This window comes from Duganella sp. CF402 (assembly GCF_900109645.1).
In the GTDB taxonomy this organism is placed as follows: domain Bacteria; phylum Pseudomonadota; class Gammaproteobacteria; order Burkholderiales; family Burkholderiaceae_D; genus Rugamonas.
The window spans coordinates 394,305-509,647 of record NZ_FOBG01000002.1 but is presented as its reverse complement, the minus strand read 5'-3'; the positions used below and the strand labels follow the sequence as shown (position 1 = coordinate 509,647).

96 protein-coding genes and 1 tRNA gene (2 of these 97 cut by a window edge) are annotated in these 115,343 nt (G+C 62.3%); 56 read left to right on the top strand and 41 right to left on the bottom strand.

What is annotated here, in order from left to right; all coding sequences use genetic code 11:
* A protein-coding gene (locus tag BMZ70_RS20310) for a PqiB family protein (protein WP_092278811.1) crosses the window boundary here: on the top strand, positions 1-1,297 show its 3' portion. It extends 338 nt beyond the left edge of the window; only the last 1,297 of its 1,635 coding nucleotides appear in the window; its start codon lies off the left edge, out of view; its stop codon occupies positions 1,295-1,297.
* Positions 1,294-1,884, top strand: a complete 591-nt coding sequence (locus tag BMZ70_RS20305; RefSeq protein ID WP_092278809.1) for a PqiC family protein — start codon at positions 1,294-1,296, stop codon at positions 1,882-1,884. The genes BMZ70_RS20310 and BMZ70_RS20305 overlap by 4 nt, the downstream gene beginning before the upstream one ends.
* Here the strand turns inward: BMZ70_RS20305 and BMZ70_RS20300 are convergent.
* The 9 genes from BMZ70_RS20300 to BMZ70_RS20260 form a co-directional block, all read right to left on the bottom strand.
* Positions 1,881-2,180, bottom strand: a complete 300-nt coding sequence (locus tag BMZ70_RS20300; RefSeq protein WP_092278808.1) for a gamma-butyrobetaine hydroxylase-like domain-containing protein — start codon at positions 2,178-2,180, stop codon at positions 1,881-1,883. The two genes, BMZ70_RS20305 and BMZ70_RS20300, sit on opposite strands and share 4 nt — an antisense overlap.
* Positions 2,177-3,169: a HEAT repeat domain-containing protein gene (locus tag BMZ70_RS20295; RefSeq protein ID WP_092278806.1), complete on the bottom strand. Its 993-nt coding sequence runs from the start codon at positions 3,167-3,169 to the stop codon at positions 2,177-2,179. The genes BMZ70_RS20300 and BMZ70_RS20295 overlap by 4 nt, the downstream gene beginning before the upstream one ends.
* Before the next feature lie 7 nt (positions 3,170-3,176).
* On the bottom strand, positions 3,177-4,025 hold the full coding sequence (locus BMZ70_RS20290; RefSeq protein WP_092278804.1) for an ABC transporter ATP-binding protein: 849 nt from the start codon (positions 4,023-4,025) through the stop codon (positions 3,177-3,179).
* On the bottom strand, positions 4,022-4,822 hold the full coding sequence (locus BMZ70_RS20285; RefSeq protein ID WP_092278802.1) for an ABC transporter permease: 801 nt from the start codon (positions 4,820-4,822) through the stop codon (positions 4,022-4,024). The genes BMZ70_RS20290 and BMZ70_RS20285 overlap by 4 nt, the downstream gene beginning before the upstream one ends.
* A gap of 13 nt (positions 4,823-4,835) precedes the next feature.
* Positions 4,836-6,254, bottom strand: a complete 1,419-nt coding sequence (locus BMZ70_RS20280) for an ABC transporter substrate-binding protein (protein WP_092278800.1) — start codon at positions 6,252-6,254, stop codon at positions 4,836-4,838.
* Between the two features lie 14 nt (positions 6,255-6,268).
* Positions 6,269-6,502: a 4Fe-4S dicluster domain-containing protein gene (locus BMZ70_RS20275; protein WP_092278798.1), complete on the bottom strand. Its 234-nt coding sequence runs from the start codon at positions 6,500-6,502 to the stop codon at positions 6,269-6,271.
* An 11-nt stretch (positions 6,503-6,513) separates the two neighbouring features.
* Positions 6,514-8,235 (bottom strand): fumarate reductase/succinate dehydrogenase flavoprotein subunit, encoded by a 1,722-nt coding sequence (locus BMZ70_RS20270; RefSeq protein WP_092278796.1) that lies wholly within the window; start codon positions 8,233-8,235, stop codon positions 6,514-6,516.
* An 8-nt stretch (positions 8,236-8,243) separates the two neighbouring features.
* Positions 8,244-8,987, bottom strand: a complete 744-nt coding sequence (locus tag BMZ70_RS20265) for a GntR family transcriptional regulator (RefSeq protein WP_092278794.1) — start codon at positions 8,985-8,987, stop codon at positions 8,244-8,246.
* Positions 8,988-9,108: 121 nt separating this feature from the next.
* The gene (locus BMZ70_RS20260) at positions 9,109-10,020 is read right to left on the bottom strand and encodes a LysR family transcriptional regulator (RefSeq protein WP_092278792.1); all 912 of its coding nucleotides are present in this window, start codon (positions 10,018-10,020) and stop codon (positions 9,109-9,111) included.
* Positions 10,021-10,104: 84 nt separating this feature from the next.
* Here BMZ70_RS20260 and BMZ70_RS20255 point away from each other — a divergent pair, with 84 nt between their 5' ends.
* The 6 genes from BMZ70_RS20255 to BMZ70_RS20230 all read left to right on the top strand — a co-directional run bounded on the left by BMZ70_RS20255 (position 10,105) and on the right by BMZ70_RS20230 (position 20,020).
* The gene (locus tag BMZ70_RS20255) at positions 10,105-10,809 is read left to right on the top strand and encodes a histidine phosphatase family protein (RefSeq protein ID WP_092278790.1); all 705 of its coding nucleotides are present in this window, start codon (positions 10,105-10,107) and stop codon (positions 10,807-10,809) included.
* A gap of 16 nt (positions 10,810-10,825) precedes the next feature.
* Positions 10,826-12,040 carry an acyl-CoA dehydrogenase family protein gene (locus tag BMZ70_RS20250; RefSeq protein WP_092278788.1) on the top strand — a complete coding sequence of 405 codons (1,215 nt, stop codon included), beginning with the start codon at positions 10,826-10,828 and terminating at the stop codon, positions 12,038-12,040.
* Positions 12,041-12,181: 141 nt separating this feature from the next.
* Entirely contained in the window at positions 12,182-14,659 is a 2,478-nt protein-coding gene (locus BMZ70_RS20245) for a TonB-dependent receptor (protein WP_092278786.1), read from the top strand.
* Positions 14,660-14,939: 280 nt separating this feature from the next.
* Positions 14,940-17,309 carry a DNA polymerase II gene (locus tag BMZ70_RS20240; protein WP_092278784.1) on the top strand — a complete coding sequence of 790 codons (2,370 nt, stop codon included), beginning with the start codon at positions 14,940-14,942 and terminating at the stop codon, positions 17,307-17,309.
* Positions 17,310-17,320: 11 nt separating this feature from the next.
* Complete coding sequence (locus BMZ70_RS20235; RefSeq protein ID WP_092278782.1) at positions 17,321-18,100, top strand: isocitrate lyase/PEP mutase family protein; 780 nt, start codon at positions 17,321-17,323, stop codon at positions 18,098-18,100.
* A gap of 177 nt (positions 18,101-18,277) precedes the next feature.
* Positions 18,278-20,020, top strand: coding sequence for a methyl-accepting chemotaxis protein (locus tag BMZ70_RS20230; RefSeq protein ID WP_092278780.1), 1,743 nt, complete (start codon positions 18,278-18,280; stop codon positions 20,018-20,020).
* On the opposite strand, the gene BMZ70_RS20225 is transcribed toward BMZ70_RS20230, so the two are convergent.
* On the bottom strand, positions 20,021-20,536 hold the full coding sequence (locus tag BMZ70_RS20225) for an Lrp/AsnC family transcriptional regulator (protein ID WP_092278778.1): 516 nt from the start codon (positions 20,534-20,536) through the stop codon (positions 20,021-20,023). It abuts the gene before it with no gap.
* Positions 20,537-20,663: 127 nt separating this feature from the next.
* On the opposite strand from BMZ70_RS20225, the gene BMZ70_RS20220 reads away from it, so the two are divergent.
* The 4 genes from BMZ70_RS20220 to hppD are packed head-to-tail and all read left to right on the top strand — an operon-like array spanning position 20,664 to position 24,071.
* Positions 20,664-21,851 carry an amino acid aminotransferase gene (locus BMZ70_RS20220; RefSeq protein ID WP_092278776.1) on the top strand — a complete coding sequence of 396 codons (1,188 nt, stop codon included), beginning with the start codon at positions 20,664-20,666 and terminating at the stop codon, positions 21,849-21,851.
* Between the two features lies 1 nt (position 21,852).
* Positions 21,853-22,161, top strand: coding sequence for a 4a-hydroxytetrahydrobiopterin dehydratase (locus tag BMZ70_RS20215; protein WP_092278774.1), 309 nt, complete (start codon positions 21,853-21,855; stop codon positions 22,159-22,161).
* Positions 22,148-23,002, top strand: coding sequence for a phenylalanine 4-monooxygenase (gene phhA, locus BMZ70_RS20210; RefSeq protein WP_092278772.1), 855 nt, complete (start codon positions 22,148-22,150; stop codon positions 23,000-23,002). The genes BMZ70_RS20215 and phhA overlap by 14 nt, the downstream gene beginning before the upstream one ends.
* A gap of 1 nt (position 23,003) precedes the next feature.
* Positions 23,004-24,071, top strand: coding sequence for a 4-hydroxyphenylpyruvate dioxygenase (gene hppD / locus BMZ70_RS20205; protein ID WP_092278770.1), 1,068 nt, complete (start codon positions 23,004-23,006; stop codon positions 24,069-24,071).
* On the opposite strand, the gene BMZ70_RS20200 is transcribed toward hppD, so the two are convergent.
* Genes BMZ70_RS20200 through BMZ70_RS20190 form a run of 3 tightly spaced genes read right to left on the bottom strand, consistent with a single transcriptional unit; the run spans position 24,072 to position 27,135 of the window.
* On the bottom strand, positions 24,072-25,673 hold the full coding sequence (locus tag BMZ70_RS20200; RefSeq protein WP_092278757.1) for a GMC family oxidoreductase: 1,602 nt from the start codon (positions 25,671-25,673) through the stop codon (positions 24,072-24,074).
* Positions 25,663-26,751, bottom strand: a complete 1,089-nt coding sequence (locus BMZ70_RS20195; protein ID WP_092278755.1) for an alkane 1-monooxygenase — start codon at positions 26,749-26,751, stop codon at positions 25,663-25,665. Before BMZ70_RS20195 ends, BMZ70_RS20200 begins: the two co-directional genes overlap by 11 nt.
* A gap of 3 nt (positions 26,752-26,754) precedes the next feature.
* Positions 26,755-27,135: a 2Fe-2S iron-sulfur cluster-binding protein gene (locus BMZ70_RS20190; protein ID WP_229205517.1), complete on the bottom strand. Its 381-nt coding sequence runs from the start codon at positions 27,133-27,135 to the stop codon at positions 26,755-26,757.
* 27 nt (positions 27,136-27,162) lie between these two features.
* Between BMZ70_RS20190 and BMZ70_RS20185 the strand changes: the two genes are divergently transcribed.
* Positions 27,163-28,179, top strand: a complete 1,017-nt coding sequence (locus BMZ70_RS20185) for an AraC family transcriptional regulator (RefSeq protein WP_092278753.1) — start codon at positions 27,163-27,165, stop codon at positions 28,177-28,179.
* Here BMZ70_RS20185 and solA read toward each other — a convergent pair.
* Together solA and BMZ70_RS20175 are read right to left on the bottom strand one after the other, a co-directional pair.
* Entirely contained in the window at positions 28,144-29,331 is a 1,188-nt protein-coding gene (gene solA, locus BMZ70_RS20180) for an N-methyl-L-tryptophan oxidase (RefSeq protein WP_229205516.1), read from the bottom strand. The two genes, BMZ70_RS20185 and solA, sit on opposite strands and share 36 nt — an antisense overlap.
* Positions 29,332-29,368: 37 nt before the next feature.
* The gene (locus BMZ70_RS20175) at positions 29,369-29,956 is read right to left on the bottom strand and encodes a flavodoxin family protein (protein ID WP_092278749.1); all 588 of its coding nucleotides are present in this window, start codon (positions 29,954-29,956) and stop codon (positions 29,369-29,371) included.
* 226 nt (positions 29,957-30,182) lie between these two features.
* Between BMZ70_RS20175 and BMZ70_RS20170 the strand changes: the two genes are divergently transcribed.
* The 12 genes from BMZ70_RS20170 to BMZ70_RS28105 all read left to right on the top strand — a co-directional run bounded on the left by BMZ70_RS20170 (position 30,183) and on the right by BMZ70_RS28105 (position 44,304).
* Positions 30,183-32,393, top strand: a complete 2,211-nt coding sequence (locus tag BMZ70_RS20170) for a glycoside hydrolase family 3 protein (protein WP_092278747.1) — start codon at positions 30,183-30,185, stop codon at positions 32,391-32,393.
* A gap of 50 nt (positions 32,394-32,443) precedes the next feature.
* Entirely contained in the window at positions 32,444-33,001 is a 558-nt protein-coding gene (locus BMZ70_RS20165; RefSeq protein ID WP_229205515.1) for a hypothetical protein, read from the top strand.
* Positions 33,002-33,026: 25 nt separating this feature from the next.
* The gene (locus BMZ70_RS20160) at positions 33,027-33,383 is read left to right on the top strand and encodes a MarR family transcriptional regulator (protein WP_092278745.1); all 357 of its coding nucleotides are present in this window, start codon (positions 33,027-33,029) and stop codon (positions 33,381-33,383) included.
* A gap of 69 nt (positions 33,384-33,452) precedes the next feature.
* Positions 33,453-33,599, top strand: a complete 147-nt coding sequence (locus BMZ70_RS28410; RefSeq protein WP_165403610.1) for a hypothetical protein — start codon at positions 33,453-33,455, stop codon at positions 33,597-33,599.
* Between the two features lie 257 nt (positions 33,600-33,856).
* On the top strand, positions 33,857-36,688 hold the full coding sequence (locus BMZ70_RS20155) for a TonB-dependent receptor domain-containing protein (protein ID WP_165403611.1): 2,832 nt from the start codon (positions 33,857-33,859) through the stop codon (positions 36,686-36,688).
* The gene (locus BMZ70_RS20150) at positions 36,685-37,248 is read left to right on the top strand and encodes a YceI family protein (protein ID WP_092278741.1); all 564 of its coding nucleotides are present in this window, start codon (positions 36,685-36,687) and stop codon (positions 37,246-37,248) included. Before BMZ70_RS20155 ends, BMZ70_RS20150 begins: the two co-directional genes overlap by 4 nt.
* A gap of 39 nt (positions 37,249-37,287) precedes the next feature.
* Positions 37,288-39,486, top strand: coding sequence for a carboxylesterase family protein (locus tag BMZ70_RS20145; RefSeq protein WP_092278739.1), 2,199 nt, complete (start codon positions 37,288-37,290; stop codon positions 39,484-39,486).
* A 10-nt stretch (positions 39,487-39,496) separates the two neighbouring features.
* Positions 39,497-39,982, top strand: coding sequence for a GlcG/HbpS family heme-binding protein (locus BMZ70_RS20140; RefSeq protein ID WP_165403612.1), 486 nt, complete (start codon positions 39,497-39,499; stop codon positions 39,980-39,982).
* A 304-nt stretch (positions 39,983-40,286) separates the two neighbouring features.
* Entirely contained in the window at positions 40,287-40,613 is a 327-nt protein-coding gene (locus tag BMZ70_RS20135) for a hypothetical protein (protein ID WP_092278735.1), read from the top strand.
* Between the two features lie 347 nt (positions 40,614-40,960).
* Complete coding sequence (locus BMZ70_RS20130) at positions 40,961-42,823, top strand: putative HlyD family type I secretion protein (RefSeq protein WP_092278733.1); 1,863 nt, start codon at positions 40,961-40,963, stop codon at positions 42,821-42,823.
* Positions 42,813-43,970, top strand: a complete 1,158-nt coding sequence (locus BMZ70_RS20125; protein WP_092278731.1) for a lysozyme inhibitor LprI family protein — start codon at positions 42,813-42,815, stop codon at positions 43,968-43,970. Before BMZ70_RS20130 ends, BMZ70_RS20125 begins: the two co-directional genes overlap by 11 nt.
* Positions 43,971-44,037: 67 nt before the next feature.
* Entirely contained in the window at positions 44,038-44,304 is a 267-nt protein-coding gene (locus BMZ70_RS28105) for a hypothetical protein (RefSeq protein ID WP_130301095.1), read from the top strand.
* A gap of 82 nt (positions 44,305-44,386) precedes the next feature.
* On the opposite strand, the gene BMZ70_RS20120 is transcribed toward BMZ70_RS28105, so the two are convergent.
* Positions 44,387-44,463, bottom strand: a tRNA-Pro gene (locus tag BMZ70_RS20120).
* Positions 44,464-44,526: 63 nt separating this feature from the next.
* On the bottom strand, positions 44,527-46,722 hold the full coding sequence (locus tag BMZ70_RS20115) for a heme-degrading domain-containing protein (RefSeq protein ID WP_229205514.1): 2,196 nt from the start codon (positions 46,720-46,722) through the stop codon (positions 44,527-44,529).
* Positions 46,723-46,821: 99 nt separating this feature from the next.
* Here BMZ70_RS20115 and BMZ70_RS20110 point away from each other — a divergent pair, with 99 nt between their 5' ends.
* Positions 46,822-48,180, top strand: a complete 1,359-nt coding sequence (locus BMZ70_RS20110) for a metal-dependent hydrolase family protein (protein ID WP_092278727.1) — start codon at positions 46,822-46,824, stop codon at positions 48,178-48,180.
* Positions 48,181-48,187: 7 nt separating this feature from the next.
* Here BMZ70_RS20110 and pyk read toward each other — a convergent pair whose 3' ends face one another.
* The 4 genes from pyk to BMZ70_RS20090 form a co-directional block, all read right to left on the bottom strand.
* Positions 48,188-49,609: a pyruvate kinase gene (pyk, locus tag BMZ70_RS20105; RefSeq protein ID WP_092278725.1), complete on the bottom strand. Its 1,422-nt coding sequence runs from the start codon at positions 49,607-49,609 to the stop codon at positions 48,188-48,190.
* Between the two features lies 1 nt (position 49,610).
* Positions 49,611-50,891 carry a glycerate kinase type-2 family protein gene (locus tag BMZ70_RS20100; RefSeq protein WP_092278723.1) on the bottom strand — a complete coding sequence of 427 codons (1,281 nt, stop codon included), beginning with the start codon at positions 50,889-50,891 and terminating at the stop codon, positions 49,611-49,613.
* The gene (locus BMZ70_RS20095; protein ID WP_092278721.1) at positions 50,888-52,249 is read right to left on the bottom strand and encodes a dicarboxylate/amino acid:cation symporter; all 1,362 of its coding nucleotides are present in this window, start codon (positions 52,247-52,249) and stop codon (positions 50,888-50,890) included. The genes BMZ70_RS20100 and BMZ70_RS20095 overlap by 4 nt, the downstream gene beginning before the upstream one ends.
* A gap of 70 nt (positions 52,250-52,319) precedes the next feature.
* Positions 52,320-53,408, bottom strand: coding sequence for a tartrate dehydrogenase (locus BMZ70_RS20090; protein WP_092278719.1), 1,089 nt, complete (start codon positions 53,406-53,408; stop codon positions 52,320-52,322).
* Between the two features lie 100 nt (positions 53,409-53,508).
* Here BMZ70_RS20090 and BMZ70_RS20085 point away from each other — a divergent pair, with 100 nt between their 5' ends.
* The 4 genes from BMZ70_RS20085 (at position 53,509) to BMZ70_RS20070 (ending at position 57,940) form a co-directional block, all read left to right on the top strand.
* The gene (locus BMZ70_RS20085; RefSeq protein WP_175500809.1) at positions 53,509-54,423 is read left to right on the top strand and encodes a LysR family transcriptional regulator; all 915 of its coding nucleotides are present in this window, start codon (positions 53,509-53,511) and stop codon (positions 54,421-54,423) included.
* 108 nt (positions 54,424-54,531) lie between these two features.
* Complete coding sequence (locus BMZ70_RS20080; protein WP_092278715.1) at positions 54,532-56,853, top strand: TonB-dependent receptor; 2,322 nt, start codon at positions 54,532-54,534, stop codon at positions 56,851-56,853.
* 41 nt (positions 56,854-56,894) lie between these two features.
* Positions 56,895-57,242 (top strand): arsenate reductase (glutaredoxin), encoded by a 348-nt coding sequence (gene arsC, locus BMZ70_RS20075; RefSeq protein ID WP_175500808.1) that lies wholly within the window; start codon positions 56,895-56,897, stop codon positions 57,240-57,242.
* A gap of 2 nt (positions 57,243-57,244) precedes the next feature.
* On the top strand, positions 57,245-57,940 hold the full coding sequence (locus BMZ70_RS20070; protein ID WP_092278711.1) for a DUF6445 family protein: 696 nt from the start codon (positions 57,245-57,247) through the stop codon (positions 57,938-57,940).
* Positions 57,941-58,003: 63 nt separating this feature from the next.
* Here the strand turns inward: BMZ70_RS20070 and ispB are convergent, their stop codons facing one another.
* A complete protein-coding gene (ispB, locus tag BMZ70_RS20065; RefSeq protein WP_307184162.1) occupies positions 58,004-58,981 on the bottom strand; it encodes an octaprenyl diphosphate synthase in 978 nt (325 codons plus the stop codon).
* Between the two features lie 258 nt (positions 58,982-59,239).
* Here ispB and rplU point away from each other — a divergent pair, with 258 nt between their 5' ends.
* From rplU to proB, 4 genes are all read left to right on the top strand, one after another.
* Positions 59,240-59,551, top strand: a complete 312-nt coding sequence (rplU, locus tag BMZ70_RS20060; RefSeq protein ID WP_092278707.1) for a 50S ribosomal protein L21 — start codon at positions 59,240-59,242, stop codon at positions 59,549-59,551.
* Between the two features lie 37 nt (positions 59,552-59,588).
* Positions 59,589-59,849 carry a 50S ribosomal protein L27 gene (rpmA, locus tag BMZ70_RS20055; RefSeq protein WP_092278705.1) on the top strand — a complete coding sequence of 87 codons (261 nt, stop codon included), beginning with the start codon at positions 59,589-59,591 and terminating at the stop codon, positions 59,847-59,849.
* A 102-nt stretch (positions 59,850-59,951) separates the two neighbouring features.
* The gene (obgE, locus tag BMZ70_RS20050; RefSeq protein WP_092278703.1) at positions 59,952-61,061 is read left to right on the top strand and encodes a GTPase ObgE; all 1,110 of its coding nucleotides are present in this window, start codon (positions 59,952-59,954) and stop codon (positions 61,059-61,061) included.
* A gap of 164 nt (positions 61,062-61,225) precedes the next feature.
* Positions 61,226-62,344 (top strand): glutamate 5-kinase, encoded by a 1,119-nt coding sequence (proB, locus tag BMZ70_RS20045; protein WP_092278701.1) that lies wholly within the window; start codon positions 61,226-61,228, stop codon positions 62,342-62,344.
* Here proB and nth read toward each other — a convergent pair.
* The 7 genes from nth to fdxA all read right to left on the bottom strand — a co-directional run bounded on the left by nth (position 62,341) and on the right by fdxA (position 68,796).
* On the bottom strand, positions 62,341-62,988 hold the full coding sequence (gene nth / locus BMZ70_RS20040) for an endonuclease III (RefSeq protein ID WP_092278699.1): 648 nt from the start codon (positions 62,986-62,988) through the stop codon (positions 62,341-62,343). The two genes, proB and nth, sit on opposite strands and share 4 nt — an antisense overlap.
* Positions 62,985-63,659, bottom strand: coding sequence for an electron transport complex subunit RsxB (rsxB, locus tag BMZ70_RS20035; protein ID WP_092278698.1), 675 nt, complete (start codon positions 63,657-63,659; stop codon positions 62,985-62,987). The genes nth and rsxB overlap by 4 nt, the downstream gene beginning before the upstream one ends.
* Before the next feature lie 28 nt (positions 63,660-63,687).
* A complete protein-coding gene (locus tag BMZ70_RS20030; RefSeq protein ID WP_092278696.1) occupies positions 63,688-65,430 on the bottom strand; it encodes a chloride channel protein in 1,743 nt (580 codons plus the stop codon).
* Positions 65,423-65,833, bottom strand: a complete 411-nt coding sequence (locus BMZ70_RS20025; protein WP_092278694.1) for a MarR family winged helix-turn-helix transcriptional regulator — start codon at positions 65,831-65,833, stop codon at positions 65,423-65,425. Before BMZ70_RS20025 ends, BMZ70_RS20030 begins: the two co-directional genes overlap by 8 nt.
* Before the next feature lie 72 nt (positions 65,834-65,905).
* Positions 65,906-67,141 (bottom strand): polyhydroxyalkanoate depolymerase, encoded by a 1,236-nt coding sequence (locus tag BMZ70_RS20020; RefSeq protein ID WP_092278692.1) that lies wholly within the window; start codon positions 67,139-67,141, stop codon positions 65,906-65,908.
* Between the two features lie 220 nt (positions 67,142-67,361).
* The gene (locus BMZ70_RS20015) at positions 67,362-68,429 is read right to left on the bottom strand and encodes an NAD(P)/FAD-dependent oxidoreductase (RefSeq protein ID WP_092278690.1); all 1,068 of its coding nucleotides are present in this window, start codon (positions 68,427-68,429) and stop codon (positions 67,362-67,364) included.
* Between the two features lie 43 nt (positions 68,430-68,472).
* Positions 68,473-68,796 carry a ferredoxin FdxA gene (gene fdxA / locus BMZ70_RS20010; protein WP_092278688.1) on the bottom strand — a complete coding sequence of 108 codons (324 nt, stop codon included), beginning with the start codon at positions 68,794-68,796 and terminating at the stop codon, positions 68,473-68,475.
* A gap of 221 nt (positions 68,797-69,017) precedes the next feature.
* Between fdxA and BMZ70_RS20005 the strand changes: the two genes are divergently transcribed.
* Both BMZ70_RS20005 and BMZ70_RS28930 read left to right on the top strand, forming a co-directional pair.
* On the top strand, positions 69,018-69,296 hold the full coding sequence (locus BMZ70_RS20005) for a polyhydroxyalkanoic acid system family protein (RefSeq protein WP_092278686.1): 279 nt from the start codon (positions 69,018-69,020) through the stop codon (positions 69,294-69,296).
* Positions 69,297-69,413: 117 nt separating this feature from the next.
* Positions 69,414-70,196, top strand: coding sequence for a PEPxxWA-CTERM sorting domain-containing protein (locus BMZ70_RS28930; RefSeq protein ID WP_130301097.1), 783 nt, complete (start codon positions 69,414-69,416; stop codon positions 70,194-70,196).
* A 31-nt stretch (positions 70,197-70,227) separates the two neighbouring features.
* Here the strand turns inward: BMZ70_RS28930 and BMZ70_RS19995 are convergent, their stop codons facing one another.
* On the bottom strand, positions 70,228-70,479 hold the full coding sequence (locus BMZ70_RS19995) for an acyl-CoA-binding protein (protein WP_092278682.1): 252 nt from the start codon (positions 70,477-70,479) through the stop codon (positions 70,228-70,230).
* Between the two features lie 161 nt (positions 70,480-70,640).
* On the bottom strand, positions 70,641-70,946 hold the full coding sequence (locus tag BMZ70_RS19990) for an HU family DNA-binding protein (RefSeq protein WP_343730338.1): 306 nt from the start codon (positions 70,944-70,946) through the stop codon (positions 70,641-70,643).
* 186 nt (positions 70,947-71,132) lie between these two features.
* Between BMZ70_RS19990 and BMZ70_RS19985 the strand changes: the two genes are divergently transcribed.
* Positions 71,133-71,891, top strand: coding sequence for a hypothetical protein (locus BMZ70_RS19985; protein ID WP_092279540.1), 759 nt, complete (start codon positions 71,133-71,135; stop codon positions 71,889-71,891).
* A 59-nt stretch (positions 71,892-71,950) separates the two neighbouring features.
* Here BMZ70_RS19985 and BMZ70_RS19980 read toward each other — a convergent pair whose 3' ends face one another.
* The gene (locus BMZ70_RS19980) at positions 71,951-72,307 is read right to left on the bottom strand and encodes an FKBP-type peptidyl-prolyl cis-trans isomerase (RefSeq protein WP_092278680.1); all 357 of its coding nucleotides are present in this window, start codon (positions 72,305-72,307) and stop codon (positions 71,951-71,953) included.
* Between the two features lie 92 nt (positions 72,308-72,399).
* Between BMZ70_RS19980 and BMZ70_RS19975 the strand changes: the two genes are divergently transcribed.
* From BMZ70_RS19975 to BMZ70_RS19945, 7 genes are all read left to right on the top strand, one after another.
* Positions 72,400-73,362 (top strand): YVTN family beta-propeller repeat protein, encoded by a 963-nt coding sequence (locus BMZ70_RS19975; RefSeq protein ID WP_092278678.1) that lies wholly within the window; start codon positions 72,400-72,402, stop codon positions 73,360-73,362.
* On the top strand, positions 73,362-74,354 hold the full coding sequence (locus BMZ70_RS19970) for a polysaccharide deacetylase family protein (RefSeq protein WP_229205513.1): 993 nt from the start codon (positions 73,362-73,364) through the stop codon (positions 74,352-74,354). Before BMZ70_RS19975 ends, BMZ70_RS19970 begins: the two co-directional genes overlap by 1 nt.
* A complete protein-coding gene (locus BMZ70_RS19965; protein ID WP_092278676.1) occupies positions 74,351-75,343 on the top strand; it encodes a sterol desaturase family protein in 993 nt (330 codons plus the stop codon). The genes BMZ70_RS19970 and BMZ70_RS19965 overlap by 4 nt, the downstream gene beginning before the upstream one ends.
* Positions 75,343-76,155, top strand: a complete 813-nt coding sequence (locus BMZ70_RS19960) for an EI24 domain-containing protein (protein ID WP_092278674.1) — start codon at positions 75,343-75,345, stop codon at positions 76,153-76,155. The genes BMZ70_RS19965 and BMZ70_RS19960 overlap by 1 nt, the downstream gene beginning before the upstream one ends.
* Positions 76,156-76,159: 4 nt before the next feature.
* Positions 76,160-76,945, top strand: coding sequence for a competence/damage-inducible protein A (locus BMZ70_RS19955; protein ID WP_092278672.1), 786 nt, complete (start codon positions 76,160-76,162; stop codon positions 76,943-76,945).
* 354 nt (positions 76,946-77,299) lie between these two features.
* Positions 77,300-80,437, top strand: a complete 3,138-nt coding sequence (locus BMZ70_RS19950) for a transglycosylase domain-containing protein (protein ID WP_092279536.1) — start codon at positions 77,300-77,302, stop codon at positions 80,435-80,437.
* Between the two features lie 52 nt (positions 80,438-80,489).
* Positions 80,490-81,854, top strand: coding sequence for a TAXI family TRAP transporter solute-binding subunit (locus BMZ70_RS19945; protein WP_092279534.1), 1,365 nt, complete (start codon positions 80,490-80,492; stop codon positions 81,852-81,854).
* Between the two features lie 4 nt (positions 81,855-81,858).
* Here the strand turns inward: BMZ70_RS19945 and BMZ70_RS19940 are convergent, their stop codons facing one another.
* Positions 81,859-82,317, bottom strand: a complete 459-nt coding sequence (locus BMZ70_RS19940; RefSeq protein WP_092278670.1) for a rhodanese-like domain-containing protein — start codon at positions 82,315-82,317, stop codon at positions 81,859-81,861.
* A 238-nt stretch (positions 82,318-82,555) separates the two neighbouring features.
* Between BMZ70_RS19940 and glnA the strand changes: the two genes are divergently transcribed.
* From glnA to ntrC, 4 genes are all read left to right on the top strand, one after another.
* Positions 82,556-83,971, top strand: coding sequence for a type I glutamate--ammonia ligase (glnA, locus tag BMZ70_RS19935; RefSeq protein ID WP_092278668.1), 1,416 nt, complete (start codon positions 82,556-82,558; stop codon positions 83,969-83,971).
* Between the two features lie 115 nt (positions 83,972-84,086).
* Positions 84,087-84,569, top strand: a complete 483-nt coding sequence (locus tag BMZ70_RS19930) for a DUF4124 domain-containing protein (protein WP_092278666.1) — start codon at positions 84,087-84,089, stop codon at positions 84,567-84,569.
* A gap of 10 nt (positions 84,570-84,579) precedes the next feature.
* On the top strand, positions 84,580-85,692 hold the full coding sequence (glnL, locus tag BMZ70_RS19925; protein ID WP_092278664.1) for a nitrogen regulation protein NR(II): 1,113 nt from the start codon (positions 84,580-84,582) through the stop codon (positions 85,690-85,692).
* Positions 85,693-85,708: 16 nt separating this feature from the next.
* Entirely contained in the window at positions 85,709-87,229 is a 1,521-nt protein-coding gene (gene ntrC, locus BMZ70_RS19920; protein ID WP_092278662.1) for a nitrogen regulation protein NR(I), read from the top strand.
* Between the two features lie 34 nt (positions 87,230-87,263).
* Here ntrC and BMZ70_RS19915 read toward each other — a convergent pair whose 3' ends face one another.
* Complete coding sequence (locus tag BMZ70_RS19915) at positions 87,264-87,995, bottom strand: SDR family oxidoreductase (protein ID WP_092278660.1); 732 nt, start codon at positions 87,993-87,995, stop codon at positions 87,264-87,266.
* Positions 87,996-88,091: 96 nt separating this feature from the next.
* Here BMZ70_RS19915 and BMZ70_RS19910 point away from each other — a divergent pair, with 96 nt between their 5' ends.
* Positions 88,092-89,003: an AraC family transcriptional regulator gene (locus BMZ70_RS19910; RefSeq protein WP_092278658.1), complete on the top strand. Its 912-nt coding sequence runs from the start codon at positions 88,092-88,094 to the stop codon at positions 89,001-89,003.
* Here BMZ70_RS19910 and BMZ70_RS19905 read toward each other — a convergent pair.
* Entirely contained in the window at positions 88,975-89,916 is a 942-nt protein-coding gene (locus BMZ70_RS19905) for a GlxA family transcriptional regulator (protein ID WP_092278656.1), read from the bottom strand. The genes BMZ70_RS19910 and BMZ70_RS19905 overlap by 29 nt on opposite strands.
* An 89-nt stretch (positions 89,917-90,005) precedes the next feature.
* Here BMZ70_RS19905 and BMZ70_RS19900 point away from each other — a divergent pair, with 89 nt between their 5' ends.
* Both BMZ70_RS19900 and corA read left to right on the top strand, forming a co-directional pair.
* Positions 90,006-90,791 (top strand): SDR family NAD(P)-dependent oxidoreductase, encoded by a 786-nt coding sequence (locus BMZ70_RS19900; RefSeq protein ID WP_092278654.1) that lies wholly within the window; start codon positions 90,006-90,008, stop codon positions 90,789-90,791.
* Between the two features lie 73 nt (positions 90,792-90,864).
* A complete protein-coding gene (corA, locus tag BMZ70_RS19895) occupies positions 90,865-91,833 on the top strand; it encodes a magnesium/cobalt transporter CorA (protein WP_092278652.1) in 969 nt (322 codons plus the stop codon).
* Positions 91,834-91,885: 52 nt separating this feature from the next.
* On the opposite strand, the gene BMZ70_RS19890 is transcribed toward corA, so the two are convergent.
* The gene (locus BMZ70_RS19890) at positions 91,886-94,591 is read right to left on the bottom strand and encodes a TonB-dependent receptor (protein WP_092278650.1); all 2,706 of its coding nucleotides are present in this window, start codon (positions 94,589-94,591) and stop codon (positions 91,886-91,888) included.
* A gap of 317 nt (positions 94,592-94,908) precedes the next feature.
* Between BMZ70_RS19890 and BMZ70_RS19885 the strand changes: the two genes are divergently transcribed.
* On the top strand, positions 94,909-96,273 hold the full coding sequence (locus tag BMZ70_RS19885; RefSeq protein WP_092278648.1) for a sensor histidine kinase: 1,365 nt from the start codon (positions 94,909-94,911) through the stop codon (positions 96,271-96,273).
* A 9-nt stretch (positions 96,274-96,282) separates the two neighbouring features.
* On the opposite strand, the gene BMZ70_RS19880 is transcribed toward BMZ70_RS19885, so the two are convergent.
* Positions 96,283-97,920: an NAD(P)/FAD-dependent oxidoreductase gene (locus tag BMZ70_RS19880; protein ID WP_092278646.1), complete on the bottom strand. Its 1,638-nt coding sequence runs from the start codon at positions 97,918-97,920 to the stop codon at positions 96,283-96,285.
* A gap of 888 nt (positions 97,921-98,808) precedes the next feature.
* Between BMZ70_RS19880 and BMZ70_RS19875 the strand changes: the two genes are divergently transcribed.
* Positions 98,809-101,736 carry a TonB-dependent receptor domain-containing protein gene (locus BMZ70_RS19875; protein ID WP_092278644.1) on the top strand — a complete coding sequence of 976 codons (2,928 nt, stop codon included), beginning with the start codon at positions 98,809-98,811 and terminating at the stop codon, positions 101,734-101,736.
* Positions 101,737-101,809: 73 nt separating this feature from the next.
* Here the strand turns inward: BMZ70_RS19875 and BMZ70_RS19870 are convergent, their stop codons facing one another.
* On the bottom strand, positions 101,810-102,535 hold the full coding sequence (locus tag BMZ70_RS19870; RefSeq protein ID WP_092278642.1) for a 16S rRNA (uracil(1498)-N(3))-methyltransferase: 726 nt from the start codon (positions 102,533-102,535) through the stop codon (positions 101,810-101,812).
* A 121-nt stretch (positions 102,536-102,656) separates the two neighbouring features.
* Here BMZ70_RS19870 and tkt point away from each other — a divergent pair, with 121 nt between their 5' ends.
* Positions 102,657-104,651 (top strand): transketolase, encoded by a 1,995-nt coding sequence (gene tkt, locus BMZ70_RS19865; protein ID WP_092278640.1) that lies wholly within the window; start codon positions 102,657-102,659, stop codon positions 104,649-104,651.
* Positions 104,652-104,699: 48 nt separating this feature from the next.
* A complete protein-coding gene (gene gap, locus BMZ70_RS19860) occupies positions 104,700-105,710 on the top strand; it encodes a type I glyceraldehyde-3-phosphate dehydrogenase (protein ID WP_092278638.1) in 1,011 nt (336 codons plus the stop codon).
* 65 nt (positions 105,711-105,775) lie between these two features.
* On the opposite strand, the gene BMZ70_RS19855 is transcribed toward gap, so the two are convergent.
* From BMZ70_RS19855 to glnE, 3 genes are all read right to left on the bottom strand, one after another.
* Positions 105,776-108,673: a TonB-dependent receptor domain-containing protein gene (locus BMZ70_RS19855; RefSeq protein WP_092278636.1), complete on the bottom strand. Its 2,898-nt coding sequence runs from the start codon at positions 108,671-108,673 to the stop codon at positions 105,776-105,778.
* Between the two features lie 203 nt (positions 108,674-108,876).
* Complete coding sequence (locus BMZ70_RS19850) at positions 108,877-109,377, bottom strand: cache domain-containing protein (protein WP_092278634.1); 501 nt, start codon at positions 109,375-109,377, stop codon at positions 108,877-108,879.
* A gap of 54 nt (positions 109,378-109,431) precedes the next feature.
* A complete protein-coding gene (glnE, locus tag BMZ70_RS19845; RefSeq protein WP_092278632.1) occupies positions 109,432-112,179 on the bottom strand; it encodes a bifunctional [glutamate--ammonia ligase]-adenylyl-L-tyrosine phosphorylase/[glutamate--ammonia-ligase] adenylyltransferase in 2,748 nt (915 codons plus the stop codon).
* 76 nt (positions 112,180-112,255) lie between these two features.
* On the opposite strand from glnE, the gene BMZ70_RS19840 reads away from it, so the two are divergent.
* A protein-coding gene (locus tag BMZ70_RS19840) for a YhdP family protein (RefSeq protein WP_092278630.1) crosses the window boundary here: on the top strand, positions 112,256-115,343 show its 5' portion. The gene runs 1,097 nt beyond the window's last position; only the first 3,088 of its 4,185 coding nucleotides appear in the window; it begins with the start codon at positions 112,256-112,258; the stop codon falls past the right edge of the window.

Sequence of the window (115,343 nt, the reverse complement as noted above, 5' to 3'; positions counted from 1 at the left end):
GGCCGATACGCGCTTCTGGGTGGTCAGGCCGCGCATCGGCGCCAGCGGTGTTTCAGGTTTGAACACGCTGCTGTCTGGCGCCTACATTGGCGTTGACGCTGGCAAGTCGGAAGAAACCAATACCCAGTTCACCGGGCTGGAAAAGCCGCCGCAAGTGGCGCGCGATGAGAAGGGCACCACCTACACGCTGCATGGCGAAACACTGGGCTCCATCGATGTCGGCTCGCCGGTTTTCTATCGCCGAATTCAGGTAGGGCAGGTGACTGGCTTCGATCTGGAAGAGAAGGGACGCGGCGTGAAAATGTCGGTGTTCGTCGGCGCGCCATATGACCAGTACGTGGGCAAGAACACGCGCTGGTGGCATGCCAGCGGCGTCGATGTGCGGCTGGACTCCAGCGGCTTCAAGGTCAATACGCAATCGCTGGCGGCGATGCTGGTGGGCGGCCTCGCGTTCGAGTCGATGAGCGGACAGAGGCCGGCCAACGTAGCGCCGGCCGGTAGCGAATTCCTGCTTGGCGCGGACCGCGACAGCGCAATGCGCGAGCCGGATGGCGTTCCGATTACCACGGTGCTGTATTTCGACCAGTCGCTGCGCGGCCTGTCGCCGGGGGCGCCGGTGGACTTTCGTGGCATCGTGATGGGCGAGGTGCGCTCGGTCGGTGTGGAGTTCGATCCGGTGAAGAAAAGCTTCCGCATGCCGGTGACGGTGGACATGTATCCGGCGCGCTTGGGACGCAGTTTCGCGCAGAGCATCGCCAGCGATCAGGAGCGCAATGCGGGGCCGCAGTTGCTGGAGCGGTTGGTGGCGCGCGGTTTCCGTGGACAACTGCGGACCGGTAACCTGTTGACCGGCCAGTTGTACGTTGCGCTGGATTTCTTCCCCAACGCGGCGCCGGCCAAGGTGGACATGACGGCGGACGTGCCCGAGGTGCCGACGGTGCCGAACAGTCTTGATGAATTGCAGACGCAGATCGCCAGCATCGCGCGCAAACTGGATAAGGTGCCGTTCGAGGATATCGGCAAGAACCTGCGCGATACCTTGAAGAGTGTCGATGTGTTGATCAAAAAGCTGGATGGGCAGGTGGTGCCGGAGATGACCGGCACCCTGGCAGAAGCGCGCAAGACCTTCAACGAAGCCAACCTGCTGCTGCAAAAGGATTCGCCGGTGCAGTCGGACCTGCGCGAGGCCTTGCAGCAGCTGACGCAAACCTTGCAGTCGCTGAACGCGCTGTCGGATTATCTTGAGCGGCATCCTGAATCGCTCATACGTGGCAAGCAAAAAGGAGAGCAGAAATGATGCGTGTGATCTTGTCCGCCGTAGCGGTGTGGTTGGCTGGCTGCGCGAGCGCACCGCCGGAGCATTTCTACAGCCTCAGTTCCGGAATGGGCATGCCGCGCACCACGCAGGCCGCGCCGGCCTACTACATCGAACTGCCGGCAGTCAGCGTGCCGCAGCAAGTCGCGCGCAACCAGCTGGTGGTGACCACCGGCGCCGGCCGCGTCGACCTGCTGGAACAGGAGCGCTGGGTGGCGCCGCCATCGGCGGAAATCGGCCAGGCCCTGTCGCTGGCGATATCGGGGGAGCTGGGCACCATCGACGTATTCCGTACGCCGACGCCGGAAAAGGCGCCGGTCTACCGCATCAGCACCAACGTGCAGCGCTTCGAATCAGCGCCGGGTCAATACGCGTTGATCGACGCCGTATGGAGCGTGCGCCTGGCCGGCAGCCCGCAAGTGCTGACCTGCCGCAGCGTCGCGCAGGAAACCGTCGGCGCCGGCTATGACGAACTGGTCGCCGGCCACCGCCGCTCCATCACCCGCATCAGCACCGACATCGCCAAAGCTGTACGTGGCCTCGCTGCTGGCGGCAAGCCTGCGTGCTAGGCCAGTTCGCGCAGATAGGGCCACGGATAGATGCCGCGTTCATGGCCATCACTGAAGACTAGCTGCACGCCGTAGACGCCAATCTGGCGGATATCGTCGATGCGCACGTCCGCAGCATGTTCTGGCGGCGCGACTTGCATTGCTTCCGCAAGCAGGCGGTTCGACTGGCATACCGTACATTTGCATTGCGCCCGCAGGAAAGCGTGCGGCAGTTGCTGGGGCGAGCCGTCGGCCCAGATAATATCCAGCACCCGCCCTTGCTGGTTGTTGACGATTTCGCGTGGGTAGCTGCTCATCGCTGGACACCCTGGATTTGTGAAAGCGCCAGCCGGGCCGATTTGCGGACTTCCGGATCGCTGTCTTCTGCGGCGGCGCCAAGCGCCGGCAGCGCGGCGGCGTCGCCCAGTTCACCCAGCGCCAGTGCGGCTTCCTTGCGCAGGTTGCTGATGCTGTGGCTTAGTGTTGCCACCAGCGCCTCCAGCGCGGCGGCGTGACGCAGTCGCCCCAAGCTGCGGACGGCACGCAGGCGCACCTGCCAGTAAGCGTCTTCCAGCGCGATGACCAGCGCGCCGCCGGCTTGTTGCGCGCCTTGCTGCGGCAACGCGAGTTTTCCCAGCGTGGTGGCGGCTTCCTCGCGAACCTGCCACGCCGCGTCGCGCAGACCATCGAGCAGCGCGGCGAGAGCAGGCTGCGTGTGGTCGCCGGTGCCGGCGTAGGCAAGTGCACCGACTGCTGCCCGGCGGACTTCGGCGTCGGCATCGTGGCTGACCAGCCGTGTGAGTGCCGGCAGCGCATCCGGCTGTTTCAGGTAGCCCAGCACGGCGACGGCCTCGCGCCGGACAGCAGCGTCGCTATCATTCAACGCGGCCAGCGCGGGAGAGAAGTTGCCTCCCGCACGCAATTCGCGCACTGCACGCAAGACGGCGATGCGGACGAAGGCATCGGGGTGTGCGGCGTGCGGCAGGAGAACGGCGGCGGACGCCGGATTTTTCAGTTCGGTGAGTGTTTGCGCTGCCGCCTCGCGCACCTCGTCGTCTTCGTCGGTCAACAGTGCGACCAGACCTGCCACGCCCTCGGGGCTTTCGAATGCCTCCAGCGCACGCGCGGCTTCGGCGCGAACGGCGGCATCGGCATCGCGCAACGCCGCCACAAACAGCGGCGCATGTTCGTCGCCATCACGGTCGGCCAGGTCGAGAACGGCGATGCGGCGCACCGCGCTGTCCGGATGCTGCAAGCGCTGGTGGAATCCTGCCAGCTCGGCGTCGTCTTCAAAAATAGTGCTCATGCTTTCCTTAGGTGGCAAAGTGCAGTTGACTGGCTGGCGCCCCGCTTAACGGCGACAAGCGCTCCAGTGGCAGCCCGGTAGTGGCAGGCTGCAGCAGCTCAAGGCAGCGCCGCTTCAGCTGCGTGAAATGCGCGGACGTGACCAGCGTGGCATCGCGCGGACGCGCAAAGTCCACCTTGATCTCCTCGATAATGCGGCCGGGCCGTGGGCTCATCACCAGGATGCGGTCCGCCAGGAATAGCGCCTCGTCGATATCGTGCGTGATGAAGACGATGGTGGTACGAATTTTTGCCCACAGCTGCAACAGCAACTGCTGCATCATCAGTCGCGTTTGCGCGTCGAGCGCGCCGAATGGTTCATCCATCAGCATCACACGCGGGTGGTTGATCAGCACCCGGGCGATCTCAACCCGCTGCTTCATCCCGCCGGACAGCTGCGCCGGATAGTGCTCGGCAAAATCCTGCAAGCCCACCATGCGCAGCAGTTCCAGCGCACGGAGGCGACGTTCGCTGCGACCAATTCCCTGCATCTTCAGGCCGAAGGCCACGTTGTCGATCACGCGCCGCCACGGGAACAGTGTGTGATGCTGGAACACCAGCCCGCGCTCCGCGTTCGGCTCGTTGACCGCGATGCCGTCCACCGAGATGCCGCCCTTGCTGGGCTTCAGGTGGCCTGCCAGTGCGCCCAGCAGCGTCGACTTGCCGCAGCCGGATGGCCCCAGCAGGCAAACGAATTCGCCCGGCGCCACCGTCAACGACACATCCTGCACCGCCTCAAACGCCTGCGCGCCGGCACCGACGCGCAACGATAGCTGCTCGATGGCGATGCGGCCCAATGCCTGGTTCACGTCTCTCATGCCTTCTCCTCCTGTTGATGCCACGGCATCAGCGCCTGGCCGCCGCGCTTTACCAGTACGCTGCTACCCATGCCCAGCGCGCCGATTACCAGCATGCCGACCACGATGTCGGCATAGTTCTGGATGGTGTACGAAGCCCACGTGTAGTAGCCAATGCCGAACTGGCCCGAGATCATCTCCGCCGTCACAAGGCAGAACCACGCCGTGCCCATGCCGATCGACAGCCCGGTGACGATGCTGGGCGCAGCACCCGGCAGCACCACCTCCGCAAACACCGCCCACGGGCCGCCACCCAGGCTGCGCGCCGAGGCGATCAGGCGCGGATCGATCTGTTCCACGCCGTGCACGGTGTTCAGCAAAATCGGGAACAGCGCGCCGGTGAAGGTGATGAAGATCATCGACATTTCCGACGAAGGGAACATCAGGATCGCCAGCGGTATCCAAGCCACGGCGGGAATAGGGCGCAGCATTTCCAGTGGCGGCATCAAGACATCTTCCCAGCGCTTCCAGCGTCCGATGCCCAGTCCCAGCGCAATTCCCACCAGCGCCGCTACCGCGAAGCCGCTGAATACGCGCCACAGGCTGGCGCGCAGATGCTCGCCCAGCTTGGGCGAATGCAGCAGCGCCCACGCGGCCTGCGTTACTTCGCTTGGCGGCGGCACGTTCTGGAACGTTACCAGGCCGAGATTGAGATGGCCCGCAGCCGCCCACTGCCAGGCCAGCAGGCAGGCTGCCAGCGACGCCACCCGCAGGCTCCAGCGCAGCGCCCCGGTGGATGTGATGTGAAATCGGCTCATGGGCGTTTATCCTTTATTTGCTGGCCAGCTTACTGTCTGCGCCCACGCCCAGTGCGGCGGCGTAGTTGACGGCGGTGCCGCCGCGCTGCTTGGCCCACGCATCGGCCGATGCCTTGGACAGGAAGGCGCTGGTCTCGTTTTTCGCGGTGACGAACCAGGCGTCGTTGGCGAACAGTTTCAAGCCGCTGTTGCGGTCATGAGCGTAGACTACGCGGATCTTCTTGCCGTCTTTTTCCAGCTTGCGCACGGCGGCGAAGGCCGTCTCCACGGTGGCGTAATGGCGCACCAGCGGTTCGCCGGCCACCCATACCTGCGTCAGGTGCGAGAAGTCGGTGATAGGCTTGCCGGTGCTGGCGTCCTTGGCCACCAGCGGCAGGCGGCTATAGTTTTTCAGGCTGGCGTCATAATCGAGGTTGGCCTGCTTGAATGCGGCGCGGATGTAGCTGTCGTCAATGAACTCGTTGACGTCGAGGTCATTGTCGGTGCGCTTCATCAGGCGCAGCGTTTCGATCGAGGTCTTGACGGCCTGGCGGTATTCCGGCTTCCACGTGAAGTCGCGCGTTTGCAGACCTAGCGGACCGTGGAACAGGTAATCGACTTCCGCTTCAATACCCGTGACCTTGGCGATCAGCTCACTGTATTTTTCCGGTTCGGCGGCGATGATGCGGTCCGCTTCAATCGCTGCGCGCAGGAAGGCGGTGACGATCTCCGGATATTTTTTCGCGTAGTCCGAGTCCACCAGACTGCCGTGCAGTGTGGGCGCTTGCGCTTGCGAGCCGTCGAAGATCTTGCGGGCGAAGCCGCGATGCGGGAACAGTTCCGCGAACGGCACGAAGTCGGCGTGCGCCTCGATCTTGTTGGCTTGCAGTGCGGAGCCGGCGACTTCCGGCGCTTGCGTTACCACCGTGATGTCCTTGTCCAGCTCCCAGCCTTGTGCCTTGATGGCGCGCAGCAGCATGCCGTGGGCGGTGGAAGCGAATGGCACCGAGATGGTCTTGCCCTTCAATTCAGACAGCGACTGCACCGGCGATGCTTTCGGCACCACGATACCGTTGCCGCTACCTTGCACGCTGCCCGACAGCACAGTGATGAACAGGCTTTTCTTGCCGGCCTTGGCGAAGGCCGCGCCGTTGAAGGAGCCGGGAAAATCGGCCATCGAACCGAGGTCCAGTTTACCGGCCACCATTTCATTGGTCAGCGGTGCGCCGGAAGTGAAGTTCTTCCATTGGATATCGTACTGCACATCCTTGTACTTGCCGTCATGCGGCAGGTATTTTTCCAGCAGTTTCAATTCGCGGATCAGCAAGCCGCCGGTGGCGCAGTTGATGGTGGTGTCTTGCGTGCCGATGGCAACGCGGATGGTTTCAGCTTGCGCGGCACCCAAGGCCAGGGTGCTTACCAGCAGGACTAACAGTTTGTGTTGCAGAGCCATAGCAAATCTCCAATTCATCGTAATAGATAAGGGATATCGACCGTTACTGCGCCGGTCGGGCAGTCTTTTTCGCAGGGCATGCAGTACCAGCATTCGTCAAATTTCATGTAGGCCTTGCCTTTGCTGAAATCGATGGCCAGCACGTCGAGCGGGCAGACATCAACGCAAACGGTGCAGCCTTTGTCAGCGATGCACAGCGCGTCATTGACGCGCACCGGCACGCTGCTGGGGGTGTGGGCGATGGGCACTTGGTTCTCCTTTATGCAGCTTCACGCATGATGCGCAGGTGCTGGTAAGCCTGTTTCTCTTTTTCGTCCAGCGCGATGATGTAAGGCTCCAGCGGACGCTTGAAGCACTGCATGGCCCCGTCGGTCTTCTTCACCTGCACGTGGCACAGCCAGTCGGCGTCGTTGCGCTGCGGGTGGTCGACGCGGTTGTGGTACAGGCCCCAGCGGCTTTCGGTGCGGTACAGCGAAGCCCTTGCTGCCATCTCGGCGCAATCGCGGATGAAGTGCACTTCCATCGCCCGCATCAATTCGTGCGGATTGCTGGCCGACAGGCGATCAAGGTCGCTGCGGATCGCTTCAAAGCGGCTCAAGCCGATTTCCATCTTGCGCGTGACCTTGGGCGGTTGCAGGTAGTCGTTCACCATGCGGCGCAATTTATATTCGACTTGCGAAGGCGGCAGGCCGTCCTGCCGGTTCAAAGGTGCCCATACGCGGGCACGCTCCGTTTCAACCTGCGCTTGGTCCAGTGCCGGCAGTTCGATGGCGGCGCAGCGTTCGGCGGCGGCTTCGCCAGCCAGCTTGCCGTAGACGAAAGCGCCCAGCATGTAGTTGTGCGGCACGCAGGCCAGGTCGCCGGCGGCGTACAGTCCCGGCACCGTGGTCTCGGCGCGTTCATTGACCCACACGCCGGACGCCGAGTGCCCGCTGCACAATCCGATTTCCGAGATATGCATCTCCACCATCTGATGCCGGTAGTCGGTGCCGCGTCCCGCGTGGAAGCGTCCACGGCTCGGACGTTCGTTGGTGTGCAAAATGGTTTCGATGGTGCTGATGGTTTCCTCGGCCAGGTGATCGAGCTTGAGGAAAACCGGGCCGTTGCCGCCCTGGAGCTCGTTGTAAAACTCCTGCATCATCTGGCCGCTCCAGTAGTCGCACTCGATGAAACGTTCGCCCTTGTTATTGGTGGTGAAGCCGCCGAAGGGACCGGTGACGTAGGCGCATGCGGGGCCGTTGTAGTCCTTGATCAGTGGGTTGATCTGGAAGCACTCGATGCCCGATAATTCGGCGCCGGCATGATAGGCCATGCTGTAGCCGTCACCGGCATTGGTTGGATTTTCGTAGGTGCCGAACAGGTAGCCGGAAGCGGGCAGGCCGAGACGTCCCGCCGCGCCGGTGGCCAGCACCACCGTCTTGGCGCGGATCACGTGGAAGTCGCTGGTGCGGCAGTCGAACGCCATTGCGCCGGCGATGCTGCCATCTTCCGCCAGCAGCAGGCGTGTGGCCACCAGGCGATTGGTGATTTCGACGCGCTGGCGTTTCAGGCGGCGATACAGCACCTTCTTGATGTCGTGGCCTTCGGGCATAGGCAGCACGTAGGTGCCCATGTGGTGCACCTTGCGCATGGCGTAGTCGCCGGTTTCGTCCTTCTCAAACTTCACGCCCCAGCGGTCCAGCTCTTCGATCATGGCGTAGCTGTTTTCGGCGTAGGCCATCACCGTCTTTTGATTGACGATGCCATCGTTGGCGGTGGTGATCTCCTTCACGTACTGCTCCGGCGTGGCGAAGCCGGGCACGATGGCGTTGTTCAGGCCATCCATGCCCATCGAGATCGCGCCGCTGCGCTTGACGTGGGCTTTTTCCAGCAGCAGTACGCGTAGCTGGGGATTGGCTTCCTTGGCTTTTGCTGCGGCCATTGGGCCAGCAGTGCCGCCGCCAATGACCAGTACATCGACAGTCTCGATATGAGTTTGCATAAGCGCTCCTATGGGCGGCGGTTGATTTGCAGGCGGTATTGGAAAGCGTCGCCGCGGAAGTACAGGTACTCGAAATCGAGCGGGGCGCCGTCGGCACGGTGGGTCAGGCGTTCGATGCGCAGCACCGCGCTGCCTTGCTCCACCCGCAGCGCGCGTGCCAGCGTGTCGTCGGCGAGGATGGCATCCACTTGCAGGTCGGCGCGGCCAAGCGGGATACCGTAGTCGTTTTCGAGAATGACAAAAATGTCGCGTGTGGCCAGGTCTTCGCGTGCCAGGCGTTCGCCGATGTCTTGTGCGAGATAGGTCACTTCAAGCGACACCGGCTCCCGGTTCAAGTGGCGTATGCGTTTGATTTCGGTGACTTCAGCACCTGGCGCCACTTGCAGCTGCTGCGCCACATGCGGCGTGGCGGCGATGGTCTTGTGGCTGGTGACCTGGTTGTAAATCTCGTAGCCCATGCGGCTCATGGCTTCACCGAAGCCTTCGAGCTGGGTCAGTTGCTGGAAGGCCTTGGGCTTGGCGACGAAAGTGCCTTTGCCGGGGATCTTGAAGATCACGCCTTCTTTTTGCAGATCGCTCAGCGCCTGCCGCACCGTGATGCGGCTGACGCCAAAGATAGTGCTCAACTCACTCTCGGCAGGCAGCTTGGCGTGAGCGGGGTAGGTACCGTCCAGGATGCGCTCGCGCAGGTTTTCCTTCACCTGTGTGTACAGCGGCACCGGGGACAGCTCGATGGTACGGAAGTTGGTCATGGCTCCACTCTTGGTTGGCATAACCTGTCATAACAGGTTATGAACTATCGAATGAAGCCCAGTCTATCGAGGACCTTAATATTTTGGAACGAATGAAACTGCTTTAGCTTATGCGAAAAATTTAAGCAGAGCTTTGCATGGCGGCGGCGATTTGTTCGCGCAGCCACAGGTTGGCGGGATCGTTGTCGACGTTGGCGTGCCAGTAGAGATAGATGTCCAGTGCCGGCATCTCCAGAGGGAAGGGCAGCAACTGGTTGTTAAATTGCTGGTTGACGATGCGCGCCAGGCGTTCGGGCATGGTCAGCGCCAGATCGGTTTCGCTCACCACGCGGCAGGCGGCGAAGTAGTGCTGGCAGCGCAGGCGGATGCGGCGTTGCAGGCCTTGCCGGCTCAATTCCACATCCTCCAGTCCCGGCCCGCGCCGGCGTGAGCTGGTTTGAATGTGCTCCAGTTGCAGATAGGTTTCCAGCGTCAGCTTGCGGCGCTTCACCAGCGGATGGCCGCGCCGCACCAGCACCACGGTCTTGTCGCCCGCCAGCTGCGTGCGGCGGATGTCGTTCGACAGCGGCAGCAGGATGTCGATGGCGGCATCCAGCGTTCCTGCCGCCAGTTCACCTTCCAGTTCGCGGCGGCTGACCTGCAAGGTATTCAGCGTCGCCGACGGCGCTTCGCGTGTGATACCCGCCATCAGCGGCGGCAGCACGCTGGCTTCCAGCACATCGCGCACGCCGAGCGAAAAACTGCGCTCGCTACTGGCCGCGTCGAAACGCGCGGCGCCGGTCAGCGTCACTTCAAATCCACGCAGCGCGCGCCGCACCGGTTCGATAATGGAGCGGGCCAACGGCGTCGGCGTCATCACGTGGCCCTGGCGCTCGAACAGCGGATCATCGAACAGCTGGCGCAAGCGGTTCAGTGCATGGCTGATGGCCGGCTGCGTCAAATTCATCTTCAGGCTGGCGCGCGTGATGCTGCCTTCGGCGTAAATCGCGTCCAGTACGATGAACAGGTTGAGATCGACTTTTGATATATGCACAGGATTTATCCAGATGAATTAATTCTATTCATTTGATGAATTATAGGCCAGCCGCTAAGCTAGAGGTTCAGGAGAGATTGCGATATGGGACAAATTTTACTGGTGCGTCACGGGCAGGCCTCATTCGGCAGCGCCAATTACGATCAGCTGTCGGAGCTGGGATACGAGCAGGCGCGCCTGCTGGGGCAGTGGTACGCCAACAGCCGCCAGTCCTTCCACAAGGTGGTCACGGGCGGCATGGCGCGTCACCGCCAGACCGCCGACGCTTGCCTGGCCGAGCTGCCCAAGCCGCTGCTGGCCGACACCGAATGGATCACCGACGAAGACTTCGCCGAATTCAATCATCAGGAAGTGCTGCTGCGCCACTGCCCCGAGTACGCCGATGCCGCCGCCTTCAAGGCGCTGCTGGCCAACCACATCGAACCGTCGCGCGCACTGGAGCAGCTGTTCCACGCCGCCATGCAGCGCTGGATGGGCGGCTGGCATGACAGCGATTACGCCGAAACCTGGCCCGACTTCCGCCGCCGCTGCGTACGCGCACTGGAGCGCCTTCACACCGAAGAGCGCGACCAAAGCACCATCGTATTCACCTCCGGCGGCGTGATCGCCACACTGATGCAGCACTTGCTCGGCCTGCAGGACTATCAGGTGATGGAGATGAGCTGGACGCTCGCCAACTGCTCCGTCACCAAGCTGCGGCAGCGCCCCGGCCAGTTCACGCTGGGCTATCTGAACAACTATGCGCACCTTGAATGGCTAGGCCAACAAGGCAGCGTCACCTACCGATAAGACAAGAGGAGACATCATGGATTTCGACTACAGCCCGAAAGTAAAGGCGTTGCAGGCCAGGCTCACGGCCTTCATGGATGAACACATCTATCCGAACGAAGCCGCCTTCCACGCCGAGATCGACGCCAACCGCGCCGCCGGCAATGCCTGGATCGCCACCAACATCATGGAAGAGCTGAAGCTGAAAGCGCGCGCCGCAGGCTTGTGGAATTTGTTCCTGCCGGAGTCCGACCTCGGCGCCGGCCTGACCAACCTCGAATACGCGCCGCTGTGCGAAATCATGGGCCGCGTGCACTGGGCGCCGGAAGTGTTCAACTGCTCCGCGCCGGATACCGGCAACATGGAAGTGCTGGCGCGCTACGGCACGCCGGAGCAGCAGAAGCAGTGGCTGGAACCATTGCTCGATGGCCGTATCCGCTCGTGCTTCGGCATGACCGAACCGGATGTGGCGTCGTCGGACGCCACCAATATCGCCAGCTCGATTAAACGCGATGGCGACCACTACGTGATCAACGGCCGTAAATGGTGGTCGTCCGGCGCCAACGACCCGCGCTGCGCGGTGTTCATCTTCATGGGCAAGAGCGATCCCGATAACGCCAGTCGCCACAAGCAGCAATCGATGATCCTGGTCCCGCGCGACACGCCGGGCGTGAACATCCTGCGCCACCTGCCGGTGTTCGGCTTTGACGATGCGCCGCACGGCCACGCCGAAATCGTGTTCGACAACGTGCGCGTGCCGGCTTCCAACCTGATCCTCGGGGAAGGCCGTGGTTTCGAAATCGCTCAAGGCCGCCTTGGCCCGGGCCGCATCCACCACTGCATGCGCCTGATCGGCCTGGCCGAGCGCGCGCTGGAGCAGATGTGCAAGCGCAGCCTGTCGCGGGTGGCGTTCGGCAAGCCGGTGGCGGAGCAGGGTGTCACGCTGGAACGCATCGCCGAGGCGCGCATTATGATTGACCAGGCGCGCCTGCTGGTGCTCAACGCCGCCCACATGATGGACACGGTCGGCAACAAGGTCGCGGCCAAGGAAATCGCCATGATCAAGGTGGCGGCGCCGACGATGGCTTGCCAGGTGATCGACTGGGCGATTCAGGTGCAGGGCGGCGGGGGCATGGCCGATCCCTTCCTGGCCCACGCCTACGCCAGCGCCCGCTCGCTGCGGCTGGCAGACGGTCCGGACGAGGTGCACCGTTCCCAGATCGGCAAGATGGAACTTGCCCGATATAAATAACCACTTTAGAGTTAAGGTAATCGTTTTCCGCGCATGTGTTGCGCGGATTTCCCACAGGTGTTGACTTCTTTTTCGTCCCAGTTTAATCTTGCTCGTGATTTAAGTTAAACGATTAACTAAAACTATAAGCTGGAGACAACGATGAAAAAGAGTATCCCCCTCACGCCAATGGCGGCCGCGCTGGCCGTCGCCTTGCTGTCCATGAACGCGCACGCGCAGCAGGCGCTGGAAACTGTCGTGGTGAGCGCGAATAAACGCGTCGAAAAACTGGAAAGCGTTCCAATGGCGATTTCCGTCATGAGTGAACAGGAAATCCAGCGCGTCAACATCCGCGAGATCGAAGACGTGGTGGCCATGATGCCGTCGCTGACGCTGAACTCGGGCACCACCTCGGCCAACAACGCCATCTTCATGCGCGGCATCGGCACCGTGTCGGTCGGCATCGGCGTGGAATCGGACGTGGCCGTCATCATCGACGACATTCCGATCGCCACCCAATTCCAGGCCTTCAAGGACCTGGCCGACGTGTCGCGCATCGAAGTGCTGAAAGGCCCGCAGTCCACGCTGTTCGGCAAGTCGGCGGTGGCGGGGGCGGTCAACATTGTCACCAAGCCGATCTCCGGCCCGATGGTGTACCGCGCCAGCACCTACCTGACCAACGACAACGAATGGCGCGTCAACGCCTCGGCCGGCGGCCAGCTGGACGAGCACTTCGGCCTGCGCCTGTACGCCGGCAAGACCAGCATGCCGGGCAACTTCCACAACCTCACCGATGGCAAGGATGTCAACGGCTCGGGCGGCAAGACCTTCATGGCCAAGCTGCAGTGGAACCCGATCGACAGCGTGCAGGTCGACCTGACGCCGCGCTACAACTTCCAGGAAAACTCGCGCGGCGTGACCGCCGTGAACGGCTTCTTCCTGCGCACCGGTTCGCAGGCGGCGGGCAACCTGGTATCGACCCCGATCGGGCTCGATGGTGTCTACCTGAACGGCAATCCGCAACTGCCGGCGTCGGTGCTGATGGCGGGCATCAACGTCAACGATCCGGCCAACCGCAACGTGCGGCGCGACTTTCCGACCGGGCTGGTGTCGAGCGACCGTGGCGTTGGCCTGAAAGTGTCGTGGACGCTGCCAAACGAAGCCACGCTGATGTCGATCACCTCGTGGAGCAAATACCTGGCCAACGACTTCCGCGACCAGGACTTCACCGACCAGCCGACCATCGCCGCCGCCGGTTCGACCGTGCCGACCATCGGCAATTACCAGTTCGGCACCTACGATATCCGCTCCAAGACGCAAGAGTTGCGCTACGTCTCGCCGGACTCCGGCACCTTCAAATACGTGGCTGGCCTGTGGCTGGCGCATAACGAGATCTACCGTCACTTCATCCGTGGCTACTGCGTCGCGCCGATGACCTGCAACGCCAACTCGCCATCGAGCCCGACCAACTACTACACCGACATCTACAACACCAACAAATCGATCTTCGGCCAGGCCTCGTGGGAATTCCTGCCGACCTGGACCCTGACGGCGGGCGTGCGTTTCAACCAGGAGATTTCGGGCTACAACTACAAGCGCAACTTCTACACCGACCAGCTGGACGAAGCCTCGTTCAAGCCGGGCCCGGTGGGCGTGGACCAGTTCAAGAGTTATGGCAACAGCGACCCGGCCACCACCGGCAAGGTCAGCTTGCAGAAGCAGGTCACGCCGGAGTGGATGGTGTACACCCAGGTATCGACCGGCTACAAGGGCGAAGCCTATGATGTGACCTCGGGCCTGAAAGCATCGGCCGCGTTCCCGGTCAAGCCTGAAACCAGCCAGAGCTTCGAGATCGGCGCCAAGGCCAACCTGTTCAACAACCGCCTGTCGCTGGCGGCCACGTACTACAACTCGGACTTCTTCGGCTACCAGCAGAACGTGACCTATGTGCTGCCGAACGACCCGACCATCTACAGCCAGCTGAATTCGATTCCGCACATCCGCACCCACGGTGTCGAGATCGATGCGAATGCGCTGGTGGCCAGCAACCTGACCGTGAACGCGGCACTGGCCTTCACCTTGCCGACCATCGAGAAGTGGGCCAACGGTCCGTGCTACAGCGACCCGACCAACGTCGCGGTGAACGGCACCAAGCTGGCGGCCAACGGCTCGATCGCCGGCCAGAACGCGGCCTGCTTCCCGATTGCGGCCGGCTCGACCACCGGCGTGCAGAACCTGGACCACTCGGTGTTCCCGGGCACGCCGAAGATCAAGCTGAACGTGGGCGCCAACTACGACTTCAACATTCCGACGCTGCCGTATAAAGGCTTCGTGAACGCGAACGTGCGTTATCAAAGCGACTACCTTACCAACATCAACAACGACCCGAACGCGCGCAACAAGGCCTACAGCATCACCGACCTGGGCTTCGGCGTGCGCACGCCGGATGACAAGTACAAGCTGAGCTTCCGCGTGAACAACCTGTTCGATCGCTTCTACATCCCGAACGCGAACGCCAGCGGCCCATCGTCGTTCCGCAACGGCCAGACCTCGACCTCGCCGCAAGTGACGGCCACCAGCTGGGTGCCGCCACGCGACGTCTTCCGCTACTTCAGCGTCAAACTGGACGTGAAATTCTAGTGATATTCGCGGCGTGAATCTCTGGCATCAGAAAGATAAATTGGCTTAATAGCTGAGAAAGCCGCATCATTCACCTGTCTCCTCTATTCTCCTCCAAGGAAATAGATTTAGCCCGCTCCCTGAGCGGGCTTTTTTTTGCCCGTTTCCAATTCAGGGTCAGCTCTGTCATTTGGACAAATAATTTGCGTATTGATATTTATCAAATACCGTGCGCGCGTGTCCAAATGACAGAGCTGACCCCGAATGTTGTGGCTGTATGCGCATACAGTATAATTCTGGCATGACGCAAACCGCATATACCGGCTTTATCCTGACCCGCCACTGGCGCGATACGCCCGGTGGGACGGAGATCGATTTCTGGCTGGCGACTGACGCTGGCCCCAGGAAGGTCCGGCTCACCGCGCAAACTTCGGTGGCTTTCGCCGAGGCGTCCGTGCGCGCGGCCATCGAGGCGCAGATTGCGCCGGATGCCGGGATCGAGTTGCGCGAGCTGCAGCTCAAGACCTTCCAGCAGCAGCCGGTGGTGGGCGTGTACGCCTCGCGCTATAAGCAGTTGACGGCGCTCGAACGCACGCTGCGCGATCACGGCATCAAGCTGTACGAGGCCGATATCCGTCCGCCCGAGCGCTATCTGATGGAACGCTTCATCACCGCCACCGTGCAGACCGAAGGCGGCCATGCCAGCGGCGCGGTCATCCACAACTGCAAGCTCAAACCTGCGCCTGACTATCGCCCGACGCTGAAGATGGTCTCGCTCGATATCGAGACCAGCGCTTTCGGCGACCTGTATTCCATCGCGCTGGAAGGCTGCGGCCAGCGCCAGGTGTATATGCTGGGCAGCACGCCTGCCGAGCCGCCGCCGGTCGATTTCGATCTCGAGTACTGCGCCACGCCGCGCCAGCTGATCGAACGCCTCAACGCCTGGCTGGCGCGCCACGATCCCGACGTCATCATCGGCTGGAACGTGGTGCAATTCGATCTGCGCGTGCTGCAAAAGAATGCCGATAAATTCAAGGTGCCGCTGGCGCTGGGCCGCGAGGGCAAGGCCATCGAATGGCGCGAGCATCCGGGCAAGCAGGATTACTGGTTTGCCCCGGTGCCCGGCCGTATCGTCCTCGATGGTATCGATGCGCTCAAGGCTGCCTCCTGGATGTTCCCTTCCTTCAGCCTGGAAAACGTGTCGCAGGCCATGCTGGGCGAGGGCAAGGAGATCGGCGACGACTACGACAAGATGGCCGAGATCGAACGCCGCTTCCACGAAGACAAGCCGGCGCTGGCGACCTACAACCTGAAAGACTGCGAACTGGTCACGCGCATTTTCCACAAGGCCAAGCTGCTCGATTTCATGATCGAGCGCGCCACCGTGACCGGCTTGCAGGCCGACCACTTGGGCGGTTCGATCGCCGCTTTCTCGCATCACTACCTGCCGCGCATGCACCGCGAAGGCTACGTCGCGCCGAATGTCGGTGACATCTCCGGCAGTTCTTCGCCGGGCGGCTTCGTGTTCGAGTCCAAGCCCGGCTTGTACGACTCGGTGGTGGTGCTGGACTATAAAAGCCTGTACCCATCCATCATCCGCACCTTCCTGGTGGACCCGGTCGGCCTGATCGAAGGCGAGGCCGCCGAGGACAAGAGCACGCTGGTGGAGGGCGTGAACGGCACCATGTTCTCGCGCGAGAAGCACTGCCTGCCCGCCATCACCACCGAAATCTGGAAGCAGCGCGACGCCGCCAAGCGCGCCAAAAACGAACCGCTGTCGACCGCGCTCAAGCTGCTGATGAATTCCTTCTGCGGCGTGCTCGGTGCGAGCGAGTGCCGTTTCTTCAATCCGCGCCTGGTGTCTTCGGTCACGCTGCGCGGCCACCAGATGCTGAAGCAAACGCGCGAGCTGGTGGAGGCGCGCGGCTACGACGTGATCTACGGCGACACCGACTCCATCTTCATCTGGCTGAAAAAGGAACATCCGAACGATGAAGCGCTGGCCATCGGCGCGGAGCTGGCGGACTACATCAACAACTGGTGGCGCACCATGCTGAAGGAAAAGCATGGCCTCGAGTGTCATCTCGAAATCGAGTTCGACACGCACTACCAAAAATTCTTCATGCCCACCATACGTGGCACCGACATGGGCAGCAAGAAGCGCTACGCCGGTTTGATCATCAACAGCAAGGGCGAGGAAGAGGTGATCTATCGCGGCCTGGAAGTGGCGCGCAGCGACTGGACGCCGCTGGCGCAGCAATTCCAGCAAGGCCTGTTCCTGCGCATCTTCAAGGACCAGCCGTATCAGGAGTATGTGCGCGAGTATGCGCGCAACACCATGTCCGGCGCCTACGACGATTTGCTGGTCTACCGCAAGCGTCTGCGCCAGCCGCTGGACGAGTACAAGGTCAACGTGCCGCCGCAAGTGCGCGCCGCGCGCCTGGCCGATGAGTACAATCAGTCGCAGCATCGTCCGCTGCGCTACCAGAACGGCGGCTGGATCAGTTACGTGATGACCACCGGCGGCCCCGAGCCGCTGGAAGTGGTGCGCTCGCACATCGACTACGAACACTACCTGAGCAAGCAGCTGCAGCCGATCGCCGATTCGATCCTGCTGCCGATGAATGACAGTTTCACCAGCCTGACCACGGCGCAAGCCAGTCTTTTTTAAACGGAGATTGCATGAACGAGTTCAAAAAACTACACGACGGCAGCAAGCTGCTGACCCTGCCCAACGCCTGGGATGCCGGCAGCGCGCGCCTGTTCGAAAGCCTGGGCGCACCGGCCATCGCCACCACCAGTGCTGGTGTCGCCTGGGCGCAAGGTTATGCCGACAACGACCAGCTGCCGGTCGATAACGCCGTGGCCGTAGCAGCCAACATCGCGCGCGTGCTGACGGTGCCGTTGTCGGTGGATTTTGAAAACGGCTACTCGTCCGATCCGCAGCAAGTGGCGCGCAACGTGCTGCGCCTGATCGAGGCCGGCGTGGCCGGCATCAATCTCGAAGACGGCAACGACGCGCCGTCGCTGCTGGCCGATAAAATCCGCGCCATTCGCCAGCTGGGCAAGGACATCTTCATCAACGTCCGCACCGACGTCTACCTGCGCGGCCTGGCGCCGGAGGGCGAGCGCGTGGCGGAAGTGCTGAAGCGCGCCGCGCTCTACAAGGACGCCGGCGCCGATGGCCTGTTCGTGCCCGGCATTTGCAAAGCCGATGAAATCAAAACCGTTGCCGCCAGCGCCGGCCTGCCGCTCAACGTGATGGACTGGCCCGGCCTGCCGTCGCACGACGAACTGCACCAGATGGGCGTCGCCCGCTTCAGCGCCGGCTCCGGCATCGCCCAGGCATTGTGGGCGGTCGCCGCCGGCATGGCGAAAGACTTCCTCGCCACCGGCAACGCCGGCCCGCTGATTGGCCAAGCCATGCCTTACGGTGATCTGCAGGCACTGTTCGTTAAGTAACGGGCCGCGAGGCGGAGGTCGGGGCACTAAGCGATGGGCGGTGATTTTTTGATAGAAAGATACAATCCCTAGCGATTTGCATGTCTGTTATATTCCAAAATAGCAACATTCGCTAATGCACAGTTAACAGCGCCCAAACCCCGCGCCGCCGCCTCGAACCCTGCCCAGGAGTTGAAAATGCGCGCCTTCCTGAATCTCCGCCTGTTCACAAAATTGATGTTGTCGTTTGGCGTGGTGCTGGCACTGTGCCTCGGCCTCGGCGTCTTCTCCGTAGTCCAGCTCGCAAAAGTCAATCAGACCTCGACCGACCTTCAAACCAACTGGATGCCTAGCGTCCGTATGCTGCTGGAAATGAAGTACGACGTGGCGCGCTATCGTGCCCAGGAAACCCAGCACATCCTGTCGAACACCGAGGCGGACTTTGCCAAGTATGAAAAACGCATGGTCGAGTTCAAGGACAAGCTCAAGGCCCACAGCGCCGAGTACGAAAAGCTGATCAGCGAGCCGGAAGAACGCGCCGGTTACGCCGAGTTCAACAAGCTGTGGGACCAGTACATTGCCATCAGCGCCGAGGTGCAAAAGCTGTCGCGTGCCAGCCAGGATGACGAGGCCAAGGCGCTCATTCGCGGCAAGTCGTCCACGCTGTTTAACTCGGCGTCGGAAATCCTTGAAAAACTGGCCGAGGTGAATATCAAAGGCGGCAACCAGGCCAGCGAGCATGGCAACGAATTGTATGCTTCGGCGCGCTGGTGGATCATCGGCATTATCGCGCTCTGCATTGCGATTGGCATGGTGCAGGCGGTGTGGATTTCCGGCCTGATCTCGCGGCCGCTGGTGAACGCGGTGCAGATCGCGCAGACCGTCGCCGCCGGTAACCTGACCAGCCAGATCGACGTCAGCACCACCGATGAAACCGGCCAGTTGCTGGCCGCGCTCAAGGAGATGAACGACAACCTGCAAAACATCGTCGGCCAGGTGCGTACCGGGACCGATGTGATTGCCACTGCCGCCAGCGAAATCGCTACTGGCAATCTCGATCTGTCGGCGCGCACCGAGCAGCAGGCCAGCTCGCTGGAGGAAACCGCCTCGTCGATGGAAGAGATGACCTCGACCGTGAAGCAGAACAGCGACAACGCCCGCCGCGCCAATGAGCTGGCGCATTCGGCCTCCGGCATCGCACTACAGGGCGGGAATGTGGTGTCGCAGGTGGTGGAGACGATGGGCTCGATCAACGCTTCCTCCAGCAAGATTGTCGACATCATCGGCGTGATCGACGGCATCGCCTTCCAGACCAACATCCTGGCTTTGAACGCGGCGGTGGAAGCGGCACGCGCCGGCGAGCAGGGGCGCGGTTTCGCGGTGGTGGCGTCCGAGGTGCGCAACCTGGCGCAGCGCTCGGCCAGCGCGGCCAAGGAAATCAAGGGCCTGATTACCGACTCGGTGGCGCAGGTGGAGGCCGGCAGCAAGCTGGTGCATCAGGCCGGCAAGACGATGGACGAGGTGGTGGCCAGCGTGAAGAAGGTGTCCGATATCGTGGCCGAGATCACCACCGCCGGCCGGGAGCAGGAGGTCGGCATCGAGCAGATCAACCAGGCCATCACCGAGATGGATGCCGTCACCCAGCAGAACGCCGCGCTGGTCGAGCAGGCTGCGGCGGCATCGGCGTCGATGCAGGAGCAGGCGGAGAACCTGTCGCGTGTGGTGAGCGTGTTCAAGCTGGATCAGAATGCGGCCGCACCATCGATGGCGGCGCCACGGCCGGCGCATGCTGCGGCTTCGGCTCCTCCGCGTCCTGCGGCACCGAAAGCGGCGCCGCGTCCGCAACTGGCGCAGCACAGTGCACAGGTGACGCCGCTGCGGCCAGCGGCCGCCAAGGCCAAGGCCACCGCATCGACCGAAGGCGATTGGGAAGAGTTCTGATTACGTGAACTGGATGCGCTTGCGATTCTCGGTCGGCTGCGTCACATGATCAAGCGGCAGCACGTGCGTGTGCTTGATCTTGCGCAGCGTGATGGTCGACTTGACCTGCGCCACGCCGGGAATGCGCAGGATCTTCTCGGTCATGAACTTGGACAGCGCCGACAGGTCCGGCGCCACTACGCGCAGGTGGTAGTCGGAGCGGCCGGCCAGCGTGTAGCATTCGGTCACTTCCACCAACCCTGCCACCTCGGTCTCGAAACGCTCGCTGGCCGACGGGCTGTGGTGGTCCAGCGTGACCTCGGTGAAGGCCATCACATCCAGCCCCACAGCCACCGGATCGATGATGGCCGCATAGTGGTCGATCACGCCGCCTTCCTGCAGCCGCAGCACGCGCCGGCTCACCTGCGAGGTGGATAAATGGATCTTGCTGCCCAGCGCGCTGTTGGTGGCCAGGCCGTCGCGCTGCAGCTCGGTCAGCAGCTGCAAATCGAACTTGTCGATGGTTGTGATCGTCATGTGCATCTCCTGCGTATTTAATGAGTATTTTGTGCATGGATTATACAAAACTCCGTTAAATACGCTTACTTTTCCCGGCTTTTGAGGATTAAGCTGTTCCTGTTTACACGATAAAACAGGAGACAAAATGTTTCAGCACATCGAAGCATTTGCGGGGGATCCCATCCTCACGCTGAACGAACAATTCGCCGCCGATCCGCGTGCCGATAAAATCAACCTGAGCATCGGCGTTTATCTGAACGACGAGCAGCGCATTCCGCTGATGGGCGCAGTGGCTGCCGCCGAAGCGCGCCTGGCCGAATTCTTCCAGCCGCACCCGTACCTGCCGATGGCCGGCTTAGCCGCCTACCGCGAACAATCGCGCCGCCTGGTGTTTGGCGAAGGGCAGGGCGAACGCGTCGCCACCATCCAGACGCTGGGCGGTTCGGGCGCGCTGAAAGTAGGCGCTGACTTCCTGAAAGCCTGGTTCCCGCAAGCCCGCGTGTGGGTCAGCGATCCAACCTGGGACAACCACAAAGGCATCTTCGGTGGCGCCGGTTTCGAAGTGGGTACCTACCCTTACTATTCGCCTGCAACGCACGGTGTGGCCTTCGACGCCATGCTGGCCGCGCTGCGCGCACTGCCGGCCGGCGATATCGTGGTGCTGCACGCCTGCTGCCACAACCCGACCGGCGCGGACCTCAATCAGCAGCAGTGGCGCGAGCTGGCGCTGGTGGTACAGGAGCGCGGCCTGCTGCCGTTCTTTGACATCGCCTACCAGGGATTCGGCGACGGCATCGTTGAAGATGCGTTTGCGATCCGCTATTTTGCGGAGCAAAATATCCCCTTGCTGGTCGCTTCTTCCTACTCCAAGAATTTCGCCATCTACGGCGAGCGTTGCGGCGCGCTGCATGTCACCTGCAAGGACGCGGATGAAGCCTTGAAGATTTCGGGGCAGCTGCAGTCGGCCGTGCGCAAGAACTACTCCAGCCCTCCGGCCTACGGCGGCCGCGTGATCGCCACCGTGCTGGGCGACCAGCAGCTGCGCGCGCACTGGGAAGCCGAACTGGCCGCCATGCGCGTGCGCATGAAGCAGATCCGCAGCGAGTTGTATGCGCAGTTGAAGGCACAACTGCCGGGCGGTGATTTTGAATACCTGCGCATCCAGCAGGGCATGTTCAGCTTTACCGGTTTGCCGGTGGCGCACATCCGCAAGCTGCGCGATGCGCATGGCGTGTACCTGATCGAGTCAGGCCGCGTATGCCTCGCGGCCCTGAGCAGTGCAGGCGTGGCCCCGGTGGCGCGCGCCATCGTACAAGTGATGACGGAGAACTGATATGGAAAAAATCGACACCAAGGCGCTGCCGGAAAAGCTGGCCGCCATTCCCGCATGGACGCTGGCCGATGACCAGCTGTCCATCCACCGCGAATTCAAATTCGCCGATTTCGTGCAGGCCTTCGCTTTCATGAGCGCCGTCGCCATCACCTCGGAAAAGCGTAACCATCATCCGGAGTGGTTCAACGTCTACAACAAGGTGCAGGTCAAGTGGACCACCCACGACGCCGGCGGCCTGACGCAACGCGACTTCGACATGGCGCAATTCTGCGACACCATTGCACAAGGATTCGGCCATGCAGCTGTCTGACCTGCCACCGGGCCAGCGCGACGACTGGACCATCGACCAGCAGTGGGACCAATACACGCCGGAGCAGCACGCCGTCTGGAAGACGCTGTTCGAACGCCAGAGCAAACTGCTGGAAGGCCGCGCCTGTGATGAATTCCTGGCCGGCATGCGCGCGCTGCCGATCGCGCCGGACCAGATCCCCGACTTCCGCCAACTGAGCGAAGTGCTGATGCAGCACACCGGCTGGCAAGTGGTGGCGGTGCCCGGACTGGTGCCGGATGAAGTATTCTTCGAACACCTGGCCAACCGCCGCTTCCCGGCCGGCCAGTTCATTCGCAACGCCGACCAGCTGGACTACCTGCAAGAGCCGGATGTATTCCACGACGTGTTCGGCCACGTGCCGCTGCTGATGAATCCCATCATCGCCGACTACATCCAGGCCTACGGCGTAGGCGGCCTGCGCGCGAAAGAGAAGGGCGTGCTGGATCTGCTGGCGCGCGTCTACTGGTACACAGTGGAATTCGGTCTGGTACAGCAGAAGGACGGCTTGCGCCTGTATGGTGCGGGCATCGTGTCCTCCTACACCGAATCGATTTTCGCGCTGGACGACGCTTCGCCCAACCGCGTGCGCTTCGATCTGGCGCGCGTGATGCAGACCGACTACCGCATCGACGATTTCCAGGAGACTTACTTCGTCATCCGCGACCTCGACGAACTGCTGCAACTGGCACACACCGATTTCGACCCGCTGTACGCGCAAGTGCAGCAACGCCCGGTACTGCAACCGGGCACCATCCTGCCTGAAGACGTGCTGACGACGCGCGGCACCGGCAGCTATCACAATTTCAAAAAGGAAAAATAACATGGCAGACTTGTTCGACAACCCAATGGGCCTGATGGGCTTTGAATTCGTGGAATTCGCTTCGCCGGTGCCGGGCGTGCTGGAAGCGGTGTTCGCGCAGCTGGGCTTCACCAAGGTGGCCAACCACCGCTCCAAGAACGTGCAGCTGTACCGCCAGGGCGGCATCAACTTCATCATCAACAATGAACCGGGCAGCCCGGCCGCTTACTTCGCGGCGGAACACGGCCCGTCGGCCTGCGGCATGGCTTTCCGCGTCCGCAATTCGCACCAGGCTTACCAGCGCGCGCTGGAACTGGGCGCGCAGGCGATGGACATGCAGACCGGCGTGATGGAACTGCGCCTGCCGGCCATCAAAGGCATCGGCGGTGCGCCGCTGTACCTGATCGACCGCTTTGAAGACGGCGCTTCGATCTACGACATCGACTTTGAATTCATCGAAGGCGTGGACCGCCATCCAGTGGGCCACGGCCTGCAGATCATCGACCACCTGACCCACAACGTCTATCGCGGCCGCATGAGCTACTGGGCTTCGTTCTACGAACGCCTGTTCAACTTCAAGGAGATCCGCTACTTCGACATCAAGGGCGAATACACCGGCTTGACCTCGCGCGCCATGACCGCGCCGGACGGCAAGATCCGCATTCCGCTGAACGAAGAAGGCAAGGCAGGCGGCGGCCAGATCGAAGAATTCCTGATGAAGTTCAACGGCGAAGGCATCCAGCACATCGCACTGCTGAGCGAAGACTTGATCGGCACCGTGGACAAGCTGCGCGCCGCCGGCGTGCCGCTGATGACCGCACCACCAGAGACCTACTACGAAATGCTGGAAGGCCGCGTGCCGGGCCACGGCGAAAACGCCGCAGAACTGAAAGCGCGCGGCCTGCTGTTGGACGGCTCGGTGGTGGACGGCAAACCGCGCCTGCTGCTGCAGATTTTCTCGGAAACCCAGCTGGGCCCTGTGTTCTTCGAATTCATCCAGCGCAAAGGCGACGATGGCTTCGGCGAGGGCAACTTCAAAGCCCTGTTCGAATCCATCGAGCGTGACCAGAAACGTCGTGGCGTTATTTAATTAACGTAGCCATTCCGCCGCGCGTTCGGCGATCATGATCGTCGGCGCATTGGTGTTCCCGCTGGTGAGGTTAGGGAAAACCGAGGCGTCGACCACGCGCAAACCTTCCAGTCCATGTACCCGCAGCTGCGGGTCCACCACCGCCATCGCATCGGTACCCATCTTGCAGGTGCCGACCGGATGGTAGATGGTGTCCGCGCGCGAGCGGATCGCCTGTTCCAGCGCCGCGTCGTTGCTGTAATCCACCGGGTAGAGGTCGCGCGGCGCATGCTTGGCCAGCGACGGCGCGCTCGAGAGCGCGTGCGCCTTGCGCGTGCCCGCCATCAGCAGCGCCAGGTCGTCCGGGTGCGACAGGAACTTCGGATCGATGCGCGGCGCAGACAGCGGGTTCGCATCATGCAGCCCCACCTCACCGCGCGACTTCGGCCGCAGCACACACACGTGGCAGGAAAAGCCGTTGCCGTAGCGTAGCTTGCGCGCGTGGTCGTCGACCATCGCGATCAGGAAGTGCAGCTGCAGGTCCGGCCGGTCCAGCTCTGGCTTCGATTTGATGAAGCCCGCTCCTTCCGCAAACGGCGTGGCGATCATGCCTTGCCCCGTCTTGCGCCACTGGTTGATCGCTTTGCCGACGCGTAGCATGCCGCCGGCGGTCAGCCCGAACAAATCCTTCTCATTGCACTGGTATGCCAGGATGTAGTCCAGATGGTCCTGCAGGTTCTTGCCCACGCCGGGCAGGGCGTGATGCACGGCGATGCCGTGGCGCGCCAGTTCCTGCGGATCGCCGACCCCGGACAGCATCAGCAGCTGCGGCGTGTTGAAAGCGCCGCCGGCCAGCACCACTTCGCGCCGCGCGCGGATGGTTTCGGTGACACCACCGCGCCGCACCTCAACGCCGGTGGCGCGCCGCCCGTCGAACAGCACGCGGCTGGCCTGCGTTTCGGTCATCACCGCCAGGTTGCTGCGCTGGCCTATCACCGGATGCAAATAGGCTGCCGCCGCCGAACAGCGCTCGCCGTTGCGCGCGCCGCCGTGGAATTGCGTGACTTGGTAATAGCCCACGCCTTCCTGCTGCGGACCGTTGAAATCGTGATTGCGCGGATAGCCCAATTCCACGCCGGCGCGGATGAAATCCTCGGTGATCGCGCGCGGATTGCGCTGCTCGGACACTTGCAGCGGACCGTCGCCGCCATGCAGCTCGCAGCCGCCGCGCTCATTGCCTTCGGCGCGCTTGAAGTAGGGCAGCACGTCGTTGAACGACCAACCGGTGGCGCCTTGCCGCTCCCAATTGTCGTAGTCCTGGCGCTGGCCGCGTATGTACAGCATGGCGTTGATGGCGCTGGATCCGCCGAGGCAGCGCCCACGCGGCTGATAGCCACGGCGTCCGTTCAAGCCTGGTTGCGGTTCGGTCAGGAAGGCGTAGTTGTTAATCTTCGGCCGGCCCGGCACCATCGCCACCACGGCGGCCGGCGCGCGCACCAGCACACCACGGCCGTCGCCGCCTGCTTCGATCAGGCATACCGACACGGCGGGGTTTTCCGTCAGGCGCGCCGCCAGCGTTGCGCCGCCTGAACCACCGCCTACAATCACATAATCAAACTCCATGCTGGTCTCCTCCATTGAATGCTTTCATGCCGCTGCGGGCATTTGCTTGTGCCGCCAGTTTGCGCTCTGCGGGCGTGGCGTGCGTGCGGTCCCATGCTAGCACCTTCGGCGTCATTAGCCTATGCCACAGCGGCGGGATCAGCGCCACCACGATTGTGGTGAGATAACCGCTGATCATCATCGGCGCATCGGCGAACGGCTTCAGGTCCTGGTAGGGCACTTCGCCCTGCGCGTGGTGGTGCGAGTGGCGCGTCAGGTTGAACATGGTCCATGAGCTGAAGCGGCGGTTGGTGTTCCACGAATGGCGCGGCTGCACCGGCGTGGCCGGATCGCGCACAATGCCGTAGTGCTCCATATAGTTGACCACTTCCAGCAGCGCCTTGCCGGTCAATGCGCACAGCGCGAAGTAGCCAGCGCCGGCCCAGCCGCCGATGGTCCATGCGGCAGCCACCAGCACTATGCTCATGGCATGGCCGCGCAGCACCGCGTTGTGCGGCGAGATTGCACCGAACGCGCCGCGTCCTTCGCGCTTGAGGCGCTTCTTCTCAATCTCCCACGCGCTGACATTGCCCTTGATGGTGGAGGCGACGATATGGAAGTAGACGTTGCGGCCGCGCGGCGCGGTGGCCGGATCTTCCAGTGTGGAGACGTAGCGGTGGTGGCCGTACACGTGTTCGATCGCGAACACGGTGTCGAAGCTGAAGGCCAGCAGCCAGCGGCCGATCAGCATCGACACCGGATCCCAGGTGCGGTGCGTCAGCTCGTGCGCGGTAATGGTGCCGACCATGCCGATCATCAGGCCGGTGAGCAGCACACCGGGGACGGAGTGGGTGCTGGTCACGGCGGTGTACACGATGGCCGCCAGCAGCGGCAGCGCAAGCCACAGCTGGAACGTCAGCACGCCGGGATGGCGGTACGTCGGCGTGCTGAGGTCATCGCCGCCGATGGCGTCGCCGAGGATGTACACGGTCACCACGGCCAGCAAGCCGACCGTGGTGACCATGCCGCCGGCATGCAGCGCCGCCAGCGCCACCAGTCCGATCGCATGGAACAGGAAAAATTTCAGGTAATGGCGCATGGTTTATTGGTCTCCCCATATGTCTACCTCGACCTCGATATCGGTCTGCGCCACGCTCTGGCAGGCGAGGATGTAGCCACGCGCCAGTTCCTCGTCGGACAGCACGTAGCTTGAGCGTGTCAGCTCCTTCACGCGGCCTGACAGCAGGCGGCATTTACAGGTCGCGCACGCGCCGACGCGGCAGCTGTGTGGAAAATAGATCTCGCTGCGCAGGGCGGCCTGCAGCAGCGTCTCCCCCGGTTGTATCGTGACTGGCTGGCCATTGACCTGCGCCGTCACCGTCTCCTGCTTTCTTAAAAACGAAAACATATTTTTATAGTGTTGTGATGTGACCTCAGCATCGTAGGGCGAGCGCCACATCGGCGCGAGGTGGGTTATTGACATTAGATAGTCATTTATTGACAATGACTCATGCGCTCCCAAGACTTCTCGCTCCCCGTCCAATACATCCGCCAGATCGCCGACCAGGTCGCGCGCATGAACGCGGAGATGCCGGCGTCGTTCCGCCGCAAGCATTGGGACAGCCTGCCGGCCGGCGATGTACAGGTGCTGCCGCTGGGGGAGTTTGAACAGCTGGTGCAAGACGCCATCACCGCCACCGCCGAACCGGCGTTCGGGCTGCTGGTGGGGGAACGCATGCAGATCAACAGCCACGGCATGCTGGGCTACGCCGCCATGAACAGCGCCACCCTGCGCGACGCCATCGCGCTGATGGAGCAGTACGTGCAGATCCGCACTTCCCTGGTCCGCGTGCGCCACAGTGTGGCCGATGGCCAGGTGCGGCTGTGCTTCGAGGAAGCCATCCCGCTGCAGCTGCCACTGGTGCGGCGCTCGGTGCTCGACACCATCGTCCAGACCATCAAGAACCTGTTCGACCAAATCACCGCCGGTGCGGTGCGCACCTCGTACGCCAGCTTCCCGTTCGCCGAGCCGCCATACGCCGCGCTGGCGCGCGAGATGCTCGACTGCGAGGTGCGCTACGAGCAGGCCTGGTGCGGCTTCGCGTTTCCGGTCGATGCGCTCGATATCCCACTCAGCATGGCTGATCCGGTCACGCTGCGCCAGGCGGTGCAGGTCTGCCAGCGGGAGTTGGACAAGACCTCGCAGCAGCAAAGCTGGGCCGGCAAGCTGCAACGCCTGTTGCTGGAAACGCAGGGCAGCTTCCCGTCATTGAACGTGGCGGCGCGGCTGCTGAACGTCACGCCGCGCACCCTGCACCGGCGGCTGGTGGAGGAGGGCACGTCCTATCGCGCCGTGATCGACGAAGTGCGGCAGTTGCTGGCGGCCGAACATTTAAAAGTCGGCAAACTGTCCGTCGATGAAATAGCGTTCACGCTCGGCTACACCGATACCGCCAATTTCAGGCGCGCCTTTATCCGCTGGACCGGCATGTCACCGTCCGCTTTTCGCGATCAGGCTGAACGCTGACAGGTCGGCCGCGCGGCTATCTCCGCAATAACGCATGGCCAGCGCTTCGCCCACGGCAGCGGAGTGTTTGAAACCGTGGCCGGAACAAGCTGACACCATCGTTACGCCCGGCAGTTCGGGATGTTCGTCAATCAGGAAGTTGAAGTCCGGCGTGATGGTGTAGGTGCAGACTTTGGACTTGAGCAGGCGCCTTGACACGCCCGCCAGTCGTCCGGCCACGTGGCGCTCGTACATGGCGTCGGCATCGGCCTGGCTGATGCTGCGGTCCAGCTGATCCGGATCGCAAATGTCGGTATAGGCCTCGGTGGCGATCTTGATCGCGTTCTCGCCGGGGATGGGCGGGAAACCGTAGCAGCTATCGGTATCGCCATCGAACAGGATGTAGACCGGCGCATCGGCCGCAAAGCGCTGCGGTTCATCGAGCTCGAACCAATACAGCTTCTGGCGGCACACCTTCAACAACTGCTGCAACGGCCCGCCCAGCAGGCCTGCACTCCACATGCCTGCACATGAAATGACGCGGTTGGCCGTCAGCGTACCGGCGGCGGTGTGCACCTGAACGCCACCCGCAAACGATGCAATCGACGTGGCAGGCCGGTTCGGGAATAAATCCGCGCCCGCCTGCCGCGCCAGTTGCAACTGTACCTCGATCGCGCGCTCGGGCCGCACATAGCCAGCGCCAGGTTCGTAGTAGCCCAGCGCATGCGGACCGTAGCCGGTGAACTGCGGGAAGCGCTGCGCAATCGCCGCCGCATCCAGCAACTCGTGGGCAATCCCGAAGCGCTGCGCCAGCGCGGCGGTCTGGCCGGCAAAATCCGCCGTACCGTGGCCGCGCGCGGCGACGCGGCTGTCGCTCAACATCAGCATGCCGCAGGTCTCCAGCAGCGGCACACCGCTGCGCGCTTCCAGCTCACGCCAGATGCGATGCGCATTCAGCGCCAGCGGCACGTAGGCCGCGCCCTCGCCAATCGCCTGCCGCGTGATGCGCGTATCGCCATGACTGGAGCCCTGGTCGTGCGGCGGCGAAAACTTGTCGATCCCCGCCACCCGCACGCCGCGCTGCGCCAACTGATACAACGTCGCCGCCCCGAACGCGCCCATGCCAATCACAATGACGTCGTAGTGCATCGCATCCTTTTCGTGTGTCTGCAAAATGACGGCTATTGTGCCACGCTACCCTTCGGTTTTTCTAGTCACGGCCACGGACGAATTGCAGCGCAGTGCGGGCGACACGGGTGCCCAAATGTTCGGCAGTTTTCAGGTCCGATGCCGATGGCGCCAACTCGGCGCCCTGGTCGGCATTCGATTGCGCCGCCGCGCCGATGAAAAATCCCAGCCGGTTTAAATCCTCTTCGCTGCCCTTGCTGGAGTTATTTCCCGGCGGCAGGCCAAGATTCACCCAGTGCATGCCATGCTGCGCGGCGAAGATGAAGAGCTGCTGCAGGGTGGCCAGCTTGTCGCCCGAGCGCGAGGCCGAGTTGGTGAACCCGGCGGCCAGCTTGTCCTTCCATTTGCCGCCCGTCGCATACACCGTGCGCGACGTGGCGTCCTGGAACGCCTTGAATTGCGCGGAAGGCCCGCCCATATACGTCGGCGCGCCGAAGATGATGGCGTCGGCTTTTTCCAGTTCGGCCCACGGCGCCTCGGCGCCGTCCACCGCATAAATTTCTGCGCTGACGCCGGCCACCTGGCTGGCGCCATGATGGACTGCTTCGGCCTGGCGTTTGGTGTGGCCATAGCCCGAGTGATACACCACCGCGACAATTGCTTTGGTCATACAGTACTCCTGGTAGTTGAAGACGAAAGCACAGCATAAGATGCTGGCTGGCGTTGTCATACCCACTAAAGAGTGGCCTCTTTCTTATGGCAGAGAGGCCCGGCCGCGTCGCCGCTATCAAGCGATGACGCGCGCGATAGCTGATATCACAAATCACGGTTGGTGCTTTGGGATGGATGGGTTTATTCTGGCTCGCAAGTCAAACGTTTAACTTCCGGTGAAGAATATGCATCCTGATCGATTGCCGTTGCGCGCCTTGCTGCCTGTGTGCCTTGCGCTGCAAGCCTGTGCTGTGTATGGGGCGCCGCTGCAGCCCGCCATCGGCGTGCGCAGCAAGGCGGTGCTGAAGGTGGATGGCCTGGCGTTCCGCGATGCCAACGGCAATGGCCGGCTCGACCCCTACGAGGACTGGCGCCTGCCGGTGCCGCAGCGCGTCGCCGACCTGCTTGGCCGCATGAGCATGCAGGAAAAGGCGGGCATGATGTTGATCGACACGCTCAATGCCGGTTGCGGCGGTGCCTTGCCGCCGCAGGCGCCGGCGCTGGTCGGCGGCGAGCACATGACGCGCTTCATCCTGCGCAACCTGGTGGTGGGCGAGCCCGCTGCGTGCGGCGCCGATGGCGGCGGCATGAACGGTGCGGCGGTGACACCGGGCCAGATGGCCGGCTTCGTCAATGCGGTGCAGGCATTGGCCGAGTCGCAGCGGCTTGGCATCCCGGTGCTGTTCAAGAGCAATCCGCGCAATCACGTCGAGACCGACCCGCGCTTCGGCATCGGCAGCGGCGCAGGCGTGCTGAGCGAGTTTCCCAAGGAGCCCGGCATTGCGGCAGCCGCGCTCGGCGTCGGCAGCATGGCGCCGGTGCGGGCGTTGGCCCGCGTGACAGGACAGGAATGGCGTGCGCTGGGCATACGCGGCATGTATGGCTACCAGGCCGATCTGGCAACCGAGCCACGCTGGCATCGCGTGCACGAAACCTTTGGCGAGAACGCCGATCTCAGCGCCGATATCCTCACCGCGCTGGTGGAGGGATTGCAGGGCGGCCCGCTGAACCCGGCGTCGGCGGTGGCGCTCACCATCAAGCACTTCCCCGGCGGCGGACCGCAAGAGGACGGGCTCGACCCGCACTATTCGTTCGGCAAATCGCAAGTGTATCCGGCCGGGCAGTTCGAGTATGCGCTCAAGCCGTTCAAGGCCGCCATCAAGGCTGGCGTGTCGTCGATCATGCCTTACTACGGCGTGCCGCGCCGCTTGCGCTACGACGGCGTGGACTATCAGGAGATCGGGTTCGCCTTCAACGCGCAGGTGGTCAACCACCTGCTGCGCGATCAGCTGGGCTTCAAGGGCAATGTCAATTCCGATACCGGCATAGTCAGCGATCGCGCGTGGGGGCTCGAGCAGCTGACCGTGCCCGAGCGGATTGCGGCGGCGGTCAATGGCGGTACGGACGTGCTGTCCGGCTTCCACCAGGGGGCGACGGTGTCGGCGCTGGTGGACGCCGGGCTGGTGACGGCGCAGCGCATCGACCTCGCGGTGACGCGCTTGCTGAGCGAGCAGTTTCAGCTTGGTCTGTTTGAAAATCCCTACGTCGATGCGCAGCAAGCCGACGCGGTGGTGGGCAGCGCGGCCAATCGCGCAGCGGGCTTGCAGGTGCAGCAGCAGTCGGTGGTCCTGCTGCAAAACGGCGTGAAGGGCGGCGCACCACTGCTGCCGTTCAAGCCGGGGGCGGCGCTGTACACGATGGGGGTCTCCAGGGCCGAGGCGGAGCGCCACGGCTACCGCGTCACCGACGGCACGGTGGCGCAAGGACAGGCGCGGCCCAGCGCGGCCGGCCACGACTATGCGTTGATCCGTGTACTCGTCAGCAACGTCAACACCGGCGGCTACCGCACGCGCGGGGCCGACAGCGGCGCCGACCCGGCCAGGCTGAATCCGCGCACCGGCAAGGTATGGGGCGCGCAAGATGGCTGCGAGCTGGCCCCGGCGCGCAACCTGCGCTGCGCCGATGATGCGGAATTTGTGCCGGGCCGCGCGATGGGACTGATCTTCGGCGGTGCGCTGCCGTGGGAAGTCAACAGCCTGTCGTTCTCGGCGATGGCGCAGGCGCAGTCGTGGCGCATCTCGCCATCGCTGGCGGAGATCCAGGCGGTGATGGGCGAAGTGGGCGCGGCAAACACGGTGCTGGACATCTATTTCCGCAATCCCTACGTGTTGGACGACGCCAGCGGCCTGCGACATGCGGGTGCGCTGGTGGCGACCTTTGGCGTCTCCGACCGCGCGCTGCTGGACGTGTTGAGCGGCCAGGCCCAGCCGCAGGGCAAGCTGCCGTTCGCACTGGCGAATCGCTTGCAGGCCGTAATCGATAACGATCCCGATGCGCCAGGCTATCCGGCCGGCGACACCTTGTACCCGTTTGGCTTTGGCCTGGACTATCGGTAGAATCAAGCGCCCCGCTTGCCTGGAGGCAGCCTTGGGCGCTAAGCTATGGCATGAACCAGCCTGCCTCGCCCTCCCGGGTCGACCTCTACATGATCGTCGGCACCATCTGCCTGCACGGGGCCATGATGATGGCCAATGAACTGTTCTTCCGCCGCGCCGAGTTTTTACAAGGCATAGGCTGGATTTACCTGCCTGCCGGAACGCGCCTGTTATGCACGCTGATGTTTGGCAGGGCAGGGGCGATAGGGCTGCTCATATCGGGCTGGTTGGCCTGCTACTGGTACTACTTCCCCGGCGACGTCCTGCGGGCCACGACCGGCACGATTGCCGGGGCGATCGGGCCGTACCTGGTTTATCTGGCCGCGCAATCGCGCTTCGGCTGGCAGGCATCGCTGGCCAGCCTGACGCCCAGGCGCTTGCTGCTCTGCGCGCTGGGCTGCTCAATCGCGAGTCCCGTGCTGCATCACCTGTGGTTCTCCATCCACGGGGAGGAGAACTTGCTGCCGGGCCTGATCGTCATGATGATCGGCGACTTGCTGGGGACCCTGATCGTGCTGTACACCGCCAAGTGGCTGCTATCGTTGCTGCCTGTGCCGCAGCGGCAATAGCCGGTGTGCTAAAATTTGTAGCAATATGACGCCTCCTAAACGACCTGCCGATATTTACCTGCGCTTCCTGCAGCTTGCGGACGCCTTGCGCGGTTTGCCGTCCTTGTCGCCGCTGGATCCCTTGGAAGAACGCATCCTGGCGATCGTGGCACTGGCCGGCCAGGAAGACCAGCGCCTGTCCGTGCGCGACATGATGGGCAAGAAGGAACTGGGCGCGCCGGCCACGGTCCATAACCGCCTGACCTCCATGCGCGAAAAAGGCTGGCTCACCTTGACCGATACCGAAGACACCCGCCGCAAGCAAGTCGAGCTCACCCAGGAAGCCCTGAAATACTTCGACAAGCTGTCCAGGTGCATGGTGAAAGCCACCGCCACCAACTGATCTTTCATTTGCATTCCCTGTCTGTCTCAGGTAAATTGCTCTAAAATTTAGATCAATTTTGGGTGAGCTATGACAGAGAAGCAGGATACAACGCAAAAGGAAGCGGCCATCGCGCAGGCCTACGCGGCCTACCTGCGCGCACTGGCCGCCAAGGATCAGGGCGCCACAAAAGCACCGGTCACTAATTTCCCGCCGGTGATGAAGACCAGCAGTTGAGAAGGCCAGCATGTATCCAAACTACATGCCACTTCAACAAGACCCTGCCTGACGCAGCAGCCTCCCGGGGCCGTTACCCTCCCAAAGTACAACGCTTGCACTTTTCCCAAATTGAAAAGTGCAAGCGTTTCTCCATTTTGTGTAAAGCCTGACCAGTTGATAGTCGCTATGCTGGGCATCAAGATGTTTGAAAACTACAAACGTCTAAAAAAATAATGGATTGCACAGTGATCCGACAACAACTGGAGATAGTAAAAATGCGACGTGTCAAAAGCCTCGTGACAACAGCGGCGGGCGTCAGTACGCTCGTCATCGGATCAGCCGCGCAAGCGCAATCCGCACCCAACGCCGAATCCACCTCGATGACTGAAGTGCTGGTCACTGGTTCGCGCGTCAGCCTGGGCAGTCAAAGCCCCACACCACTCACCTCGGTCAGCACGGACGAATTACTGACCAACAAACCGGGCAGCATTTCGGATGCGCTCAATGAACTGCCCATCTTTGCCGGCTCGCGCGGACAAAACGGCAATCCCGGCAACGGCACCACCAATAACTCTGGCAACCTGCAGAACCTGCGCGGCCTGGGCTACCCGCGCACGCTGATCCTGTGGGATGGCCACCGCCTGCCTGCCACCACGCAGGACCAGCTGGTCGATACCGATATGATTCCGCAGATGCTGCTGCGCCGCGTGGATATTGTCACCGGCGGTGCCTCGGCGGTGTACGGCTCGGATGCGGTGGCCGGTGTCATCAACTTCGTCACTGACACCAAATTCACCGGCGTCAAGGTGCAAGCCATCGGCGGCGTGTCGACCTATGGCGACGACAAGACGGCCGACCTCGGCATCGCCGGCGGCACCGATCTGTTCGGCGGCCGCGGGCACGTGATTGCCAGCTTCCAGTACCGCAACGATCCGGGCGTCCTGTACCGCACCGACCGTCCCTGGGGCGAGCATCAGTGGACCGTGCAGGGCGCGGGAACCGCCGCCAATCCATATCATCTGGTCGACAACACCCGCATCGCCACCTCGACCTATGGCGGCCTGGTACGCAATGGGCCGCTGGCCGGCATGAACTTCGCCACGGACGGCGTGCTGAGCCCACTCAAGCACGGCACCGCCAGCGGCAACGCCACCTATGAAAGCGGTGGCGACGGCGCCTACTACAACGGTTCGCTGCGCGGCGCGATGCGTTCGAATCAGGCCTTCGTCCGCACCGACTACGATTTCACCGACACGGTACACGGCTATCTCGAAGCCAGCGCCACTGACAACCGCACGCAGAACTTCGGCGCCTACAATGCCTTGCTTAACGGCGCCACGCTCAGTGCCAGCAATCCTTTCCTGGCCCAGTCCTATCGAGATCAACTGGCGGCTGCCAATGTCACCAGCTTCAACGTGGCAAAGGTGTTTGCCGATGCGCCGCGCATCAATACCTACGGCAAGAGCGACCAGTACTTCCTAGCTGGCGGCTTGAAGGGGGAGTTTGACAACAGCTGGAAATGGGACGTCTCCGGCACCAGCTCCAAAGCCAAGCTGCTGACCCGCAATGATAACAACTGGAACACCCAGCGCCTGGCGGCGGCACTCAACGCCGTCGTCAATCCGGCCACCGGCCAGATCGTATGCGCGGCTTCGCTGACCAATGCTGCGTATTCCAACTGCGTCCCGTTGAATCTGTTCGGCCCTACCGCCAGCAGCGCCGCAGCCATCCAGTACATCACCCAGGCCACTTCGTTTGAAGTGGAGAACACGCTGAACGAAGTCGAAGCGACGCTCTCCGGTTCGCCATTTGCGACCTGGGCAGGTCCTGTGGATGTCGCGGTCACCGGCCAATGGCGCCGCCAGACCTACGCCCTGACCAGTGACGCCGTGCCAACCGACAAAGCCAATTGCACCGGCATCACCTACAACTGCAGCGCCACCACCTTGCTGTATCCGAATCCTACGCTGGCGCCGCGTTCGAAAGTGGCGCAGACGGTCAAGGAGCTGGCCGGTGAATTCGAGGTGCCGCTGGCGAAGAATGCCAGCCTGGCCAGGAATCTCAACCTGAACCTCGCCGCCCGCTACACCGATTACGACACCAGCGGCCAGGCGTGGACCTACAAGGCGGGCGCGGATTGGGAAATCAACGACCAGCTCAAGCTGCGCACCAGCTATTCACGCGACATTCGTGCGCCGAACCTGAACGACCTGTTCCAGGCCGGCACCACCAACGCCGGTTCCTTCACCGACCTCCTGACCGGCCAGAGCCCGACCGTTCCCGTCACCGTCAGCGGCAACCCTAACCTGAAACCGGAAGTGGGCAAGACCATCGCCGCCGGCTTCGTGATCAAGCCTAAGTTCATTCCAGGCTTCAGCGCGTCGCTCGACTACTTCAACATCAAGGTGCTGGACGCCATCACCAACATCCAGGGCACCAATCCATCGGTGCAGGCGGCCTGCTACGCCAGCGGCGGTACCTCGCCATACTGCGCGCTGCAAACCCGTCCGCTGGGCTTCAGCAACACCAGCGCCGCCAATGCCGTGACGTCGTTCACCAACACCGTCATCAACATCGGCAGCATGACCACCCGTGGTTTCGATTTCGAAGCCAACTACCGCACCAAGCTGTTCGACAATCCCCTCGGCCTGCGCATGCTGACCACCTACCAGCCGCATATCGTGTATGAAACGCCGGGCCTGGCGACGGTGGACATGGGCGGCGTCGGCTTCAGCTCGAATGCGCTGCAGGCCAGCGCCAGGATCCGTGGCACCTTCTTCATCAACTACAAGGTGCGCGACCTGTCGATCGATATCAGCGAGCGCTGGCGCAGCCGCCTGGCCTTCACCGGCGATCCGACGCAGATCGTGTCGTCGCCTGATGCGCCGGCCATTGCCTACACCAACCTGAACCTGGGCTGGGATGTCAAGTTCGGCGGCAGCCGCACGGCGCAGCTGTTCTTCAATGTGTCCAACCTGTTCAACCGCCAGCCGCCGCCGATTGCTTTCCTCGGCGCGAATGGTGCGGTCGGCACCTTCGGCGGCTTTGCCCAGGGTGATGACCCCTTGGGACGCTACTTCACCGTCGGCCTGCGCATGAAGCTATGAAAACACTTGCTCTGATTGCGCTGGCAACCGCCTGTGGTTGCGTGATGGCCGAATCGGTCCAATACCGGATCGATCCAAGCCATACGTACCCCAGCTTCGAGGCCGACCATAAGGGTGGCCTGTCCATCTGGCGCGGAAAATTCAATAAAACCAGCGGCAGCGTTACGCTGGACCGCGAGGCCAAAACCGGTGCGGTCGATATCAGCATCGACACCGCTTCGGTGGACTTTGGCCACGCGGCCTTGAATACCCACGTGAAAGGACCGGACATCCTGGACGCGGCGCAGTTTCCGGCCGCCGTCTACAAGGGCAGCATCGTGTTCAACGGCGACACCCCGGCCGCCGTTGAAGGCCAGCTGACGCTGCACGGGGTGACGCGGCCGGTGCGCCTGACCATCGACAGCTTCCTGTGCAAGCCTGATGGCCTGAGCAAGGTGGAAGTGTGCGGCGCCGATGCGCGGGGCAGCTTCGACCGTGCCGAGTTCGGCATCACCTTCGGCAAAGGCTTCAAGACCGAAACGCTGCTGCGCATCCAGGTTGAGGCGCAGAAGGTACAGTAGCAGCGGATTCATGCGCTGAAGAACCTAAAGGAACAAGCAATGGGCAGCAAACGCTACACATGCAAGTTGGCGATCATCTTCGTCACGGTACTTCCACTGGCCGCCACGGCGCAGACCGCGCCGGATGTCGGGCACGTGGCCGAACTCGCCGCCGCGCTGGTGGAACCGGCGCAGGCCAAGGCGCTGACCGTGACCAGCCCGGCGTTCGCCAACGGCGGCCAGATCCCGCTCGATAACACGCAGTATGGCGCCAACCGCTTCCCCGGCCTGCGCTGGTCGGCCGGGCCGCGCGGCACCGTGTCGTATGCGGTGATCGTGCAGGGCGATCCGCGTGGTGATGGCAAGGCCGTCAGGACGTCGATTCATTTCACGGCGATCAACCTGTCGGCCGGCGTTACCAGCCTGGCGGCCGGCGTGAGCAAGCTGCCGGCCGGCGCCAGTTATGGTCCCAATGTGCATGGCCCCGGCGAGTCTTATGCCGGGCCGCACGCGCACACGGCGCAGCAGCAGCCTTACCACTTCCAGGTCTTCGCCCTGAATACCAAGCTGCCGTCAGACCCCGCGCTGACCTTCGAGCAGGCGGTCGGCGCCATGCAAGGCCACGTGCTGGCCAGCGGCGATCTGATCGGCATGTCCGCCAAGCCGTCCAGCGAGGAGTATGCCAAAGCTGTGCCAACCGAGTCCGGTCTGGTGAGCGGCACCGTCGGCCGCGATGCATCGGTGACGGTCTACAAAGGCATTCCTTATGCTGCGCCGCCCGTGGGCGCGTTGCGCTGGCGCGCACCGGCGCCGGCGCAAGCCTGGTCCGGTGTCCGCAAGGCCGACAAATTCGGCAATACCTGCCCGCAGCCGGTGGATGCCGAGACTTCGGCGGACAGCATGAGCGAGGACTGCCTGACGCTTAACATCTGGACCGGCGCGGGTGCTGAGCGCGAACCGCGCCCAGTGCTGGTGTGGATATATCCGGGTGGCTTCATCGCCGGCAGCGGCGCGCATCCCTTGTTCGATGGCGAAGGACTGGCGCGCAAAGGCGTGGTGGTGGTCACCTTCAACTATCGCCTTGGCGCGCTGGGCTTCCTGGCCACGCCGGAGTTGAGCAAGGAGTCTGGCCACAACGCCTCCGGCAACTACGGTTTGCTGGACGATATCGCCGCGCTGAAGTGGGTGCAGCGTAACATCGCCGCGTTTGGCGGCGACCCCAGGCGCGTGACCATCGCTGGTGAATCGGCGGGCGCGGGCTCGGTCGGATTCCTCGCAGTGTCGCCGCTGGCCAAAGGCCTGTTCCGTCACGCCATCGCCGAGAGCCATGCACGCGATCCGCGCGATCCGGAATTGCGCTACCTGTCGGTGTCGTATCGCCAGTTGAAGCCGGCGGAGGAAGCGGGAGCGCGCTACGCCGAAAGCAAAGGCGTGCGCGATCTGGCGGCGCTGCGCGCGCTGCCGTGGCAGCAGATCGTCGAAGGCAGCAATACCATCGACCCCGGCATCGAGACACTCAGTGCCGGCAAGCCGCCGCTGTTCCGGCCCGTAGTCGACGGCTGGGTGCTGCCGAAGACTTACAGCGCAACCTATGCCGCGCATGCGCAGAACAAAGTGATCTTCGTCGCCGGCAGCAATCGCGACGAAACCGGCGCCGTGCCGGAAACCGCGTTCGCCGCGCTGCGTGCGCGTACCGGGCCGCCGCGCGCCGGCTCGCCGCAGGTCAATGTCACGCTGGAGGCGTTCCGGAAAAGTGCGAATGCCAAGTTCGGTGCGTTGGCGGAGGAATTCCTCAGGCTCTATCCGGCGACAGACGATGAACAGGCCGCGCGTGCCAGCAACGACGCGGCACGCGACAACTCGCGCATCTCGACCTGGTCTTGGGCGCGCAGCTGGTCGCAAGGCTCGGGGCATCCGGTGTACACGTATTTCTGGAACCATGCGCCGCCGGGGCCGGATGCAGCCATGCGCGGCGCCTACCACGGATCGGAGATCAACTACGCGCTGGGCAATCTGTATGCCACCGACCGTCCGTGGACCGACGACGACCATCGCATTGCCGACACCATGTCCAGCTACTGGGCCAATATCGTCAAGACCGGAAATCCGAACGGTCCCGGTCTGCCGGAGTGGCCGGCCTACGACGCCAAGGCAGCTGCGGTGATGCGGCTCGGCGACGAGTGGGGCCTGATGCCGATCGCCACGCCGGAGCGCACCGACTTCTGGCTGCGCTTCTTCGCTACCCAGAAACCGTGGTAAGGAGATGAGGATGAAAGCACTACTCATCGCCGCGCTGGCATGTGGATCGGCCGCCGCACAGACCTCGGCAACGATCGATACCACGCTGATTACGCAACCGGAAGCGCTGTCGCTGGCGCAAGCCGCCATCCGGGCGTGCCAGGCGCGCGGCATGTCGGTCAACGTGCAGGTGGCGGATGCGGAAGGCCATCTGCGCGTGGCGCTCGCCAGCGACAACGCCACGTTGGCCGGGTTGAACACGGCGCCGCAAAAGATCGCCGCCGTGCTGGCCTTCCATGCCTCGACCCGCGAGCTGCAAACGAGGGCAGGCAGCGATCCCGCCTTTGCCGCGCAATACGGCAAAGATACCCGCTATCACTTTTCGCCCGGCGGCCTGCCGATCTACAAAGCAGGAAAATTCGTGGCGGTGATCGCGGTCGGCGGCGGCCGCACCGTCGACGAAGACTGCGCGACCGAAGCGTTAAAGATACTGCCGTGGGCAAAGATCAGTCCGTGAATCAAAGCGGGGCCAATATATATAGCTGTGTAAACTCACTTCAACTTCTTTATTTTCGGTAGCTTATTGCAAACGATCGACTGTAATTAATTCTGGTTTGTGATTTTCTGTTAGATTTTCCGTGTGGAAATATGCCTAGAATGGCCTGAAGGCGTCGGGATTTACTGTCCTGATGTCGAGTATTCAATAAAGTTTCTTTATTTTCAGGTACTTAGGTAGGTGTTGTTTTGATAAATATATTTGCTTGATTGATATCGATTAAATCGAGCTGTTTTATTTATTTAAATAGCCCACGCGGATATTTATGGAAAAACTCAGCCAAAAATCCTTTCTCTGGATATTGCAGGGTATTTGTGCGATACACCGGAAACCCTTTTCTGCAGAGTTGGCGCAGCAGCAGCTGGCTGCCCCATATACGGTGGATGCGCTGCAAAAGGCATTAGGCGTTTTTGGCTTTGACGCGGCTAGCCGCAGTGTCAAGGCGTTGCACCTGCATCAGGAAGCTTTTCCTCTGATGGCCTGGATGAGCACGCAAGAAGAGAACGTTGAAGCAGCGCTTAGCCCAGCATTGATACTGCAGGCTGATCAGGTGAGTGTGCTGGTGGCGGAGGCCGGTGATGCGACGCGATAATCGGCTGCGAAACTTCCGTTGTTTCTATTTCATCCGGCTTAAAAGGGCTAAGCTTCCAAATAGCGAAAGACTATCTTGTAGAACACCCTGAGGCAAAAAAATATACCGATAAAGACGGTAATTCATTTGTCGCAAAACCAGAGATGCCGTATGAGCTTTATATGAACTGCCACGCACCCGGATCAGAGTGCGAGGCTTTTGTATTCAGCAAAAAACACGAATTTGAATACATGATGCTTTTTCCATCTGAGGCGGTTAATCATACGGATGATATTATTAATTCAATAGAGAAAATGCTCGGAAAGTGGGAAATTAAATAAATTTAAATCATAATCCAGGGGAAGAACATGATGGCTGGCCAAGAAAATCGACGTGCGTTTACTGAAGAGCAAATTGCGAATATTAAGAAGATGCTCAAAGACCGCGGGCTACTCGCAGCCAACGGAGAAAAAGTGGTTGACACAACGAAGCTGCCAGTCAAAGCCGGGCTTTTCTCGGATATTTATAACGAAATATGGAAGTTGCTCCAGGGCGCTGATGTGAACGGCAAGACTGTCGACGCGCAGACCAGATATTGGTTTTCCAAAGCTGCGCCGATCAATGCCGCTGATGTCGCCCATGAGCCGGCAGTCAGCTATATCAAGGGGGTTACCCAGTACGGCCTGGAATACAGGCACAAATTGAACGGCTATACCCAGACGCAAATCAATGAGCACTTGCAGCAGACCTCCAACCTGATTGGCGAAAAAGTCCTCAATCAGATTTTGAACTTGAAGGGCGTTCCTGCGTTTGCATCAATGATCAGCAACGATATCAGCGCTGCCATCGACAGTTCTTCGCTATCGCCCGATTTTCAGCAGGATATCGGAGGGTGGGGCGGCTCTTTCTATTACTGGAAAGCGCCGCTTAATTTCGGGACGCCGGACGAATCTAGCGTTGGTGATGTGATCATGTATGGTGGCACGTCGAAGAATCTGAAACGCACAATGGTAGAGTTTGATTGGGCTAACGGAAATGCGCTTTTGGACTTTGAGTTGACGACCCTGTCTCAGGGGGTGGAGTCCATCGGCTGGCTAGCGAAGTTACATGTCCAGGATAGTTTCCGCACTCTGCTGAAGGCTGGCGATAATGTGTGGACTGCCTTGGGCACGGTGACGGGAGCCCAAGCGCCGGCGATGGTGAAGCTGGGAGTGAAGATGGAAGCAGATCTACTCGCGGTGTCGCGGGCAATGACTGGCAAATTGGTTCCCGGACCGCAGTCCCAGCCTTCAGCTGCGCCCCGGGTATCTTATTCTGTCGACGGCAATCTGAACGGCATAACGGCAACCTACGCGGATAAAAGTCAGTTCACCATCAGCTATGGGGCGGGCAACACCGGGACAGCGAGCTGGATGGATGCGGCGGGTAATAAAGGTTCAGCGATCGTTGACGCGGATGGCCGCTTTGTCGTCAATGAGCATTATGCAGACGGTCAAAATGAGTCGGTGGTATTCGATGTCAATGGCGACGTTGACTACGTCAAGGGGTTGGTTGTTGCTGCACAAATCGGCGATAACGATCAGGGCTCTTTAATCGGCGGCACCGGCGATAACGAATTTCACTTAGCCACCTTGACGGACGGCGAAACGGATGCCATCAGTGATCTGGACGGTATCGGCACTCTCTACGTTGGTAACAGCGCGATTACTGGCGCGAATGCCCATCTTGCTGCCGACGTCAATACCTGGACCGACAGCTCTGGCATGACATATCAGTTTGAGGCGATGACACCGGGGGCATCGATCGGTACCTTGCTGGTATTTGGCGGGCTGGTCGGCGATGGCCGGATAAAAATTGACGATTTCGATATTGACCAAGCGCAGACTGGCGAGAACGGTTATCTGGGCATCAAGCTGAGAGAACGAATCGCACTCGAGACGGATTCCTGGGCGGCGCCGCTGGATCAGGCCGGGACGCCCGAGGCAGTGAATACCTCGACGATAGGCCTGGGACAAGGTGTGAAGATTTCGGTTTCCGCGCAGTCGAGCGCCTCCTACAAAGCCCGTATCCAGCTCGACCAGCAAGTGCTGCATGACCCGCAGGGCAAGCCCTTGCGCCTGACGCCCGGCATGCAGGTCATCGTCGAGATCAACCAAGGCAGGCGCACGGTGCTGCAGTATCTGTTGTCGCCGGTGCAGAAAACGGCTGCAGAAGCGGGGCATGAGCGATGAAGCCAAATATTGGTTTTCCAACATGGAAATTTTATTTGAAAGAGTCTGTATGAAGCACTTCCACTGCAGTTGTCGTCGACATTGGCTTGGCTTGATTACGGCCATGTTGGTTATTGTCGGTCACCCTCAAGTTGCGGCAGCCAGTTTCCACTGCGGGCGCGCCGTCACTGAAGTGGAGCAGCAGGTCTGCACCAATGCGGAATTGTCGAGGCTTGACGAAGACGTGGCCTGGCTGTACGCGCGGACTGCGCCGGCGGCAAAGTCATCCGCCAAGCTCGCGCAGCTGAAATGGCTGCGGGAGCGTAACCTTTGTGCTGATGAGGCTTGCTTGCGAAACGTCTATGTCGGACGCATACGCTCGCTATTGATGTCAAAGGATTTATTGATTCCTCCCAGCCCGGGAGACGAGCCCGGTGAAACGCGCCTGACCCTGAAGAACGGCTGGGTTCCCACTAATAGTCCTTGGTCGGAGGTGAGCGGCCAGCCAGAAGATCAGTTGTGTCGCGCAGCGGAGTCGCACATGAATCATTACGCCGCCGACTGGCGGCGACATAATGTGGTGTTGCTTGATAACCCATGCGTCACTGCCAGCCTGACTATTCCGGGGATGGAACCGCCTCCTTGGCGGCACCTCGTCGCCGCAGATCACCTTGCATTGATTGCCAAACTACTCAGGCTGTCGAGTGAGGGGGCACAAGCATATTTTGCACCGAACCCGCCCGCTGGGAGTCGAAGTGACGCCTTTTACCGCGACGCTGCCGCGAAGTTCGTGACTGACGGCGGCCAGTTGCTGGCGTGGACCACGCCACTATTCACAGCAGTGACCGATGCGCGCACGAACGAAACGATCAATACTGCTCAACAGCAGCAGACGGTCGTGCAGATGCGGAAGTCGACGCGGACATGGCGCGACTCTGTCGCCACGGAGACCTGCCGGCCCGCTGATTGGACCGACAGCGCATTCATGGTCGAAAACGACCTAAGCGGACCTGCGCCTGTCTATGTCCAGAGTTTGGCGGAGGCCACTGTCATGCGATATCAAGGTGCGCCGGTATTCCTTCGCCACTATTCCAGCCAGTTCTTGATTGATGATACCGAGTCAGCCTTTGGGGGCACACGCTGCAACCTGTCAGCGATAACACAATAAGGGACACGTCGCCTCTTCGAGCGCGATCCACAACAAGAAAGTTGAAACCTTCAACTTCGACGGACTGGTGAGTGCATTCGATGCGGCGCGTACCGCCAATCCATCGCTGACCAGTTGGGCGTTGTCACCCTCGCTCAGCAGCTACTACCTGAGTGGTAGCGACAGTGCAGCCCTTGGTGGCGATCTGGCGTACCAGTATGCGAAGAATGGCAATCTATCCAGTCTGAGCATGACGCCAGCCGATACCCTGCTGACGGCGTCGCAATTCGGTAGCGCCGGTCAGGCACTGCAGGCAGGAAGCGCGTTGCAGGATCTGACGCCGCGTCTGATGTAACGCATGGCGTCCATGCTGTCCGGATTGGCCCGTCGATCCGGACAGCGTGGAATATGTCTGGAAGCCCGTCGATAGGATCTATTGGTCGGGGCGAGAGGATTCGAACCTCCGGTCTCCACGTCCCGAACGTGGCGCTTTACCGGACTAAGCTACGCCCCGACTGTGCTTTTATTACATCAGATTTTCGGGCGCGTTTCAACTGGGCGCCCGAATTCCCGAGTATTACAGTTTGCTATCCACTTTCAGATACGCTTGCAGCGCGGCCACCGCCATCGCGTGGTCTTCCGCGCCCGGCAGGCCGCTGACGGTCAGCGTGCCGATGCGGCCTTTGCCTTTAACCACCAGCGGGAACGAGCCGCCGTGCGCCGCGAAATCCTTCATGTCCAGTCCCGGCAGCGCGTCGTAGTCGCCGCCATTGTTCTTCACTTCGGTATGGGTGTAGAACGAGCTGTGGCCGGTGCGGTTGACCAGGTTGCTCTTGCGGCGGATCCAGTTGGCGTTGTCGGCATTGGTGCCCGGCATGCCGTGGTAGAACAGCATGGTGCCATCCTGCGTGATGTTGACGGCGACTGATTTGCCGGCCGCGCGCGCCAGCTCGATCACCTTCATGCCCAGCGCCAGTGCGGTGTCGTTGCTGAAGCTGTCGAATTGCAGCAGTTCTTCCTGACGAATCAGCGTGGACAGTTCTACTTTTTGTTCCATTGAGGCTCCTGTGAGTTGATCCAGCGCGGCCGAGACGTACACCAGCGGCGCATTCCAGTTGATGGCGATTTCATTGCTGGCGTAGCTGCATACGTGATCGAGATACGAGGTGGCGGGCAGCTTGGCCGGGTAGGGCACCGGGCAGTCTTTCTTGTCCTGCTGGCCGGCCTGCGGACCGCCGACCAAAAAGCCCGGCACCGGCGCGGCCACTTTGTCCGCTTCCGACGGACGATGATGCGGATGCATGGCCGGCCGCGCGCCGATGCCGGTGACGAAGGAGTAGCCGGTGGCGTTGCGGCCCAACACGTAGTCGAGGCCCGATTGCGCCGCGTTCAGATACTCGGCCTTGCCGTTCAGGCGATAGCCTTGCAGCAGCATCATGGCCTGGTTCAGTACCACGGCGTTGCTGCCCCAGACGAAGTCCTGCTCCTGCATAGCCACGCGGTAGGCGGAGTTGCGCCACTGTGCGGCGAGATTGGCGGCCAGGCCATCGATGCGGCTTTCGATCAGCTGGCGGTCGGCCGCAGGCGTCAGGTGCGCGCGGTGCTGCGCCAGCGAGATCCACGCCAGGCCGCCGACGTCGCTCCATCCCGGCGTGCCAGCCGCCAGCTGGTCCGCTTTGATGGCGCGGTAGTAGCTGTCCTTGCCAGTGCCGATGTACAGTTCCGCCGCCGCCCAGGCGAATTCGTCGTCGAGGCGGGCGTCGCCATATTCGCCGGTCTTGATGTCGGACGGGTTGCGGAACACCACGGCCGGATTGGCTTGCGCCCATTGCCACGCCGCTTCCGCCGCCGCCATCATGCGTGCCGACAGGCCGGGGCGCTGCTGTTCGTAGGCTTTGAAGATGCGGCTGGCGGTCGCCATCGTGGCCGCGAAGTCGAGTGCTGCGGCGGTGCTTTTCTGGACCACGTAGCGCGGCGTGGCTTTGACCTGGTCCGGCATCTCCATGCCGTCGAAGGATTTGTTGGTCAGTTTGTGATACACCCCGCCGTCATTGGGGTCCTGCATGGTCAGCATCCAGTCGAGATTCCACAACGCTTCGTTGAGAATGTCCGGCAGGCCGTTGCCCGTCTCCGGGAGGTTGAGGTTTTGCCTGGCGAAGTATTGCGGGAAGTGTTCGTACGCGGCCAACAGGGTGTAGGTCGAGATGCCGGAGTTGACGATGTATTTGTTGTAGTCGCCGGCGTCATACCAGCCTTTGGCGCTGGCCAGCACGCTGCCTTCCGGCCGCTGCTTCGATGCCGCCGATGCGTGCACCAGCACTTTGTCGTCCGGGTGTCCAGCCGGCCGCGCGTAGACGCCGGCGTATTTTTCCGGCAGGGCGATGCTGGCGCGGTTCATGTAGTAGGCCCGGATGGCTGCCGCGTTGAGGCCACGGTAGGCGTCGGCGCGGATGACGAAGCGGTCGGACAAGTCCTGGCCAGCGATCTTGATGCGGTAATCGCCCGGCGTTTTGAGCGCCGAGAAGTCTGCCACCCGCACGGTTTCCGCCGACATTTTCCACACTGCCGGCGCACCGAGCTTGCCGCTGAAAACCGTCTTGCCGGTGTCTGCCGCTACGATGTCGAAGCTGGCGGCCGCGCCGTCCGTTACCACGGCCAGTTTTTCCGACTGCGGCTCAAAACCCAGTTGGTTGACGCGGATGGCGGCGTGGCTGTCGGTTGCCGCGGCAAGGCATAGCAGTGGAAGTAGTGGACGCAGTGTGGCAAATTTCACTATGGAGTCTCCGTTTTAATGTTTTATGAAAGCGTTTTCATAATACATCAAGCGCCGCTGGGATAAACTTTGCGCTCACCTTTTATCCAAGGAGTTTTGATGCGTATTCAAACTGGCATGACCATTGCCGCCGCCTGCTTCGCCACCTGCGCCAGCGCCGCGCCTACCCTCGTCGCCGTGCAGTGCGGCCAACTGTTGGATACGCAAGCCGGCAAGCTGCTCGGCGAGACCACGGTGATCATCGATGGCAAGCGCATCACGCAAGTGGTGGCCGGCCGCCAGGCGCCCGCCGGCGCCACGGTCATCGATCTGGCCGGCCAGACCTGCCTGCCGGGACTGATCGACAGCCACACCCACCTCACCAGCCAGACCAGCCCCACCGGCTACTCCGACCAGTTCCGCTGGAATATCGCCGACTACGCGATTCGCTCCACCAATTACGCGCGCATCACGCTGCTGGCCGGCTTCACCACAGTGCGCAACCTGGCAGACAACGCCAACACCTCGATCTCGCTGCGCAACGCCATCAACGCTGGCGCGATTCCTGGCCCGCGCATCTTCACCGCCGGTACGGCAGTCGGCTCCACCGGCGGCCACGCCGATGACACCGACGGTTACCGCGCCGACCTGATGGCCGACCACGGTCCCAAGGACGGCATCATCAACGGCCCGGCCGACGCATGGAAAGCCGTGCGCCAGCACTACAAGGACGGCGCGGACCTGATCAAGATCATGCCGTCCGGCGGCGTGCTCGATGAGAGCAAGAGCGCCGACAACGCGCAGATGACGATCGAGGAAATCAAGGCTGTCGTCGCCGCCGCGCACGACTACGAAATGACGGTGGCCGCGCACGCGCACGGCGCCGAAGCGATCCGCCGCGCCGTCATCGCCGGCGTCGATTCGATCGAACACGGCACCTATCTGAACGACGAGGACATCAAGCTGATGAAGGAACACGGCACCTATCTGGTTCCGACCATCATTGCTGGTAAATATGTCGAGAGCAAAGCCAAGGTGCCGGGCTACTTCCCGCCGCAAGTGGCGGTGAAGGCCGCCGCCATCGGCCCGCTGCTGCAGGGTACGGCCGGCCGCGCCTACAAGGCCGGCGTGAAGATCGCTTTCGGCACGGACTCGTCGGTCTACCCGCACGGCGAGAACGCCAAGGAATTCGGCTACATGGTGGACGCGGGCATTCCGCCGCTGGCCGCGATCCAGTCTGCCACCACGCAAGCGGCCGCGCTGCTCAAGCAGGACAAGGATCTGGGCAGCATCAGCGTTGGCAAGTTTGCCGATCTGGTGGCGGTGCCGGGCAATCCGCTGTCCGATATCAGCTTGATGACCAAGGTCGGCTTCGTGATGAAGGAGGGCGTGGTCTACAAGCGCGACAACCAGCAGTTGCCGTTCAGCGCCAGCGCCGAAGAGGGTGTGGCGCCGAAGGACGTCGACTACGGCCTTTGATGCGCTGCTAAACCAGCTGCATAATCCGCAGCAGATTGGTGGTGCCCGGCGTGCCGAAGGGCATGCCGGCCGAGATGACGATGGTGTCGCCTGCGTGCGCCGCGCCTTCGCGCTGGACGGTGCGGCTGGCCCATTCGCTCATCTCCATCACGTCCACCACCGCATGGCATAGCACCGGGTACACGCCCCACGCCAACGCCAGGCGGCGGGCGGTGGCTTGTTGCGGCGTCATGCCGACGATGGGCGCGTGCGGACGCTCGCGCGCCATGCGCAGCGCCGAGTAGCCGGAGCTGGTGTAAGCCACCACCGCCGCTACCGGCAAGGCTTGCGCGACGCTGCGCACGGCCGCGCCGATGCCGTCGGAGGCCAGCATGCCGCCGGCGTCGCCCATGCCTGCGGCCACGGTTTCGCGATACAAGGGATCGCTCTCGGTTTGGGCGATGATCGAGTCCATGATGCGCACCGCATCGCGCGGGTATTGGCCGGATGCCGATTCGGCAGACAGCATCACCGCATCCGCGCCGTCGTAGATCGCGGTGGCGACGTCGGATGCTTCGGCGCGCGTCGGCACCGGTGCGCTGACCATCGACTCCAGCATCTGGGTGGCGACGATCACCGGTTTTCCGGCGCTGCGGCAGGCGCGTACGATGCGCTTCTGGATGGCTGGCACCTGCTCCGGCGGCATCTCCACGCCAAGGTCGCCGCGCGCCACCATCACCGCATCGCTGGCGGCGACGATGGCTTCCAGGCTGTGTATCGCGGCCGGCTTTTCCAGCTTGGCGACGATGCCCGCGCGTCCGCGCACGATGGCCTTGATTTCTTCAATGTCTTCCGCGCGCTGCACGAAGGACAGTGCGATCCAGTCCACGCCAAGGTTCAATCCGTAGTCCAGATCGGCGTGGTCCTTGTCCGTCATGGCGGACAGCGGCAGCACCACCCCCGGAACGTTGACGCCCTTGCGGTCCGATACGCGGCCGCCCGTCACCACACGCGTTTCCGCATGCTCGGGGCCAAACGATTCCACGCGCAGGCGCACGCGCCCATCGTCGATCAGCAGTTCGGTGCCGACTTCCAGTGCGGCGTAGATTTCACGGTGCGGCAGCGGCGCGCGGTGCTGGTCACCCAGCAGTTCGTGGTCCATGTCGACCCGGAAGGCGTCGCCGGCGTGCAGCGTGACCGGGCCGTCGGCAAACGTACCCAGTCGCAGCTTGGGCCCTTGCAGGTCGAGCAGCACGCCGATGGAGCGTCCGCTATCGCGTTCGACGGCACGGATGATGTCGAGCCGCTGTTTGTGGTCGGCGTGGTTGCCGTGGCTGAAGTTCAGGCGGAACACGTCGGCGCCGGCGCGGAACAGGGCTTCGATGGTATCGCGGTCGCTGCTGGCCGGGCCGAGCGTGGCGACGATTTTGGCGTTGCGGTTGCGGTGCATATTAGTTTCCTGTGATGAGTAGCGCACGGAAGTCGTTGACGTTGGTCAGCGTGGGGCCGGTGATGACGCTGTCGCCCAGCGCCTGGAAGAAGCCGTGGCCGTTGTTGTTATCGAGGCTGTCGGCGGGGCGCAGGCCTGCCTGCCAGGCGCGCGCCAGCGTGTCCGGCCCGATGCAGGCGCCGGCGATTTCCTCTTGTCCGTCGACGCCGTCGGTATCGCCGGCCAGTCCATAGATGTTTGCTTCACCTTGCAGGGCGATGGCGCAGGACAGCAGGAATTCGACGTTGCGTCCTCCGCGTCCGGTGCCGCGCACGGTGACGGTGGTTTCGCCGCCGGAGAGCAGCACGCAGGGTGCGGCGAAAGGCTGCTTGCGGCGCGCGGCTTGCAGTGCGATGCCGGCCATGACTTTGCCAACGTCGCGCGCTTCGCCCTCGATGCTGTCGCCGAGAATGTGGGCGGCGATACCGTTGGCTTGCGCTACGCGGGCGGCCGCTTCCAGCGCCATCTGCGGTGTGGCGATGATGTGGACCTGGTTGCCGGCCAGGCGCGGATCGCCCGGTTTGATGGACTCTCCGCGGCCGCTGCGCAGCGCTTCCAGCACACGTTCGGGGAGCTCGATGGCGTAGCGCTGTATCACCGCCAGCGCGTCGGCGCAGGTGCTGGCGTCGGCCACGGTGGGGCCGGAGGCGATGTCGCGCGGGTCGTCACCGGGGACGTCGGAGATCAGCAGGGTGACGACTTTGGCCGGGTGGCAGGCGGCCGCCAGGCGCCCGCCTTTGATGGCGGACAGGTGGCGGCGCACGCAGTTCATTTCGCTGATGGTGGCGCCGGATTGCAGCAAGGCGTGGTTGACCTTTTGCTTGTCCTCCAGTGTGATGCCTTCCAGCGGCAGCGGCATCAGGGAGGAGCCGCCGCCGGAAATCAGGCAGAGTACCGTGTCGTCGCCGCTCAGGCCTTGCACCCGGTCGAGGATGCGGCGGGCCGCTTGCAGGCCGGCGGCATCGGGAACCGGATGGCCGGCTTCGAGGATTTCGATGCGCTCGCAGGGGACCGCGTAGCCGTAGCGCGTCACCACCAGGCCAGTCAGCGGGCCGGCCCAGTTGCGCTCCACTGCGCGCGCCATTTCGGCCGAGGCCTTGCCGGCGCCGATGACGACCAGTCGTCCTTTCGGCGCGGCAGGCAGGGCCGGGGGCACGCACAGCGCCGGCTGCGCCGCCTTGATGGCGGCGTCGAACATCTGGCGCAGCAGTGCGCGCGCTGCGTTGTCGGCGACGGTGCTCATGCCGATGCCTTGATGGCGGTAAGCTCGGCAGGGACCGGGGCTGCTACAGGACGCTCCGGCGCGTCGTCCACTTCATACAGCGTGCGCAGTTCCTCTGCCGACGATTCGCCGTTCAGCACGCGGCGCATGCGCTCCTCATCGATCGCGCCGACCCACTTGGCGATCGCCATCGTGGCGACCGCATTGCCGATGGTGTTGGTGATCGCCCGCGCCTCGGACATGAAGCGGTCCACGCCCAGCAGCAGCACCATCCCCGCCACTGGAATCTTGCCCATTGACGCCAGCGTCGCCGCCAGCGTGATAAACCCCGAGCCAGTGACGCCGGCCGAGCCTTTCGACGTCACCATCAGCACGCCCAGCACCACGAACTGGTCCATCATGGTCAGCGGCGTGTTGGTGGCCTGTGCGATGAAGATGGCGGCCATTGTGTAGTAGATGCACTGCCCATCCGGATTGAAGGTCACGCCCGCTGGAATGACCAGGCCCACCACCGGTTTGGACACGCCTACATGTTCCAGCTTGCGCATCATCTGCGGCACCACCGATTCGGACGAACTGGTACCCAGCACAGTGAAAATCTCGTCCTTGATATAGCGCAGGAACTTCCACAAGCTGAAGCCGGAGACCCGCGCCACCACGCCCAGCACGACGAACACAAAGCCGACGCAAGTCAGGTACATGCAGCCCATCAGCTGACCGAGCGACAGCAGCGAACCGAGACCGTATTTGCCGACGGTGAAAGCGATCGCGCCGAATGCCGCGACCGGCGCCACACGCATGACCATGCCGACCACCACGAACATGCCGTTGCTGAACGCTTCCAGGAAATCCACCACCGGCTTGGCGCGGCGGCCCATGTGCGACAGGGCCACGCCGAACAAAGTGGCAAATACCAGGATCTGCAGGATGTCGTTCCTGGACAGCGCATCCACTACGCTGGACGGAATCATATTCAACAGGAAGTCGATAAAGCCGCCGGACTTGGAAGCGGCAGCCGTGTAGCTGGCGATGCTGTGCGTATCGAGCGTGTGCACGTCCACATTCATGCCGGCGCCGGGCTGGAAGATGTTCACCACAATCAGGCCGAGCGCCAGTGCGAAGGTGGACATGATTTCAAAATAGAGCAGCGCACGCACGCCGACGCGGCCCAGTTCCTTCATGCTTTCCATCTTGGCGATACCCAGCACCACCATCGCGAAGATGACTGGCGCGAATACCATCTTGATCAGGCGGATAAAGGCATCGCCCAGCGGCTTGAGGTCCGCGCCGAGCTTGGGGTAAAAGTAGCCGAGCAGGCCGCCGGCGATGACGCCGACCAGCACCTGCACGTATAGCTTGCTAAAAAAACGCTGGTACATGATGTCTCCTTTATTGTGGCCAAGGCAGGCCTCCCCGAGCTCTTCGCGGCCGGTGGAGGCGGTGGGGTGATCAGGCGGCCTTGCGATCCTTGCCGGCGGCAAGGTAGGCGCAAACGGCGTTGCTTACTTCCACCGTGGTGGCTTTGCCACCGAGATCGCCGGTGTGCAGTGATGGCGTGGCGGTTACGCTTTCAATCGCCTGCATCACGCGTTGTGCTGCTTCGTGTTCGCCCAGGTGCTCCAGCAGCATGACCACGGACCAGAAGGTGCCGACCGGATTGGCCAGGCCCTTGCCCATGATGTCGAAGGCCGAGCCGTGGATCGGTTCAAACATCGACGGGTAGCGGCGCTCCGGATCGATATTGCCGGTCGGGGCGATGCCAAGGCTGCCCGCCAGCGCGGCGGCGAGGTCGCTCAGGATGTCGGCGTGCAGGTTGGTGGCGACGATGGTGTCGAGCGTGGCCGGTTTGTTGACCATGCGCGCGGTGGCGGCGTCCACCAGTTCCTTGTCCCATTTCACGTCCGGGAAATCGCGCGACACTTCCAGTGCGATTTCATCCCACATCACCATTGCGTGGCGCTGCGCGTTGGACTTGGTGATGACGGTCAGCAGCTTGCGTGGACGCGATTGCGCCAGCTTGAAAGCGAAGCGCAAGATGCGCTCGACGCCGACACGGGTCATCATCGACACATCGGTGGCAGCTTCAATCGGGTGGCCTTGATGCACGCGGCCGCCGACGCCGGAATATTCGCCTTCCGAGTTCTCACGCACGATGACCCAGTTCAGGTCTTCCGGCTTGCAGCGTTTCAGCGGTGCGTCGATGCCGGGCAGGATGCGGGTCGGGCGCACGTTGGCGTATTGGTCGAAGCCCTGGCAGATTTTCAGGCGCAGACCCCACAGCGTAATGTGGTCCGGGATATCCGGATCGCCAGCGGAACCGAACAGGATGGCGTCTTTGTTGCGCAGCGCATCGAGGCCGTCCTGCGGCATCATCTCGCCGTGCTTGCGGTAGTAGTCGCCGCCCCAGTCGAAATTTTCAAACATGAACTGGAAGCTGCTGCTGGCGGCGGCCAGCGCGGCCAGCACCTGCTGGCCGGCCGGGACGACTTCCTTGCCGATGCCGTCGCCTGGAATGGTTGCGATGTGGTAGGTCTTCATCTGTGTCTCCTCAAAAGTTGATGGAGTCACTTTACGGAATGGACAGCCGCGCGTTAGGTGGCTAAACTCAATCCATTATTAACCTTGAACTCCACAATTGATGAGTACAGGTTTTCAACCGGCCGAGCTGAGTTTTATCGTGGCGCTGTCTACGGCGGGCAGTTTGAGCGGCGCGGCGCGCGAGTTGGGCATCACCACCTCGGCAGTCAGCAAGCGGCTGGCGTTTATTGAATCGCGCGTCGGCGTGGCGCTGGTGAACCGCACCACGCGCCGTATGAGCCTGACGCCGGAGGGCGAGGTGCTGCTCGAACATGCGCGCCGCATTCTCGGCGAGATCGCCGATCTCGATCAGCTGCTGACCAATTCCAAGGCCGTGCCGAAAGGCCAGTTGCGGGTGAATGCCACGCTGGGCTTCGGCCGCCTGCACATTGCACCGGCGATTTCGCAGTACGTGTTGAAGTATCCGGAAGTGGATGTGCAACTGCAGCTGTCGGTCGATCCGCCCCCGCTGGCAGACGACCAGTTCGACGTCTGCATCCGCTTCGGCGCGCCGGCCGATACCCGCGTGATCGCCAGGCGGCTGGCGGCCAACCGGCGCTTGCTGTGCGCTTCGCCGAAATACCTGGAGAAGCACGGCGAGCCCAAATCGCCAGCCGATCTGGCGCGGCACAACTGCATCTGCATCCGGCAGGGCGATGAAGCCTACGGCGTGTGGCGGCTGTTCACGGGACGCGAGGCGGGACGGGGCGGCGATGCGGTGCGCGTGCGCGGCAACCTGACCACCAATGATGGCGAGATCGCCGTCAACTGGGCGCTCGATGGCCACGGCATCCTGATGCGCGCCGAGTGGGACATCGAGCGTTATCTGCAAAGCGGACGACTGGTGCAGGTGCTGCCGTCGTTCAAAACGCCCGATGCCGACATTTACGCCGTGTACCCGCAGCGGCACCAGCTTTCCGCGCGTATCCGTACGTTTGTGGAGTTTTTATCCCACAGTTTCAAGCGATTTAAGTAGGCTTGGCAGAGTTTTTGCTTTATTAAAACATTAATATGGTTAATATAAGCAACTAACCCGAAATGATCAAAAACGCATCATTTTGGGGCGCCAAGGAGAAGACCGCATATGGATATTCGACGCAAACTCATCGCAACCGCAGTCCTGGCAGCATTCAGCGCCCCATCGTGGGCGCAGCAGCAATCTGACGAAATCGAAGTCGTGAAGGTGACTGCGCAGAAGCGCAAGGAAGATCCGGCTAAGGTGGCGATGAGTATCAGCGCCGTGACAGGCTCCCAGCTGCAAGCGGAGCATGTGCGCGACATCACCGACCTGACGCGGGTGGTGCCGAATATCTCCTTCACCGCTGCCAGCGGCAATGGCGGCGCGGGGCCGGGCACCTCCAACGTCGAGATTCGCGGCATCAGCTCGACGGCCGGCGCGGCCACGGTGGGGATCTACCTTGGCGACACGCCGGTCACGGTAGGCAACGTCTACACGATGGGGAATATCGAGCCGCGCTTTTTCGATATCGACCGTGTTGAAGTGCTGCGCGGTCCGCAGGCCACGCTGTACGGCGCCAGCTCGATGGGCGGCACCATCAAGTTCGTGCCGAACGAGCCGGATTTGAAAGAGCGCGAATTCACCACCTACACCGAGGGCTCCAACACCAAGGGCGGCAGCGCCAATTACGCGGCCAATGTGGTGGCCAATTTTCCGCTGATTCCGAACGAGCTGGCGTTGCGCATCGGTGTGCAGGCGCAGCATACGGGCGGCTTTATCAACCAGGTGGATGGCGACGGCAAGGTCATCGCCAACAACATCAACAAGATCGACGACCAGGAATTCCGCGCGTCGCTGAAATGGAAGCCGACGCGCGACCTGACGATTACGCCGTCGGTCTACTATCAGCGCATCGACGCCAAGGATATCGCGGCGTTTAATATTGAACTGCCGCTGTACCAGGCGCAGAAGCAGGTGCGTGAACCATCGATCGACAAGCTGCTGGCGCCAAGCGTGACCGTCAACTGGGACCTGGGGCCGTTTGATTTGACTTCGGCTACCAGCTACTTCCAGCGCAAGTTCGACCGCACGCAAAACGGCTCGGCGTACAACAGCTATTCGCTGTCGACCTTCCTCACTTCGACCGAGGATGGCGGCAAGGCGCCGCCGGAATTGATCGAGGCGATTGCGGGCCTGCCGTCGGCGGTGTACCTGAACAACCAGGTGCGGCAGGTGTCGCAGGAATTCCGTCTCGCTTCGCATCCGTATGACGAGAAGGTGTCGCCGTGGACCTGGCTGGCCGGCACCTACTTCTCGCGCCAGCACACCAACGTGATCGAGAACGATCCTATCTTCGGCGTGACCGACACCTTCAAGCAGTTCGGCTTCGACATCGCCGACCCGGACCTGTTGCCGGATGCGCGGCCCGGCCAGTTCCCGAACGATAACTCGTTTGCGGGCGCCTTCCACTATCGCGAAAAGCAGGCGTCGATTTTCGGCGAGTTGAATTACTACTTCTCGCCGACCGTGCACGCCACCGTCGGCGCGCGCTACCTGAAGGCGAATACCACGCTGGAGCAGCGCAACGGCAACTACCTGGCCGGCGCGGGCAATAACAGCAGCGCCGAAACCTCGTCCAGTGCCTTCACGCCGAAGTACGCGCTGACATGGGAAGTGAATCCGACCAACACCGTCTACACCAGCGTGGCCAAAGGCTTCCGCCTCGGCGGCGCCAACATCTACGTGCCGCCGACCACTTGCGGTCCTGATCTTGAGGCGAACGGCATCGAGAAAGGTCCGCCATCGTATTCGCCGGACAGTCTGTGGAGCTATGAGCTGGGCAGCAAGTCGCGCTTCCTCAACAACCGCCTGACCATCAATGCGGACGTGTTCTATGTGAAGTGGAAGAACATCCAGCAGGGCGTGTACCTGCCGACTTGCGCCTACACCTACAACGCCAACGCGGGCGATGCCACTACCAAGGGCTTCGAGTTCGATATCAAGGCCAAGCCGCTGCCGGGCCTGACCCTGAGCGCGTCGGGTGGTTATGTGAAGGCGGAGTTGTCCAACGACGCCGGCATCGAGAATGGCGTGGTGGGCGCGGTGGCTGGTGCGCAGATTCAGGGCGTGCCGAAATATAACGCGGCGGTGAATGCGACCTACAACTTCTCGGCGTGGGAGCGTCCGGCGTTTGTGTCCGCTGGCATGCAGTGGGTCGGCGCCAGCAAAGGTTCGCTGGATCCGGAGCAGACCGACCATGATCGTCCGGCGTATCACACCACCGATTTCAGCGCGGGCATGACGTTTGGCGCGTATGCGTTCTCGGTGTTCGTGAAGAATGCGTTCGATACCGACACCATCATCCAGCATCCGCAGGTGGCGTCCATCGTGCAGGGTTATCGTCTGGCGCCGCGCAGCATTGGTGTGAGCCTCGCGACCAAGTTTTAAGCCATAATGCTGCCTTTGGAATTCTTTGCAGGGGCAGCATTATGAGCGTCACCATTTACCATAATCCGGTCTGCGGTACGTCGCGTAAGACGCTGGAAGCCATTCGTGCTACCGGCGTTGAGCCGGAGATCATCGAATACGTCAAAACGCCGCCGTCGCGCGCGAAGCTGCAAGAGCTGATCGCCAAGGCCGGCCTGACCGTGCGCCAGGCCATGCGCACCAAGGGCGACCTGTATGTGGAGTTGGGCCTGGCCGATGAGTCGTTGTCGGATGAGGTGCTGCTGGATGCGATGATGGCGAACCCTATCCTGATCGAGCGTCCACTGGTGGTGACGGCGAAAGGCGTGCGTCTGTGCCGTCCGTCCGAGCTGGTACAGGAAATCCTGTAATCATGTTGAGTCCGAGTCCGGTGGTGCAGGCGGCGCTCATCGAAGAGGGCCGTTACTGTCTGGTGGTGGACGACTTCCTGGCCGATCCGCACGCAATGGTGGCGCGCGCGGTGGCGCAGCGCGAGGCGTTTCGCGCCGCGCCGGTGAACTGCTATCCGGGCATCGAACAGCCGATGTGGGCTGAATTTGATCAGGCGATGGCGGCATTCTTCGACGCGCACATCGCACCGGCGTTTGGCGCCGTGCAGGCGCTGGGACTCAACACCCGCATGTCCATCGTCACCTTGAAGCCGGAACAGCTGCTGCCGCAGCAGCGCATCTGCCATCGCGACGCGCGCGGGTGTGCGCCGGGCGAGGGCGCGGTGGCGTCGGTGCTGTATTTGTTCGGGAATGAGCGCATGGGCGGGACGAGTTTTTATCGTCCGCGCCGGCATCCGCTGGAGATCGACCACCTGCTGCATCAGGCGCGTCACATGGACAACGACGCCTTCAGCAGCGTGCTGGGTGCGCCGCCGCAGTATTACGACGGCGACGAGCGCTATTTTGAAAAATTGGGAACGGCGCCAGCGAAATGGAATCGCGCCATTTTCTACGACGCGACCATCTTCCACACCGGCCAGATCGACGCGCCGGAACTGCTGGCGGAAGATCCAGCGGAAGGTCGCCTCACCATCAACGCCTTCATCCGCTGCAAGTAAATTCGGGGTCAGAGCCGACAATCGGACACGCGTGTCCGATTGTCGGCTCTGACCCCGAATTTTTTAGTGGTTGCGGTGCACTGAGAAGTGCGCCAGTTGCAGCAGGGATTCTTTGTAGACGCTGTCCGGCAGGTCGGCAATCGCTTCGGACGCGCGATTGGCGGCAATCACTGCCTGTTCGCGCGTGTAGTCCAACGCGCCGCTGGTGGTGATGGCGGCCAGGATGGTGTCGAAGTGCTGCTCGTCGCCATTCTCGATGCACGACCGTACCAGCTCGCGCTGCTCCGGCGTGCCATTTTCCATCAGGTAGATCAGCGGCAGGGTCGGCTTGCCTTCGCGCAGGTCGTCGCCGACGTTCTTGCCGATTTCATTGGCGTCGCCGGCGTAATCCAATACATCGTCGATCAGCTGGAAGGCGGTGCCCAGCGAGCGGCCGTATTCGCCGGCTGCGGCGATTTGTGTATCGTTGGCGCCGGCCACCAGCGCGCCCAGTTCGGCCGCCGCTTCAAACAACTTGGCGGTCTTGGAGCGGATCACTTGCAGGTAGCGCTCTTGTGTCACGTCCGGGTCGTGCATGTTCAGCAGCTGCAGCACTTCGCCTTCGGCGATCACATTGGTGGCGTCGGACAGGATCTGCATCACGCGCATATTGTTCAGACTAACCATCATCTGGAACGAGCGCGAATACAGGAAGTCGCCCACCAGCACCGACGCCGCGTTGCCGAACAGCGCGTTGGCAGTGGCGCGGCCACGGCGCAGCGACGATTCGTCGACCACGTCGTCGTGCAGCAGGGTGGCGGTGTGGATGAATTCCACCACGGCAGCCAGTTCATGGTGCGCCGCGCCTTGGTAGGAGTAAGCGTTCGCTACCAGCAGCACCAGCACCGGGCGGATGCGTTTGCCGCCCGCGCTGATGATGTACTCGGCGATCTGGTTGACGAGAGGCACCTCGGAATGCAGGCGTTGGCGGATCACCGAATTGACCGCGTCCATGTCGGCGGCAATGGTTTGGATGATGTTGTTTTGGGTGGCGGCAGACAAGACGAACCTGTGCAGTTAGACTATTGGTGCCGGGATTATACGCCATGCCCCGCGCTGAGGGGCATCGGCGGCCAGTAATTGCCTGATAGGCAAGCAGTTTGGCTCGCTATTCAGTCAACCGCGCCGGCAAAATTGTTTGACATACCACGCCATCCGCCATTTGTGAATAGTTTTTGACGCGAAATCTGATCCTGTGTATAATCTGCGGTTCCCCTCTTTTACGGGGAATTTTCTTAACATTTGAAGAGGTTTCAAATCATGTACGCGGTCATAAAAACCGGCGGCAAACAATACAAAGTTGCTGCAGGCGAAAAACTCAAAGTAGAACAGATACCGGCAGACATTGGTTCCGAAATCACCATTGACCAAGTCCTCGCCGTTGGCGCGGGCGACAGCATCAAGTTCGGTGCTCCACTGGTTGAAGGTGCCAAGGTTCTGGTAACTGTGGTTTCCCACGGCCGTCACGAAAAAGTGACGATCTTTAAGATGCGTCGTCGTAAGCACTATCAGAAGCGTCAGGGTCACCGTCAGAACTACACCGAAATCCAAGTGGTATCGATCAACGCTTAATCGCGTATCGACACTTTTTTAGTCAAGGAGCTTTAGCATGGCACACAAAAAAGGCGGCGGCACAACGCGAAATGGTCGTGACTCAGAATCAAAACGCCTGGGCGTTAAGGTTTACGGCGGTCAAACTATCAATGCAGGCGGCATCATCATTCGTCAACGCGGCACTCCAGTGCGCGCCGGCGAAGGTGTAGGCACCGGCAAAGACCACACCCTGTTCGCTCTGGTGGACGGCGTGGTTAAGTTTGTCAAAAAAGGTGAAGGCTCGAAGCAGTTCGTCACCGTAGTAGCAGCAGCGTAATTTACGCTCCGGCCTGCAGTGCAGGCCGTTTGTAAGGCGCAAGCCTTCAATCGAAAGGCTCTGCCCATCCGGTAGAGCCTTTTAGTTTTATGGCGGTACATCATGAAGTTTATCGACGAAGCAAAAATTGAAGTAATCGGTGGCGACGGCGGCAATGGCTGCTCCTCGTTTTGCCGTGAAAAATTCCGCCCGTTTGGCGGCCCTGACGGCGGCGACGGCGGCAAGGGTGGCTCGATCTGGGCCGTAGCGGACCGTAACATCAATACGCTGGTCGATTTCCGCTTCTCCAAGGTGCACCGCGCCGGCAACGGCGAAGCCGGCCGTGGCGCCGACTGCTATGGCCGTGGCGCCGATGACATGCACCTGCGCATGCCGCTGGGCACCCTGATCATCGACGACGTCACCGGCGAAATCCTGGCGGACTTGAGCGAGCACGGCCAGCTGGAACTGCTGGCCAAGGGCGGCGAGGGCGGCTGGGGCAACATCCACTTCAAGACCTCGACCAACCGCGCACCGCGCCAGAAAACCCCGGGCAAGGAAGGCGAACACCGCACCCTGCGCCTGGAACTGAAAGTGCTGGCCGATGTGGGCCTGCTGGGCATGCCGAACGCCGGCAAGTCGACCTTCATCACCGCCGTGTCGAACGCGCGTCCGAAGATCGCCGATTATCCGTTCACCACGCTGCACCCGAACCTGGGCGTAGTGCGCGTGTCGCACGAGAAGAGCTTCGTGATCGCGGATATTCCTGGCTTGATCGAAGGCGCCGCTGAAGGTGCGGGCCTGGGCCACCAGTTCCTGCGCCACCTGTCGCGTACCGGCCTGCTGCTGCACATCGTCGACCTGGCGCCGTTTGAAGCCACTGTCGATCCGGTCAAGGAAGCCAAGGCGCTGGTCAATGAGCTGAAAAAGTACGACGAAGAGCTGGTCGACAAGCCGCGCTGGCTGGTGCTGAACAAGGTGGACATGATTCCAGCCGAGGAGCGCGCCAAGAAGGTCAAGGACTTCATCAAGAAGTTCGGCTTCAAGGGCCCGGTGTTCGAGATCTCCGCGCTGAGCCACGAAGGCACGCAGGAGCTGGTCAACGCGATCCAGAAGCACCTGGAGGAAACCCGTCGTGTCGAGCAGCGCGCGGAAGAAACCCATATGGTTGCGGAAGCGCGCGAGATTTCGTCGATCGATCCAGACGATCCACGCTTCAAAATCCTCGACTAAAACACCGCATCACCGGCATAATCAGTTATCAGCTGATTATGCCTTTCCCATTCGGCGCCGCCCCACATCACGGGGACGGCGACTGTCCGCGGCAAAGCAGGGCAAACCGCCCGCCAAAATACAGCACTTTTTTCTTCGCTTGTTTTGAGAATGTTGTCGCATCCATGAATTCCGTCATACAAAAAGCTACACGCATCATCATCAAAGTTGGATCCTCGCTGGTCACCAATGATGGACGCGGCCTCGATCACGCGGCCATCGCACGCTGGGCGGCGCAGATTGCGGGCCTGCGCGCATTGGGCAAAGAGGTGGTGCTGGTGTCGTCCGGCGCGATCGCCGAGGGCATGCTGCGGCTGGGCTTCGAGCAGCGGCCCACCGATATCCATGAACTGCAGGCTTGCGCCGCTGTTGGCCAGATGGGCCTCGCGCAGATTTACGAAACCAGCTTCCGCGCGCACCAACTGGGCACGGCGCAGGTGCTGCTGACGCACGCCGACCTGGCGGACCGTGAGCGCTATCTCAATGCGCGTTCGACGCTGACTACCTTGCTGCGCTTGGGCGTGGTCCCGATCATCAACGAGAATGATACGGTGGTCACCGACGAGATCAAATTCGGCGATAACGATACGCTGGGCGCCTTGGTCGCCAATTTGATCGAGGCCGATGCGCTGATTATTCTCACCGACCAGAAGGGCTTGTACAGCGCCGATCCGCGCAAGGATCCGTCGGCAGTGCTGATCCAGCATGGCCGCGCGGGTGATCCGGCGCTGGAGGCGATGGCTGGTGGTGCCGGTTCGAGTCTGGGGCGTGGTGGCATGCTGACCAAGATCCTGGCCGCCAAGCGTGCGGCCAAGTCGGGTGCCCACACTGTGATCGCGTATGGCCGTGAGAATGAGGTGCTGGCGCGTTTGGCTAGCGGAGAATCGATTGGCACCGAGCTGGCGGCGCAAACCGGCCACCTGACGGCGCGCAAGCAGTGGATGGCGGATCACCTGCACACCGCAGGCCAGGTCGTGCTGGATGCCGGCGCGGTGCAGAAGCTGACCGGTGACGGCAAGTCGCTGCTGCCGATCGGTGTGACGGACGTGAAGGGTGAGTTCGGACGCGGTGCGGTGATTACGTGCGTGAATTCGGACGGCGTGCCGGTGGCGCGTGGTTTGTCGAACTACACCAGCGCCGAAACCCGCCGCATCATGCGCAAGCCGTCAAGCGAGATAGAATCCATCCTCGGCTTCGTCGAAGGCAAAGAGCTGATCCACCGCGACAATCTGGTTTTGGTTTAAATGCCTGCCGGTGCGGGCGTCTTGCTGCGGTAGTCGCACAGGTCGATCTGCATGCAGTTCCAGCATTCCGGCTTGCGCGCCTTGCAGGTGTAGCGGCCGTGCAGAATCAGCCAGTGGTGGGCGTCGAGCAGAAACTCTTTTGGTACGAATTTCAGCAGCTTCTGTTCGACGATATCCACGTTCTTCCCCGGCGCCAGACCCGTGCGGTTGGAGACGCGGAAGAGGTGCGTGTCCACTGCCATCGTCGGATGCCCGAACGCCGTATTCAGCACCACGTTCGCTGTCTTGCGGCCCACGCCCGGCAAGGCTTCCAGCGCTTCCCTGTCTTCCGGCACTTCGCCGTCATGCAGCTCAATCAGCATCCGGCAGGTGGCGATGACGTTTTTGGCCTTGGTCTTGTACAAACCAATGGTCTGGATGTAGGTCTTTAATTCTTCCTCGCCCAAATCCAGTATCGCCTGCGGCGTGTTCGCCACCGGGTACAGCTTGCGCGTGGCCTTGTTCACGCCGACGTCGGTTGCTTGCGCCGACAGCAGCACGGCGATCAGCAACTCAAACGGCGTCGTATATTCAAGCTCGGTAACGGGTTTCGGATTGGCGGCGCGGAAGCGCTCGAACATTTCTTGGCGTTTGGCTGGATTCATTGAGTATCTTGTTCTTTTTTGAGTCGCGCCCGCTCCATCGCCGCTGCGATGATTGCGCGCTTGCGTTCCTTCTCGGCGGCTGCGGCTTCGTCGGCCGGATCTATCGCCTGCACGGCGGCCATTTTGGCTTCGGCCTTGGCGGCCAGGCGCGCATCGTTTTCCTGTTTCTCGCGCTTGAGGCGCATGGCGCGGAAGTCGTGGCGTTCGCGCGCGGAATCGGCATCGGCTTGCGTCCACGCATCCCAGCCGGTGGTTTCGGTGACCGGGTACATGACGATGCAATCGACCGGGCAAGGCGACACGCACAGATCGCAGCCGGTGCAAAGCGACGGTGTCACGGTGTGCATCAACTTGGCTGCGCCGACGATCGCATCGACCGGGCAAGCCTGGATGCACAGCGTGCAGCCGATGCACAGCGATTCGTCGATATAGGCGACGGCGCGCGGGCGTTCCAGCCCGTTCACAGGATTCAGCGGGATGACTTTGCGGCCGGTGACCGCCGACAGCCGCGCGATGCCTTCGGCGCCGCCCGGCGGGCACTGGTTGATCTCGGCCGTGCCGGCGGCGATGGCTTCCGCGTAGGGACGACAGCCGTCAAAGCCGCATTTGGTGCATTGCGTCTGCGGCAGGACGTCTTCGATGCGGTCGGCAAGGGTAGGGTGGTCGGGCACGGCGAATGGTGGTCAGGCAAAAACCACATTATCCGATATCTGCGCGCTCCTTACGTAAAAACCTCACCCGGCGCACGGTTTGCCGCTCCAGCTCTTCAGCGTGCAGGCCCAGCGCAGGCTTCAGCAAATCGCGATGGCTGACGATGCCGACCAGCCGGCGCGTCTGCATGTCGGCCACCACCGGCAGCCGGCCCACGTTGTGCACGGCCAGCCGCGTGGCCAGCGTGCGGCAGGTTTCATCGGCCAGCGCGACGATGGGCACGTTGACGCCAAACAGTTCGCTCACGCGCAGCGCGCCCGGCTTGCTGGCCAAGCCTTTGCGATCCAGCATGCCGACCAGCGCGCCGTCGCGCACCACAGGGTGGGCGTGGTGCTTCAGCACGACATTGGCGATCAACGCATCGGCGTCTATGGTCTCGACGGCGCTGGTCATGACTTCGGCCACGCTGTGGCGCTCCATCGGGTCGATGCCGTATTCACGATAGATGTGGTGCCCGCGCCGCGCGATTTTTTCGGTCAGGATGGAGCGGTGCATGGTCATCACGGTGAAGGCGTAGGCCACGGTGGCGGTGGCCAGCACCGGCAGCAGGGCGTTGACGTCATGCGTCAGTTCAAACGCGAACACCACCGCCATCACCGGCGCGCGCATCATGCCGCCCAGCGTGGCGGCCATGAACACCAGCGGCCACACGGCCGGTTCGCCGCCCGGCAGGTAAGGGCCGAGCAAAGCCCCCAGGCCTGCACCCAGCATCAGCAGGGGCGCCAGCACGCCGCCCGAGGTGCCCGAGCCCAGTGCCAGCAGCCAGATCACGGCCTTGACGACCAGCAGGCTGAGGATGGCCGTGGCGGCCATGTGATTGTTGAGCAAGTCCGCGATCACGTCGTAGCCCACGCCCAGCGCGCGCGGCTGGACGTAGCCGCCGATGCCGACCGCGAGGCCGCCGATGGCCGGCCACCACATCCAGTGTACGGGCAGCTTGTGGAAGGCGTCTTCCACGCGGTACAGGGAGGTCGACAGCAACCACGCCAGCGCGCCGCACAGCAGGCCCGCGACCAGGCAGGAGATCAGCGCCGACGGCGGCAGCACCGCCGTATGGAGCGGGAACAGCGGCCCGCTTTCGATCAGCAGTGGACGCAGGAAGCCGGCCACCGCACACGCCACCGCCACCGGCGCCAGGCTGCGCGGACGCAGTTCAAACAGCAGCAGTTCCACCGCCAGCAGCACCGCCGCGATGGGCGTGCCGAACACGGCGGTCATGCCGGCCACCGCACCCGCCACCAGCAGCGCCTTGCGTTCGGCCGCGCTCAGGTGGAAGTGCTGGGCGATCAGCGAGCCGACCGCGCCGCCGGTCATGATGATCGGGCCTTCGGCGCCAAACGGGCCGCCGCTGCCGATGGCAATCCCGGATGCCAGCGGCTTCAGCACCGCCACCTTGGGCGACATGGTGGATTTCTTGAACAGGATGGCCTCGATGGCTTCCGGGATGCCGTGGCCGCGTATCGCTTCGCTGCCGTAGCGGGCGATCAGGCCGATCACCAGGCCGCCGATCACCGGCACTACGATCACCCAGGCACCCAGCGTGTGCGTGGCGGGGGAGGTGAACTCGGTGGAGAATTTCTGGAAGAAGAACAGGTTGGTGAAGAAGCGGATGGCGTGCAGCAGCAGGTCGGCGGTGACGGTGCTGAGGGCACCGACCACGGCGGCGATGCTGGCGATCAGCAGCAGCCGTGCCTGGCCGTCGAAATCGCGGCGGGAGTCATATTTATTCATGGCGGATTCGGGGAATGGTGAAGATGCCTTCCAGCGACAGCAGTTCGACGCGGTGTTGTTCGGCCAGTTGGGCCAGAATGGTTTCACCTTTGCGCAGCAGGTGTACTTCCACGCGGCGGCGGTCGATGGCGCTGTTGCGGCGTTCGACCAGACCCATGCTTTCGCAGCGCGTGATCAGCGCCACTGTGCCGTGGTGCTTGGCCTGCAGGCGTTCGGCCAGTTCGCTCACCGTGGCCCAGTTGCGGTCCGGGTAGCCTTTGATGTGGAGCAGCAGCAGGTATTGCAGCGGGGTGATGCCTTGCGCTTGCACCACGTCTTCGGAAAAGCGTTCGAAGCGGCGCATCTGGTAGCGGAATTCGGACAGCGCGGCGAAGTCCGATTTGCTGAGGTTGGAAGTAGTCATGCTGAAATATATCACAACGTGATGTATTTGGCTGTAAAAAAACCGCTCCGGAGAGCGGTTGGTGACGGCCGGTTAGCCGTGCTTCTTGATGAACTCGGTGATTTTCGGGCACACCATCTCGCGCCAGCGGCGGCCCGAGAAGATGCCGTAGTGGCCGGCGCCCGGCGCCACGAAGTCTTGCTGCATGTCGGCCGGAATGCCCGAGCACAGGTCGTGCGCGGCTTGCGTCTGGCCGGCGCCGGAAATGTCGTCCAGCTCGCCCTCGACGGTGAACAGGGCCACGGTCTTGATGTCGGCTGGCTTCACCAGCTTGCCGCCCACCAGCCATTCGCCCTTTGGCAGCGCGAAGTCCTGGAACACGGTCTTGATGGTGTCGAGGTAGTACTCGGCCGGCATGTCCAGCACGGCGTTGTACTCGTCGTAGAACTTGCGGTGCGATTCTGCGGTTTCCTCGTCGCCTTCCACCAGGTGGTTGTAGAAGTCGCGGTGGCTTTGCGCGTGACGGCCCGGGTTCATGGCGATGAAGCCGGCGTGCTGCAGGAAGCCTGGGTAGACCTTGCGGCCAAAGCCCGGATAGTTCGGCGGCACCGAGTAGATCACGGTGTTTTCAAACCACGAGAACTTCTTTTCGGTGGCCAGGTTGTTGACCTGCGTCGGCGAGCGGCGCGGGTCGATCGGGCCGCCCATCATGGTCATGGTCTTCGGCAGTTTCGGATCGTTGTCCGAGGCCATCAGCGAGATCGCGGCCAGCACCGGCACGGTCGGCTGGCACACCGAAATCACGTGCACATCCGGACCCAGCGCGCGGATGAAGTCCTGCACGTAGAAGATGTAGTCGTCCAGGTGGAACGGGCCTTCGCTGAGCGGCACCATGCGCGCATCGGTCCAGTCGGTGATGTAGACGTCGTGGTCGACGATCAGGCCGCGCACGGTGTCGCGCAGCAGCGTCGAGTGGTGGCCGGACAGCGGCGCCACCAGCAGCACGGTTGGCTGTTTCAGGGCCTTGAACTTTTTATCGTCCAGGTCTTTCTTGAAGTGGATCAGGCGGCAAAACGGTTTTTGCACTGCCACGTGCTCGATGATACCGACGGTCTCGCCCTTGATCTCGGTACTGTCGATTTCAAACGCCGGTTTCTCGTAATCCTTGCCCAGGCGGTACATCAATTCGTAGCCGGCGGCGATGCGCTGGGAAAACGGTGTATGTGCGAAAGGCGATATCGGGTTGGTGAACAGCTTGGAGGAAGCATCAGCCCACTGCATCAGGGGGGTGAGAAGCGAGCGCTGCATTTCATGGAGTTGGTAGAGCATAGGACGGTCCCGATTGGTAAGCGTGGTGCGATGCACCAATAACTACATCATAAGCCAATTTACCGGCGCTGTGTTTGTGACGTTAAAGCATTTCCTTGTTCTAAATTGCAAGACTACGTGGAATCCACAGGCAATCTTGTAAGAAAGAATAATACTGTTCTGGGAATAAAAAAAGCAGCCTTTCGGCTGCTTTTGTGTAGGACGCAAGCTTGTTGCGTACTCAATCGAACACAGGCGTTTCCACGCCCAGCACCTTGTGCAGTTTCGGCGAGGTGGTGGTGTACTGCATGTGGATCTTTTTGTCCGGGAAGATGTACGGCGCGGCGCCGAAGGCGGCCAGCGCGGCTTCGTGGAAGCCCGACAGGATCAGCTTCTTCTTGCCTGGGTAGGTGTTGATGTCGCCCACGGCGAAGATGCCCGGTACATTGGTTTCGAACTTCTCGGTGTTTTGCACCTTCAGCTGGCGGCGCTCGATGTCCAGGCCCCATTCAGCGATCGGGCCCAGCTTCGGCGACAGGCCGTAGAACACCAGCAGCATGTCCAGCGGCACGCGGCGGGTTACGCCGTCGGCGGCGGTCACCTTCAGGTGCTCCAGCTTGCCGTCGGCCGAGGTTTCGAAGCCGGTGGCGGTGCCGATCAGCAGTTGCATTTCGTAGTCGTCGCACAGGGCCTTCATCTTGGCGACCGAAGCCGGCGCGGCGCGGAAGTCTTCGCGACGGTGCAGCAGCACCACCGATTCAGCCTTGCCGACGAAGTTCAGGGCCCAGTCCAGCGCGGAGTCGCCGCCGCCGCAGATGACCAGGTTCTTGCCTTCGAACTGGGCAGGATCCTTGACCTTGTAGTGCAGCTGGGTGCCTTCGAACACTTCGATGCCGTCCACCTTCAGGGTGCGGGCCTGGAACGAGCCGACGCCGGCAGCGATGAAGATGGTCTTGGTCAGGAACTTGGTGCCCAGCGTGGTTTCGACGTCGAAGCGGCCGTCGTCGCGGCGCTCGACCTTGGTCACTTCCTGGCCCAGGTGGAAGGTCGGCTCGAACGGCTCGATCTGCTTGAGCAGGTTGTCGGTCAGTTCCTGGCCGGTGCACGATGGCACAGCCGGGATGTCGTAAATCGGTTTGTCAGGATACAGTTCCACGCACTGGCCACCCACGGCGTTCAGCGAATCGATCACGTGGGCCTTGATTTCCAGCAGGCCGAGTTCGAAGACCTGGAACAAGCCGACCGGGCCGGCGCCGATGATGACGGCATCAGCTTCGATGACGCCAGTAGGTGTAACGGTACTATTCATACGTGGTTTCCTGTGATTTCAGTGATGCAAAGGTGCGGGTGGCTTAGCGCACCAGCAGTTGCAGTTTCTCTTTGACGTCCTTGAACTGGTCGGCGTCGGCCAGCGGCGCGACCGTCTTGGTAATCGAAGGCCATTTGCGTGCCAGATCAACGTTGAGCTTGATGAATTGCTGTTGATCGCCTGGGACGTCCTCTTCGGCGTAGATCGCGTTGACTGGGCATTCGGCCACGCACACGGCGCAGTCGATGCACTCGTCAGGATCGATGGCGAGGAAGTTTGGGCCTTGGCGGAAACAATCTACCGGGCAAACATCGACGCAATCCGTGTAGCGGCAGGCGATGCAAGATTCGGTGACAACGTGGGTCATAACAGTCCTATCAATGTTGGTGTGCAGCGGCGTCGGTGGCGGGGGCGGTGCCTGGCTAACCTCGGCAAAGCACTGTATTTTAAGGTAATTCGCTCTTTCTCACAATTCGCGCTTATATACAATACATATAAGCAAATTCATTCGGCCCCCGCACAGACTGGCGCGGCCAGCGCGCAACTGGCATCATTGCGCCTTTGTTTATTCAGAGCAGGGGGATCCGCATGGCGGACATCAACATCGTCCAGGCGCACAGCCTGGCGCCGGAACAGGCCCGCGCGGCGGCCCAGCAAGTGGCCGACAAGCTGGCTGAACAGTTCGAACTGGCCTGCCGCTGGGACGGCGACGTGCTGCGCTTCGAGCGCAGCGGCGTCAACGGCGCGCTGACTTTGCATCCGAACCAGGCCCAGTTGCAGATCGCGCTGGGCTTCCCGATCAGCATGATGGCGGACATGGTCAAGGCCAAGGTCAGCGAGAAAATGCAGAAGGTTTTTATTTCCTAAAAACAATTATTATTGTTTTTTGTAAAATTCAATTGCGTAAAAGAATGGCATCAGTATAATGCGTGGCTATCGATGCATTTAATTCAATCAGTCTTTTACTATCTTAAGGACCACGCCATGCGCTCCATGCTTGCCATCTCCCTCGCTGCTGCTACCGCTATCATTGCCGTACCGGCTTCCGCTGCGGTGATCGATCTGACCTCGCTCAATCTGGCAGGCAGCGCGAAAATCGTTGATGGCGCGCTGCAGCTGACGCAGGCCACCAATGTGTCGCATCCGTCGGGCGTGGCCGGCGCCGGCTGGCTGGCGCAGAGCGTCTCGACTTCGCAATCGTTCAGCACCACCTTCTCGTTCTCGCTGAAAGGCGACGACAGCGGCAAGATGGCGGATGGCATCACGCTGGCGTTCCAGAACATCGGCAACAACATCACCGGCGTCGGTGGCGGCGACGTCGGCTACTGGAACCTGGGCGGCAAGGGCGCCTCGGCGGTGGGTTCGGTGATCCTGTCGTGGAACCAGAACGACTACGGCCTGAGCACCAACGGCGTGGTACAAGGCCTGAAAGATGCGCCGTTCAACCTGGGCGCGTCGAACAATGTGAGCGGCACCGAGACCGTCAGCTACAACGCGGTCACGCACGAGCTGACCATGACCGGCACCTTCCTCGATAACAGCACTGGTTTGTCGTACGCGGTCAGCGATGCCAAGACTGTGGACCTGTCCGCCAAGTTCGGCAGCACCATGTACGTCGGCTTCACCGGCGGCACCGGCGGCACCGATGCTGATCAGCGCATCACCTCGTTCAGCCTGACCTCGGCTGTGCCGGAGCCGGAAACCTACGCCATGCTGCTGGCCGGCCTCGGCCTGGTCGGTTTTGCGGCGCGACGCCGCAAGGCATAAAAAAGCAAAAGGCCCGCAAGGGCCTTTTTTTTTATTTCAGGTCTTCGATCAGGTCGATGTACAGCTGCTTGGCTTCGTCCTGGGTCTTGCCTTTCAACTCAGCCCACGCATCGTATTTGGCGCGGCCGACGAAGTCGGTCATGCCTGGACGGTCGCCGCTGACGTCGCCGGCCGACGCCTGTTTGAACAGGGCGTAGATCTTCAGCAGGGTCATATTGTCCGGACGTTCCGGCAGATTCTTCGAGTCCGCCTGGGCTTGATCAAATTGTTCTTGCAAACTCATACCGCGCTCCTTGATTGATTGGTTGTGATGACCGCGCCATCATAAACCGGCGGCGCTAGAGTGCGGGCTCCAAAACAGAACGGCGGCCATGCCGGGCTTGTCGCCCGCATGAACCGCCGTTTCCGATGCCCTTGCGGGCACTGCTTAAAACTCCGGAAGAATTACTTCTTCTTGGTCGGGTTGACAGCCGATTTCAGCGTGGCGCCAGCCGAGAATTTCGGGGTTTTCGACGCAGCGATTTTGATCGCTTCGCCGGTTGCAGGATTGCGGCCTTTGCGTGCAGCGCGCTTAGCGACGGAGAAGGTGCCGAAGCCAGTGATGCCAACCGAGTCGCCTTTTTTCAGACGCTCAGTGATGATGGCGATCAGCGTGTTCACTGCGCCGTTGGCGGCAGCAGCGGACAGTTCGGTGCGTTTCGCAAATTCTGCAATCAGTTCGCCTTTTTTCATTACTACCTCCTTGGTTATTAGAGCGCGCAGATTAGCATAAATATTGTCAAATGTAATGGTTTCTCGACGAAGCGCACCTTATATTTACTGTCTCGCTGCGGTGCAGCGCAAATAAACCCTTGTATTTAAAGGGCTTACGCGTTTTCGCCAAACACGCATCCGGCATAAAAAAGGTTTATGATGGAACGCGAAAAGGACGGGACCATGAGCTTTTCAGACGAAACACTGATGGCATATGCCGATGGCGAACTGGACGACGCGACCCGTTTGGAGGTCGAAGCGGCCATGCGTCTGGACAGCCGGCTGGTGCGGCGGGTGGCGCGCTTGCGCGCCGCGCGCGATGAAGAATTGTGCGCCGGCGGCCGCGCCGGCCACGGCGCCAATGTGGTGCAACTGGCGGCGGTGCGGGCCCAGCGCCTGGCCACGCAGCAGGCTGCGCGCAAGGCCACGCGCCGGCATTGGGGCTGGCTGGAATGGAGCGCGCTGGCGCTGGTGATGGTGCTGGGTCTGGCGGCCGGCAAGTTCGGGCTGGCGCGCTGGCAGCCCAACTGGCTGGGCGAACCGGCGCCGGCGCCGACCGAGGTGGCCAGCCGCAACGGCACGCTGGTGGCGCAGGGCCGGCTGGCCCTCGCGCTTAGCCAGCAGATGGGCGGCGCCGCGCCGTCCGATGGCGAGGTGCGCGTCGGCTTGAGCTTTTTATCGAACGAGGGTAGTTACTGCCGCAGCTTCACGCTGGTGGGGATGGCGCAGGATTTGGTGGGGATTGCCTGTCGCGCCAGCGAAGAGTGGCGGGTGCCGGTGCTGGTGCAGAATGCGCGGCCTTTGCCTGCAATGGGCAACTACCGGATGGCGGGGACCGAGATGCCGACGGCGCTGCTGGAAGCGATCGACCAGCGCATCGTCGGCGGCATGCTCGACCCGAGGGCCGAGATGGAAGCTTTACGCCGCAATTGGCAGCGCTAGCACGTCGTTCCGGCGCAGGCCGGAACCCAATTAGATTCCGGCCTGCGCCGGAATGACGGTTAGACTGCCAGCAGTTCGACGTCAAAGATCAGCGTCGCGTTTGGCGGGATCACGCCGCCGGCGCCGCGCGAGCCGTAGCCCAGGTCCGCTGGAATGATCAGCTGGCGGGTGCCGCCGATCTTCATGCCTTGCACGCCTTCGTCCCAACCACGGATCACCATGCCGGCGCCCAGGGCGAATTCAAACGGATCGTTGCGGTCTTTGCTCGAATCGAATTTCGGGCCTTTGCTGCCGTCGTCGTTGCGCAGCCAGCCGGTGTAGTGCACGGTGACGTTCTGGCCGGCTTTGGCTTCGGCGCCTTCGCCCACGGTCAGTTCGATGTATTGCAGGCCCGATGGGGTGGTAATAGTGGACATGATCTTCCTTTCATTAGAAACAGGCCAGAATTGTAGCAGGGGCAAGGGTTTGCACGTAAAATAAGGTTTTGCCTCTATAGCGATTTTCTTACATGCTCCGCAGTTTCCGCCGTATCGTCCTTTCCTGCGCTTTGCTGACCCTCGGCAGCGCGCAAGCCAATGTTGTGGTTGTCCTGAATTCACGTGACGCCACCGTGCAACTGCTGGACCAGGCGAGCTACCAGGATTTGTCCACCATCCCGGTCGGCAAGGAGCCGCACCATTTGATGGCGACGCCGGACAACAAGTCGCTGATCGTCGCCAGCTCGGTCGGCAATGAGCTGATTTTCCTCGATCCGAAATCGGGCCAGGTGCAGCGCAAGATCAAGGACATCCTCGACCCGTACCAGATCGGCTTTTCGCCGGACCAGAAGTGGTTCGTGTCGAACTCGCTGCGCCTGGACCGCGTGGACCTGTACAAATACGACGGCGCCAATATGACGCTGGCCAAGCGCATTCCGTTGCCCAAGCTGCCGAGCCACATGGCCTTCAACGCCGCCAGCAATATGGTGTTCATCACCCAGCAGGGCAGCGACCAGGTCAGCGCCATCGACCTCATCACGCAGACCGTGAAGTGGACGCTGCCGGTCGGCAGCCTGCCAGCTGGCATCGCCATGACGCCGGACGATAAATACCTGTTGGTCGGCATCATGGGCAAGGACTATGTCGAAGTGATCGACTGGAAAGCGCAGAAGACCGTCAAGCGCATCAAGACCGGGCAGGGCGCGCACAACTTCCGCTCGGCCGGCGATGGGCGCTACACTTATGTGTCGAACCGTGTTTCCAATTCGATCAACATCATTGATCAGAAGACATTGGAAAACGTCGGCCAGATCAACGTGCCCGGCGGCCCGGACTGCATGGAAGTGACCAGTGACGGCAAGACCATGTGGGTCACGCTGCGCTGGATTAAAAAGGTGGCGGTGATTGACCTGGCGACCCGCAAGGTGATCAAGACGATCCCGGTAGGCCGCTCGCCGCATGGTGTGTTCTTCTTTAACTCTGCCCAACGCTGATGAAAACTGCCGCCGCCCTGACCTTGTTAGCGCTGGCGGTGACGCCGGCTGTGCACGCCGTTGAGCCGGCGCCCGCCAAGGCCGTCAACGATGGCGCGCGCGACGTCAATGCCGCCGCCCGCGCCGCCAACGCGCAGGCGCGCGAACGCAACGGCCCGGCCCAGCGCGCCGCCGAAGCCCGCGCCGCCGGCCTCGCCGCCGCCGCTGGCGCAGCAGGCACCGCAGCCGCTGCCAAGGCCGCGCCAGCTAGCGCGCCGGCCGCCGTCGCCCCGCCTGTTGCGGCGAGCAAGCCCTCGTACTGCAAAGGCACCATCTACCTGACCTTTGACACCGGCAGCCAGTCGCAGGCCGAGCTGATCGCCGACACGCTGAATCGCCACAAGATCAAAGCCACCTTCTTCCTGGCCAACGAGAAAACCGTGCGCGGCGACTACTCGCTCGACCCGTCCTGGTCGGCCTACTGGAAAGCGCGGGTGGCGGAAGGCCACGCCATCGGCTCGCACACCTTCGACCACGTGGTCTACGCCAAGGACGGCGCCGACGGCAAGATCGTGGTCAAGCCCGGCTTTGGCGACAGCGCCGGAAAACAAATCAGCCTGACCTCCAAACAGTACTGCGAACAAATCCAGCGCGTCGACCAACGCTTTGTCGAGCTGACCGGCAAGCACCTCGACCCGATCTGGCGCGCCCCGGCGGGCCGCACCTCGCCGCGCCTGCTGGAGATGGGCAAGGCCTGCGGCTACGCGCATGCAGGCTGGTCGCCGGCCGGCTTCAGCGGCGATGAACTGTCCAGCAGCGCCTATCCCAACGACGTGCTGCTGAAAAAGCTGCTGCGCGAGCTGAAGGGCGGCGACATCGTGCTGATCCACATGGGCATCTGGTCGCGCAAGGACGCCTGGGCGCCAGCGAATTTGGAACCGCTGATCAGCGGACTGGAACAGAAAGACATGTGCTTCGCCACCCTGCGCGAACACCCGGACTATAAAAAATGATACAAACCCTCTCAGACTGGCTGGGCCTGGCCCAGGGCTGGTTGTTTGAAACCGCCATCCAGCCGCTGGTGTTCCAGCTCGGCTTTGGCGAATTTATTGAAGACGCCTTCGAAGGCACCGAGTGGCTGCTGATCGGCGTGCTGGAACTGGCGCTGCTGTTCCTGGTGCTGCGGCCGATGGAAGCCATGATCCCGGCGCAGAACATCACCGATCCGCGCGCGCGCTGGAACGATTTCCTGTACACCGTGCTGCACCGGATCGGCATCTTCTCGGTGCTGATTTTCCTGACGCTTGATCCGCTGCTGGACGCCGTTACCGCCGCGCTGCGTTTCGACGGCGTCAAGCCGTTCAACCTCGAAGCGCTGTGGCCGGCGCAGTGGCCCGCACTTGGCCCGCTGGGCGCATTCTTCGTGTATTTCGTGGTGCTGGATTTCTTCGATTACTGGTATCACCGCGCCTCGCACAAATTCAACTGGTGGTGGGCGCTGCACGGCCTGCACCACAGCCAGCAGAACATGAACCTGTGGAGCGACAACCGCAACCACCTGCTGGACGACTTGCTGCGCGACGTCTACATGGGCGTGATCGCGATCGGCATCGGCGTCGAGCCGGGGCAGTATGTGCTGCTGGTGTCGGTGTCGCGCATCCTGCAAAGCCTGCAGCACGCGAACGTGCGTCTGCATTTTGGCTGGCTGGGCGAACGCCTGCTGGTGTCGCCGCGCTATCACCGCATGCACCACGCGATCGGCGTCGGCCATGAAAACGCCAACGGCAAGCTGGGTGGCTGCAATTTCGCCGTGCTGCTGCCGGTGTGGGACATGATTTTCCGCACCGCGAATTTCACGCCGGAGTTTGTCGCCACCGGCATCCGCGACCAGCTGCCGGGCGCGGACGGCACGCCAGGCCGCGAATATGGACGCGGCTTCTGGTCGCAGCACTGGCTGGGTCTGAAACGCATGGTCGAATACGCACGCAAGGAGGTGGTCTGATGGTTGGCGTACTGCGCGCATGGAGCCGCGCTTTCCTGTCGCAATGGCACGGCAAGATGCTGTTGATGAGCATTGCGCCGTTCCTGCTGGCGCTGGGTGTCTGGGCGGTGCTGCTGTATCTGTATTTGCAGCCGCTGGTCGACCAGCTGCACGCGCTGTTCACCGAGCATAACCTGTTCGTCACCAGCACCAGCTGGCTGCGCAGCGTCGGCCTCGGCACGCTGACGGCGGTGGTGACTCCGCTGATCGCCATGCTGGCCTTGCTGCCGCTGATGATCCTGACCGCGCTGATCTTCATCGGCGTGGTGGCGATGCCGGTGATCGGCCGCCACGTCGGCCTGCGCCACTATCCGCAGCTGGAACAGCGCAAGGGCGGTTCCATCCTCGGCAGCATTGGCGTGGCGCTGGGCGGCATGCTGATTTTCATGGGCCTGTGGATCCTCGCGCTGCCGCTGTACATGTTCCCGCCGCTGGCGGTGGCGGTGCAGGCGCTGCTGTGGGGCTGGCTGACCACCCGCGTGATGGTCTACGACACGCTGGCCGACTACGCCAGCGCCGAGGAGCGGCGCCAGATCCTGCGCCAGCACCGCTGGCCGCTGCTGGTCATCGGCGTGATCTCGGGTGCGGCCGGCGCGCTGCCAGGCGCGATCTGGCTGGGCGGGGTGATGGCGGTGGTGTTGTTCCCCTTCCTGGCGGCCGCGTCGATCTGGCTGTACGTACTGATTTTTATCTTCACCGGCCTGTGGTTCGCGTACTATTGCATGGATGCGCTGGCGCAGCTGCGCGCGCAGCCGGTCATCATCGAGGAGTAAACACATGGCAATCGGACTCATCATCATTGGCGACGAAATCCTGTCCGGCCGGCGGGTCGACCAGCACTTCCCGAAAGTGGTGCAAATGCTGGCCGCGCGCGGCCTGCAGCTGGGCTGGGCCGAAGTGCTGCCCGACGATCCGGTGCGCATCACCGCCACGCTGAAGCGCACCTTCGCCAGCGACGACATCGTGTTCTGCTGCGGCGGCATCGGCGCCACGCCGGACGACCACACGCGCCAGGCCGCCGCCGACGCGCTGGGCAAGCCGCTGGTGCTGCATGAACAGGGCAAGATCAATATCCAGCAGCGCATCGTGCAAATGGCGCAGGAAGCGGGGCAGGTGGCCGATCTCAACTCGGCTGAAAACCTGCACCGCCTGAAGATGGCCGAGTTTGCCGAGGGGGCTGCGCTCATCCCCAATCCGTACAACAACATCGCCGGCTTCGCGCTGCACAAGCACTACTTCGTGCCGGGCTTCCCGGTGATGGCGTGGCCGATGCTGGAGTGGGTGCTGGACAACCACTACGCCGACCTGTTCAACCGCGAGCCGCACATGGAGCGGTCGGTGCTGGTGTACGAGGCGGCCGAGTCGGCGCTGACGCCGCTGATGGTGGCGATAGAAAAACAGTATCCGCGCGTGAAAGTCTTTAGCCTGCCGAGCGTCGGCGACGCCAACACGCGCCGTCATATCGAGCTCGGCGTGAAGGGCGAGCCGGTGCAAACGGCCACTGCGTTTATCCAATTGTGCGACGAGCTGCGCAAGCTCAATGTAGAGTTCAGCAACATTTAGTGCGCGCTGTTATCACCGAGCTAAAACGGCGCTCCGCCTTCGGGTAGAGCGCCGTTGTTTTTTTGCGAAAAACAAACGGCGCGCGCAATTTATTCTGCGTCCGTTCCGGTCAGCGGCGCTGTGTTGTGGTGCAATGGAAGCGTGTAAGCGCAGTCTGTAAGTTCTACTGAATCATCGACCGGTTTGAATCATATGTTAAGCAATCGTCGTTTCCGCCGGCCCCGTCTGGTTGTACGCGCAGTACGCAAATTGCGTGCAGGCGCGGCAGCATTTGGTTATCGCCGCAAGCGCCACTTGAAAGTGGTGCCGCCTCCTACTCCCGAACAAACCGAAGCCCACCTGGCGCAAGCGCAAATGGATCCGCCGCTGCCGCCGGACGAGGGCGCGCCGAAGAAGAGCAAGCGCTCGCGCAATGCCTTCCTGCTTTTGCTGCTGGTGGGTGTGTCGTTTGCCGTCTACTGGGGCTATCGCGAAACCCTGACTTCGTCCTTGCAGGCGCGCGTGTTCAGCGATATGGCCAGCAAGCTGACCTACAAGGTGGAGCAGGGGCCGAGCAAATCGATCCGCTTCCCGCATGACAGCCCGTACGACGAGCGGCTCGGCTACGCCGGCTTGCCGGACTACCTGGGCAAGCTGCGCACGCGCGACTATCAAGTGGCGGCGCAGGCGCGCATCTCGCCCAAGATGGCCGAGCTGGCCGACATGGGCGTGTTCCCGACCTACCGCGAAAAGACCAAGACCGGCCTGACGATTGTCGACTGCCGCGCGCAGGAGTTGTTTGCGGCCAGCTATCCGGAACGCATCTACAATAAATTCGACCAGGCGCCGCCGGTGCTGGTGAGCAGCCTGCTGTTCATTGAGAACCGCGAACTGCTCGACAACACCTACCCGAAACGCAATCCGGCGGTGGAGTGGGACCGCCTCGGCAAGGCCGTGCTCGAGAAGAGCGTGAGCGCCGTGGCGGGCGGCCATCGCGCGGCCGGCGGCAGCACGCTGGCGACGCAGATCGAGAAGTACCGCCACTCGCCGGAAGGCCGCACCGGTTCGATGAAGGACAAGCTGCAGCAAATGGTGTCGGCCAGCCTGCGTTCCTACCAGGACGGCCCGGACACCCTCAAGGCGCGCCGCCGCATCGTGCTCGAGTATCTGAACACCGTGCCGCTGTCGGCCAAGCCCGGCTACGGCGAAGTGAACGGCATCGGCGACGGCATGTGGGTGTGGTACGGCCGCTCGTTCGACGAAGTGAACACGCGCCTGAACGGCAAGCTCGATCATCCTGACGCCGAGACCGCCCTGATCTTCAAGGAAGCGCTGAGCCTGATGATTGCGCAGCGCCGCCCGAGCTACTATCTGGGCGACGGCGCGGCCGACCTGGAAGTGCTGGCCAACAGCCACCTGCGCATCCTGGCCAGCGACGGCGCCATCACGCCGGCCATGCGCGACGTGGCCTTGCAGCAGAAGCTGCATCCGGCCACCGGCAACGGCTTGCAGTCGGCGCCGCCGCAGACCTTCGTCAGCCGCAAGGCCTCGAACGCGATCCGCAACCACCTGGCCAACCTGCTGGGCGACAACCGCATGTACAACCTCGACCGCCTCGACCTGAGCGTGGTCAGCACGCTGGACGCGCAAGCCCAGACCGCCGTCACGCAAGTGCTGCGCGATCTGCGCGATCCAGAAAAGGCCAAGGCCGCAGGCCTGACCGGCAAGGGCATGCTGGGCAACGGCGATCCGGCCAATGTGGTGTACAGCTTCACCTTGCTGGAGAAGGGCGAGCAGAACAACCTGCTGCGCCTGCAGACCGACAACTTCGACCAGCCGCTGGACATCAACGAAGGCGCCAAGCTGGACCTCGGCTCGACCGCCAAGCTACGTACGCTGATAACCTACCTTGATATCGTCGACCAGTTGCACAAGCGCCTCGGCGGCATGGACGCGGCGGCGCTGGCGCAGGTCAAGGTCGATCCGCAGGACAAGCTGACGCAATGGGCGGTCGAGTACTTCAAGGCCTTGCCGGTCGATCCTGAAAAGCGTGCGCTGACGCCGATGCTGAACGCGGCGATGGAGCGCAAGTATTCGGGCAACCCGGGCGAGGGCTTCTTCACCGGTGGCGGCCTGCACCACTTCGGCAATTTCTCGAAGGAAGACAACTTCAAGATCCTGACCGTGACCGAAGCGCTGCGCCATTCCACCAACCTGGTGTTCGTGCGCTTGATGCGCGACGTCGCCAAGTACTACATGTTCCAGTCGCCGGGCTCGTCGGCCTCGCTGCTGTCGGATGCGGACGATCCGCGCCGCGCCGGCTACCTGGCGCGCTTCGCAGACAAGGAAGGCAAGGAATTCCTGGTGCGCTTCTACGCCAAGTACAAGGGCAAGCCGGCGTCCGAGCTGGACAAGATCCTGCTGGCGAATATCCGCAGCACGCCGGTGCGGCTGGCGGTGATCCACCGCACCGTGTATCCGGCGGCCACGCAGGACCAGTTTGCGGCCTTCCTGAAGGACAACCTGCCGTCGCAGAACGAAGTGCCGGACGAGCGCGTGGCCAAGCTGTACGAGCAGTATGCGATCGATAAATGGTCGCTGGCCGATCGCGGCTACCTGGCCAGCGTACACCCGCTGGAACTGTGGATGGCGGCCTACCTGCGTTCGCATCCGGGCGCGACGCTGACGGAAATGACAGCGGCCAGCGAGAAGGAGCGGCAGGAGGTCTACCAGTGGCTGTTCAAGACCCACCGCAAACACGCGCAGGACAAGCGCATTGCCGGGCTGATCGAGATGGAAGGCTTCATGGAAATCCACAAGCAGTGGAAGAAGATGGGCTATCCGTTTGAATCGCTGGTGCCGTCGTATGCGACCACGCTGGGGGCGTCGGCCGACCGTCCGGCCTCGCTGGCGGAGATGATGGGGATAGTCGTCAACGGCGGCGTGCGCAAGAGCACGCAGCGCGTGAGCTCGCTGCACTTTGCCAAGGGCACGCCGTATGAAACGCTGGTGACCAAGGCGCCGCCGACCAGCAACGAACAAGTGCTGTCGCCGGAAGTGGCGCGGGTGGTGGCGGATGCGATACGCGGCGTGGTGTCGGATGGTACGGCCAAGCGCGTGAAGTCGGCGTTTGTGTCGGCCGATGGATCGATCATTCCGGTGGGCGGCAAGACCGGTACCGGTGACCAGCGCTTCGACGTGTATGCGGGCGGCGGGCGCCTGATCGAGTCGCGTTATGTGAACCGTTCGGCGACGTTTGTGTTCAACATCGGCGAGCGCTTCTTTGGATCGATGACCGCGTATGTGCATGGGCCGGAATCGAAGAACTACGACTTCACCAGTGCCTTGCCGGTGCAGTTGTTGGTGGTATTGGCGCCTAGCCTGATGCCGTTGATCGAACCGAACGCGCCGGTGAAAGCCGCTGCGCCGGCGCCGGTGATCGTGAAGGCCGGTGGTGTGGCGCCTGAAACGGCACAGCCGCTGAAGCCTGCTCTACCGGCGTGCGGAGGTTGATGGCGGGGGACGTGTGGTAAGGTATCGACCCATGAAACCACTGCGCCATCACATGTCCAAGATACTCAAATTCACGCAGTTTTCCCTGCGCGATCTGGTCGTCGCCGCCGCCCCCACCTTGTTGCTGATCGTCGGCGTCTGCCTGCTGGCCTACTGGCTGGTGGACCCGGCGCCGCCGCGCACGGTGCGGCTCGGCACCGGCCAGGAAAACTCCGCCTACGAAGACTTCGGCAAGAAATACGCCGCCGCCCTCGCCAAGCACGGCGTCAAGGTGACGCTGGTGCCCTCGGCCGGTTCCAGCGAAAACCTCAAGCACCTGCGCGAAGGCACGGTCGATCTCGCCTTCGTGCAAAGCGGCACCACCAACGAGGAAGCGGCCGAGCGCGAAGGCCTGTCCTCGCTGGGCAGCCTGTTCGTTGAACCGCTGTGGCTGTTCCTGCGCGAAGAGAAGGGCAAGCCGCCCATCACCAAGCTGACGCAACTGCGCGGCAAGAAGATTAACTTCGGCGCCAAGGGCGCTGGCTCGGCGCGCCTGTTCCGCCAGATCCTGGAGCTGAACGGGGTGGAGAAGGATGAAGTCGAGCGCTACTCGCTGGCCAACACGCCGGCCACGGTGGAGCTGCTGGAAGGCCGCATCGACGGCCTGGTGTTCACCTCGGCGCCGGAAGCGCCGCTGATCCAGATGCTTTTGCAGACCCCGGGTATCCGACTGTTCGACTTCAACCAGGCCGAAGCCTACGCGCGCAAGCTGCCGTTCCTGACCCATGTGCAGCTGCCGCAGGGGATCGTCGACCTCGGCCGCAATATTCCTGCCGAGGACTACAACCTGATCGCGCCGACCGCCACGCTGGTGGGGCGTGAAGACGTGCATCCGGCGCTGGTGGACTTGTTCGTGCAGGCGGCGGCGTCGATTCACAGCGGCGCGGGCTGGTTCCAGCAGCAGGGCCAGTTCCCGTCGGCCAAGTACACCGAGATCCCGGTCGACCCGGAAGCAGCCAAGTTCTTCAAGAGCGGCCCGCCGTTCCTGCAGCGCTACATGACCTTCTGGCTGGCCAATTTCTTTGACCGCATGTGGGTGCTGGTGGTGGCGCTGGGCGCCTTGATCCTGCCGCTGTCGAAGGTGATTCCGCCGCTGTACGTGTGGCGCATCCGTTCGCGCGTGTACCGCTGGTATGGCCAGCTGCGGGCGGTGGAGCAAAAGGTGGAGGACGCGCCGGAAGCGACGCGCATGCAGGTGTACCAGGAACAGCTCAAGCGGCTCAACGAGATCGAAGAGCTGGTCAACCAGGTGTCGATCCCGCTGTCGTTTGCCGACGGCCTGTACGGCTTGCGCAGCCACATCCAGTTCGTGCGCAAGCGGATCCAGTTCCTGATGGACGAGGCCGCGCCCGCCGCATCAGAAAACGTGCCGGTCTAGCAGTTCAGGCGCCGATCCACGGCAGGCCGGCGTGGCACCAGCCGTTGATGTTCTTGCGGTGGCCGCGCTCGTCCTTGTCGCCCTCGAAGCCTTCAAGGATGTCGAAGCAATGCTGGTAGCCATGCTCGCTCGCCAAGGTGGCTGCACCACGCGAGCGCACGCCGGAGCGGCACAGGAACAAAATCACTTGGTCCTTTCTTGCTACCGAGTTCAATTGCTCGATAAATTCGTGGTTGGCGATGCCGCCCGGATACACATTCCACTGCACCGCACCATGTTGGGCTTCCGGTATCGCCACCCGGCCCACCCAATCGCGTTCGGCATTGGTGCGCACGTCGACCAGCTTGACGGCGTTTTCAAGGCTCAGCAATTCATAGGCTTCGGCCGGCGTCACCGCGCCCTCATAGGCCCAGTCCTTGCGGCGTCCACGCGCCACGGCCAGAATCTCATCAATTTTGCTCATAGGGTGTTCCGGTTATAAGTTTGAGTTTATTATATGGCGTCCGCGCAAGTCCGCGACGCCGATGCACCAAAACCATGCGATTTTCAGAAAATATCCCGCAATGCACTCATAAGGTGCAAAATATGGGAGACGCACCAATAAGGTGCGAGATTGATCTGCTGTAACTGCACTTTGGGCTGGCACGGATACTGCTTATTTAGGCCTCACGAGTTCCACATATTCCCTTTAGGAGATACGCATGGCAATTACAGCCGCAGAAGTTCTGAAAATGGTCCAGGAAAACGAAGTTAAATTCGTTGATTTCCGTTTCGCTGATACCCGTGGTAAAGAACAGCACGTCACCGTGCCAGTGTCGGCTTTCGACATCGACAAGTTCGAATCGGGTCACGCTTTCGACGGTTCCTCGATCGCCGGCTGGAAAGGTATTGAAGCATCGGACATGATTCTGCTGCCGGATCCAAACACCGCGCGCATCGACCCGTTCATGGAAGAGACCACCCTGTTCATGCAGTGCGATGTGATCGAACCAGCCGACGGCAAAGGTTACGACCGCGACCCACGCTCCATCGCCAAGCGCGCTGAAGCCTACCTGAAATCGACCGGCATCGGCGACACCGCCTACTTCGGTCCAGAACCAGAATTCTTCATCTTCGACAGCGTGCGCTGGAAGATCGACATGTCCGGCTGCTTCGTCAAAGTGGACTCCGACGAAGCGTCGTGGTCGACCGACAAGGAAATCGAAGGCGGCAACAGCGGCCACCGTCCTACCGTCAAGGGCGGCTACTTCCCAGTGCCACCAGTGGACAGCTTCCAGGACATGCGTTCGGAAATGTGCCTGATCCTGGAATCGCTGGGCATCCCGGTTGAAGTGCACCACCACGAAGTGGCTGGCGCCGGCCAGAACGAAATCGGCACCAAGTTCTCGACCCTGGTTGAGCGCGCCGACTGGACCCAGAACCTGAAATACGTGGTCTGGAACGTGGCCCACAGCTACGGCAAAACCGCGACCTTCATGCCGAAACCTATCGTTGGCGACAACGGTTCGGGCATGCACGTGCACCAGTCGATCTGGAAAGACGGCAAAAACCTGTTCGCCGGCGACGGCTATGCAGGCCTGTCGGATGACGCGCTGTACTACATCGGCGGCATCATCAAGCACGCTAAAGCACTGAACGCGATCACCAACCCAGGCACCAACTCGTACAAGCGCCTGGTGCCAGGCTACGAAGCGCCTGTGAAACTGGCGTACTCGGCGAAAAACCGTTCGGCTTCGATCCGTATTCCACACGTGGCCAATCCAAAAGGCCGCCGTATCGAAACCCGCTTCCCGGATCCACTGGCCAACGTCTACCTGTGCTTCTCGGCGCTGCTGATGGCCGGTCTGGACGGTATCCAGAACAAGATCCACCCAGGCGAAGCAGCATCGAAAGATCTGTACCACCTGCCGCCGGAAGAAGATGCACTGATCCCAACCGTCTGCGCATCGCTGGAAGAAGCACTGGACAACCTGAACAAAGACCGCGAGTTCCTGACCCGTGGCGGCGTGTTCAGCGATTCGATGATCGATGCTTACATCGAACTGAAAATGCAAGACGTACAACGTATGCGCATGACCACTCACCCAGCTGAGTTCGACATGTACTACTCGCTGTAATCACCACGGCAACACTGGTGATGTAGCAAAGAAACGCGGGGCAGGCAGTGCTTTCCCCGCGTTTTTTATTGGATGTTGTATATTCGGGATGGATACTTCCACCCACGGATTACGAATGACGACGAGCTTCAAATTGAGTGTGTTGCTGGCGCTGATGGTATCGGGCGCCGCGCAAGGGCAGATTTACAAGTGCCAGCCGCCCGGCGGCAGCGTGGAATTCACCGATATCAATCGCGGCAGCTACTGCAAGCTGATGGACCTGCCCGGTGTGACGGTGCCGGCGCCGGTGCGCCGGGCCGCGCCAGCGCCGCGCAATGCGCAGCCGGTGGCGGCGCCGGGCGAGTTCCCGCGCGTGGACAGCGCCGAGCAGCGCGCGCGCGACGCCGACCGGCGCGGCATCCTCGAGGACGAGCTCAAGACCGAAATGCAGAAACTGGCCGAGTTGCGCCGCGAGTTCAATAACGGCGAGCCGGAACGGCGCGGCGATGAACGCAACTATGCCAAGTACCAGGAACGGACGGCCGCGCTGCGCGACAGCATCAGCCGCTCGGAAAAAAATGTCGATGCCTTGAAACGTGAGATCGCGAATATCCGATGACGAGTTTGCCATGAGTATAGTGAGTAATATCGCCGCCCGCGCGGCCGCCGTGATCAGCCGCCCGCCGTCGCTGGCCGGGTTGGAATTGCTGGCCTCCGCCGTGGTGGTGCTGGACTGCGACGACCGCATCTTTTACGCCAACGCCGCCGCCGAAAACCTGCTGGAGAGCTCGCTTAAAGCGCTGTCACGCCAAACGCTGAATGCGCTGTTCCTCAATACCGACGAGCTGGACAATATCTGCGCACAAGCGCGCGAGCACAAATTCTCCGACCTGCGCCAGGACCTGATGCTGGAACGCGCGGGCCGCGATCCGCTGCATGTGCACAGCATCGTCTCGGCGCTGGAGGATCCGGCCTGCGGCGTGCTGATCGAGCTGCGCGAAAACCAGCAACACCTCAAGCTGGACCGCGAGGAACGCATTCTCGATCAGAGCCAGGTCAACAAGGAGCTGATCCGCAACCTCGCGCACGAGATCAAGAACCCGCTGGGCGGCATCCGTGGTGCGGCGCAGCTGCTGGAAATGGAGCTGCCGGCGCTGCATGCGGTGCAGCTGCGCGAGTACACGCAGGTCATCATCAAGGAAGCGGACCGGCTGCAAACGCTGGTGGACCGCCTGCTGGCGCCGCACCGCCGGCCGCACATCGTCGGCGACGTCAACATCCACGAAGTGCTGGAGCGCGTGCGCAGCCTGATGCTGGCCGAGTTCCCGTCCGGCCTGACCATCCTGCGCGACTACGACGCTTCGATCCCCGAGTTCCGCGGCGATAAGGAGCAGCTGATCCAGACCGTGCTCAACATCGCGCATAACGCTGCGCAAGCACTGTCGGCGCAGATCGAAGCGGGCGCGGCGCAGATTGTTTTGAAGACGCGCGTAGCGCGCCAGGTCACTCTGGCCAAGGTCCGCTACGGGCTGGCATTAGACTTGCATATCATTGACAATGGACCGGGTATCGCACCGCAGATCCGCGACCGCATCTTCTACCCATTGGTGTCAGGCAGGGAGGGCGGCAGCGGCCTTGGATTGACCTTGGCGCAGACCTTCGTGCAACAGCACATGGGCGTGATCGAGTGCGAGAGCCGGCCTGGATTTACGGATTTCCGTATCCTGTTGCCGTTGCCTTAGGAATGCACACAAACACATGAAGCCAATCTGGATAGTAGACGACGACGAATCGATCCGCTGGGTACTGGAAAAAGCACTGGCCAGGGAAAACCTGGCGACGAAAAGTTTTGCCAATGCGCGCGACGCGATCGCCGCACTGGAATACGAGACGCCGCAAGTGCTGGTGTCCGACATCCGCATGCCGGGCGACTCCGGCCTCGACTTGCTGCAGCTGGTGAAGTCGCGCCTGCCTGGCCTGCCGGTCATCATCATCACCGCCTTCTCCGACCTCGATTCCGCCGTGGCGGCGTTCCAGGGCGGCGCCTTTGAATATCTGGCCAAGCCGTTCGATATCGACAAGGCCGTTGAGCTGATCCGCCGCGCGCTGGATGAGAGCCTGCGCGAGACCAGCGTTGAATCGGGGCCGACCGAAACGCCGGAAATCCTCGGACAGGCGCCGGCCATGCAGGAGGTGTTCCGCGCCATCGGCCGCTTGTCGCAATCGAACGTGACGGTGCTGATCACCGGCGAATCCGGCTCCGGTAAAGAGCTGGTGGCGCGCGCGCTGCACAAGCACTCGCCGCGTGCGGCGCAGCCGTTCATCGCGCTGAACACGGCGGCGATCCCGAAAGATCTGCTCGAGTCCGAACTGTTCGGCCACGAGCGCGGCGCCTTCACCGGCGCGCAGACCACGCGGCGCGGCCGCTTCGAGCAGGCCGAGGGCGGCACGCTGTTCCTCGACGAGATCGGCGACATGCCGTTCGATCTGCAGACCCGCTTGCTGCGCGTGCTGTCGGACGGCCACTTCTATCGCGTCGGCGGCCATCAGCCATTGAAGGCCAATGTGCGCGTGATTACGGCCACGCACCAAAATCTGGAGCAGCGCGTGCGTGACGGCCTGTTCCGCGAAGACTTGTTCCATCGCCTGAACGTGATTCGCCTGCGCCTGCCCAGTTTGAGGGAGCGCCGTGAGGATATCCCTATTTTGGTGCGTCACTTCCTGGTGCAGAGCGCGAAACAATTGGGTGTCGAAGCCAAGCGCATGAGCGACGCCGCGCTGCAGTTCCTGTGCAGCCTCGAACTGCCGGGCAATGTGCGCCAGCTGGAAAACCTGTGCAACTGGATCACGGTGATGGCGCCGGGCCAGACGGTCGAGATCAAGGACCTGCCGCTGGAACTGTCGCAGGAGCAGGGCAGTGGCGGCGCTTCGGCGGCGCCAGCGTCGTCGGGAGCGGCGGCGCCAGCCGAGAGCTACAGCGCGCAGCAGCATCACGGCACCGTCACTTCGGTGGCGGCGCTGGAGGGCGGCATGAACGGCGCCGGTTCGCCGGATGCGTGGCTGGCCTTGCTGGAATCGCAGGCCGCGAGCATGCTCAGCGGCGGTCAGCAGGAAGTGATGGCGGTGCTGGGCCGGCAGTTTGAATCGGCCCTGATCCGCACCGCGCTCAAGCACACGCACGGCCGCAAGAACGACGCGGCGGTACGCCTCGGCATCGGCCGCAACACCATCACCCGCAAGATCGCCGAGCTCGGCATCGACGGCGCCAAGGACGATTGATCACTGCGTCGTTCCCGCTTGCGCGGGGGCGGCGTTACATCAGCGCCACCGCGTCGGCGCCGGCGGCGATACGCAATGGCGCATCGTCGCTGGTGGCAGCCTGCCACACCGCCCGCGCCACATCCAGCGCAGTCGTCACTTCCTCTGTCGATTGCGCCCATTCTGCAAACACGCTTTCCGTCAGCGCCGCATACGCCTCCGGCATCTGAATCCGCTGCTTCGCATTCGCGCCAAAGCTGGTGGCAGGCGCGCGACCTGCGAGCACCACGTGGGCACGGACGTTGAAGTGCTTCAGTTCCAGCACCAGTGATTCGGTGAAGGCGTTCACTGCGGCCTTGCTGCCGGTGTACACCGCCAGCAGCGGCAGTGGCTTCAGGGTTACGCTGGAAGTCACGTTGATCACCACGCCCGTGCGCCGCTCGCGGAACTGCGGCAGCACCGCTTGCGTCATGGCGATGGTGCCCAGCGTATTCGTCTCGAACACTTCGCGCGCGGTTGCCATGCTGGCGCCTTCCAGTGCACCCAGCATACCAATGCCGGCGTTATTGACCAGCACATCGACCGGACCCGCCGCCTCGATCAGTTGACGGATACTGTCTTCGTCCGTCACGTCCAATGGCAGCACGCGCAAACGCGGCAAGCGTGGCAGCAAATCTTCGCGCGGATTGCGCATGGTGGCGATGACGTTCCAGTCGCGCTCCAGAAAATAACGCGCAGTTTCCAGGCCAAAGCCAGATGAGCAACCAGTGATAAGAATCGTTTTCATGAGAACTCCTGTGAGGTGAAAGTGTTGCCACTGTAGTTTGCCAGCGCAAGACTGGCTATAATCAGAAGTCCAGCTTTCATTAGCAAGAGTCCAGATATGATTGATCCGCTCGCCGAAGTCGTGACTTTGCTGCAGCCGCGTGCGCGCTTCTCCAAAGTCGTTGCCGGCGCGGGTGTCTGGCGCGTGCGGCGTTCGCATGCGGGCCAGCCGTTTTACTGCGTGGTGCTGGAAGGCGAGTGCTGCCTGACGGTAAATGGCCAGCCGCCATTACCGCTGCAGCAAGGCGACTTTGTGCTGATTCCCGAGTCGCACGATTTTGCGATGACCAGCGTGCAGCCGCCGCCACCGCGTGCCATCGATGCCGCGCCAGTGCAGCAGCCCAATGGTGAATTTCGGCTTGGCGATATGGAAGGACCAGCGCAGGCCATGCTGCTGGTCGGCCACTGCGCATTCGACGCGCCCGACGCCGCGCTGCTGGTATCGCTGCTGCCGGAATGCATCCACATCCGTGGCGAGCAGCGCCTCTCCACCATTGTGCAACTGGTGAGCGGGGAGTCGCGCGCGCAAAGACCTGGACGCGAGGTGGTGCTGGCCCACCTGCTGGAGGTGCTGTTAATTGAAGCACTGCGCTCCAGTGCAGGCACTGCCGCTTCACCCGGCCTGCTGCGCGGACTGGCCGACGAGCGCCTGGCGCAGGCGCTGCGCCGCATGCATGAAGAGATCACCGCACCCTGGACCGTGGCGCAACTGGCGAAACAGGCAGCGCTGTCACGCTCGGCTTTCTTCGAACGTTTCCAGCGCGCGGTCGGGGTGGCGCCGATGGAGTACCTGCTGCGCTGGCGCATGGCGCAGGCCAAGCACCTGCTGCGCCAGCAAAGCGGCGTGGCGGCAGTGGCGGAGCAGGTCGGTTATGGTTCTGCCAGCGCATTCAGTGTGGCGTTCACCCGGCATGTCGGCGTGCCGCCTGCGCGCTATGCCGCTACGCAGCTGAGCGGGCTGCCCGCTTGAGCGCTTGCGGCGGCATGCCGTAGGCGCGGATGAAAGCGCGGCGCATGCGTTCCGGATCGTCAAATCCCACCTCGCGGGCCACCACGTCGATGGCGTGGTTGCCTTCTTCCAGCATCATGCGCGCGGCTTCCACGCGCAGCGTTTCCACCGCCTTGGCCGGCGATTGCCCGGTCTCCAATCTGAACGTGCGCGTGAACTGGCGCCGGCTTAAATGCGCCGCATCCGCCAGCTCGTCCACCGACAGGGCCTTGCGCAGATTGCGCTTGGCGTAGGTCAGCGCGGTCTGGATGCGGTCCGATTTCGGTTCCAGTTCCAGCAGCGCTGAGAACTGCGACTGGCCGCCGGTGCGGCGGTGATACACCACCATCTTGCGCGCCACCGCGCGCGCCAGCTCCACGCCGTGATCCGCTTCCACCAGGGCCAGCGCCAGATCGATACAGGCCGTCATGCCGGCCGAGCTCCACACGCGATCATCCTCGATGAAGATGCGGTCTTCCTCCACGCGGGTGCGCGGATGCTGGCGCTGCAGCTCGCGCGCCAGCGCCCAGTGCGTGGTCACGCGGCGGCCGTCAAGCAAGCCGGCTTCGGCCAGCTGGAAGGCGCCGGTGCAGATGCTGGCGGTGCGCCGGGACGCCTGGCTGGCCTCGCGCAGGAAGGCCACGAATGCCGGCGTCGACGGCAGCACTTCCATTGCACCGGCCACCATGATGGTGTCGAAATCCGGCGCGTCAAAGCGCTGCGTCACCACCGGCACGCCGGAGGAACTGGGTACCGCGCCGCCGTGCTCCGACAGCATGTGCATCTCGTAGTAGGGGCCGCCCGGCATGCCGTTGGCCACCTCGAACACGGTCACAGCCGCGAGGTCGACGATCTGGAAGCCGGGAAATAGCATCAAGCCTATGGTTTTTTTCATATTGGCCTAAAAAGAGGTATCTACGTCACATGGGCCTTAGTTTGCGCCGCTACACTGGCCTTGTCAACTCAACGAAAAGGAACAGCAACATGACTACCGCATTGATTACCGGCGCATCCTCGGGCATAGGCGCCATCTACGCTGATCGCTTGGCCCGCCGTGGCTACGACCTGGTCTTGACCGGCCGCGACGGCGCCAGGCTGTCCGCGCTGGCGGCCCAATTGGAGGCGTCGACCGGCCGCAAGGTCGATACCATCACCGCTGACCTGGCCGTGACGGCCGACCTGCGCCGCGTTGAGCAGCGCCTCGCCAGCGATGCCAGCATCGGCATGTTGGTCAACAACGCCGGCCTCGGCGCAGTCAAGTCGCTGGTCGATTCGACGCCGGAAGAACTGGACGCACTGGTCAACGTCAACGTCACCGCGCTGACCCGCCTGACCCGCGCCGTGGCGCCGGGACTGGTCGCGCGCGGCGCTGGCGCCATCATCAACATCTCCTCGATCGTGGCGCTGAAGCCCGAGCTGCTGAACGGCGTGTACGGCGGTAGCAAGGCCTACGTGCTGGCACTGACGCAATCGCTGCACCACGAGCTGGCCGACAAGGGCGTGCAGGTGCAAGCCGTGCTGCCGGGCGCGACCGCGACCCAGTTCTGGGATCGCGCCGGCCTTGCCGTCAGCAACCTGCCTGCCGACTGGGTGATGACGGCGGAGGACCTGGTGGACGCCGCGCTGGCCGGGTTCGACCAGCGCGAACTGGTGACGGTGCCGCCGCTGCCGGAGCTCGACGACTTCAACCGCATGGAAGAAGCGCGCCACGCGATGGCGGGCAAGCTGTCGAGTACCAAGCCGGCGGCACGCTATTTAACCGCAGCGTAATCTAGTCCGGCATTGGTTTGAGGTAAGCTCTTGGCTGACGAAGCCAAGGGCTTATTTTATTTATGGAAGACGTATGCTGATTAATTGCGTGGCCTATCAGGATGGTAAAAAACTGGCCGACATTCCGGTTGAAGACATTAGCGAGTATGTCGACAAGCCGGAGACTTTTGTATGGGTGGCGCTGCGCGACGCCGAGCCGGAGGAACTGAGCCAGATGCAGGAAGAATTCGGCCTGCACGAACTGGCGGTGGAAGACGCCAGCCGCGGCCACCAGCGCCCCAAGATCGAGGAGTACGGCGATTCGCTGTTCGTGGTGGTGAAGACCATCGAGTGCCGTGGCGGCGAGGTGGCGGTGGGCGAGGTCGATATTTTCGTCGGCCAGGATTATGTGCTGTCGTCGCGCCACGGCGATGCGCAGCAAGGCTTCCTCGGCGTGCGTGCGCGCGCCGAGCGCGAGCCGCACATGCTGCGCCTCGGTCCGGCCTTCGTGCTGTATGCGCTGATGGATGCGGTGGTGGACCGCTACTTCCCGGTGCTCGATATGCTGGAGACGGAGCTGGAAAAAATCGAAGAACTGATCTTCACCCAGGGCCAGCAGCGCGACAATATCCAGCGCCTGTATGAGTTGAAGGGCAAGGTGACCATCGTGCGCCACGTGGTGGCGCCGCTGATGGAAGCGGTGGGGCGGCTGCACGGCGGCCGCGTGCCGTCGATGTGCCAGGAGACGCAGGAATACTTCCGCGACGTGCACGACCATTTGCACCGCATCAGCGCTTCGCTGGACGGCATCCGCGACACCATCGCGACGGCGATCCAGGTCAACCTGTCGATGGTGGCGATCGAGGAAAGCGAAGTGAATAAACGGCTGGCGGCATGGGCGGCGATCTTTGCGATCGTGACCGCGTTTGCCGGCCTGTGGGGCATGAATTTCAAATACATGCCGGAGCTGGACTGGAAGTTCGGCTATCCGATGGCGATCGCGGTGATGGTGGGCGTGTGCCTGTACCTGCACCGGCGCTTCAAGAAAGCCGGTTGGTTATAGACGAAAAAAAATCCCGGCCGAAGCCGGGATTTTTTATGCCTGCAACTTCAGATTAGAAGTTGTAGGTAGCGCGCACGTAGGCGGTGCGGCCGGTTGGATCCGTGTAGCGTGGATCGTAGCCTGCCTGGAACACGGCGCTCTGGTACGACAGTGGTGGTTCTTTGTCGAACAGGTTACGCACGCCGGCGGTCAGGCTCAGGCTCTTGATTGGCTGATACGCAACGTAGGTATCCCAGGTGGTGTACGACGCCACGCGGTGGCCTGGATGGTCTTCCTGCTCCTGATCCTGGTAGCCCGACTTGTAGTGACCGGTCAGACCAGCCGCGTACTTGCCCATGCTCCAGCCCAGGTTCAGGGTGTTCTGCCAGCGGAAGATCACCTGGTTACCCGAGAATGCGCCGACGTTCTGGTGCATTTCGTCGCCGATGAAGTTCTGGTACTCGTACTTGTGCACCCAGGTCGCGTTGTCGGCGAAGGTGAAGGTGCCGTAGGCCGAGGTACGCAGCTTGTAGCTGGCCGACAGGTCGACGCCGTTGGTGTTCAGGTCGCCCAGATTCTGGTTACGGGTGTCGATGTAGCCGCAGGTGACCGGGTTAGGGCACTGCGAGCCATCGGTCGCCAGATCGCCCGACGGATTGCGGTGGTAGTAAGCCGCGAAGGTCGTCGGATCGGTCAGGATGTCGAAGTCCTGCAGGGTTGCGATCTGCTGGGTCAGGCGGATCGACCACCAGTCGGCGGTGACCGACAGGTTGTTGATCGGTTCCCACACGATACCCAGGCTGCCGTTCTTCGAACGCTCTGGTTGCAGGTGAGTGTTACCGCCGTTCAGCACCTGGAACTGCTGTTTGCAGTTGGCCGCAGCCGACTTGCCTGGGATCGGTACGCCGCCTGGGCAGTTGACCGGGTCGTTCAGGGTGTTGCCGGAGTTGGTGTACGCTTCCGACATGTTCAGCTCATACAGCGAAGGCGCGCGGAAGCCCTTCGAGTACGAACCGCGCAGCAGCAGCGAGTTCACTGGACGGTAGGTGAAGCCGAACTTCGGATTCGTGGTGTGGCCGAAGTCGCTGTATTTGTCGTAACGCACGGCGGCGGTCACGTCCAGGTTCTTCAGCAGCGGCAGGTTCAGTTCCGAGAAGAACGCCGACACGTTGCGGGTGCCTTCGTTCAGGGTGTTCGGATCGATACCGGTCGAGGCGATCACCTTGGCAGCGTAGGCGGTGTTGGCCGCGCTGTGGAATTCCTGGTGTTCGTACTGGGCGCCGATGGCCAGTGCAGCCTGGTGGCCGGTGTTCAGCCAGTCGCCGATTTCGCGGCTCATCTTGAAGTCTGCGCCCTTGGTGCGGCCGTAGGCGTTCATGATGTTGCCGTCCAGCGCGGCGGCGTTCAGCAGCGCGGTGCCGGCTGCGTCCTGGGCGCCGAACACGTTGATCACGCCGTCCAGCACGCCTTTGGTGATCATGTCGCCATCGGAGTAGCCGTACAGGTTTTCTTTCAGCTTGTTCTGGTTGTAGGTCAGCGCGGTCTGGTAGTCCCAGCCTGCCACGGTGCCTTTCAGTTCCACCACCAGGCGTTCCTGGCGGTTGATGTTTTCGTCAGCACGCGAGCCGTTCGGCAGGTCGCGCCACTTGGCGTGCACGAAGCCTGGCTTGACGCCGGCGGTGTTGGCGCCGCCGATGTCCATGTAGGCCGGGTCCAGCGTCACAGAGGCTGGAACGCTGCCGTTGCCTGGGAAGTAAGGATTGAGCGAGCCGTCAGGACGCAGGCGGTTGATGTACAGGCCGCCGTATGGGACCGGCGCGATGCCGCTCTGGATCTTGCTTTCGGTCGACAGGAACTCAACGCCCAGCTCGTGGTTTTCGTTCAGCTTGAAGGTACCCTTGATCAGGCCGGTGTTGCGCTTGCTCTTAGGGATGTAGTCGACGAAGCTCGAAGTAGTCATCAGGCACGAACCGTCACCGGCCGGTACCAGGTTGGTGCCGGTGGTGCAGCCAGGGCCGGCCGGGTTGGCCGAGGCGGTCTGGTAGTAGTTGGCCGGGCTGGTCGAACCCGACAGGCCGCCGGCGTAGCGGGTGTTGAAATCACGCTGCTGGCCGCCGATGCGCTGTTGCGACTGGTGGTCGAACATGGCGAAGATGTTGAAGCCATCCTTGTCCAGGTCGCCGAAGCCGTAGCCGATGTTGGCGTTCTTCGAGAAGCCGCCGTCGTGCTGCGGGTTGTCTGCGCCAACGGTCACGGTGCCGCCGGTGTAGTCTTTTTTGGTGATGAAGTTGATCACGCCGCCCACTGCGTCCGAACCGTACAGCGAGGACGCGCCGTCACGCAGCACTTCAACGCGCTCGAGCGCGGCGAATGGAATCATGTTCAGGTCGGGCGCCGAGCTGTCCAGCGCATTGTTGGCCAGGCGACGGCCGTTCAGCAGGATCAGGGTCTTGTTGGCGCCGATGCCGCGCAGGTCGGCGAACGAGGCGCCGCCGGTGCCGGAACCGACCACCTGGCTGGTGCCTTGCGACGACTGCGAGACGCTCAGGTTGGCCAGGACTTGCTCAACCGTGGTGATGCCTTCCTTTTTCAGGTCGGCCATCTTCACTACGGTCACAGGAACGGCGGTCTCAGCGTCGATACGCTTGATTGCCGAACCGGTAATTTCGACGCGCTGGATAGGCGCATCCTGGGCGAATGCTGGTTGTGCCAGCATCAGTGCGGCGCTGCCCGCGAACATCACGCGCAGCGAACGCGACAAAACAGTTTCCATCATCATTGATCAACTCCTTGGGGGGTGTTTCTTGGCTCTTTATTATCGAAACTTACACTATGAATATTCTATAAGTGAATTTATTCACGGCGAGGTCATCAGACCACTTCGTGGCGCCCAAGGTCAATTGTGTCTCTGTAACAGCTTTGAAATAAACAACACTTTCTGCGGTTTTTGGCTGAAATTTCGCGTTTTTTACACAAAAATACAAAAATTTTGGCCGTTTGTAGCAAAAACATGCTACGAGTTTCGCGAACATTCAACCATGTTTACGCTGATAAATAACGATACAATGTGATGACTGAGCCACCGGGAGCCGGGTCATGAGCGAACCAAAACAGGCAGTGCCGCTGTTCGATGCAGCCGACGGGCGCACGCTGGCCGAGGTCGCGCTGCGCTCGATCACCGACTCCACGGCGCGCGCGCGCGGCGACGACTTCCTGCGCATCCTGGTGCGCGACCTGGCCAAGGCGTTGGACGTGACCTACGTGATCGCCGGCCGCGTCATCCGGCTGGACGATGGCGACGAGGGCATCCGCACGCTGGCGGTGTGGGGTGGCAAGGATTACCTGCCCAATATGGACTACAGCCTGCGCCACACCCCGTGCCAGGATGTGACCGCGCAGTGCATGTGCTTCCATGCCAGCGGCATCCAGGCCGACTACCCGCAAGACACCCTGCTGGTCGAGATGGCGGCCGAGAGCTACATCGGCATGCCGATGGTCGACACCCAGGGGCAGACGCTGGGCATCCTGTCGGCCATCGACACCAAACCGATGTCCGAGGACAAGCGCCTGCTGGCGCTGTCGCTGCTGTCGATGTTTGCCGCGCGCGGCTCGGCCGAGCTGCAGCACCAGGACCGCGAGCAGCAGCTGGAAGCCAAGGTCCAGCGCCGCACCGAGGCCTTGCTGGCGGCGCAGGCGACCTTGGTGGAGCAGGAGAAAATGGTGGCGCTGGGGGCGCTGGTGGCAGGCGTGGCGCACGAGGTCAACACGCCGATCGGGGTGGCGGTGACGGCCGCCTCGACGATGGTCAGCTACGCCGACGACCTGCTCAAGTGCGTCGCCGGCGAGCGCGTCAGCCGTTCCGAGCTGCAGGCCACGGCGCAGCGCCTGCGCGAGGGTGCCCAGCTGATCGAGCGCAACCTGGCGCGCGCCGCCGATTTGATCGGCAACTTCAAGCAGCTGGCGGTGGACCAGGGCAGCGAGCACGTGTCGGAGGTGGCCTTGCGCGAGCATGCGCTGGGCGTGGTGTCGGCGCACGGGCCGGAGCTGCGCAAGGTCGGCATCACGGTGGAGGTCGAGATCGCGGACGACTTGCGCACCCGGCTCGATGCCGGGCGCTGGTCGCAAGTGTTGTCCAACCTGCTGATGAACACGGCCAAGCACGCCTACCCGAACGGCGGTCCAGGCAGGGTGACGCTGAGCGCGCGCATGGCGCTCGAAGGCGGCGCCTATTGGCTGCTGGTGGAGTTTGCCGATGACGGCATCGGCCTGACGCCGGAAGTGCGCGAACGCCTGTTCGAGCCGTTCTTCACGACCAAGCGCGGGCAGGGTGGTTCGGGTTTGGGCATGCACATCGTCTACACGATTGTGCACCAGATGGGCGGGCAGGTCGCGGTGGCCGGCTGCGAGCCTGGCACCGGCTGCCGCCTCAAGCTGCGGCTGCCGGTAAGGGACAGAGCTTAGGCCACGAAATTAGGCCAGTTCGGCGGCCAGCGACAGGGCCACGGCTTCCGCCACCTTGATGCCGTCCACGCCGGCCGACAGGATGCCGCCCGCGTAGCCGGCGCCTTCGCCGGCCGGGAACAAGCCCTTGGTGTTCAGGCTTTGCAGCGTGTCGTCGTGGCGCTTGATGCGGATCGGCGACGAGGTGCGCGTCTCCAGGCCGGTCAGCACGGCGTCATGCTTGAAGTAGCCCTTGATTTGCTTGTCGAACGCCGGGAAGGCTTCGCGCAGCGCGGTCACGGCATACTCCGGCAGGATCTGCGCCAGGTCGGTCAGGGTGATGCCCGGCTTGTACGACGGCACCACCGCGCCAAACTCGGTCGAGGCCTTGCCGGCCACGAAGTCGCCCATCAGCTGGCCCGGCGCGTTGTAGGTGCCGCCGCCCAGGTGGAAGGCCTTCTCCTCGAGCTCGCGCTGGAAGGCGACGCCGGCCAGTGGGTGGCCCGGATAGTCGACTTCCGGCGAGATGCTGACCACGATGGCGCTGTTGGCGTTGCGCTCGTTGCGCGAGTACTGGCTCATGCCGTTGGTCACCACGCGGCCCGGCTCGGAGGCCGCCGCCACCACCGTGCCGCCCGGGCACATGCAGAAGCTGTACACCGCGCGGCCGTTGGAGGCGTGGTGCACCAGCTTGTAGTCGGCCGCGCCCAGGATCGGGTGGCCGGCGTTGGGGCCGAAGCGGCAGGTGTCGATCAGCGACTGCGGGTGCTCGACCCGGAAGCCGATCGAGAACGGCTTGGCCTCGACATAGACGCCACGGTCGTACAGCATCTGGAAGGTGTCGCGCGCGCTGTGGCCGATCGCCAGCACCACGTGGTTGGTGACAATCTTCTCGCCGCTTTCGAGCATGATGCCGCGCACCTGGCGGCCGTCGGCGGTCTCCTCGATATCGATGTCGGTGACCTTGCTCTCGAAGCGGTATTCGCCGCCCAGCGCCTCGATGTTTTCGCGCATGGCTTCCACCATCTTGACCAGGCGGAAGGTGCCGATGTGCGGCTTGCTGACGTAGATGATTTCCTCCGGCGCGCCGGCCTTGACGAACTCGGTCAGCACCTTGCGGCCGTAGTGTTTCGGGTCCTTGATCTGGCTGTACAGCTTGCCGTCCGAGAAGGTGCCGGCGCCGCCTTCGCCGAACTGCACGTTCGACTCCGGATTGAGCTTGCGCTGGCGCCAGAAACCAAAGGTGTCGACGGTGCGCTCGCGCACGATCTTGCCGCGCTCGACGATGATCGGGCGCAGGCCCATTTGCGCCAGGATCAGCGCGGCCAGCAGGCCGCACGGGCCGATGCCGATCACCACCGGGCGCTGGAAGCCGGGCTGGGCGGCCAGCGCCGCGCCGTCGGCGACGAATTTATAGCTGGTGTCCGGCGACGGCATGATGTGCAGGTCGTGCTGGTGGCGCTGCAGCAGCGCGGCCTCGTGGTTCACCTCGATGTCGACCGAGTAGATCAGCACGATGGCGGTTTTCTTGCGGGCGTCGTAGCTGCGCTTGTAGATGGTGAAGCCGAGCAGGTCGTCGGCGGCAATGCCCAGGCGCGCGATGATGGCGGCCGGCAGTTCTGCTTCCGTATGGTTCAGCGGAAGCTTGAGTTCGTTCAGTCTCAACATGGTGGATTTCCAGCGGGTGACAGGGCTCCGTAGCTAGCGGAGAGCGGGGCGGCCATCCCCCTCGGGAAGCGGCCGCAGGCGCTATTTTACCCCTAGCGGCCATGCCCGGTCTAATGACGCAGCATGATTATGTTTGACGGTCGCACTTATTTTAAAGGCGCCTGCCGCCGGATTAATTCAGCTTTAAATAATCATTAAATAAAACGAGAACTTAATTTATAAAATGAAAACTGCATAAGCATATGCACCAATTTAGCCGTGGCTGCACTGAAAAAGTGCGTTGCGAGAATACAACGGCGGTGCTTTCTGGAAACTTTCTCCGGTGAGGGGGTTTATGACGCAGCCCGACTGTTAACCATGCTGTTGTAACCAGAATGACACACGCGCAATGCTGCGATGCACAAATATTGCACTTTAATCAATTTCGATCGAGCAATACAAAAACCTGATTTTACAAAAATACACGGCATTTAATTTGTTTTTACATATATTTGCACGAATAAAAGTGTTGTTACACATTGAATTAGCGAACGTGCAACGAAAATTGCTGTCGTGCAGCAAAAAACAAATCGTAAAGTACTTGCATTGTTGACGAGAATGGTTCTCGTTGTGTTCTTGAAACATTGCGCCTTCACGGTTGACAGTTTTGGCAAGGCAATGGTTTCATGCACTGCGCCTGCAAATCACGATTTTGCCAGGTGTTAATAAGCGAGATTCAGCACCCTGATAATCACCCAGAGGCCAAGCGGCCCCGAGGCAATATCAATCACAGGTTTAAAGAATCCTTCAGGCTGGCCTTTTAAACGTGCCCGGTTTTTAAATAAAGCCGGGCGCGTTATCGGGTTGGGTTTCTCCCCATCCAGGGAGTTCAATAATGGGAGTTTTACAATGATTCAAGAGAAGATGATGTCGCGTACCTTGCGCACCGTGTTCGCCGGCTCGATGCTGGTGGGCATGACCGCAATGATGCACAACGCCGTTGCGCAGGAAGCTGCACCGCAAAAAATCGAATCGGTGCAAGTGACCGGTACCCGTATTACCTCGCCGGGCATGCAGTCGACCAGCCCGATCGCTTCGGTAACTGCGGAGGAAATGAAAGCTTCCCAGCCAGTGGCAGTGGAAGAGTTCATCAAGACCCTGCCGGTGGCCGTGGCCTCGATTGGTCCTGGCACCAACAACGGCTCGGCTGGTGGCGCGACCATCGACTTGCGCGGCTTGGGCGCCAACCGCACCCTGGTGATGATCAACGGCCGCCGCATGGTGCCGTTCAGCCTGAACGGCACGGTCGACACCAACGCCATCCCGATCGCTCTGCTGAGCCGCGTTGACCTGCTGACCGGCGGCGCATCGGTGGTGTACGGCGCTGACGCCGTGGCCGGTGTGATCAACTTCAACCTGAAGAAAAACTTCAGCGGCTTTGACGCTACCACCTCCTACGGCATGACCACCGGTCCTCACGACGGCAAGCGCAAGCGCACCGACCTGACCTGGGGCGCCAACCTGGATGACGGCCGCGGCAACGTGGTGCTGAGCATCGGCAAGGCTTCGTCCGATCCAGTGACCCAGGGTTCCCGTTCCTACGGCGTGACCAGCCTGAGCTCGACCACGGGTCTGGGCACTGGTTCCGGTACCACCATTCCATCGGCCTTCTCGGTTCCACGCTCGGGCACCGCGCCAGGCAGCGACAAGCTGTCGGGTTCGTGGCAGATCGACCCGACCACCGGCAAGCTGGTGCAACCGGTCGTTCCATACAACACCAACCCGCTGAACTACTACGCCACCGGCCTGGAACGTACCCAAGCCACCTCGATGGCCAACTTCAAGGTCAACGAGCACGCCGACGTCTACACCGAAGTGTTCTACACCACCACCAATGTGGCGTCGACGCTGGCGGAATCGGGCACCTTCGGTAACGTGTTCGACGTCCCGGTCGGCAACCCGTACATCCCGGAAGCCGCGCGCCAGCAGATTTGCGAACGCCGCAGCATCCCAACCGCCAACTGCGTCGTGGGTAACACCACCCTGGTGCCGATGACGGTCAACCGCCGCTTCGTCGAGATGGGCCCGCGTATCAACGCCTTCGACAACAAAACCCTGCAGTACACCGTCGGTGTCAAGGGCGATGTGGCATTTGACTGGGTGTACGATGCGTACTACACCAAAGGCACGGCCGACCAGGTCCAGCTGAAGCAGAACTGGGGTTCGCTGTCGAAAGTGGGCCAGGCGCTGAACGCCGTGAGCACCACCGCCTGCACCAACACCGCCAACGGTTGCGTACCGCTGAACGTGTTCGGCGGCGCCGGCAGCATCACGCCTGCCCAGCTGGCCTTCATCAACCAGAGCACCATCCAGCGCGTCAACGTGACCCAGACCGTGGCGTCGGGCTCGCTGTCGGGCGACTTCGGCAACAAGTTCGTCAGCCCTTGGGCCGGCCAGCCGGTCAACCTGGCGATGAACGTGGAAGAGCGTAAAGTTTCGGCGCAAACCCGCGCTGACGCACCGTCGCAGATCCAGGGTGAAGTACTGGGTTCGGGCGCGCCGGCCGTGGACAGCCAGGGTGCATTCAAGCTGCGTGAATACTCGGCTGAATCGATCATCCCGCTGATCAAAGACAAGTCGTTCGTGAAAGCGTTGAACGCCGAGCTCGGCTATCGTCGCACCGAGTTCACCAACTCGGGCACCAAAACCAGCTACGGCAGCTGGAAAGTTGGTGGCGACTGGCAGCCGATCAACGCGCTGCGTTTCCGCGCCAATGCCCAGAAAGCAACCCGCGCACCAAACGTCAACGAATTGTACGCACCGCTGGTGACCGGCCTGTCGAACCTGGCAGCTGACCCTTGCCAAGGCACCAACATCAACACGGCTGACGCCAACAAGGCAGGCACCCTGTCCAACCTGTGCCGCCTGACCGGTGTGCCAGTGTCGGAAATCGGCTCGCTGCCGGCACCGTCGTCGAACCAGATCAACAACCAGACCGGCGGCAATCCTAAGCTGGGCCCTGAAGAAGCCAAGACCAAAACCCTGGGCTTCGTATGGGAGCCGCTGCCTAAGCTGGCGATCTCGGTTGACTACTACAAGATCGAAATCGACAAGGCAGTATCGAGCAAGTCGACCACCGACGTGCTGGATGGTTGCTACAAAAACAATCCGTCCTACACCTTCAACGACGATTGCGCTCTGATCGGCCGTCACCCAGCCAACGGTACCTTCAACGGCGCCCTGGCCAAAGGTGTGGCAACGCCGCAGTCGAACCTGGGTACCCAGTCGACCGCCGGCTTCGACGTGAACGTGGCTTACAAGCTGACCGCGAAAACCCTGAACATCGATCCGAAATTCGGTTCGTTCGATCTGAACTTCGCGTACAACCAAGTCAACGATTTCCACTTCAAGGCCACCCCGACCTCGATCAATCGTGACTGCCTGGGTTACTACTCGACCGCTTGCGCCAACATCGGCGGCACCACCGCGCCTGTGTACAAACGCAAGTTCGGCCAGCGCACCACCTGGAACGTTGGTCAGTTCGCCCTGGGCTACAACTGGCGTTATCAGAGCGCTGTTGACGTAGAACCAGGTTCGGGCACCTTCCTGCCGAAGTTCTCGCACATCGAAGCGTACAACTATGTTGACCTGTCGGCTGTGTGGAACTACAGCAAGAACCTGCGTTTCAACCTGAGCGTGAACAATGCTGCTAACAAGAAACCACCTATCGTGGGCGCCGGCGTATCGTCGACCTCGATGGACAGCGGCAACACCTTCCCGCAAGCCTACGATGCTATCGGTCGCTACGCGACCTTCGGCGTCAACGTGAAGTTCTAAGCTTCACACCGGCATAAAAAATCCCGCCGGGCCGCAAGGCCTGGGCGGGATTTTTTTATTAGGGCTGTCTATATCAGAGACCACCCCAGGCCGCACTTAATATGGACACTGCTGCCAGCGCCGCCGTCTCGGTGCGCAGGATACGCGGGCCCATCGCCAGCGGCAGCGCGCCGTGGCGCAGGGCCAGTTCTTCCTCTTGCTCGCTGAGGCCGCCCTCGGGGCCGACCACCAGCGTCACCGCCTGCGGCGCCTGGTGGCGCGCCCAGTCGGCCAGCGACTGTTCCGCGCGCGGGGTCAGGATGATGCGGCGGTGCAGGTCTTGCTGGGTGATCCAGTTCTTATAGTCTTGCGGCGGCGCCAGCTGGGCCAGCCGGTTGCGGCCGCACTGCTCGGACGCCGAGACGATGATGCCGCCCCAGTGCTCGAGCTTTTTTCCGGCGCGCTCGGCCGACAGCCTGACCACGCAGCGCTGCGCCGCCAGCGGCTGGAAGCCCGATACGCCCAGTTCGATTGCCTTTTCGATAATCCAGTCCATCTTGCTGCCCTCGGGCAGGGCTTGCGCCAGCGTCACCGCGAACGGCAGCTCGATCTCGCGCGGCGTGTGCGCCTTGATCTCGGCGCTGGCGCTGCGGCGGCCGATCTCGCCCAGGCTGGCGGTGTATTCGCCGCCTTCGCCGTTGAACAGGGTGATCAGATCGCCCGGCGCCATGCGCAGCACCTGCACATGGTGGGCGACCGTGTCGGGCAGGGCGACGATCTGGCCGATGGCCAGCGGCTGGGGGCAAAAGAAGCGGGGCATAACGTGGTATCCGGATAAGTAGAGCTGCAATTTTAAATGGTGGCTGTCATCGTCTGGTAAAATAATGGGCTCTGCAAGCGCCGCTCTTGCTCACAGTTTCCATACTTCCGTGATATCTACGATGACTTCTACGCTCCCAACCACCCAAATGGCTAACGCGATCCGCGCGCTGGCAATGGACGCCGTCCAGAAGGCCAATTCCGGCCACCCAGGCATGCCAATGGGCATGGCGGAAATCGCCGTGGCCCTGTGGGCCGGCCATTACAGCCACAACCCGGCCAATCCGGCATGGGTGAACCGCGACCGCTTCCTGCTGTCGAACGGCCACGGCTCGATGCTGCACTACGCGCTGCTGCACCTGGCCGGCTACGACGTGTCGATGGACGACATCAAGGCCTTCCGCCAGATGCACTCCAAGACCCCGGGCCACCCGGAAGTCGGCTATACCCCGGGCGTGGAAACCACCACCGGCCCGCTGGGCCAGGGTATCGCCAACGCGGTCGGCATGGCGCTGGCGGAATGGCTGCTGGCGAGCGAATTCAACAAGCCGGGCCTGGACGTGGTCGACCACTACACCTACGCTTTCCTGGGCGACGGCTGCCTGATGGAAGGCATCTCGCACGAAGTCTGCGCACTGGCCGGCACCCTGGGCCTGAAAAAACTGATCGCCCTGTACGACGACAACGGCATCTCGATCGACGGTAAAGTCGAAGGCTGGTTCACCGACGACACCCCGGCCCGTTTCGAAGCCTACGGCTGGAACGTGATCCGCGCGGTCGACGGCCACGACGTGGCTGCCGTGTCGGCCGCCATCGCCGCCGCCAAGAAGGCCGGCAAGCCAACCCTGATCTGCTGCAAAACCGTGATCGGCAAGGGCTCGCCTAACCTGCAAGGCGGCGACAAGGTGCACGGCGCTGCGCTGGGCGACAAAGAAGTCGCTGCGGTGCGCGAGTACATCGGCTGGCCACACGCGCCGTTCGAAATCCCGGCCGACGTCTACGCCGCCTGGGACGCCAAAGCGACCGGCGCCAAAGCCGAAGCCGACTGGAACGCCAAGTTCGCCGAATACAGCGCCAAGTTCCCGGCCGAAGCCGCTGAACTGACCCGCCGCATGGCTGGCGAACTGCCGGGCGCGTTTGACGCAGCCCTGGCTGCCGGCATTGCCTCGACCGTCGAGAAGAAAGAAAACATCGCCACCCGCAAGGCCAGCCAGAACGCGATCCAGGCGCTGGCGCCGGTGCTGCCGGAATTCCTGGGCGGCTCGGCTGACTTGACCGGTTCCAACCTGACCAACTGGAAAGAAATCGTGCCAGTGCGTTCGGGCCAGCCAGGCAACCACATCAACTACGGCGTGCGTGAGTTCGGCATGTCGGCGATCATGAACGGCGTTGCCCTGCACGGCGGCTACATCCCGTTCGGCGCCACCTTCCTGACCTTCGCCGACTACAGCCGCAACGCACTGCGCATGGCCGCGCTGATGAAACAGCGCTCGCTGTTCGTGTTCACCCACGACTCGATCGGCCTGGGCGAAGACGGCCCGACCCACCAGTCGGTCGAGCACGTATCGTCGCTGCGCCTGATCCCTAACCTCGACAACTGGCGTCCATGCGACACCACCGAATCGATGGTGGCGTGGGGCGAAGCGGTCAAGCGTAAAGACGGTCCTGCGACCCTGATCTTCTCGCGCCAGAACCTGCCGTACCAGGAGCGTACCCCGGCGCAGATCGCCGACATCGCCCGTGGCGGCTACGTGCTGCGCGAAGCGGCCGACGCCAAGGTCACCCTGATCGCCACCGGCTCGGAAATCGAACTGGCGCAAGCCGCCGCTGCGGCGCTGGCCGCCGAAGGCATCGTGGCGCGCGTGGTGTCGATGCCGTCGACCGATGTATTTGACCGTCAAGACGCCGCTTACAAGGCCAGCGTGTTGACCAAAGGCGTGCCACGTGTGGCAATCGAAGCTGGCGTGACCGATTTCTGGTACAAATACGTCGGTCTGGAAGGCGCTGTTGTCGGCATCGATACCTTCGGTGAATCGGCTCCGGCAGGCGTGCTGTTCAAGCACTTCGGCTTCACGGTAGAAAACGTGGTGGCGAAAGTCAAATCTGTCATTGCTTAATCTATAATTGCTGGTTGCATTAACAATATTTTTAATCAGGAGCAAAGTATGACGATCAAAGTTGCAATCAATGGCTACGGCCGCATCGGCCGTAATGTACTGCGTGCTTTCTACGAAGGCGGCAAGAAACAAGACATCCAGATCGTGGCGATTAACGATCTGGGCGACGCCAAGTCGAATGCCCACCTGACCCGCTACGACACCGCCCACGGCAAGTTCCCAGGCACCGTGACCGTAGACGGCGACAACATGATCGTGAACGGCGATGTGATCCGCGTGTTCGCACAGCGCAACCCAGCGGAAATCCCTTGGGGCGACCTGGGCGTGGACGTGGTGCTGGAGTGCACCGGCTTCTTCACCACCAAAGAGAAAGCTTCGGCTCACCTGAAGGGCGGCGCCAAGAAAGTCATCATCTCGGCGCCGGGCGGCAAGGACGTGGACGCGACCATCGTGTACGGCGTCAACCAGCACGTGCTGAAAGCCAGCGACACCGTGATCTCGAACGCCTCGTGCACCACCAACTGCCTGGCCCCGCTGGTCAAGCCGCTGAACGACGCCATCGGCGTGGAAACCGGCCTGATGACCACCGTGCACGCTTACACCAACGACCAGGTGCTGTCGGACGTGATGCACGAAGACCTGCGCCGCGCCCGTTCGGCCACCATGAGCATGATCCCGACCAAGACCGGCGCTGCTGCCGCGGTGGGCCTGGTGCTGCCTGAGCTGAACGGCAAGCTGGACGGTTTCGCGATCCGCGTGCCGACCATCAACGTGTCGCTGGTCGACCTGTCGTTCATCGCCAAGCGCGACACCACCGTGGACGAAGTCAATGCGCTGATGAAGGCCGCCGCTGAAGGCGCGCTGAAAGAAGTGCTGACCTACCAGACCGAACCGCTGGTCTCGATCGACTTCAACCACAACCCGGCCTCGTCGAACTTCGATTCGACCCTGACCAAAGTGTCGGGCCGCCTGGTGAAAGTATCGTCGTGGTACGACAACGAGTGGGGCTTCTCGAACCGCATGCTGGACACCACCGTGGCCCTGATGAACGCGAAGTAATCAGACCCAACGTAAAAAAGCCCTCCCGGCGTGAGCCGGGAGGGCTTTTTATTTAGTTGTGCTGATTAACGGAACTTGTATTCAGCAGTCACGCGCACCATGCGGCCGGTCACGTCAGCGGTGTCTTGCGGAATCACGCCGCCAGCGGCGTTGAATGCGCGCAGGTCCAGTGGTGGACGACGGTTGGTGACGTTACGCAGGTACATCGACAGCGTCAGGTTCTTGATGCCGCTGTAGCTGATGTTGTAGTCCAGACGCTCAAACGCTTTGACCTGGCACTCGTCTTCGGTCCACTTGCGGGATTTGCAGCCATCCAGCGTGTAGGTGTTGTCGAAGTAGTCGGTGTTCATCTTTTGCTTGCTGTTGTACACCAGGCGCAGGCCGTTGATGAAGTCGCCGGTCTTGATGCTGGCGGTCATGTTGGCCACCAGTTTCGAGTAGCCATAGCGGCCCGCCAGGTTGTCGCCGTAGTCGTTCAGCGTCGAGCTGAAGTTCTTCAGGTCCAGCAGGTAGGTCGCGTTCAGGCCCAGGTCCAGACGGCCGTAGCGGGTGTTGATGCGCGAGCTGCCACCCAGATCCAGACCGCTGGTCTTGGTGCGCGACACGTTCTCGAACTTGCCGGTGGTCGAGATCAGCGAACCGACCGTCACGCCGTACTTGGCTTGCTCGGCGGCGGTGAAGGTCTTGTCGGCCGACAGCGGTGCGCGGGTGATCACGCCCGGCGCCTGGTCAGCTTCGGCAGCCAGCAGGTCGTTGGTGCTCTTCAGGCCGATTTCATCCTTGCGTTCGATGCGCCAGTAGTCCAGCGAGATGCTGGTGCCCTTGACTGGTTCCAGGACGATGCCCACGGTGGCGCTGTGGGTGACTTCCGGCTTCAGGCTCGGGTTGTTGCGCACGGTGCTGAAGACGCCCTTGGCGCATTCGTTACCTTCGACGATGTCGGCGCGCGCCAGCTGCAGTGCCTGGTTAGGATCGCTCGACGGCAGGGCGTTGGCGGCCTTGCGCAGGTCCGATGCCAGGGCTTGCGCCTGGTCGCAACGTTTCGGGTCGACGGTGCCGTTGTCGAACGCGAACTTGCTCGACTGTGCGCTTTCGGTCAGGTTAGGCGCACGGAAGCCGCCCTCATAGGTGCCGCGCAGCAGCACGGCCGGGGTGACTTCCCAGCGCGCCGCCAGTTTCGGCGAAACGTGGGTCTTGAAACCTGGGAATTTGTCGACGCGGGCGGCGCCGATCAGTTCCACCTTCTCGGCCACTGGCACGTTGATCTCGGTGAACACGGCTTCGGTGGTGCGGCTGGCGTCAGCGACCGCCGCGCCGTTACCGACGATGTCGCCGCTCAGCAGATTGGCAGTCGGGGTGATCTTGAAGCTCTCACGACGGACTTCGCCGCCTACCGCCAGCGCGATGGCGCGGTCGCCGATCTTGCCGACTTCGCCGCTGATCTTGCCGTCGATGAAGTACTGGGTGATCTTGCCGTCATAACCTTGTTCCGGGAACAGCTGGCGCAGGACTTCCGGCGAGTTCTTCTGGCCCAGCTTGTAGCCGTGGTTGAAGAAGTTCGGATCGGCTGCGGTGTACTCGCAGTAGCCAGGGAAGTTGGCTTCGCAGGTTGGGTCGCCGGCCAAGGTCTTGGTGTAGTCGCCGATCACGGCCTTGAAGCCGCTGTCGCTGAGCGAACCGTTGTTGCGCATCTTGGTTTTGCTGCCCATGACGCCCACCGCGCTATCCCAGTCCCACTTGCCGTTCAGGCTGCCGCGCAGGCCGGTCAGCAAGCGGTATTGGTCGCTGTCGACCGGGCTGGCGGACGGCGCATCGAGGAAGCGGTAGCGCAGTTCCAGTGGCTCGCCGATGGTGTTGAGCGGCGAGTCCGGCGACAGGAAGCGGTAGCCGAAGGTCTTGCCGTTGCCGGTGCTTGGATCGCCCCAGTTGGTGTCCGCGTTGGTCGAGCCGTAGGTGCCGGCGGCCCCGATGTAGGTGGTCTTGGTCTTGGAGTACAGCAGTTCGGTATAGCTCTCGGTGCCGTTGCCCAGGTTCAGCTTGCCCGATACCAGCGCGTTGACGCGGTCGGCTTTCGGGACGGCTTCGAAGCGCGAGAAGCGGTCATATACGCACAGGCCGCCAGCGTTGAGCGTGGTGCAGCCCGGCACCGGACCCTGGCCGATGAAGTTGCCCGGGTAGGAGAAGGTCGACGGCGCACCGCGGTTGCCGAACATCGCGCCGCTCTTAGGCGCCACGGCCGTGAATTTGTTGCCATAGGCCGGATTGATGTCGTCGATGACATCGCGCCAGATCACGTTGTCGCGCTTGAAGACTTCGATGTTGGCCAGCACGTTGTAGCCGTCTTTGTTGTAGTCACCGAAGCCGGCGGTGATGCTGGCGGTCCTGGTCTTGAATTGTTCGTTGGCGACCGACTGTTCCCAGTTACCGCGCGCCTGCACGCCCTGGAAGTCGTTGCGGGTGATGATGTTGATTACACCGGCCACGGCGTCGGAACCGTAGATGGCCGAACCGCCGTTGCGCAGCACTTCAACGCGGTCGATGGCGTCCAGCGGCAGCGAGTCCAGGTTGGTAAACACTTCGTTGTAGTCGGCCAGCGCGTAAGGCGCGACGCGGCGCGAGTTCAGCAGCACCAGGGTCGACTGCTTGCCCAGGTTGCGCAGCGTAGCGGAGGAGGCGCCGCCGGCGAAGGAGTTGGAGCCGCCGATATCGGACAGCGAGCTGGTCGACGAGGTCAGGGTGTCGATGATGTCGCGCACCGAGTTGACGCCGAGGCGGCCGATGTCTTCGCGGCGCAGGATCTGCACCGGGGTCGCGGTTTCGGCGTCGATGCGTTTAATGTTGGAGCCGGTAATAACGACTTTTTCAATAGGCTTGGTGCTGTCTTCCTGTGCCAGTACCACTTGTGACGATGCTAGCGTCAAGGCGACGGCAATCACGCTGGTTTTTAGAGCGATCTTGTTCATTCAAACTCCTGAAGGGTGTATTTTTAGTTTGTGCCAGCGCGTACATGGGTGTTGTGTGCAATGGCCTGATTAGTATAGTTAGCAAAATACGAATTTTCAGCAGAATGGATGTAAATACAACAGTGGTGTGTAACGCAATGTTGCTTTAGCAAATATAAAAAAACCGGGACGCATCCCGGTTGTTGCTGTGCGGACGGCCGGGCCTATTTGTAGGCGCCGGAGCCGATCAGGAAATCGTCGACTTTCTCGACATAGCCGGATTTGGATTCGACCGCTTTGGTGACCGGATTCGGCCATTTAAAATCGACCCAGCCGCTGCCCTTGGTTTTCGCGACCTCGACCATTTCCTTGATCAGCAGCTTGCCCTCGTTATCTTTCAGGCCGATCAGCGGCTTGCCCACCATCTTGGGGTTATTGCCGTGCGCCAGCGCGACGCCGTTGAAATCGTAGACGTAGACGTATAAATCGCGGTCATGGAAAGTGGTGTTGCCCGGATCGGCAAATGCGGCAAAGGCCTTGTCCTTGCCTTCGGCCTTCACCAGGGCCACGGCTTTTTTCACCATCGCCACCGCTTCTTCTTTGCTGCCTTTGTCCGCCGCTACTGCGCTGCCGCACAGCGCCAGGCTGCACAGGGCGGCTGCCAACAATGTCTTCATGTGAGATCTCCTGTGGTCGTCACAGCATACTGGCTGCGCTGTTGTCATGAATGTGGGTCTTTCATAGTAGCGCAGCGCAGCATGAAGTGCAGGAGGTTGTTGCTAATTGGCAACGCTTTCACCGAACAGGCTGGTCCACAGGGCGCGCACGGCCGCCGCTTCGTCGCTCACCAGCGCCGGGTCGATGCGCGCCAGGTCCTGGCCCTGCAAGCGCAGCTGGTGCTGCAGCTTGCGGTACTTGCGGTAGGCGTCGGCCACGCTGGCGGCCAGGCCGGTGTCGATCAGGCCGAGGTCGGCGCACATGTGGAGCAGGGCGATGTTGCCGAAGTTGGCGGTCAATTGCGGATAGGCGGCCGCGTGCTGCAGCACCAGGAACTGCACGATGAACTCGATGTCGATCATGCCGCCCGGATCCTGCTTGAGGTCGAACAGGGCGCTGTGGTTGGGCTTGGCGTCGACCATGCGCTTGCGCATGGCGATCACTTCCTGCCTGAGCGGGCCGTCGGCCGGGCGCTCCTTGCGCAGCACGGCTTCGCGGATCTGTTCGAAGCGCTGGCCGATGGCGATGTCGCCGGCGCAGTAGCGGGCGCGGGTCAGGGCCTGGTGCTCCCACACCCAGGCCGAACCGGCCTGGTATTTCTCGAACGAGCCGACGCTTGACACCAGCATGCCGCTGGCGCCGTCCGGGCGCAGCGCGGTGTCGATGTCGAACAGGATGCCGGCCGAAGTGTGCGAGGTCATCCAGGTGATGAAGCGCTGCGCCAGCTTGGCGTACTGGGCCGGCGCGTCCTGGTCGGGATCGTCGTACAGGAAGATCACGTCGAGGTCGGACACATAGCCGAGCTCCTTGCCGCCCAGCTTGCCGTAGGCGATCACCGTGAACAGCGGCACTTCGCGGTGGCGCGTGGCCACCGTCTGCCACACCGCCTTGATGGTGGCGGCAACGATGGTGTCGGCCAGCGCCGACAGGTGGTCGGCCAGCTTTTCCACCGTCAGGTCGCCGGCCAGGTCTTGCGCCAGCAGGTGGAACAGCTGGGCGTGGTGGATTTCGCGCAGGATGTCCATCTGGCGCTCGGTGTCGCCGGGGCAGGCGGCCAGCTGGGTCTCGATGTCGGCGGCCAGCGCCACCGGGTCGAACACGGCGTTGCGCACGCGGTCGTCCAGCAGTTCGTCAAGCAGGATCGGGTGCTGGCTCAGGAACAGCGCCGCCCAGCCGCTGGCGTGCACCATGCGGATCACGCGCGCCAGCGTGTGCGGATACTCGGTCAGCAGCGACAGGTAGGCCGAACGACGCGCGATCGCCTCGAGGAAGTCGAGCAGCCGGCCCAGCGTGGCCAGCTGGTTGCCGCCGCGCGTTTCCTGCGCCGCCTGCACGATCAGCGGCAGCGCCGTGTTGATCAGGCCCAGCAGCCGGTTGCGGCTGGCTTCCGGCAGCGATTGCAGGCGCGGCGCCTGCCAGGTGGCGATCAGGCGCTGGGTGGCCGCTTCCGCGTCCTCGAAGCCGAGCGCGGTGAAGCGCGCCACCATCGCCTCGCGGTTGTCGGGATCGGCGCACTCGTTGCTCGACTGCAGCTCGATATCGTTCTCGCCGCTTTCGGTCTTGTCCGAGAACATTTCGTCGAACTGGCCGGCGACGAACTGGCGGTGCGCGTCCAGCTGGGCCAGCAGGGTGGCCACGTCCGGCAGGCCCATCATTTCGGCCACGGTCTGGCGGTCGGCCTCGCTGGCCGGCAGGGTGTGGGTCTGGGCGTCGTCCAGGTATTGCAGCCGGTGCTCGAGGTTGCGCAGGAAGGTGTAGGAGGCCAGCAACTGGTAGACGATGGCGTGGCTCAGCAAGCCTTTCTCGGCGATGATGCGCAGCGTGGTGCGGGTCGAGCGGTCGCGCAGGGCGGCGTCGCGGCCGCCGCGAATCAGCTGGAACACCTGCGCCAAAAATTCAATTTCCCGGATCCCGCCCCGGCCCAGCTTGACGTTGTTGCTGCGGTCCGGGTGCAGTCTTTCTTGACGGTTGACCTCGGCGCGGATTTGCGCATGCATATTGCGGATGGCGTCAATCACGCCAAAGTCCAGGTAGCGGCGGAAGCAGAACGGCCGGACAATGCCATCCAGCGCGGCGATATCCTCGGCGCGTCCGGTGACAGCGCGCGCCTTTACCCAGGCGTAGCGCTCCCACTCCCGGCCCTGCACGATCAGGTAGTTTTCCACCATGCCCATGCTGGCCGCCAGCGGACCGGAGTTGCCGTTCGGGCGCAAGGCCATGTCGACCCGGAAGGTATAGCCATCCTCGGTGATCTCGGCCAGCGCCGCGATCAGCTTCTTGCCGAGACGGATGAAGAATTCGTGGTTGGACAGGCTGCGCTGGCCGGCGCTGGTATCGGCGGCGGTGTCGCCATCCTCGGGGTAGACGAAAATCAGGTCGATGTCGGACGAGACATTGAGCTCGCCGCCGCCTTGCTTGCCCATCGCCAGCACCATCATGTGCTGCGGCTGGCCGGAGTCATGGCCGATCGGCTCGCCGTGCGCGGCCACCATTTCGGCGTGCAGCTCGGCCATGTGCTTCTGGATGGCGAAGTCGGCGAAGCGGGTCATGGTTTCCACCACCTCGGCCAGGTTGGCCTGGCCTTCGAGGTCGCGCCGGATCAGGCCGCACACCAGCAGGTTGCGCAGGCGGCGCATGGCGCGTACCAAGGGCAAGCTGCCGGCCGGGTTCACTTCTGCTTCTTTTTGTAAATATTCATCCAGATTAATCTGGGCAAGCGATAATTGCGCCAACTCATCGATCTTGGCGGTACGATCAGGCGCGGCGGACAGCCAGCGCTGGTAGAAACGGGAAACGGACGGTGAACTCATAGGGATAAGGTAGAATTGCTCCGGAAACCGAGTGTAGCGATTTATTTCAAGTATGGCCTGATTTATTAGCGGATTAATGCAAAAACCAGAAGAGGAGACCGTGACAGGCGAAGGCCCGTTGGCCGCGCGTTGGCATCGGCTCCGTGCCGCCTACCGGATTTGCAATCTGGCCACCCACCATGTGCTGGGCTTCACCCTGAAGCTGGCGCTGCTGTTGTATTTTGCCTTCACCATCCTGTTCCTGACGCTGCGTTACGCGGTGCTGCCGAATATCGACCATTACAAGCATGATATCGAGCGCGCGGCCAGCCAGGCGGTTGGCAACCGGGTCACGATTGACCGCGTGTACGCCTCGTGGAACGGCTTCCGGCCCAACCTGTTCCTGGGCGACGTGGTGCTGCACGACCAGCAGGGGCGCCCGGCGCTGACCCTGCCAAGCGTGTCGGCCACGCTGTCGTGGTGGACCGCCGTCACGGCCCAGTTGCGCTTCCATGTGCTGGAACTGAACCGCCCCCAGCTCGACATCGTGCGCGAAGCTGATGGCCGCCTGTTCGTGGCCGGCATGTATATCGACCTCAACAAACCGAGTGACGGCAAGGGCCTGGACTGGCTGCTGATCCAGCGCGATATCGTCATCCGCGAAGGCCGTGTCGGCTGGACCGACCGCCAGCGCGCCGCGCCGCCGCTGGCGCTGGACAATGTGACGCTGGTGCTGCGCAACCAGTGGCTGCATCACCAGCTGTCGTTGCGCGCCGCGCCGCCGGCCGCGCTGGCCGCGCCGCTCGACCTGCGCGCCGACTTCACCCATCCGGCCTTTGGCGCGCGCACTTCCAACTTCTCCATGTGGAAGGGCGAAGTCTACGCCGATATCCGCAATACCGACCTGCAGGCCTGGAAGACCTGGCTCGACTATCCGTTTGAACTGAGCAGCGGCAGCGGTTCGCTGCGCGCCTGGGTCGGCGTCGACCAGTCGCGCCTGACCGGCTTTACCGCCGATGTCGGCCTGGCCAATATCACTGCCGTGCTGGGCAAGGAATTGCCGCTGCTCGATTTGCAGCAGATGAGCGGGCGCATCGCTGCGCGGGAAGATCTCCGTCCGGCGCCGGGCCGCAAGGGCGCGGCCACGCCGGCCTTTGGCGCGCTGGGCCACAGCGTCGAGCTGCGCGACCTGACCCTGGTCACGCGCGACGGGCTGGTGATGGCGCCCACCTCGCTGTCCGAAACCTATGTGGCGGCGGCCGGCGCCAAGCCGGAAAAAGTCGAATTGCGCGCGCGCCAGCTGGACCTGCAAACCCTGGCCGGCCTGGCCGAGCGCCTGCCGCTGAAACCGCACCAGCACCAGATGGTGGCCAGCTTCGCGCCGCAGGGCTTGCTGAAAAACTTCTCGGCTGAATGGCAGGGCGCCTTCCCGGCCTTGCAGTCCTACCGCATCAAGGGCGACCTGGTCGGGCTGGGCCTGAAGCCGCAGCCGCCGCGCCTGGCCCAGCCCAAGCAGGGCAAGATCCCGGCGATTGCCGGCATGCCGGCGATTCCCGGTTTCGACAACCTCACCGGTTCGATCGACGCCACCGAAAAGGGCGGCAGCTTCAACCTCAATTCGCAGCAACTGGTGCTGCAGATGCCGGACTACTTCGCCGAAGCATCGATGCCGTTCGACCATCTCAACTTGAAGGCGCGCTGGTCGTTTGAAGCCGACAACCAGCTGCTGTTCCAGATCGACAGCATGGACTTCGAGCAGGAAGGCATGAGCGGCACGCTGCAAGGCACGCATACCATACCGCTGGCCGCCAAAGGGCCGGGCAAGGCCGACCTGAGCGGCACGCTGACCGGCTTCCAGCTCAACCGCATCGGCCGCTACCTGCCGATGCAAACGCCGCACGAGCTGCAGCACTGGCTGACCGGCGCGCTGGAAGGCGGCGTGGCCAGCGACGTGTCAGTGCGCCTGCGCGGCGAGCTGGCGCACTTCCCGTTCCACGGCGAGAACAAGGCCAAGGGCGAGTTCCGCGTGGCCGGCAAGCTCACCGACGGCAAACTCAACTATGAGCCCGGCTACTATCTGCACGACGGCAAGACGCTGGGCAAGGACGGCAAGCCGCTGCCGCTGTGGCCGCAGGCCGAGCACATCAAGGGCAGCTTCGTGTTCGAGCGCGCGCGCATGGAAATCCACGGCGACACCGCCACCACCGGCGGCGTCGCACTCAGCAATGTGAAGGCGGTGATCCCGGATCTGGCGATCCACGATTCGATGCTGGAAATCGACGGCAACGCCGCCGGACCGATGCAGGAATTCCTCAAGTACGTGGCCAACAGCCCGGTGCTGGAATGGATCTCGCACTTCACCGACGAAACGCAGGCCAGCGGCAACGGCAAGCTGGCGCTGAGCCTGCGCATTCCGCTGGCGCACGCCATTGATACCAAGGTCAACGGCACGCTGCAATTGCAGAACAACGACATCACCCTGATGAACGACATGCCGGTGGTGCAGTCGGCACAAGGCAAGATCGAATTCAATGAACACGGCGTGAATCTGAACCAGCTGTCCGGCAATTTCCTCGGCGGCCCGGTATCGATTACCGGCGGCAGCCAGAAGGACAATACCATCGTCGTCAGGCTGGGCGGGTTGATGACCGCTGAGGGCTTCCGCCAGACTTACCAGATGCCGGCCATGCAGCGCCTGGCCGATCATTTCTCGGGCGGTACGCGCTACGCTGGCACGGTCACGGTGCGCGACCACCAGGTGGTGGTGGCGGTCGACTCCAGCCTCACCGGGCTGGGACTGGACTTGCCGGCGCCGGTGAAGAAAAGCGTGACCGACACCATGCCGCTGCGCTTTCTCTTGACCAGCGGCCTGACGCCGGATGCGGGCGGCCTGCTGCACGATGATATCCGCATTTCGCTGGGCACCGGCGTTGCCGCGCGCTACCAGCGCCAGAAGCTGAGCAACAGCAAGCAGCACTGGAAACTGGTGCGCGGCGGCATCGGCGTCAACACGCCGGCGCCGGAGCCGGACAGCGGCCTGGCCTTCAACATCAACCTGCGCGAGCTCAACGCCGACAACTGGCTGGACTTTGCCGACGCCGTAGCCGGCAAGGGCGCGACGTCATCGGCATCGTCCCCGGACGGCAACGACTTCACCCAATACGTGATGCCGGACACCATCGCCG

What these genes read in the sequence shown, in the direction of transcription:
- BMZ70_RS20305 (WP_092278809.1), top strand. Translation starts at nt 1,294, where the DNA reads ATGATGCGTGTGATCTTGTCCGCCGTAGCGGTGTGGTTGGCTGGCTGC.
- BMZ70_RS20300 (WP_092278808.1), bottom strand. Translation starts at nt 2,180, where the DNA reads ATGAGCAGCTACCCACGCGAAATCGTCAACAACCAGCAAGGGCGGGTG.
- BMZ70_RS20295 (WP_092278806.1), bottom strand. Translation starts at nt 3,169, where the DNA reads ATGAGCACTATTTTTGAAGACGACGCCGAGCTGGCAGGATTCCACCAG.
- BMZ70_RS20290 (WP_092278804.1), bottom strand. Translation starts at nt 4,025, where the DNA reads ATGAGAGACGTGAACCAGGCATTGGGCCGCATCGCCATCGAGCAGCTA.
- BMZ70_RS20285 (WP_092278802.1), bottom strand. Translation starts at nt 4,822, where the DNA reads ATGAGCCGATTTCACATCACATCCACCGGGGCGCTGCGCTGGAGCCTG.
- BMZ70_RS20280 (WP_092278800.1), bottom strand. Translation starts at nt 6,254, where the DNA reads ATGGCTCTGCAACACAAACTGTTAGTCCTGCTGGTAAGCACCCTGGCC.
- BMZ70_RS20270 (WP_092278796.1), bottom strand. Translation starts at nt 8,235, where the DNA reads ATGCAAACTCATATCGAGACTGTCGATGTACTGGTCATTGGCGGCGGC.
- BMZ70_RS20265 (WP_092278794.1), bottom strand. Translation starts at nt 8,987, where the DNA reads ATGACCAACTTCCGTACCATCGAGCTGTCCCCGGTGCCGCTGTACACA.
- BMZ70_RS20255 (WP_092278790.1), top strand. Translation starts at nt 10,105, where the DNA reads ATGGGACAAATTTTACTGGTGCGTCACGGGCAGGCCTCATTCGGCAGC.
- BMZ70_RS20250 (WP_092278788.1), top strand. Translation starts at nt 10,826, where the DNA reads ATGGATTTCGACTACAGCCCGAAAGTAAAGGCGTTGCAGGCCAGGCTC.
- BMZ70_RS20245 (WP_092278786.1), top strand. Translation starts at nt 12,182, where the DNA reads ATGAAAAAGAGTATCCCCCTCACGCCAATGGCGGCCGCGCTGGCCGTC.
- BMZ70_RS20240 (WP_092278784.1), top strand. Translation starts at nt 14,940, where the DNA reads ATGACGCAAACCGCATATACCGGCTTTATCCTGACCCGCCACTGGCGC.
- BMZ70_RS20235 (WP_092278782.1), top strand. Translation starts at nt 17,321, where the DNA reads ATGAACGAGTTCAAAAAACTACACGACGGCAGCAAGCTGCTGACCCTG.
- BMZ70_RS20230 (WP_092278780.1), top strand. Translation starts at nt 18,278, where the DNA reads ATGCGCGCCTTCCTGAATCTCCGCCTGTTCACAAAATTGATGTTGTCG.
- BMZ70_RS20225 (WP_092278778.1), bottom strand. Translation starts at nt 20,536, where the DNA reads ATGACGATCACAACCATCGACAAGTTCGATTTGCAGCTGCTGACCGAG.
- BMZ70_RS20220 (WP_092278776.1), top strand. Translation starts at nt 20,664, where the DNA reads ATGTTTCAGCACATCGAAGCATTTGCGGGGGATCCCATCCTCACGCTG.
- BMZ70_RS20215 (WP_092278774.1), top strand. Translation starts at nt 21,853, where the DNA reads ATGGAAAAAATCGACACCAAGGCGCTGCCGGAAAAGCTGGCCGCCATT.
- phhA (WP_092278772.1), top strand. Translation starts at nt 22,148, where the DNA reads ATGCAGCTGTCTGACCTGCCACCGGGCCAGCGCGACGACTGGACCATC.
- hppD (WP_092278770.1), top strand. Translation starts at nt 23,004, where the DNA reads ATGGCAGACTTGTTCGACAACCCAATGGGCCTGATGGGCTTTGAATTC.
- BMZ70_RS20200 (WP_092278757.1), bottom strand. Translation starts at nt 25,673, where the DNA reads ATGGAGTTTGATTATGTGATTGTAGGCGGTGGTTCAGGCGGCGCAACG.
- BMZ70_RS20195 (WP_092278755.1), bottom strand. Translation starts at nt 26,751, where the DNA reads ATGCGCCATTACCTGAAATTTTTCCTGTTCCATGCGATCGGACTGGTG.
- BMZ70_RS20190 (WP_229205517.1), bottom strand. Translation starts at nt 27,135, where the DNA reads ATGTCAATAACCCACCTCGCGCCGATGTGGCGCTCGCCCTACGATGCT.
- BMZ70_RS20185 (WP_092278753.1), top strand. Translation starts at nt 27,163, where the DNA reads ATGCGCTCCCAAGACTTCTCGCTCCCCGTCCAATACATCCGCCAGATC.
- BMZ70_RS20175 (WP_092278749.1), bottom strand. Translation starts at nt 29,956, where the DNA reads ATGACCAAAGCAATTGTCGCGGTGGTGTATCACTCGGGCTATGGCCAC.
- BMZ70_RS20170 (WP_092278747.1), top strand. Translation starts at nt 30,183, where the DNA reads ATGCATCCTGATCGATTGCCGTTGCGCGCCTTGCTGCCTGTGTGCCTT.
- BMZ70_RS20165 (WP_229205515.1), top strand. Translation starts at nt 32,444, where the DNA reads ATGAACCAGCCTGCCTCGCCCTCCCGGGTCGACCTCTACATGATCGTC.
- BMZ70_RS20160 (WP_092278745.1), top strand. Translation starts at nt 33,027, where the DNA reads ATGACGCCTCCTAAACGACCTGCCGATATTTACCTGCGCTTCCTGCAG.
- BMZ70_RS28410 (WP_165403610.1), top strand. Translation starts at nt 33,453, where the DNA reads ATGACAGAGAAGCAGGATACAACGCAAAAGGAAGCGGCCATCGCGCAG.
- BMZ70_RS20155 (WP_165403611.1), top strand. Translation starts at nt 33,857, where the DNA reads ATGCGACGTGTCAAAAGCCTCGTGACAACAGCGGCGGGCGTCAGTACG.
- BMZ70_RS20150 (WP_092278741.1), top strand. Translation starts at nt 36,685, where the DNA reads ATGAAAACACTTGCTCTGATTGCGCTGGCAACCGCCTGTGGTTGCGTG.
- BMZ70_RS20145 (WP_092278739.1), top strand. Translation starts at nt 37,288, where the DNA reads ATGGGCAGCAAACGCTACACATGCAAGTTGGCGATCATCTTCGTCACG.
- BMZ70_RS20140 (WP_165403612.1), top strand. Translation starts at nt 39,497, where the DNA reads ATGAAAGCACTACTCATCGCCGCGCTGGCATGTGGATCGGCCGCCGCA.
- BMZ70_RS20135 (WP_092278735.1), top strand. Translation starts at nt 40,287, where the DNA reads ATGGAAAAACTCAGCCAAAAATCCTTTCTCTGGATATTGCAGGGTATT.
- BMZ70_RS20130 (WP_092278733.1), top strand. Translation starts at nt 40,961, where the DNA reads ATGATGGCTGGCCAAGAAAATCGACGTGCGTTTACTGAAGAGCAAATT.
- BMZ70_RS20125 (WP_092278731.1), top strand. Translation starts at nt 42,813, where the DNA reads ATGAGCGATGAAGCCAAATATTGGTTTTCCAACATGGAAATTTTATTT.
- BMZ70_RS20110 (WP_092278727.1), top strand. Translation starts at nt 46,822, where the DNA reads ATGCGTATTCAAACTGGCATGACCATTGCCGCCGCCTGCTTCGCCACC.
- pyk (WP_092278725.1), bottom strand. Translation starts at nt 49,609, where the DNA reads ATGCACCGCAACCGCAACGCCAAAATCGTCGCCACGCTCGGCCCGGCC.
- BMZ70_RS20100 (WP_092278723.1), bottom strand. Translation starts at nt 50,891, where the DNA reads ATGAGCACCGTCGCCGACAACGCAGCGCGCGCACTGCTGCGCCAGATG.
- BMZ70_RS20095 (WP_092278721.1), bottom strand. Translation starts at nt 52,249, where the DNA reads ATGTACCAGCGTTTTTTTAGCAAGCTATACGTGCAGGTGCTGGTCGGC.
- BMZ70_RS20090 (WP_092278719.1), bottom strand. Translation starts at nt 53,408, where the DNA reads ATGAAGACCTACCACATCGCAACCATTCCAGGCGACGGCATCGGCAAG.
- BMZ70_RS20085 (WP_175500809.1), top strand. Translation starts at nt 53,509, where the DNA reads ATGAGTACAGGTTTTCAACCGGCCGAGCTGAGTTTTATCGTGGCGCTG.
- BMZ70_RS20080 (WP_092278715.1), top strand. Translation starts at nt 54,532, where the DNA reads ATGGATATTCGACGCAAACTCATCGCAACCGCAGTCCTGGCAGCATTC.
- arsC (WP_175500808.1), top strand. Translation starts at nt 56,895, where the DNA reads ATGAGCGTCACCATTTACCATAATCCGGTCTGCGGTACGTCGCGTAAG.
- BMZ70_RS20070 (WP_092278711.1), top strand. Translation starts at nt 57,245, where the DNA reads ATGTTGAGTCCGAGTCCGGTGGTGCAGGCGGCGCTCATCGAAGAGGGC.
- rplU (WP_092278707.1), top strand. Translation starts at nt 59,240, where the DNA reads ATGTACGCGGTCATAAAAACCGGCGGCAAACAATACAAAGTTGCTGCA.
- rpmA (WP_092278705.1), top strand. Translation starts at nt 59,589, where the DNA reads ATGGCACACAAAAAAGGCGGCGGCACAACGCGAAATGGTCGTGACTCA.
- obgE (WP_092278703.1), top strand. Translation starts at nt 59,952, where the DNA reads ATGAAGTTTATCGACGAAGCAAAAATTGAAGTAATCGGTGGCGACGGC.
- proB (WP_092278701.1), top strand. Translation starts at nt 61,226, where the DNA reads ATGAATTCCGTCATACAAAAAGCTACACGCATCATCATCAAAGTTGGA.
- nth (WP_092278699.1), bottom strand. Translation starts at nt 62,988, where the DNA reads ATGAATCCAGCCAAACGCCAAGAAATGTTCGAGCGCTTCCGCGCCGCC.
- BMZ70_RS20030 (WP_092278696.1), bottom strand. Translation starts at nt 65,430, where the DNA reads ATGAATAAATATGACTCCCGCCGCGATTTCGACGGCCAGGCACGGCTG.
- BMZ70_RS20025 (WP_092278694.1), bottom strand. Translation starts at nt 65,833, where the DNA reads ATGACTACTTCCAACCTCAGCAAATCGGACTTCGCCGCGCTGTCCGAA.
- BMZ70_RS20020 (WP_092278692.1), bottom strand. Translation starts at nt 67,141, where the DNA reads ATGCTCTACCAACTCCATGAAATGCAGCGCTCGCTTCTCACCCCCCTG.
- BMZ70_RS20015 (WP_092278690.1), bottom strand. Translation starts at nt 68,429, where the DNA reads ATGAATAGTACCGTTACACCTACTGGCGTCATCGAAGCTGATGCCGTC.
- fdxA (WP_092278688.1), bottom strand. Translation starts at nt 68,796, where the DNA reads ATGACCCACGTTGTCACCGAATCTTGCATCGCCTGCCGCTACACGGAT.
- BMZ70_RS20005 (WP_092278686.1), top strand. Translation starts at nt 69,018, where the DNA reads ATGGCGGACATCAACATCGTCCAGGCGCACAGCCTGGCGCCGGAACAG.
- BMZ70_RS28930 (WP_130301097.1), top strand. Translation starts at nt 69,414, where the DNA reads ATGCGCTCCATGCTTGCCATCTCCCTCGCTGCTGCTACCGCTATCATT.
- BMZ70_RS19995 (WP_092278682.1), bottom strand. Translation starts at nt 70,479, where the DNA reads ATGAGTTTGCAAGAACAATTTGATCAAGCCCAGGCGGACTCGAAGAAT.
- BMZ70_RS19985 (WP_092279540.1), top strand. Translation starts at nt 71,133, where the DNA reads ATGAGCTTTTCAGACGAAACACTGATGGCATATGCCGATGGCGAACTG.
- BMZ70_RS19980 (WP_092278680.1), bottom strand. Translation starts at nt 72,307, where the DNA reads ATGTCCACTATTACCACCCCATCGGGCCTGCAATACATCGAACTGACC.
- BMZ70_RS19975 (WP_092278678.1), top strand. Translation starts at nt 72,400, where the DNA reads ATGCTCCGCAGTTTCCGCCGTATCGTCCTTTCCTGCGCTTTGCTGACC.
- BMZ70_RS19970 (WP_229205513.1), top strand. Translation starts at nt 73,362, where the DNA reads ATGAAAACTGCCGCCGCCCTGACCTTGTTAGCGCTGGCGGTGACGCCG.
- BMZ70_RS19965 (WP_092278676.1), top strand. Translation starts at nt 74,351, where the DNA reads ATGATACAAACCCTCTCAGACTGGCTGGGCCTGGCCCAGGGCTGGTTG.
- BMZ70_RS19960 (WP_092278674.1), top strand. Translation starts at nt 75,343, where the DNA reads ATGGTTGGCGTACTGCGCGCATGGAGCCGCGCTTTCCTGTCGCAATGG.
- BMZ70_RS19955 (WP_092278672.1), top strand. Translation starts at nt 76,160, where the DNA reads ATGGCAATCGGACTCATCATCATTGGCGACGAAATCCTGTCCGGCCGG.
- BMZ70_RS19950 (WP_092279536.1), top strand. Translation starts at nt 77,300, where the DNA reads ATGGATCCGCCGCTGCCGCCGGACGAGGGCGCGCCGAAGAAGAGCAAG.
- BMZ70_RS19945 (WP_092279534.1), top strand. Translation starts at nt 80,490, where the DNA reads ATGTCCAAGATACTCAAATTCACGCAGTTTTCCCTGCGCGATCTGGTC.
- BMZ70_RS19940 (WP_092278670.1), bottom strand. Translation starts at nt 82,317, where the DNA reads ATGAGCAAAATTGATGAGATTCTGGCCGTGGCGCGTGGACGCCGCAAG.
- glnA (WP_092278668.1), top strand. Translation starts at nt 82,556, where the DNA reads ATGGCAATTACAGCCGCAGAAGTTCTGAAAATGGTCCAGGAAAACGAA.
- BMZ70_RS19930 (WP_092278666.1), top strand. Translation starts at nt 84,087, where the DNA reads ATGACGACGAGCTTCAAATTGAGTGTGTTGCTGGCGCTGATGGTATCG.
- glnL (WP_092278664.1), top strand. Translation starts at nt 84,580, where the DNA reads ATGAGTATAGTGAGTAATATCGCCGCCCGCGCGGCCGCCGTGATCAGC.
- ntrC (WP_092278662.1), top strand. Translation starts at nt 85,709, where the DNA reads ATGAAGCCAATCTGGATAGTAGACGACGACGAATCGATCCGCTGGGTA.
- BMZ70_RS19915 (WP_092278660.1), bottom strand. Translation starts at nt 87,995, where the DNA reads ATGAAAACGATTCTTATCACTGGTTGCTCATCTGGCTTTGGCCTGGAA.
- BMZ70_RS19910 (WP_092278658.1), top strand. Translation starts at nt 88,092, where the DNA reads ATGATTGATCCGCTCGCCGAAGTCGTGACTTTGCTGCAGCCGCGTGCG.
- BMZ70_RS19905 (WP_092278656.1), bottom strand. Translation starts at nt 89,916, where the DNA reads ATGAAAAAAACCATAGGCTTGATGCTATTTCCCGGCTTCCAGATCGTC.
- BMZ70_RS19900 (WP_092278654.1), top strand. Translation starts at nt 90,006, where the DNA reads ATGACTACCGCATTGATTACCGGCGCATCCTCGGGCATAGGCGCCATC.
- corA (WP_092278652.1), top strand. Translation starts at nt 90,865, where the DNA reads ATGCTGATTAATTGCGTGGCCTATCAGGATGGTAAAAAACTGGCCGAC.
- BMZ70_RS19890 (WP_092278650.1), bottom strand. Translation starts at nt 94,591, where the DNA reads ATGATGATGGAAACTGTTTTGTCGCGTTCGCTGCGCGTGATGTTCGCG.
- BMZ70_RS19885 (WP_092278648.1), top strand. Translation starts at nt 94,909, where the DNA reads ATGAGCGAACCAAAACAGGCAGTGCCGCTGTTCGATGCAGCCGACGGG.
- BMZ70_RS19880 (WP_092278646.1), bottom strand. Translation starts at nt 97,920, where the DNA reads ATGTTGAGACTGAACGAACTCAAGCTTCCGCTGAACCATACGGAAGCA.
- BMZ70_RS19875 (WP_092278644.1), top strand. Translation starts at nt 98,809, where the DNA reads ATGATTCAAGAGAAGATGATGTCGCGTACCTTGCGCACCGTGTTCGCC.
- BMZ70_RS19870 (WP_092278642.1), bottom strand. Translation starts at nt 102,535, where the DNA reads ATGCCCCGCTTCTTTTGCCCCCAGCCGCTGGCCATCGGCCAGATCGTC.
- tkt (WP_092278640.1), top strand. Translation starts at nt 102,657, where the DNA reads ATGACTTCTACGCTCCCAACCACCCAAATGGCTAACGCGATCCGCGCG.
- gap (WP_092278638.1), top strand. Translation starts at nt 104,700, where the DNA reads ATGACGATCAAAGTTGCAATCAATGGCTACGGCCGCATCGGCCGTAAT.
- BMZ70_RS19855 (WP_092278636.1), bottom strand. Translation starts at nt 108,673, where the DNA reads ATGAACAAGATCGCTCTAAAAACCAGCGTGATTGCCGTCGCCTTGACG.
- BMZ70_RS19850 (WP_092278634.1), bottom strand. Translation starts at nt 109,377, where the DNA reads ATGACAACAGCGCAGCCAGTATGCTGTGACGACCACAGGAGATCTCAC.
- glnE (WP_092278632.1), bottom strand. Translation starts at nt 112,179, where the DNA reads ATGAGTTCACCGTCCGTTTCCCGTTTCTACCAGCGCTGGCTGTCCGCC.